Below are 115,343 nucleotides of genomic sequence, written 5' to 3'. Positions count from 1 at the left end.
ATTATCTTCTGCCGGAAAACCTGGTAAATATAACATGAGCCCGGGACAAGGTACTGAAGCTACAATTTCTGTAACTGGAACATTACCAAATGGGGATAAAGTTACAGACAAGAAAACATTCAGAATTAAAGGTATTCCTGGACCAACTGGAACAATTAGAGGAGAAATGGGTGTTGTTAAAGGACCAAAATCTAACTTAGAAATTGCTACTATTGGTGCTAAATTACTTGATTTTGATTTCGAAGTTGGTTTAGATGTTGTTGGATTTAATATGAAAATTGCTGGACAGCCTACTGTTGTTGTTTCTGGTAACAGATTAAATGCACAATGTAAAACAGTTCTTTCAAGAGCTGGAAAAGGAGACCAGGTTACTATTTCTGAAATTAAGACTAAACTTGTTGGAGCTGGTAGTTATTTATTACCAAGAACTGCTCCGGTAATTTACGAAATACAATAAAATTAGTAGTGAAAACTACATTCAATATCTTATAATGATACCACGATGAAAGTAAGAAATTTTTTAATAGCCGTTGTTTCTATCGCTGGAGGTTTTTCTTCGTATGCGCAATCGAATTTGCTAAATGCAAAAACACCTGATCAGATAGGACTTAAGACTCCTGCGCAACTTATTTCTGATAATGATAAGCCTTTGGCGTATGGTTATGTAGATGATAGAGATATCTTGATGGGAAAAACTACTTGGGAAATCATTGATTTAAATGAAAAGATCAACTTTCCAATGTATTTTCCGGTAGATACAGCTAATATTGGTTCAGACAGACGCTCGCTTTACGACGTTTTGACGAAAGCTGTTAAAAACGGCAAAATAACTGAAGTTTATAGCGACAGTTATTTCAATACTAAAAAATCTTTGAAAGATATTCAAGGTGCGTTATCTCGTATTGATACAACTGATGCTGGTAGAGAGTTAATCAACCAATATCCTGACGACTATAAATCACGTGTTGTGAAGAAAAAAGTTGTTACCGGTACTGGTAAAAAGAAAGTTGTTTCTTATGTTGAGGAAACAGTTGGTCCAACAAGATCTGTACCTGCTGAATATATCCTTAAACAAGATTTAACTGCAGCTGATGTTACACAATATAAAATAAAAGGATACTGGTATTTTGACAAACGTCAAAGTGAATTGAAATATCGTTTACTTGGAATTTGTCCTGTAACTCCGGATGTTTACACAATGAATAGCGATGAGAAAGATTATATTGAGTTATTTTGGGTTTTCTTCCCAAATGCGAGAGAAGCTTTGCATGAAGCAAAAGCTTTTAACGACAGTAACTCAGCTCTTCCAATTTCATTCGATCAGATTTTGAATTCAAGACGTTTTAATGCAGTTGTTTATAAAGAAGAAAACTTGTACGGAGATCGTGAGATCAAAGATTACATGAAAGACAATGCACAAAATCAGTTATTAGAATCTGAAAGAGTAAAAGAGAAGATTCGTAACTTCGAGCAAGATATGTGGAACTACTAAGTATCTAAATTACATTATACTGAAAACTCTTACTACCAAGGTAGTAAGAGTTTTTTTTTGCTCATTGTTAGAGATGATTGTTTTTAATATTTGTACATGATTTTTTAATATTGTCATATTTAATATAATTAGTTCAGCTTATCATTCATAAAAGTCATTTTAATGTCTAAACTCTTAAAGTTTATATAATTGTAAGAAAAATAATAAATTTAAACTTAAATTTAGTTATCTTTGCCCCCTAAAAGTGTTCATGATGAAAGGGGAAAATTTTTTAATGATTATTGCTTTGATCGCTGGGGTTTTTACTTCTAATGCGCAATCAAATTTACTGAATGCAAAAACAGCGGATCAAATAGGACTCAAAACTCCTGCCCAAATGATCTCTGATAATGATAAGCCACTTGCTTATGGTTATGTAGATGATAGAGATATCCTGATGGGAAAAACTACCTGGGAAATCATTGATCTAAACGAAAAAATAAATTTCCCATTATATTTTCCGGTAGATACGGCTAATATTGGGGCTGACAGGCGATCGCTATATGACGTTTTAACAAAAGCCATTAGAAATGGAAAGATTACCGAAGTATATAGTGATAGTTATTTTAATACTAAAAAGTCCTTAAAAGATATCCAGGGTGCTTTATCGCGTATTGATACAACAGATGCCGGTAGAGAATTGATCAACCAATATCCTGATGATTATAAAACTCATGTTGTCAAGAAAAAAGTTGTTACTGGTACCGGTAAGAAAAAAGTTGTTACCTATGTAGAGGAAACTGTTGGTGCAACAAGGTCAATTCCTTCAGAGTATATCCTTAAACAAGATTTAACCGCTGCTGATGTTACACAATATAAAATTAAGGGATATTGGTATTTTGACAAGCGTCAAAGTGATTTAAAATATCGATTACTTGGTATTTGCCCTGTTACTCCCGATGTGTATACAATGAATAGCGATGAGAAAGATTATATTGAGTTATTTTGGGTTTTCTTTCCTAATGCGCGGGAGGTATTGCATGAAGGAAAAGCTTTTAACGATAAGAACTCTGCCATTCCTATTTCCTTTGATCAGATTTTAAATTCAAGACATTTTAATGCTGTTATCTATAAAGAAGAAAATATGTATGGTGATCGTGAAATCAAAAGCTACATTAAGGATGATGCACAAAGTCAATTGTTAGAATCTGAAAGAGTAAAAGAGAAGATTCGTAACTTCGAAGAAGATATGTGGAACTACTAAGTTTCTAATTACATTTTACCAAAAACTCTTAGTACCTTTGTATTAAGAGTTTTTTTATATAGTACCTTTTATATATGTTAGATTATTTGATTGTTGGATCCGGACTGGCTGGAATTTCTTTTGCAGAAGTTGCTCTTAAAAACAATAAAACTTTTTTGATAGTTGATAATAAATCTCAAAATTCATCAAGAGTTGCGGGAGGGTTATATAATCCTGTTATTTTAAAACGGTTCAGCGAAGTTTGGAAAGCGCAGGAACAATTGGTTTTAATGAATGAGTTTTACAGTCAGATTGAAGATAAGCTACAAAAGAAATTCAATTTTCAACTTCCAATTTTAAGGAAGTTCTTCTCTATCGAAGAACAGAATAATTGGTTTTCCGCTTCAGACAAAATAAACCTGGCTCCTTTTTTATCTACTAAACTCATTACAAAAAAATACAATAGTATCGATTCTCCATATGATTATGGTGAAGTTTTGCATACCGGTTATGTAGATACAGCTTTGTTGTTGGATTGTTATAAAGAATATCTACAAGAGAATAATTTATTGTTAGAAGAGTTTTTTGACAGTACTTATATTGAGTTTTTTGATTACGGAATCCAGTATAAAAATATTCAGGCCCGACATATTATTTTTGCTGAAGGTTTTGGGCTGCATAAAAATCCTTTTTTTAATTATTTACCTTTAGATGGTACAAAAGGAGAATTATTTGTAATAAAAGCTCCCAATTTAAACTTAGACGTGATTGTGAATACAAGTGTATTTATATTGCCATTGGGAAATGATTTATTTAAAGTTGGTGCTACATACAACTGGCAGGATAAAACAGATTTGCCTACAGAAGAAGGAAAGCAAGAATTAGTAGATCGAATAAAAGAAATTATTACCTGCGATTTCGAAATTGTAAAGCATTTTGGCGGAGTTCGCCCAACAGTTAAAGACAGAAGACCGTTGATTGGAACGCATCATGAGCGTAAATCTCTTCACATTCTTAACGGATTAGGAACACGCGGTGTAATGTTGGGGCCAGCTATGGCACAAGCTCTTTTTGATAATATCGAAAATGAAATTCCTTTAGATCGTGAAATCGACATTCAGAGATTTCATAAAAAATATTTGAAAACCCTTATTTTTGACCGGCCTTAGGATCGTAAGAAACAAACATATTAATGTATAAATTTCTGGAAAGTCGTAAAACAAAAGGAAATAATACAATCAAGGAAATAACTATTGCTATAAAAGATTCTTCAATAGTTGTTTTAAAAAATACAAACGAAACAATAAAAGCTGCAATTCCTACGGCTACATTTAGACCGTAACTAACGTACATTGCGCCATAAAAAAAAGAAGGTTCAATTTGATATTTTAATCCGCAATGACTGCAATTGTCGTTCATTTTTAGAACTTTAGTCAAATGAAGGGGGTTTTTGTCTGAATACATGCTTTCTTTTTGGCATTTTGGACAACTTCCTGTTAAAATACTATTTAGTTTCGATCCTTTTTTTAACATTTGCAAAAAATTAAATTACCCATTGATTTGGGAGTGTAAATTTACACAATCAATTAGTTATAAAATAACATTACATGCTTAATATACACAATTTATCGGTTTCTTTTGGTGGTACTTATTTATTCGAAGAGGTAACTTTTCGTTTAGGTGCCGGAGATCGTGTTGGACTTGTCGGGAAAAACGGTGCTGGAAAATCTACAATGCTTAAAATGCTGGCAAGAGATTTTGCTCCTGATTCCGGAGTTATTTCTCAGGAGAAAGATATCCGAATGGGTTTCTTACGTCAGGATATTGATTTTGAACGCGGAAGAACAGTATTGGAAGAAGCTTATGAAGCCTTTACCGAAATAAAAGTTGTAGAAAAAAAACTAGAAGAAATCAATCATCAATTGGTTACCAGAACCGATTATGAAAGTGAAGAATACGGGCAAATCATCGAAGATTTATCTGATTATACACATCGTTTTGAACTTCTTGGAGGGTATAATTATGTAGGAGATACAGAGAAAATTCTTTTAGGACTTGGTTTTAAAAGAGAAGTTTTTAATAACCAAACCGAAACATTTTCAGGAGGTTGGAGAATGCGTATCGAATTAGCTAAATTATTGTTACAATCAAATGATGTTTTATTGCTGGATGAGCCTACCAACCACTTAGATATCGAAAGTATCATTTGGTTAGAAAGTTTCCTGCGCAATTATCCCGGAGTAGTCGTAATTGTTTCGCATGATAAAATGTTCCTTGATAATGTAACGAACCGTACAATCGAAATCTCTTTAGGAAAAGCATACGATTTTAATAAACCATATTCTCAATATTTAGAATTGCGTCACGAGATTCGTGAAAAGCAATTGGCGACTCAAAAAAATCAAGCTAAAAAGATTGAAGAAACAGAAAAATTAATCGAAAAGTTCCGTGCAAAAGCTTCAAAAGCTTCAATGGCGCAATCGTTGATTAAAAAGTTAGATAAAGTAGAAAGAATCGAAGTTGACGAAGACGACAATTCTGTAATGAATATTTCGTTTCCGGTTTCAAAAGAGCCAGGAAAAGTTGTAGTCGAAGCTGAACATGTTACTAAAGCTTACGGAGATAAAGTTATTTTAAAAGATATCGATTTGTTAGTAGAACGCGGAAGTAAAATTGCTTTTGTGGGTCAAAACGGACAAGGAAAATCGACTTTTATTAAAGCAATTGTAAACGAATTTGAATACCAGGGAAATATCAAGCTAGGACATAATGTTCAATTAGGTTATTTTGCTCAAAATCAGGCAGAATATCTTGATGGCGAAATCACTTTGCTGCAAACTATGGAAGATGCTGCCACAGACACTAACCGTTCGAAAGTGCGTGATATGTTGGGTTCATTTTTATTCCGCGGAGACGATGTAGAGAAAAAAGTAAAAGTACTTTCAGGAGGTGAACGTAACCGTTTGGCACTTTGTAAATTATTATTGCAGCCAATCAATGTTTTGTTGATGGATGAGCCTACGAATCACTTGGATATTAAATCCAAAAACGTTCTGAAAGCCGCACTTCAAAAATTTGGTGGTACTTTATTATTGGTTTCTCACGATAGGGATTTCCTGCAAGGAATGTCGAATATTGTTTATGAATTTAAAGACCAGAAGATAAAAGAATATTTAGGCGACATAAACTATTTCTTAGAACAACGCAATCTTGAGAATATGCGTGAAGTCGAGAAAAAAGATGTTGCTAAAGCCGCAGCTCCAAAAGAAAGCAACAAAACATCCTACGAAGATCAGAAAAAAGGTAAGGCACTACAAAATAAATTAAGCAAGGTCGAAAGTCAGATCAAACAATTAGAGCGAGACATTCAGCACGACGATAAGTTGCTGGCTTCTAATTATGACAAGCATATTGAGGATGCTTCATTTTTTACAGCTTATAACAAAAAGAAAAGTGATTTAGACCAATTGCTTCTGGACTGGGAAGTTGTTCAGGAAGAGATTGATAATTTTACTGCTTAAATTTAGTTTTCAGTTTCAGTCACAGTTTACATAGGCCATTGGCAAAATTCAAAACTTTGACAATGGTTTTTTTGTTTCAGGAGCTAATCCAGCTTTTCGTTTCAAGTCCTCACAAAAAAAATGCATTTCTAATGTTGCAAAAAGAGCTTCTTTCAGTCGCTTTTTTTCAACAAGAAATGCAATTTTTTTTGCTCCGGGCTTTCCCTCTTCAATCTGGGCTAGTAGTAGCAGTTTTCAGTCACAATATTCAATCACAGTTTTCAGTTTTAGATTTGTTCAGTTTTCAGTTTACAAATTTTTCGCAATGACAAAAACAAGAATAAAAACCTGCGAAAACCAGTTAAAACCCGCGTCATACGCGTATCAATCTGCGCAAACCTTAAATAATCCCAATAGATTTAGAATGCATAATCGCCTCACTGCTGTTTTTATAATAACAAACAGAAACCTCTAAAGCTTCTAAATTCTTCATGATTTTTTTTGTTGCTTCTTTTTGGTGTTTGCCGGTTTGCCTGATATAAACTGCTTTTACGGTGACAGGGAATATTTTGCATATTCGTTCGTATAAAACAGGATCATGTTGAGAATCATCTCCCAGTAAAACATATTTAAGATTTGGATAAAATTCTAAAACGTGCTTTATTTTGTCAAACTTATGATCGTGATTTCCGCGTCCGCTCATGAAGAAATCTGTGATTCCTCTTTTAATATCTTTCAATAAAATTACGGCTCTTGGCAGGTTGTGTATTTTAGTAAATTTTACAATAAACCGATACAAATTCCATTCACTGCTTGAAACATAAAAAAAAGCATTTTCTTCTTCCTTATTGTTTCTTCCTGCAGAGCTTAAAGCTTGATAATGCGGTACAACATCTGTAAATACTTTGCGGTCATTTACATTTTTAAAAAGGAGGATGTAGATTTTTTTAAAGAAATTCTGAGTATGCGAAATCAGAAACGTATCATCAATATCAGATATGATTCCTAGTTTTCCTTTGTGAGGCCTTATAAAACTGCCTTTTTCGGTTATGGTTTCATTATTATCTTTTATGCTTACTTCGTATTCCATCCAGCCAAAATTAGTTTCTGTTTCAAGCGGAATACAAAATTTAAAATATCCGTCGTCTAATGTTTTGGTATGAATTTCCTGATTACCGCATTTTAAATAAATATCAAAATTCTCGAGTGTTTTTATTCTGAACTGATTTATAATTGAACGTGCATTTTTTAAGTTTTTCTTCTGGAAATCATAATCATACGTTCTTTTAAAAACATGCCCCATTACAATTAATTCTTCTTCATTGGCATAACCCCGATATAATTGTAAAATTGGTTTCATTAATTGCGTATATTTATAGATAGATGCTGTAAATTAATTATTTTAATTGACTTTAAAAATAAAACTTTGAAAAAGAATATCATATTTGTTGTAAACCCTATTTCCGGAGACCTTGATAAATCAAATTTAATTGAAGCTGTTGAGGAGTTTGCAATCACAAACAATTTTGATCTGGAAGTTTATGAAACTACAGGTAAAAGTGATCAAAAAGAAATACAATCACTATATAATCAATATCATCCGGAACGAATTATTGTAGCCGGTGGAGACGGAACCATAAAAATGGTTGCCGAAGCCATGGAGGAATTTGATGTAATTATTGGTATTTTGCCTGCTGGCTCAGCCAATGGTTTATCTGTTGATCTTAATTTACCAAATACTATTGAAGAGAACCTGAAAACAGCTTTTCTTAGTCGTTATATCGAAATGGATATGATTTGTATCAACGGTAAAAAAAGTATTCATTTAAGCGATATTGGTCTCAATGCTGATTTGGTTAAGAATTATGAAGAAAGTAATCTAAGAGGATTTTGGGGATATGCTTTGCAAGCTTATAATACACTGGTAGATTCTAATGATCCTTTTGTTGCAACAATTACCGCGAATAAAGATACTGTTGTACATACGGCAAGAATGATTGTCATTGCGAATTCTCAGAAATACGGAACTGGTGTAACCATCAACCCGAATGGTTCAATGAACGATGGAAAATTTGAATTGGTGATCTTAAAAAGCCTGGATCTACTATTACTCGGAAAAATTATTACAGGAAATATGCCTATTGATTCAGACGATATAGTAATTATTTCGACAGAGAAAGCCACCATAAAAACAGATTATCCGGTTAATTTTCAGATTGATGGAGAATATTGTGGTGCTCAAACTTCGTTAGAAATTCATATTTTGCACAAGCAGATGAAAATCGCGGTGCCATAGTTCGCTTTTCTATTAATTATTTAATATTTCGCCCCTATGGGGCTTTATATTTCTATAAATATTGCACTCCTACGGAGCTACTTTGAGAATTAGCCCTGGAAGGGCTTAATATTTATAGAAAATTAGACAGCAATATATAATAGCTCCGTAGGAGCGATATTGAGTTTCTCTATTTGTAAAAAGCTATTTATTTAAAAGGATTTCTTTCCTGCCACTCCGTTTTAGGCTCAAGATAATTAAATAATTTGGCAATGTTATGGTTGATCAAAGCATTGCTGTGCGTAATTAATCCATACATTTTCAGGGGTTTTGCACCAACAGAACTTTTTATTTCAAGTGCAGTACGGGCAAAAACAATGTCGGAGAAACCCTGATTTATTGAGTATGCAATCATGTCGTATAACATGTTTAGATATAACATTTTTTCACGCTGAATCGTTTCATCATAACCTAAAAAGTAGGTGTCCATTATGGTTCCGTTTTTAATCAGCGTATTGAAACCTATCAGTTTTTCGTCTAAAAAATAACCATAAAATAAGAAATCATCTTTCATTATTTCTTTAAAAAAGCTAAAGTGATTTCGAGCTAAGAAAAAAGTATTGAAAGGTGCATTTTTAGCTACATGAAAGTATAATTCATAAATAACATCTTCATACTTTTTAATATCAGCCAATGACATTTTTTGTTTCTTGATTCCGTCTGCTTTTTTTCTGGCACGTTTATACTGATCCCTATATTTTTTTGATAAAGCATCAATGTAATCCTGTTCTGATTTCCAATTTTTATTGATTTCAAAAATCATATTGGGTTGAGTCGAAAACGTATAATTGTTTTTAAATTCAGCTTGTAATGGTTCTATTTCTGTCGCAGTAAAATCTTTTATGCTTGTAATATGGACTTTTTTTCCGGTTGCTTTCAAGTCTTTCTTAAGCTGATTAATTGCTTTATGAAGTGTTTTAAATGCCTTTGCCTGCTTGATACCTGCGTCAAAAGCAAATGCATTTTGTCCCGTAAGCATATTGTTGCCAACGAAAAGTACATGTGAGGCAAAATTTTTGAAAGCAAAATTACGTACAGAAGTTTTTAAACACTGATCGCGTTCTCCAAACGATTCCAGTTTTTCTGCAAATAAAAATTGAGTTAAGACAATCCCGACAAGTTTATCTTCGTTGAAAATCCCAATAAAATGGCAAATCATATTTACCGGACAAGAGTTTTCAAGTACTTCGAGATATTCTCTGGTCAAAAAAATATTATCTACAGCCAGCGAATTCCATTCTAAAGGCAGTAATGACGTGCTGTTGTAAATTTGAAAAGAATATGTTGTATTCAAAAGTGTGAGCTAATTTTTTCAAAATTAGGTATTATTTATAATAACTTACTTCCTTTAAGTTATTATTAAGAAAAACCCGCCTGTGTTTAAGAGTCAAACGGGTTTCTGATTGTTTATTATTATGCGTATGCACATATAATTCCGCCCATTAGAGTTAGGGTTAAAATCCAATATCCGGCATTTATAAAAATATATTTCCATGATCTTCTTTCAAACAAACCATTAATGGCTAACATTGGAAAGGCGAAAAACAAGCCTGATATAAAACCATGAAGAGCTCCGTGTTTAAAAGTGCGATAAGCTGTTCCGTAATCTGCCATAAAAGCTGCAAAAGATGGTTTTGCACTTGCAATGAGAGGTGGTCCGCCTACCATCCCGACTGCACCGGACTGATGAATTGTTAATGCCGAAATGACCATTGTCATCATTAAGGAAAAGATATACGTTAACCCGAAAATTTTAATCATATTTCCGTTTCGTAGCGCCTCTTGGGTTAATCCGGATTCTCTCATCCAGATGGTTCCAAAAACTTTAGGGTTGTACCAGATAAAACCGGTAACAAGAGTAATTAATGCTGAAGCAAAAAATGGTAAAAAATTCATTTCCATGTGATTAGGTTTTTAGATTAGTGAATCAAATTTAAGAAAAAAATGTAAAAACTTGATTTATTTTAAAGCCGTAATTCAGTATAGTTTTTTTATACCTGAAATTTAATATTGAAAGAAAAAAAGATTATAATAATTTAAGCTGTATTTTTTAACGATTTACTTTTTTTTCATAACTTTAATTCTTCAATTTGCATAATATCCAAATTGAATGAAAAATAATCTAACCTTTTTAATAACAAAATTATGGTAGTACAATATCAAGGTGAACAGCACGGAAAATCTACAACATTTACAATAAGAATTATAGGAAACAATTTGTCTAAAAGCAGCTCTAATTACCAAATTGATTTATTGATTGGCGACAAACAATTGCCAATTTTTACAACATCAATTCATCAGAGTTTATCAAATTGTTTAAAAGAAATCTATCTTTTTAGAAAACATAACGGAATAAAATTCAATGCTTCTTCAGAGAAAGTTGCGCCAACTTTAGTTCCTTATGATTTAGTTTTATACAATTATAATAAAGGAGCTTTATTTATGGCATAAGCCAAATTTACTCTGTTTAAATATTTAAAAAAAAGACTTTTCTTAATTGAAAGGTCTTTTTTTTTGATTTGTATTTTTTAGGATTGAAGGTTAAAATTAAGTTTTGGCTGATGCATAGTATGTTTTTTTACTTTATCAGATCAAAAAAACAAATTTTCATCAATAAGATATAAGCAAGAATATCTTAATTTTAAACGTAAATTTTTAAAGCCTTTGCAGTAGGCTGAAAGCTTAAAAAGCAATAGCATAGTGCACCGCACTATGAATTAAATTAAAAGTTATATTGCCCTGAAAGGGGGAAAGCAAATAGGTAAAATACTATGTAGTATATATTGAGTGTTTCTTTTATGATTAAGCTTTCACCCTTACAGGGTTAAAATATCAATCATTTTTCCTTCATAGTGCTTCGCACCATGCTATTGCTAAGGCTCTTTCAGAGCTTTTAAGTTGCTTTTTATCAGATGGTTATGTTTTGTAAACAAGCAATCAAAAATACGTAGACATATAAATCCAGTCATATACGTTCCTATTTTTCTTGTAAAATTTGCTGAACTATGCAAATAAAACAATCAGATAGTATGGAAGCAAATGACATTAAAACTTTAGAAGATCTAAGAATATTAAACGCCCGTTATTTCAACAACATTAATTCATCAACTGATAAAACAGGAATATATACGGCTAAAATTAAGTTTTTAAATTATTTTGAGTTGGGTTGTGCCATTACTGACTTATTAAGATTATGCATTTTGGCTATAGACCACGAAGCGCATATAATTTCTGATACAAATAAAAATGCTATAAACGTGGCGCTTATGTTAGAAACTGCACTTGAAATGTTTCCTTTGGATGAGTTTGAATTGTTAAGTGAACTTAATGAAATTCTAATTGCCGATTCTCAAAATATAAAGGAATAATGTATTGAATAAATCTGTTTATCTGAAGTTTTTTATTTAAAGTGGAAGATATTATTTGTCTAATTTTTTTGACTATTTAAAGGAGAAAAACCCATAATTCCCGATTTTTTCTCCTTTGGGTAATTCCATTTCATAAATTTTATTATGTTTGCTAAATCGATTTAGCAATTCTTGAAATTTTCTTTAATTATGAAAAATATACTCTTAACGTTCTTCTTTATTATTATTTCTACTGCATTTATAAATGCTCAGGAACTTAAATCTCCTGATGGAAACTTGACTTTGAAATTTGCGTTGAACAAAGAAGGTGCACCAACATATTCTTTGAATTTCAAGAACAAAGAAGTGCTTAAAGAAAGTAAATTGGGTTTTATTTTAAAGTCGGATATTGTGCTGAATAAAGATTTTCAGATAGCAGCAACAAAGTTTAAGTCAGAAAATAATGCATGGAAACCGGTTTTAGGAGAACAAAAAGAAATACAAAATCAATACAATGAACTAAGGGCTGATCTTGTACAGGAAAAAAGCAAACGAAGACTATCTATTTATTTCCGATTGTTTAATGATGGTTTAGGTTTTAGATATGAATTCCCGATACAGGATAATTTGCGTCACTTTATCATTCAAGATGAAACAACGGAGTTTAACTTAACCGGAGATCATAAGCTTTTCTGGATTCCGGGAGATTACGATACAAACGAATATAGTTATACAACATCAAAAATATCCCAGATGCAGGCTTTGGTTTACAATGCTACACATGTGCCGCTTGCAGCGCAATCAACGATTAAAAATCTGGCTACGCAAACGCCTTTGATGATTAAAACAACCGATAATCTTTATATTAATATTCATGAAGCAGCCCTGAAAAATTATCCTGCAATGTGTCTTAATGTCAATGATAAAAATTTTTCGCTGAGTTCTCATCTGGTTCCTGATGCGGTTGGTAATAAAGGATATATTCAAACGGGTAGTTTTACACCTTGGCGAACTGTTGTAGTAAGCGATGATGCGAGAAATATTCTGGCTTCAAAAATGATTTTAAACTTAAACGAGCCATGCACTTTTGATGATACTTCCTGGATTAAACCATCAAAATACATAGGTGTTTGGTGGGAATATTTTACCGGAGGTGGTTCTACATGGGCATATTCAGACAATCAGGATGTGGTTATTGGCGCAACAGATTTCTCTAAATTAAAACCAAATAATACGCACGGAGCCAATACCAAACATGTAAAGGAATATATTGATTTTGCAGCATCAAATGGTTTCAATGCTGTTTTGGTAGAAGGGTGGAATGAAGGTTGGGAAGACAATACGGCTTTCAAAAAAGAACATATTTACAGTTTTACAAAAGCATATCCGGATTTTGATGTAAAAGATCTTAGTGATTATGCCAGTAAAAAGAACGTGAAAATTATCATGCATCACGAAACAACATCATCGACTGCTGAATATGAGCGACAATTAAATGATGCCTTAAATTTCATGGTCGATAATAATTATAATGCTGTAAAAACCGGATATGTTGGGCCAATTATCCCCAGAGGAGAACATCATGACGGACAGCAAATGGTGAACCATTATACCTATGTGGCAAAAGAAGCTGCTAAACATAAAATTATGGTAGATTCTCATGAAGCCGTTCGACCTACGGGTTTGCACAGAACATATCCTAACTGGTTTGCGCAGGAATCAGCGCGCGGAACTGAGTTTGAATCTATGGAAGGAATTCATCCGGATCACACTACAATTTTGCCTTTTACACGATTAATGGGAGGTCCGATGGATTATACACCAGGGATTTTTCAGGGAGATTTATCCGTTTATGGATCTAAAAAGAATAAGTTGAGCACAACCCTTGTCAAACAATTGGCATTGTATGTTACGATGTACAGTCCGTTGCAAATGGCAGCTGATCTACCAGAGAATTATATCCGTTTTAATGATGCTTTTCAGTTCATAAAAGATGTTGCACTCGATTGGGATGAAACTTATATTCTTGAAGCAGAGCCAGGTGATTATATTACAATCGCCAGAAAAACAAAAGGAAAACAAGAGTGGTTTGTAGGCGGAATCACTGACGAAAATGCACGTATTGCTACAATTGATTTTAGCTTTCTTCCTGCAGGGAAATCATATACAGCAACAATTTATGAAGACGGAAAAACGGCAGATTACAAAACCAATCCGCAATCCTACAATATTCGAAAAGTGAGTGTAAACAGTAAAACCAAAATAAAACAAAAATTAGCTTCAAGCGGCGGTGTTGCTATTTCTATAAAATAAATTCTTTGAGAAATGGCACGCGGATGACGCAGATTCGCTAAAGCGAAAACACGGATGAAAACGGATTTTCTCTTCTAGTATTGGCTAAAAAAAAAACTGCTTGATCTGCTAAATCTGCGAGAGAAAAGTTTGAGAAATGGCACGCGGATTACATAGATACGCTAAAGCGAAAAACACGGATAAAAACGTATTTTTTCTATTGTTTTTTAAATCTGCTTAATCTGCCAAATCTGCGAGAGAAAAAGTTTAGCCACAGATTAAAAAGATTAAAACGGATTTTTTTTATTGCTGTTTGATAAAAAATCTGCGAGAGAAAAATTAGTAACAGATTAAACACGTTTATTATTTAAATGAGTCAAAATAATTCGTGAAAATTCGTGTAATTAGTGGCAAAATGCAAAATCGATATTAATTTAAAAACATAAAAATGAGCATAAAAATTTATCCTTTACAATTTGAACCAATTCTGAAAGACAGAATTTGGGGTGGCGAAAAATTACAAACAGTTCTTAATAAACCAATCACATCTAAAATTACCGGCGAAAGTTGGGAATTATCTACTGTAGAAGGTGATGTGAGCGTAGTTGCCAACGGAGAATTGAAAGGAAAATCATTAACAGAATTAATTAATGAGTCACCAAATGAAATTTTAGGAACCAAAGTTTATGAGCGATTTGGAAATCAGTTTCCTTTATTGTTTAAATACTTAGACGCACGTGAAGATTTGTCGATACAAGTTCATCCTAATGATAAATTGGCAAAAGAACGTCATAATTCTTTTGGTAAGACAGAAATGTGGTATGTAATGCAGGCTGATCAGGATGCAAGGATTATTGTAGGGTTTAAAGAAGATTCAAGCAAAGAAGAATATCTTGAAAATCTAAACAATAAAAGCCTGGTTTCTATTCTTGATGATGTAAAAGCAAAAGCCGGCGATGTTTTCTTTTTAGAAACAGGAACCGTTCATGCGATTGGTGCAGGATTGGTTGTTGCAGAGATTCAGCAAACATCTGATATTACGTATCGTTTGTATGATTTTGACAGAGTAGATGCTCAGGGAAATAAAAGAGAATTGCATGTTGATTTAGCACTTGATGCTATCAATTACAATAAAGTAGATACACATAAAAAATACGAAAAAGAGATAAATCAATCAAATGTAATTGTAGATTGTCCTTATTTTACAACCAATTTTGTTCCGCTTGACGGAAAGATTGAAGGAAGTAAAAATGGAGAAACTTTTACGGTGTATATGTGTATCGAAGGTTCTTTTGAGCTTAGATATGGAAATGTAACCTATCAATATAAAAAAGGAGATACTGTTTTGATTCCTGCTGATATTCGCAGCTATGTTTTAGAAGGTTCAGCATCAATTTTAGAAGTATATATCTCGTAAATTTTTCTACTAAAGAAAAGAGTCGGAGCGTTTGTTTTATAAATTCTCCGACTTTTTTTTATCCAATAAAAGATTATTCAGACTAAAAAGGAAAAAGAGAATAGAATTATAAAAAACGATTAATATCGAAATTACCTATAATTGCTGATGATTGTATTTAGAATTAGCTTTAAAAAAATGATATGTTTAAAAAAATAATTACAAAATCGTTTTAGTAATTATTTTTATTTATATTTGTGATATAATTAATAACAGCTTAATAAAAAATTAACTCCCCGGATGAAAAAGATTACTATTAAAGACATTGCCACAGAGGCTCAAGTGTCTATATCTACTGTATCTTTTGTCATTAACGATAAAGGCGAGAAAATGGGAATCAGCCCGGCAGTAATTAAAAAAGTACAGCAAGTTGCTGAAAAACTTAATTATAGACCTAGTATGATTGCTACAAGTCTTAGAACCGGAAAGACAAGATCTATTGGGTTAATTGTCGAAGATATTTCGAATCAGTTCTTTGCAGATCTTGCCAGAGTTATTGAAGATGAGGCCAAGAGTATTGATTATAGGGTTTTTTACTGTAGTACAGGTGGAGATGACGGACGTTCTCAAGAGTTGATACATAGTCTTTTGCAGGCAAATGTAGACGGTTTTATTATTACGCCAACTGAAAATTTAGAAGACAGTATTGATCTTCTTTTAAAACTGAAAAAACCCGTGGTCTTAATCGACAGGTATTTTCCGGGACAAAGAGTAAGTCATGTCGTAATGGATAATTATGAAGCGTCTAATACAGCTACAAAATTTATAATTGACAAAGGGTGTAAAAACATCGCAGTTGTTAATAATGAGTCAGAGATGATTCAGATGAAGTTAAGAGAAGATGGTTGTCGTGATGCCTTAAAAGAAGCCGGTATTTATAATGAATCGCTCGTGCTTCATATGGATTACTATAGTAATGAAGAAACCAGAATTGCAAAAATAGCCGGTTTTTTAGAAAAAAATCCAAATATTGATGCTGTTTTATTCTTAACAAATTATATGGGGCTGGCAGGTCTTCAGGCTTTTAAACAAATGAAAATCAGGATTCCTGAAGATATTGCAGTTATTAGTTTTGATGATCATGACAGTTTTAAACTGCATACACCGGCAATTACGGTTGTAGCACAGCCTATTGAAGATATTGCTGTTAAATCGATACAATTATTGATGAGTCAGATGACAGATATGGGAAAATTTCAAGTAGAAAAAAGTCTTAAAAAAGGCAAATTGATTGTTAGGGAATCGGTTTAATTTTTAGATAATAAGCAGAATAAAAAAGAAAAGAAACGTTTCGTTTTTTTTTACTCATTTTACTAAATCGTTTTAGTAAAATTTAGACAAAGCAAACTGATAATCAGTTATTTTTTTGAACAGTTTACTATATCGATTTCTTGAAATCAGGGCACAAATATATTGCTATAAAAAGATAGTATTTAAAGATGGAGATCTTAAAATACCATATTAAAATTGAGTTCAAATTTTTATTAATTTTTTAAAAACAATCACGTTAAAACAAAATCAAAACAAATAACCAAAAAAAAATGCTTATGAAACGAATATTGGCAGTGTTAGGAATGGTATTGTTGAGCAGCTTAGGTGCTGTTGCACAAAACCGATTAATAACAGGCATAGTGGCTGATGCAGAGAACAAGGGAATTGTTGCTGCATCGATAGAGGTTCAGGGAAAACCGTTTAGTGCAATTACAGATGCGGAAGGCCGATTTAAAATGAATGTTCCGGAAGGAAAGGTAACATTAAACGTATCTTCTATAGGTTTTGCATCAAAATTAGTGGTGCTTCAGGAAAATGAAAACAGAGTTGCTGTTGTCCTGATCGAAAACACACAAGAACTAAAAGATGTTGTAGTGACCTCATTTGGTGTTAAAAAACAAAAGAAAAGTTTAGGTTATGCCGTTGGAGAATTAAAAGGAGACGAGCTGACCAAGAATAAAGAAATTAACTTAGGAAATGCCCTTCAGGGAAAAATTGCCGGAGTTAATGTTTCTGCACCGGTTTCAGGACCTTCAGGTTCCAGCCGTGTTGTAATTCGTGGAGCAACATCGGCTTCCGGTCTTAACCAGCCTTTGTATGTTGTAGATGGTATCCCGATTGATAATAGTCAACAAGGAAATGCCGGAATGTACGGAGGAGCTGATAAAGGAGATGGTATGTCTTCTTTCAATCCGGATGATATCGCTTCGATGTCAGTACTTAAAGGTAGTGCCGCTTCTGCACTTTACGGATACAGAGGATCAAACGGTGTTATCTTAATTACAACTAAAAAAGGAAAAAGCGGAACAGGAATTGGAGTAGATTTTAGTACAAATTCTACCTTCAATACACCGGCAACTCTTTTACACTGGCAAGATCAATACGGAGCGGGAGCGCCTGTAAATGGTGTTGCAACAAGATTTGCAAACGCACAGGAACTTGGAGATTCTTACTATTTCGCATGGGGAGATAAATACGACGGAACTCCGTCTCTTGGTATTGATGGAATTACAAGACCATATCAGGCTTACGGACAGGATAACGTTAAAAACTTCTACAGAACCGGATATTCTTTCAGTAATACTTTAGCAATTTCCGGAGGAAATGAAACAACTAATTTCAGGTTATCTTTTGGAAATACGAAAGACGAATCTATTTTGCCCGGAACTAACTTTGGAAGAAATAACGTGACTTTAAGTTTAAATTCGGCACCAAACAAAAAGGTAAGTATCGAGACAAACGCACAGTATATTTCTGAGAAAAGCCATAACAGACCTTATTTGAATGATTCTCCAAGAAACCCATCTTTTCCGGTTACTTTTATGACTCCGGGAACAGATATCAGATGGATCAACAATGCATATGATGAAAATGGAGGAGAAGCAGATTATTTTCAATCAAATGTATATCAGACAAATCCCTACTTTGCAACGCAGGAAACCCTGAATAACGATCTTAGAAAACGTTTTATAGGTTCTGCGAAAGTAAATTATAATATTACCGATAAAATTTACGCAAAAGCTGTATTGGGTATTGATGATATTAATTATGAATTTACAGAGATTGAACCAACCGGAATTAACTATGCACCGGGTGGAGCTTATGAAAACACAGTTCAAAACCGTTCTGAGTTTAATGCTTCAGGTTATTTAGGATACAAAGGCGATATCGTAAAAAATCTTTCTTTGGATGCTTTTGTTGGAGCAAACCGTCAGGATAACAGAATGAGTGGTATTAAAATGAGAGGAAATAACTTTATTGTTCCGTTCAAGTATTTTTACGCAAACACTCAGCCTGTAAAAACAGAAAAATTATTTTCTGAAAGCGAAGTAAATTCACTTTTTTATTCAGCAGATTTAGGATATAAAGATTTCTTGTATGTTAGTTTAACAGGCCGTGAAGATTGGTTTTCAACTTTAGATCCGGCAAATAACAGTACTTTTTACCCATCTGTGAGTACAAGTTTTATTTATTCTGAAATAGTTAAATTACCGGAATGGATGTCTTATGGTAAAATTAGAGCAGGTTGGGGTAACGTTGGTGGAGCTTTGCCGGATGCGTATGCTTTATCATTAACGTATACTGCGCCAGATGGACAAACTGATTCGCAAGGACAACCAATTTTGGGTGTTAATGGAGAAACAGTTCCAAACAAATTCTTAAAACCTTATAATGTAAGTACAATCGAATTTGGTTTTGAAAATACATTTTTCAACAATAGATTAAGTACAGATTTGACTTTTTACCAAAAAAGAACAACGAATGATATTGCTGATGCTGATATTTCTAAAGCTTCAGGTTACAGAACTACAAAAATCAATGTGGGAGAAATCCTGAATCAGGGTGTAGAATTTGCTGTAAATGTAAAAGCAGTAAAAACACCTAGTTTTAGCTGGAGTGTTGGTTACAATTTTGCCTACAACAAGAGTGAAGTTGTTAATCTTTCTGATAAAATTCCAACAAAATTGTTAGATGATAACAGAGATGCAAGAGCTTCTGTAGTATTAGAAAAGGGACAGCCTTTTGGTGTAATCAAAGCTTATGATTATTTAAGAGATACAAACGGAAACATTGTACTTGATCCAAGCGGTAAATTCCTTAGAGGAAACTTAATTATTGCAGGACAAGGTGTTGCGCCAACTTCAATGGGACTTTCAAATGATTTCTCTTATAAAAACTTCACACTTTCTGTTTTTGTAGATGCTAAATTTGGAGGAGAAATTTATTCTGCAACAAATCAATTAGGAATGCGTTACGGATTATCTGAAGCTTCACTTGCTGGTCGTGAAGGCGGAGTTGCTGTTTCAGGAACTGATACAAACGGAAATCCTGTAAACACAACCGTTTCTGCATATGATTACTGGAGAAGTTATAGCGATGTAACATCAAATTTTGTATACGATGCTGATTTTGTGAAGTTAAGATCTATTTCTTTTAGCTATAATTTTCCAAAATCGTATATCGAAAAAACACCTTTCCAATCGATTAGTTTAGCATTCTCTGCTCATAATTTATGGACAATTTATGACAAAGTGCCAAATATAGATCCAGAGTCAAACTATAATAATAGTAATGCTCAGGGACTTGAAAGAGCTTCTATGCCTTTGACAAGAAATTATGGTATAACACTTAATGTCAAATTCTAATAATAAAAAAGATGAAAAATAGATATATTAAAATATTTTGTGTCGCAATTGTTAGTGCAATGACATTAGCATCATGCGATAAAGGATTCGAAGAAATGAATACGAATCCAAATGCCTTAACAGAACCTGCAGTAAAATCGATGTTTACATTAGCTGAGATTTATGTTGACGGTCAGGATTTTTCAAATACAAGAGGAAATAATATTTATGCCGCACAAATCGTACAGCAATTTTCTTCACCAGGAGGAGCGGGTTCAAAATACACCTATTCTTCTGAATATTCAGCTGCCCTTTTTGGGGAATCTTATGGAAAAGGATTGAACCAGATTTATCAGTTAATGTCGGTTTTGCCAAACAATGATGAAAATTCAAATGCAATTCAGGCTTTAAGAATCATGAAAGTTTTAATGTTTCAAAAACTAACAGATACTTATGGAGAAGTTCCTTATTTTGAAGCAGGAAAAGGATATAATGGAAATATTTTTACCCCAAAATATGACACTCAGGAAGCTATTTACAATGACCTTTTAAAAGAATTGGACGAAGCCGGAACAGCATTAGATGCGAACAAAGGTTTTGTTGGTGCAGCAGATTTGTATTACCAAAGTGATGTTGCCAAATGGAAAAAATTAGCCAACTCCGTAATGCTTAGAGTAGCCATGCGTTTGTCTAAAGTAAATCCGGCCAAAGCTAAGGAATATGTAGAAAAAGCAGTTTCAAAAGGTGTTTTTGCTTCAAATGATGATAGCCTTGTTTTAAAACATGATTCAGGTCCACAGGGAGTTAGAACGAATCCTATCACATCTTCGTGGGTTACAAATGATTTGAACGGAGGAGAATCAAATATAAAATTCAGTAAAACATTTATCGATCAGTTGAAAAACAATAATGATCCACGTTTAAGAATCTATGCTAAATTAGAAGCAACAGGAGATAATAATCCGGCAAACCAACAAGGTCTTGCCAATGATGCTAAAGACTTTCCGGGTGGAGACAAAAAAGTTTTCTCAGACCCAAATACTTCTACAGTATTACGTTTAGATGCACCAACATTAATTATGTCATATGCTGAAGTTCAATATATATTGGCAGAAGCAGCTGTAAAAGGCTGGAACGTTGGCGGAAGTGCACAGCAGTACTATGATAACGGAGTAAAAGCAGCGATGGAAGTATTAACTATTTTTGGAGATAAAGTACCAGCGGTTACACCTGCTGAATACACTGCTTATATGACGGCTCATCCTTTTAAAATTGCTGGAACTGAGGCTCAAAAAATCGAACAGATTATCACTCAAAAATGGATTGTATTGTTGTTTAATGGTTTTGAAGCTTTTTCAGAATACAGAAGAACAGGATATCCGGTTTTAGTTCCTGTAAATGATCCTACGGGAGAAACAAACGGAACAATTCCGAGAAGATTAATCTACGATCAGTCTGAGCTTTTAACAAATGCAGATAATTACCAACAAGCAATAAGCCGTCAGGGATTAGACAGAATGACAACCAGAATCTGGTGGGATAAACAATAAATTTGGTTAGGTTAGTTAAAATAAGTCGGGAGGGAATACCTGTACCGCCCGGCTTATTTTTTAAAGATTCAGAGTTTCGAAGAAGAAAGAAGAAAGAAGAAAGAAGAAAGAGGAAAGATTAGGGAGACAAAGCTTTGCGCACTTTGCGGTTAATTTTTTTTATATTCAAAGGTTAAAAATCCGTTTAAATCCGTGTCATCCGCGTTACAATATCACTTGCAGTAAAAAAATAAAAAATGAAATATATAAAAAACTTTTATTGGGTAATATCTCTTTGTATTGCGAATTTCTCATTTGTAATCAATGCTCAAAGTATTGATATAAAAGAAGATTGGCAATATCGAGAAATAAAAACTGATAAATGGTATCCTGCAACCGTGCCGGGAGAAATTCATACTGATTTACTGAACAACAAAACAATACCGGATCCATTTTACAGAGACAATGAAAAAAAAGTTGCCTGGATCGAAAAGAAAGACTGGGAATATAAAACCACTTTTAAAATTGGTGCAGCAACATTAAAAAAGAAAAATGCAGAGTTGGTTTTTGACGGATTGGATACTTACGCAACCGTTTACCTCAACAATCAATTGGTTTTAAAAGCCGATAATATGTTTCGTCAATGGAGAGTTGATGTCAAAAAACTCATTAAATCCGGAAATAATGATTTGGTTGTCGTATTTAAATCGGCACAAAATGTAGTTGATTCACTCGCCAAAAAAGATTTTCCATTTGTGATTCCGGATAATCCGCGTGCCTATGTACGAAAAGCACAATATCATTTTGGATGGGACTGGGGACCAAAATTCACGACTTGCGGAATCTGGAAAACACCGCGATTAGAAGCATACGACGAAAAAACTCCAGAGAAACCATATGTACTCGATCGAAAAATAGAATTGGTGCAACAACCCGATAGCCTGGGTAAATCATTTTATTTTAAGATTGATGGAAAACCGGTTTATATGAAAGGCGCCAATTATATTCCGTCAGATGCATTTCTTTCGAGAGTAACCAAAAAAGAATACGAAAAAGTAATTGGTATGGCGAAAGATGCCAATATGAATATGCTTCGTGTTTGGGGAGGCGGAATTTATGAAGACGATTATTTTTATGATTTATGCGATAAAAATGGAATCTACGTCTGGCAGGATTTTATGTTTGCCGGAACAATGGTTCCCGGAGATGATGCTTTTTTTGATAATGTAAAAAAAGAAGTTCAGTATCAGGTAAAACGTTTACGCCATCATAAAAGTATTGTTTTATGGTGCGGAAATAATGAAATCGACGAAGCCTTTAAAGATTGGGGATGGCAAAAAAGTATGAAAATGTCTAAGCAGGATTCCACCAGATTATGGAAAGATTATGTTCGTTTGTTTCAGGACAGTATCCCGAAATGGGTAAAAGAAGTTGATACTAAACGTCCTTATATTAGCTCATCACCATTATTTCATTGGTCCAGAAAAGCCAGTATTACAGAAGGTGACAGCCATTATTGGGGAACCTGGTGGGGATTAGAAGATGTCGAAGCCGTACAGAAAAAAACAGGACGTTTTGTGAGCGAATACGGAATGCAGGCAATGCCAACTTATTCTTCTATAGAAAAATTTACACTGCCGGAAGACCACTATTTATATTCAGATATTTTGCAGGCGCATCAAAAAGCAGGAAAAGGATTCCTGAAATTAGATTCCTATTTAAACAGATATTTCATTGATTCGACTAAAATAAAGAAAATGAATGTTGAGGATTATAGTTACCTCACACAATGTTTGCAATATTATTCGCTTAAAAACATTATCGGTATTCACCGTTCAAAAGCGCCTTATAATATGGGAACTTTAGTCTGGCAGCTTAACGATTGTTGGCCAGTAGCAAGCTGGAGTGTAACCGATTATTATGACAGACAACCAAAAGCGGCTTGGTATGCCATGAAAGAAGCCTATCGAGATGATAAAACTCCCGAAATAGATCTCACGCGCCCGATAAATTTAACACTCGAAGATCCAAAAATTACTTGGGAAGTAAAAGGAAATAAAGTAGTTTTAAAAGCGTCAAAATTTGCCAAATATGTAAACGTTTCCATAAAAGGATATACCGGAAAATGGAGCGATAATTACTTCGACTTGAAACCCGGAGAAGAAAAAACAATCACGTTCGAAGGGAAAATCGCAAAACCGGTTTTAAAAGTTTACTCTTTGTATGAGGTTTTATCAAGGTACTAAGGTTTTAAGTTGCTGAGGTTCTGAGGTTTTTAGGAACAAAGGTTCAAAGAGACAAAGGTTTTCCGTAGAGGCGCACAGCAGTGCGTCTTCACTAAATATTAAAAATTAAATCTTTGCATACTTTGCGGTTAAATTTAAGTTCAAAGATTAAAAAATATCCGTGTAAATCAGTTTAACCCGTATCATCCGTGGCCCATAATTTACACAAGTCAAATAAAAATAATTAAAATGGTTACAAAATTCAAAAACATTGTTTTCGCTATAATTATGCTAAGTAGTTTAGCGGTAATTTCACAGGAAAAGAAAGCAAAACAAACAAGTTCAGATTATACTAAATACGTAGATCCATTGATAGGTTCTGCCGGACACGGACACGTATTTGTGGGCGCTAATGTTCCTTTTGGAGCCGTACAATTAGGCCCAGTAAATGTCTTTGAAGGTTGGGATTGGTGCAGCGGATACAACTATGCAAGTAATACAATTCTAGGATTCACACACACGCATTTAAGCGGAACCGGAATTGGAGATTTAAATGATATTTTATTATTGCCAGTTTCAGGAAAAGTGCCACTTACCAAAGGAACAAAAGAAGATATGGCAACGGGTTACGGTTCTTATTTCTCTCATAAAAACGAAGTAAGCAAAGCCGGATATTACAGCGTTGTATTAGATAAATACAAAATCAAAGCCGAGTTAACTGCCAGCGAAAGAGTAGGTTTTCATAAATATACTTTTAATACTACGACAGACAATCACGTTTTATTAGATCTTGCAGACGGAATAGGTTGGGATAAACCAGTAAAAACGTTCATCAAAAAAATCAACGAAACTACTCTTGTTGGATACAGATATTCTGCAGGTTGGGCAGCTGATCAGCGTATTTTCTTTACGATGGAATTCTCAGAGCCAATTTCAAATATAGCATTGTACGATGATAAATCAGCCGTTAAAGGAAACGAAGGTGAAGGACTAAAAATGAAAGCTGTTTTGGATTTTACAAATTTAAAAAACAAACAAGTTTTAGTAAAAGTGGGGATTTCTCCGGTAAGTTATGAGAACGCTTCTGCGAATATTAAAGCTGAGATTCCGGGTTGGGATTTTGATGCCGTTGCAAAAGAAGCGACTTCAAAATGGAATAAAGAATTGAACAAAATTCAAATCAAAGCAGATGACAAAACGACGAAAGTTTTTTATACCGCTTTGTATCACACCATGTTTGCGCCTTCAATTTTTAATGATGTAAACGGAGATTACAGAGGAACAGACAAGAAAGTTTACGAAAAAGCAAATTTTACAAACTACACCACTTTCTCACTTTGGGATACCTATCGAGGTTTGCATCCTTTATACACGATTACACAACCCAATAAAATTAACGATATTGTTAAGTCATTTTTGGCAATCTACGAACAACAAGGCAGATTACCGGTTTGGCATTTAATGGGCAATGAAACCAATACGATGAACGGAAATCACTCGATTGCTGTGATTGTAGATGCTTACATGAAAGGATATAGAGATTACGATACAGCATTGGCATACGAAGCGATCAAAAAAACAGCGATGCAAACGCGTGACGGAATGGATTATGTTCAAAAACTAGAATATATTCCGGCTGATAAAATGTTAGAATCTGTTGGTAATGCATTAGAATATGCCATCGATGATTATTGTGTGGCGCAAATGGCAAAATCTTTAGGAAAAACAGATGATTATAATTATTTCACTAAAAGAGCCAATTTATACAAATTGTATTTCGATAAAGAAACCACTTTCATGAGAGGAAAATTAACCGATGGTAATTGGAGAACACCATTTAATCCGCTTTCATCAGCGCATCGTAAAGACGATTATGTTGAGGGAAATGCGTGGCAATATACTTGGTTAGTTCCACAGGATCCGTATGGTTTAATTGAATTATTTGGAAGTGAAGATAAATTTTTAGCCAAATTAGATTCCCTTTTCTTAATCACAGATAAAGTAGAAGGAGAAGAAATTTCACCTGATATCAGCGGATTAATTGGTCAATATGCACAAGGAAATGAGCCAAATCACCATATCCCGTATTTGTATTCTTACGCAGGACAACCTTGGAAAACAGCAAAACTAATTCGCGAAATCGATGATAAATTCTACTCGACAAAACCTGACGGATTATGTGGAAATGAAGATTTAGGACAAATGTCGGCTTGGTATGTTTTCTCTTCAATGGGATTTTATTCGGTTAATCCGGCAAACGGGATTTATGTTTTAGGAAGTCCGTTGGTAAATACAGCAACAATTCATCATAAAGAAGGAATTTCGTTTACATTGAATGCAATCGATAATAGCAAAACAAACATCTACATTCAAAAAGCAGAATATAACGGAAAACCTTATACAAAATCATACATCACACATGATATGATCGCAAAAGGAGGAGAATTAAAATTGTTTATGGGAAGCAAGCCATCAACAACTTTTGGAGTAAAAAAAGAAGATAGACCTATTTAGATTTAAGATTTTAGAATATAGATTTTAGAGGTGGTTTTTTAGTCACAGTTTTCAGTTTTCAGATCACATTTTACAACACACAATTCACACAAAATGAAAATAAAGAGTTTATTTTTTTTAGGGGTAATGCAATGTTTTTTTGCAGCAAATGCACAAGTTAAAACTTTAGATCCTGTAGAATATGTAAATCCTTTAATGGGAACACAATCTTTGCATAGTCTTTCGAACGGAAATACGTATCCTGCAATTTGCCGACCTTGGGGAATGAACTTCTGGACGCCTCAAACGGGAAAAATGGGCGACGGATGGGCGTACATTTATACCGCAGAAAAAATTAGAGGATTCAAACAAACGCATCAGCCATCGCCTTGGATGAACGATTACGGACAGTTTTCGATTATGCCAGTAACCGGAAAATTGACTTTTGAAGAAAACGAAAGAGCAAGTTGGTTCAGCCATAAAGCTGAGGTTTCAAAGCCGTATTATTACAGCGTATATCTAGCCGATTATGATGTAACGACAGAAATTACAGCTACCGAAAGAGCAGCACATTTTCAGATTACATTTCCTGAAAACGAACAATCTTCTATTGTAATTGATGCTTTTGATAAAGGATCTTACATTAAAATAATTCCGTCAGAAAATAAAATTATAGGATACACAACGCGTAATAGTGGCGGAGTTCCGGAGAACTTTAAGAATTATTTTGTTCTTCAATTCGATAAGCCATTTGCTACTAATTATACCTGGCATGATAAAGTTCTGGAAAAAGACAAATTAGAATTAAAAGACAATCATGTTGGCGCAGTTGTAGGTTTTAAAACCAAAAAAGGAGAAATCGTAAACGTAAAAGTTTCCTCTTCATTTATTAGCGCAGAACAAGCAGAATTAAATTTAAAAAACGAATTAGGAACTTCTTCATTTAATGAAACTGTAGCACAATCAAAACAAGAATGGAATAAAGTTTTAGGAAAATTATCTGCCGAAGGTGGAAGCGAAGAACAACTAAAAACGTTTTACTCCAGTTTATATCGCACCGCTTGTTTTCCGCAGAAGCAATATGAAGTAAATGCAAAAGGAGAAATCGTGCATTACAGTCCGTATAATGGACAAGTTTTGCCGGGTTATATGTTTGCAGGAACAGGATTTTGGGATACTTTCAGAGCCTTATATCCTTTGTTAAATTTAGTTTATCCTTCGATCAATACAGAAATGCAGCAAGGTTTAATCAACGATTATAAAGAAGGCGGTTTCTTGCCGGAATGGTCAAGTCCGGGATTCAGAGATGTAATGGTTGGGAATAACTCCGCTTCTGTAGTTGCTGATGCTTATGTAAAAGGATTGCGTGGATATGATATCAATAAATTGTACGAAGCTTTATTGCATGGCGCCAATAACGAAGGCCCATTAGAAGCTGTAGGAAGAAAAGGAGTAGCGTATTACAACACTTTGGGCTATGTTCCTTATGATGTAAAAATCAATGAAAATGCAGCCAGAACATTAGAATATGCTTTCGATGATTTCTCAATTTGGAAATTAGCAAAAGCCTTAAACCGCCCTAAAAAAGAAATCAATTTATACGAAAAACGAATGATGAATTATAAGAATCTTTATAATCCGTCAATTGGTTTAATGAGCGGTCGAAATAAAGACGGAAGTTTTCCAAAAGATTTCAATCCGTTTAAATGGGGAGATGCCTTTACAGAAGGAAATGCGTGGCACTACAGCTGGAGTATTTTTCATGACATTCATGGTTTGATTGACTTAATGGGTGGCGAGAAAAAATTCACCGCAAAATTAGATGCCGTTTTCTCCACTCCGCCAATTTTTGATGATAGTTATTATGGTGCAGTTATTCATGAAATTCGCGAAATGCAAATCATGAATATGGGACAATATGCTCACGGAAATCAACCCATTCAGCACATGATTTATTTGTACAATTATGCTGGCGAACCCTGGAAAACTCAATATTGGTCTCGTGAAGTGATGAACCGTTTGTACAAACCAACTCCGGATGGATATTGCGGAGATGAGGATAACGGACAAACCTCTGCCTGGTATGTTTTCTCAGCAATGGGATTTTATCCAGTTTGTCCCGGAACAGACGAATATGTTCTTGGAGCACCATTATTTAAGAAATTAACCTTGCAATTAGAAAACGGAAAAAAATTAGTAATCAATGCACCAAATAATTCTGAAACCAATAAATATGTTCAGGATTTAAAGTGGAACAATGCAACTCATACCAAAAATTTCATCAATCATTTTGATGTATTAAAAGGCGGAGAGTTAAATTTTGACATGAGCAGTAAACCTAATTTACAAAGAGGAACTTCGGCAAGTTCTTATCCATATTCTTATTCAACTTCAAAATAATACTATGCAATCACGTAGAAAATTTATAAAAAACACGGGGATTTTTTCAGCAGGATTATTAGCGCTTCAAACCGATGTTTTCGGAATGAATACAGATGCTTTCAATTTCGCATTAAAAGATTTTATTACCAAAAGGCCACCATTAGCCGAAAGAAAATTTACGAGTAAAGCTGTTGAAGCTGCAATTGTGAGAATCAAAAAGCAAATCGCGAATCCGGAATTGGCTTGGTTGTTCGAAAACTGTTTTCCAAACACTTTAGATACAACTGTAGATTTTGAAATCATCGACGGAAAACCGGATACGTATGTAATTACAGGAGATATCGATGCGATGTGGCTGCGTGATAGTACAGCGCAGATTTGGCCCTATATTCCGTTTGTAAAAGAAGATAAAAAACTGGCAGAATTGGTAAAAGGAGTAATCAACCGCCAAACCAAATGTATTTTATTAGATCCTTATGCGAATGCTTTTTACAAAGATTTTAATCAGGTAAGCGAATGGAAAAATGACATGACCAAAATGCAGCCCGGTATTCACGAACGTAAATGGGAGATTGACAGTTTGTGTTATCCAATAAGACTCGCGCACGGATATTGGAAGGAAACCGGAGATATTAGTTTGTTCGATAGTAAGTGGAAAGAAGCGATGCTTTTGGTTATTCAAACTTTCAAAGAACAGCAACGTTGGACAGATAAAGGACCATACAATTTTCAGCGAGTAACAGCCTGGGCTACAGATGGCGTGCCTTTGGGAGGTTACGGATATCCGGTAAAACCATGCGGATTAATCGTTTCGACTTTCAGACCAAGTGACGATAGTACTTTGTTTGGATATTTAATCCCGAGTAATATGTTTGCTATTGAAGTGTTAGGATATCTTCAGGAAATTTTCTCTTTACCAGCATTAAAAGACGATAATTTAGTTGCTAAAGCCAAAGAATTACAAGGTCAGGTTCAGAAAGGATTAGAAGAAAACGGAATTATTGAACATCCAAAATTCGGAAAAATCATTGCTTTTGAAGTCAATGGTTACGGAAGTTTTCATATGATGGATGATGCCAATGTTCCTTCGTTATTATCATTACCGTATTTAGGCGCAATTGAGCCGGATAATCAGCTTTATCTGAATACCAGAAAAGTCGTGCTTTCAGAAAATAATCCGTTTTTCTATAAAGGAAAAGCGGGCGAAGGAGTTGGAGGTCCGCACACCGGAGTAGATACGATATGGCCAATGAGTATTGTTTTAAGAGCGATTACCAGTGTAGATGAAAATGAAATAAAACATTGTATCAGCAATTTGATCAAAACAAATGCAGATACAGGATTTATGCACGAATCTTTCCACAAAGATGATGTAACAAAGTTTACAAGAAAATGGTTTGCGTGGGCCAACACACTATTTGGAGAAATGATTGTTCATACCAGCATTCATTATCCCCAAATCTTAAAAGATAAAAACCTTTAAAATAAAATATCTGCCGTTAAAGAATCAGTAAAAATTAAGTTTTTTAAAAATCAGGAAAAAATTACCATTAAGAAATTAAGAAAAATTAAGCAGTCAGACTTAGTTTCTTAAGGATTTAAAAAATGAGAATCAAACTTAAAATTTCTTAATCTCTTAATGGTTCAATTCAAAAAAACAAAGAATGAATAAAGAATATGCCGTAGGAATTGATATTGGAGGCACACATATTACCACTGCTATTATAGATGTTAAAAATATGAAAGTAGTTGATCTTTCATTACATAAAGAATCATTTGACTCTAATTTGCCTGTAGATGAGGTAATGTCTATTTGGGAAAAAGCAATACGTACTTCGATCAAAAATTCTAAAGTCGAAAATGTAATAGGATTATCAGTTTGTATGCCCGGTCCGTTTGATTATGAAAACGGAATTTGCTGGATAAAGGACCAGTCTAAATATGAACATTTTTACGGACTTAATGTTCGTTATTTATTTCAGGGGACGCTTAACCTGACAAGCAATTTTCCTATTCTGTTTGAAAATGATGCTGTTTGTTTCGGAAAAGGAGAAGTGTATAAAGATGTTCAAAATTTGTCTAAAAAAATAATGGCAATTACACTTGGCACCGGACTTGGAGCTTGTTTTATAGATAAAGGAGTTTCAATTGCTGCCGGAGAATCAGTGCCGGCAGATGGAGAAATTTATAACCTTGCTTTTAAGGAAAGTATTGCCGAAGATTATGTTTCGGCGAGAGGACTTTTACGACGTTATAAAAATTTAACGGGCAAAAATGCAAACAACGGATTAGAGATCTATAATCTGGCTGTGGATGGAGATGCAAATGCGGTAAAAGTATTTGAAGAAATGGGAGAAGATTTGGCAGCAATCGTGATTCCGTGGTTACAAAAATTTGACGCTGATGGTTTTATTATTGGAGGAAAAATTGCAAATGCAAGCGAATTTTTTTTGCCTGCTTTCCATAAAAAAATTAAAGAAGCCGGAATCGAAATTACGGTTTCTATTTCTAAAGATAATGAAGAGGCAGCATTAATTGGCGCTGTTAGTTTGCTTTATAGTTTTTCATAAATTTACGTTGAAAATAACTTTTACCAGTAATAACTAAAAAATTGATTAATGGCAAAAACGGAATCAACAAATAAGGAGAAAAACTGGCTCAAAATAATTGTAGAAAATTTGCTTGACTTTATTTTAATGTGGAAATAATACCAAGGCATCGGCTGATAAATTTTTGCCACAGATTATTTAGATTAAGATGATTATAATTCATATGCATTGAATTATATTATTGATCGCTCCGGAGGAGCGCAATATTTATAGCAGATAGATACGTTTATTTAGTTAAAGCTCCAGAGGAGCGATATCTAATAATTTTATCCCGATAGCTATTGGGAGTGACCAATAAAAGAATAAATATGACACATTCAAATCGCAGGAATTTTATAAAAACGGCAGCCATAGCTTCAGTTGCTGTGGCATTGCAATCATTTAATTCAAATGATTCAAATTTAGAAGAAGAAGAAAAAGTAATACTTTCAAAAAAAGGCAAAAAGCCAATTGTACTTTCGACATGGCGATTCGGAATTCAGGCCAATGAAGCTGCATGGGAAGTTCTAAAAAATAAAGGAACCGCTCTGGACGCTGTCGAAGCAGGAGTTAAAATTCCCGAAGGCGACCCAAAAGAAAGAAGCGTGGGATATGGCGGACGTCCGGATAGAGATGGTCGTGTAACGTTAGACGCTTGTATTATGGATGAAAATGCCAATATAGGTTCTGTTGCCTGTTTAGAATATATAAAACATCCCATCTCTGTTGCGAGAGCCGTAATGGAAAAAACACCTCACGTAATGCTGGTTGGTGACGGAGCTTTGCAATTTGCTTTATCACAAGGATTCAAGAAAGAAAACTTATTGCTCGAAGAATCTGAAAAAGAATGGAAAGAATGGTTGAAAGACAGCAAATACAAACCAATTGCCAATATCGAAAATCATGATACCATTGGAATGATTGCACTTGATGCAAACGGAAATCTTTCGGGTGCATGTACCACAAGCGGAATGGCTTTCAAGATGCATGGCCGTGTTGGTGATTCACCCATTATTGGCGCAGGTTTATATGTAGATAACGAAATTGGCGCCGCCACAGCTACCGGTCATGGCGAAGAGGTCATCAGGATTACAGGCTGTCATTTAGTAGTGGAGTTAATGCGACAAGGCAAATCTCCTCAAAAAGCATGTGAAGAAGCCGTTGCCAGAATTGTAAAGCTGACTAAGAATAGAAATAAAGATTTAAAAGATATTCAGGTAGGTTTTATTGCCCTGAACAAAGCCGGAGAATACGGTTCATATTGTGTTCAGGGAGGTTTTAATTATGCCGTTTATGATGATACAGGAAATAAATTAATCGATGCAGATTATTTCCTGAAATAAGATACTTAATTAGAGTATTGTTTTTTTTAGAATGCGCAAAGGTCTTTTTGATCTTTGTGCATTTTTTATTGGGTTAGTTTTAGTTATAAACGTTAAAATTAGAAAATAAAATATTTAAAAAGTTTAAAATATAAGATTTATCCTAAATTTGTATTTTAGTAACCGTAATCGTATAATTTATAAATTATCAACAACTAATTTGTAAGAATTTGAACAGATAAAAAGTGTAAAAAATTAGAATAATGAGGTTTACGAAATTGACTTTTTTGATCAAAAAACACTTTCGGAATTTTGTGCTATTAATACGCTTTTTATTTTATAAATAATTGTTTGTCAGTTGATATAAAATACTATTTTTGCGTTTTTTTAACATGGAAAAAATTACATCTTAATGCCTAAAATCAAGTTTCTTTTTTTACTATTATTCTTTATTTCGATATCATATTCTCAAGCTAAACGTGCTACCGTTATGGTCAATGCAAGAGCACAAAAAGATAAGATTTTGATACGCTGGGCAGTTAATTCTCCAAGCGAATGGCAAAAAGCAAATAAAAAAGGATTTATAGTGACCAGAACCACCATATTACGTGATGGGAATGTTTTACAAAAACCTGAAAAAATAGTACTTACCCCAAAACCATTACTTCCTGAACCGCTGGATTCGTGGATGGACCTGGTTCAAAAAGATAATAATGCCGCTATTATAGCACAATCTATTTACGGAGAAAGCTTTGAAGTAACGGCCGCTAAAGAAGGAGATCTGGCTAAAATAGTAAATATGGCTGATGAACTCGATCAGCGTTTTACATTTGCTTTATACGCCGCAGATATGAGTTTTACAGGAGCAGTAAAAGCAGGTTGGGGACTTGTGGATACCAACGTAAAGCAAAATGAAGTGTATGCGTATCAGGTAAGTGTTTTCGAAAGTCCAAAGGTTAAGGAATCCTCTTATATGATAGGATTAAAAGATTATAGCACCCTTCCGGCACCAACTGATTTTATTGCAGTTCCTGACGATAAACAAGTACTGCTTTCCTGGGACTACCAAACCTTTAAAAGAATTTATACGTCATACATGGTGGAGAAATCTTCAGACGGAATCAATTTTGCCCCAATAGCCGCAACGCCACTGGTCAACCTGAATGATAAAGACGAACATCCGTCAAAAAGTATGTATTATATTGATACGCTGAGTGTAAACGATAAAGTATATCAATACAGGGTATACGGTATCACAGCATTTGGAGAAAAAGGAGAAATTTCAAAACCTATTACGGCAACAGGAGTAGCAGCAATAGTAACGCCGGCAAGACTGGTAGATTATAATATTGTAAACACCAACGAAGTTAATCTGGAATGGGATTATCCTGCAGCATCAGAAGGTTTTATTCAGGGGTACGAAATTAATTTGGCAGATAATGATAAAGGACCTTATAAAGTAGTTTCTAAAATTATTCCGCCATCCCAGAGAAAACTCAATTATAAAGAAAATTTATATCCCTCGAATTATTTTACCATCTCTGTAGTGGGCAAAAACAATCAGCGATTAACCTCTCAAAGTATGCTCGTTCAGCCAGTAGATTCTATTCCGCCGGCAAAGCCTACAGGTCTTGAAGGTGTAATAGACAGCCTTGGAGTGGTTCGGTTAAAATGGAAACCAAATACTGAAAAAGATTTGCGAGGGTATCGAATTTTAAAAGCCAATAATAAAGGAGAAGAGTTTGTAGATATCTACCATCAATCGTATGTGGGTACTGATTATAAAGACAGCGTAAGCCTGAAAATGACCAATAGCAAAGTCTATTACAGACTTGCTGCTGAGGATATGCGTTTTAATATTTCGGACTTGTCTGATGTATTGGTTTTAGACAAACCGGATAAAATTCCGCCTGCCGCACCTATTTTTAAAGATTACGATAATAAAGATGGCAAAGTACATCTTAAATGGATTCGCAGTTATAGCGAAGATGTCGTAGGATATAGCTTAAGAAGGAGAGAGAAAGGACAAGAAAAATGGCTGGAAATTAAACAGATAAATGATACTATTCAGGAATTTACAGATGATAAGGTAGAGAATAAAAAAATATACCAATATGCTATTCTGGCCAAGGATAAAAGCAATCTCTGGTCGTCATTAGATCATTCGACCGTAACGGTAAATGTTTTGAATTTTACACCAGTAAAAGTCATTACATTTTTGCAGGGAGTAGCTGACAGAGAAAATAAAAAAATAGTCCTGACCTGGGATTATGCAAAAAACAAAGGCAAAGTCCTGGGAGTGAGTATTTATAAAAATACAAAAGGAACTCCGCCAACATTGTGGAAGGAATTGAACAGCAATGTTTTGACATTAGAAGATAAAAATTTAAACATCAATCAGGAACTCGAATACCATTTTGTTCCTAATTTAGAAAGTGATAGCCCTGCAAAAGCAGAAACCCTAAACGTTATATATTAAGCCTATGAAGAAGATTTACTTATTGATAATTTTATTGGTTTCAGGATTTGGTTTTGCTCAGGCTACAGTTCCGGAAATAGGCTCATATGAAGTTGTTTTTAATGGTTGGGCTTATGGAGATGAGCATCATAATTGTGGAGCAGCTTCTGTTACTCTTGAATTTAGTACACCAGCAGATAATTACAAGGCTCTGGATATTACTTACAGTGATAACAGGGCTACAGATACTTATACTAATAAAAACAGCTTCTTTAAAGCAAATAAAACTCCGGTGTCAATGTTTTTTACTGCCACTAGATATGACAGACAAAGTTGTAGGGGAAACAGACCTCATAATAGCGGAAGAATTACTACTACAGATAAGTTTCGTTGCTTTGATTATAATTTTGCATTTAATCAATTTACAAATGTAGAAAGTGATGGAGCCGGGTTGTCAAGTTCCTCTTTTAATGTAAAAGTTCGCCCTGTTCTCGTTATCGCAAGTCCGGGAGCCAACGATGAATTGCCTACAGACAGAAGAATCACAATTGCATCAAATACAGGTTTTTTTCCTTCAGAGTATAATTGGCAATATTCATTTAATCGATTAGATCCAAATAGCTGGGTTGATTTGCCACAATTTTCTACTAAATCAAGTTTTACAGCTAATGCAGTAGAAATTATAGGAGCAAATGCAGGAGAATACCATGGAAAGAGAATTTATTTTAGACAGAAAGCATGTACTACTACTTCTGTCCCCGTTAGTTATATAGTTCGACAATCTGCTCCGGAAATAATCTCAAAAACAGAAGAAAAAACCAGATGTTTTGATAGCAAAGATGGTAAACTGATTCTAAAATTCAACAGACCATTATTTAATGGAGAACAAATGACTTTTAGTATTAAAGAATTTGACGAAGCACAGGGAGTATGGAAGGAAGCTACGTGTTCATCACAAGGACCAGACGATGAAATTGTTCTTGATGGAACAAATAGTTTTGAATTTCCGTGTAATTTTGCAAAAGGAAAATATGGAATTACATTTCTAGGATTTATAAACGGATCAAATACGGGATCTCCGCATACTGATTCAAATCCTTATATTTTTAACATAACCTCACCAACCCCGGTTGATTTTTCTATTACCAAAAAAAATGATATCAATTGTTTTGGAGGTTCTGATGGTGCAATAGATGTAGTAGCTACAGGAGGTATTGATAATGGTATCTATCAATATTCATCAAATGGAGGAAATTGGATTACTTTTTTAAATGGTGATAAAACTACAATCTCCGGTCTTGGTTTAGGTACTTATGCTGTAAAAGTGAGAAAATTAAAAAATTCTACAGATACTGTGGGTTGTATAGCAAAAAAATCAGATGATACTGAAAAAGTGTTACCTGAAACTATTGGTCAGCCTGCAAGTGCGCTTCAATTAGTTAAAATTACACCATTTAATCCTACTTTTAATAAAGCCGAAAATGGTAAAATTGTAGCTTTAGTTACCGGAGGAACTCTAATTAACGGAAATTCGTATTCGTACCAATGGAAAAACAGTAAAAATGACGTTATAGATGCCAGTAAAACATCTACACAATTTTTGAATAATATTGTTACGATTTCCTTAAATAATGTACCGGAAGATACGTATACCTTATTCGTTAAAGATGAAAGAAATTGTACTTTAGATCCTGTCGCGATACCTTCTTTGGTGGTTATTTTAGATGATCCGGAACCCATAGAAATAACATTAGAAACTATTCAGGGAATTTCTTGTAATACGGCAAATTTAGATCCGGTTAAAAATCGTGATAAATCGTCAGACGCTATTATTAAGGCAACCGTAAAAGGAGGTATTCAGTTTGTAGCACCTGCAAATAACGGCTTACCTTATAAATTTACCTGGTCAAAATACAATACGGTAACAAAATTATGGGATAAGTTAGAAGATTATAAAACAGCTACTGCTAATGAATTGAGCGAAGGCGATTATTCGCTAAATGTTGAAGATGCAAACGGAATCGTTCAGGGAACTTATAATACGACAGATCTGGTAACAGCAATTCCGGCGATAGAAAAAATTGCAGAACCTGCACAACTTGTATTGGCATTTACCTCTGGAGATGTTTCCTGTTATGAGGGCAATAACGGTTGGGCAATAGCAAGCGTTACAAAAGGAAAAGCACCGTATAAATACACATGGTATGGCGTAGATGGAGGAACTATCGACGAAAATAAAATAGCAAAGCTAATAAAAGGAGAATATTTTGTTGAAGTAACAGATGATAATGGCTGTTTTGTAAAAGGCAGTATCGTTATTGACGGACCAACCGCTCCTGTAGCAATCTCCTATAAAGAAATTTTTACCCCTACGTTTTCAGGCGCGACCAACGGTAGAATTATAGCAGAAATTACTGGAGGAACACCATTCGATCCAGCATTGAATAATGGGAAATTATACAATTACGAATGGAAAAATACAGCAGGAACAGTGCAAACTGCTACTGCCGCAGTAGAAAACGGAATTTATACTATTACCTTAAACGGAGTTCCGGCTGAGGATTATTTTTTAACCATTACCGATAAAAATTATGACGAAGCAACCAGTCAAATTGTTAATTGCTCCATATTAGAGTCAAAAGTGACACTAAACGAACCAGATCCTTTAAAAGTTGTTTTTGAGGTTGTTCGTGATATTTCGTGTAACACAAGCAACGAATTTGGCAATAGTAAAGATACAACACCCAATGACGGTCAGCGTGATGAATCGCAGGACGGAATTTTAAAGGCAAATGTTTCAGGAGGAACTCCGCTTGCAGCAGATAAAAATAACGGATTGCCGTATTACTTTTATTGGAAAAAACAGCAGCAAGATGGTACCTGGATAGCTTTAGCTGATATTAAAGGCGAGACAGCATCAAATCTTTCGCACGGAAATTATGCTCTTAACGTAGAAGACAGAAACGGAATCAGGTTAGGGACTTATGTAAATAATGTATTAACTCAGGAAATTGACGTTACAAAATTTATGCAGGAACCACCAAAATTGTCTGTAACCATTACTAAAGGAAATGTTTTTTGTAATGGAGGAAACGACGGTTGGGCTACTGCAACTGTTACAGGAGGAACATTTCCTTATGAATATAAATGGTCGAATGGAGTAGAGATTGATAAAAATACAGTTCTAAAAGCGGGTACCTATACGGTATATGTTACAGATTTTAAAAAATGTACCACACAGGCAACTGTTATTATTTCAGAACCTGCTGCACCACTTGCTGTAAAATATATTGAAATACTTGATCCGAGTTTTTACAAAGCAACGAACGGAAAAATTGTAGCAGAAGTTACCGGAGGTACTATTTTACCGGACAACACCTATTGGTTTGAGTGGAAAAACAGTAAAGGAATTGTACAAACTACCACTACAGCCAGTTTTAATAATGGCGTTTACACCATCTCCCTAAACGGAGTGGGTGAGGAATTGTACAGCTTAACAGTTCGTGATGCAAATTATAATGCGTCAACAAACAAAACAAGCTGTACCGTTGCAAACTCTGTTACCGCTTTAGACGATCCGGATCCGCTTGAAGTTACTTTTGAGGTAGTTCGTACTATTTCGTGTAATGCAAGCAATGAATTTGGAAATGAAACAGATGCTAATCCGCACGACAATCAAAGAGACGAATCTCAGGACGGAATTTTAGTAGCCCATGTCAAAGGAGGAATTCAGTTAGCAGCCAATAAAAATAACGGATTACCTTACTATTATACCTGGAAAAAACAAGTTGGTAATTCCTGGATAATCTGGAACGATCATGATGAAACAGCCGAAAATATATCTAACGGAATCTATGCACTGAATATTGAAGATGCAAACGGAATAAAACTGGGAACTTATGTGAATAATATTCTGGTAAAGGAAAATGATGCCATAAAAGATATGCCGGAACCTGCAAAATTACAGTTAACATTTACCAAGTTTGATGTGGGTTGTACAACCGGAGATGATGGTTGGGCAGAAGCGCACGTTTCAGGAGGAACTCCGCCATATACTTATGAGTGGACAAATGGTGCGACTACACCTAAAATAGAAAATATTACCACAAACAATTACTTTGTTAAGGCAACTGATGCAAAAGGATGTATCATTCAGGGAAGTATTTTTGTAGGTGATCCTAACGGAATATTGACTACAGAAACCGTCAAAAATCCTACTTGTTATAAAGGAAACGATGCTTCGATAGTACTAAATGTTACAGGCGGAAATTTGCCTTACAGTTATTTATGGAACACGGGAGCCACTACCAAAGACCTCAACAATCTTACAGCAGGAAATTATGAAGTTGCCATTACCTGTCCCGATTGTTGCGTATATAAAAAGAAATTCGTTTTAAAAGATCCGGAAGCTGTTATGGTTAATATTGGTCCTGACAGAACCTTATGTATCGATCAGAATATGGATTTAAACGCTGCAATTGCTGATCCAAAGGCACAATACAGCTGGACCTCTACAAACGGGTTCACTTCGAATGAAGCCAAAATAAATGTATCAAAAGCCGGAACGTATCATGTAAAAGTAACTTCAGGTTTAGGATGTATTGGCGAAGACGAGATTGTAATAAAAACAAGCCAGACAGCCATTAGTTCTGAGTTTTTATTGAGCTCACAAGCCTATCTGGACGAAGAAGTAATTTTAATAAATACCAGTAATCCGTTTGGCGAAAGTACCAATTGGGTTATCCCGAAAGGCGTAAAAGTAGTCGAACAAAAAGAAAAATACATCACACTTAAGTTTGATGCCACAGGTGTTTATTCTATTGGTTTAGAGCAAACGCAAGGAGAATGTTACGCCGTATACAGTAAAAATATTACCGTAGAGCAGCGAAGCGGTTTACCCAATGCAGGTACAACGGCACAATTTATTGTAGATTTTATCGTAACCCCAAACCCGAGTAATGGTAATTTTAAAGCACACATTACTTTAGAAAACGACAGCTCTGTAAATTTAAGACTGTTCTCGACAACAGGACAAAATACAATGATCCAGAAAAGCGGATCCGGAAAAAAGAAGTATGCAATTGATTTTGAGACCACATTAGAATCTGGAATGTATGTTTTAGTATTAGAAACGGGGCAACAAACATTGGTTAAAAAAATTATCATCTATTAAAAAAATGAAGAACCTTTTCAAGAACATATATCTATCAGTTCTGTTACTTTTTAGTGCAGCGGGATATTCACAATTATATCCGGTTCAGGTAACACCTGTTTTTAATAGTCCGTATAGCGTCAAGATATCAGATTATGCCACTAGCATGGATACTAAAATGCAGTTGCTTATTAATCCTACAGATATCGCCATTTCGCAAAGACAAGTGCGTATAAAATTATACATACAAGGTAACGGACTTAACATACAAAGCAGTGATTTTATACAAGGACAGCGTCCAATTTTTATCAATGGGGGCGAATTACAAACACTCACCAATACTGATATTGCGGCACTTTTCAGGCTCGAAAACCTACAAGGAATTTCTCCTGTACAATATGCCAATCCGTTGCCGGAAGGAATGTACAATTTTTGTTTTGAGCTCTACGATTTTGTAACCAACCAGAAGATCTCACAAAAAAGCTGTGCGAGTTTATATTTGATCTTAAACGATCCGCCGTTATTAAATACGCCGCAAAAAAACGAACAAATTGCCTCGACGGAGTTTCCTAATATTTTATTTACCTGGACACCACGCCAGATCAATGCAACCAATATTTCGTATAAGTTCGAATTAAAACAACTTATCGATCCTACATTAGACCCGCAGTTTGCGTTCCAGATGTCTCCCATTTTATATGAGGAAACTCTTTTTTCAACTGCTTTATTGTACAATTTAAGCATGCCAATTCTTACTCCCGGTCTTCGATATGCCTGGAGAGTACGCGCAATTTCTACAACGGGACTTTCAGAGAATGCCGTGTTTAAAAATGACGGATACAGCGAGATATATTCGTTTAAATATACCGCTTCGTGTACTGCGCCAACCTTTTTATTAAGCGAAGCCCAGAATTCTAAAAGTGTAAAAATCACCTGGCAGGGAGTGCCTGAACATACACGTTATCAGGTACAATATAAAAAACAAGATGTGCGTAATGCACAATGGTTTTCGACCAATAGTTTAAACACACAAAGTTTAATCACCAATTTAGAGCCGGGTGTTACCTACCAATTTAGAGTAGGTTCAAGCTGTGATCCCGCAGCCGATGGTGTTCAGTCGTTTACCTACTCCGGAGTCAGCACTTTTACAACACCTGTAGAAACTAGTGGCGTTCCGGCATATAATTGTGGTATTACACCTGAAATTAATATTCAGAATCAAAAACCGCTTACCAATTTAATACAAAGCGAAACCTTTAAAGCCGGAGATTTCCCGGTAACTATTTTAGAACTTAAAGGCGAAAACAGCCCTTATTCAGGACGAGGTTATATTATTGTGCCGTATCTGGCAGATACTAAAATTGCTGTTGAATTTAATAGTATCGTAATCAATACGGATTATCAATTGATAAGCGGTGTTGTAGAAACAAGTTACAACCCAGACTGGAAAAATATTGCCGATGTTGAAGATTTCACCGGCGAAGGACAAGGAGGACAAATCGAAGAATCGGTTCCGTTTGTCGTAAAAGATATTGTTATCAATGCGAATGGCGATATTCTAGTAAATGGTGTAGATGGACAACAAGTAACCATTCCGGGCGGAAAAGATACCGTAATTACAGATAGTAAAGGCAATATCTATAACGTTGACAAAGACGGAAACGGAAGCAACCAACCTACAGAACCTGCCAAGGGAGGAAAACCAACTCCTGAAAATACAGATGGTGTCGATAAAAGCGGACAGGCAACAGCATTTACAGCCAAAGGAATTTCGATTGCATTTTCAGGCAATGGCAGTAAATATGCTTTTGATGTAATACCCCAGAATGCAACTGCTGCTTTACAAAACCTATACAAAAAAGTAGGTGACGTGACGCTACCTTACAAAGCAGTTTTAAATGGCGATAAAGATACAATGCTAGCCACTGTAAACGTAACAGATGCTAATGTAAAATTGGACAGTATTGTGTTTAAAACTCAAAACGGTGCCAAAATAGATTTTACAAGAAATGATAAAGTATTTGTATTAACGGTAAAAGGAACTTTGAGTTATGCCGAAGAGCAAATATTAGCCACTATAAAACAAGGGGATAAGTACAAAGTGATTGGGGCTTTTATGCTTGTGCATATTTCGCCAAAAGAGGTCAATGTTGCTTTAGTACCTACAGATAATACATCGAAAAACAGACTTGATGCAGTTATTACCAGTACTCAGTCGATTTATGATAAAGTAGGTATTAAAATAAACTTCAAGAAACAGGACGTACTCAATATAGAGGGTGTATCAGGAACTACAATTCAGACAGAGAAAAACACACTTACGTCTACATATAGTACAGAGCAACAAGCTATAAATAATCTGTACCAAAGTACAGAATCAAGTTATGTGCTTTTTGTAACAGATAAAGCGTCAAGTACAGGACAGCAAGGATATATGAGACTAAACGGACAGTTTGGTTACGTATTTAAATCCGGATTAGAAAAAACTCCTGCACACGAACTAGGTCATGGAATCTTTAAGCTGGAACATCCTTTTGAAACATATAAAACTTCAGATTCAAGCACTGATTTATTAATGGATTATAGCTCAGGAACAGTCTTGAATCATCAAGACTGGAAACAGATTAATGATCCGGCATTTAAGCTGTATGCGTTTCAGAGTCAAGCGGCCGGAGAACTTAATAAATATGCCCACCTTGCATTAACACCAAGTGGAGTTGTTATAGATGAGTTTTATTTTAATAATGAAAGAATAGTTGTTACCATTGCAATAGCAAAAAATTATACAATTAGTACCATTAAATATAATGACAAAGATTATCAATGGAACAGCACTGCTAAAGCTTTCACTAATGGTATAGAAAAAATTGTAACCAAAAAAGTTTCTAAAACGATTAATAATAAAGTTAATTTATTTAGGTCCCGAGGAGACGGATGTACTTACGATTATGTACTAGTTGAATGGAATGCAGAGGATGAAAAGGTATCAGATACTAATACTCGAGTTTTAGATAAATTAAAAACTTTTACGGATGCAGACTGGAAACCCTCTCCTTTAGACATTAAAGATGCTTCTTGTTATAATAATTTTGCTCAAGAGATATTAGCAAGAGATCTAAAAGATTGTCTGTCTTCTGAAATACAAGATGGTATAGTTGAGTTGAAAGAGGCAATGAAATTAACAGATGGAGAAAAAGTTGCCACGTCTGTTAATAGTGTTTGTATGGCTGCAATTAGAAATTTATCATATACAGAAATAGAAACTCTTATTAAAATAATTGCAAATCAAACAGATATAAAAGAACGTTCTGAATTGGCAATTCTACGTTTAATGAGTGCTATTAAAACAGACAACTATTCAAACTATTATACATTTTTAGAAAAAGACACTAACAAAGTACTAAAAAAACTTATTGATGAGATCGATGATGCATCTCTCTATTTCTTAACCGATAAGAAAAATTACACCAACTTTATAGGCGCATTAGTTACTATGTTTAATCAGGCTCCTAAATCTATAGAAAATAGATGGCCAAAAGAAGATGATGATTATGCAAAAAGAGTAATCAATCTTAATAAAATCGAGTACGATAGTGATTTTACCTCCTCAGTGTGGTTACAGACCTATAGTACTAAACGCAACACTTTTGAGTATAATGATCAGACATGCAATATTACGATTTATGATTTCTATGCTACTACAAACTATACTTCCGCAGGTGCCGGTACTATAACTAGTAAAGATGTAGTAGATGAAATATCTCCTCTTACGCCAATAGTACTGATTCCGGAAGGAGGTAAGTTACCGTTGATAGAAACAGCTTTAGGCGATAATAACCTAGGGAATAATTATTATATAGTGCCGTCTATCTTTCTAAAATATCAAAAGGATAAGATTAGAAATGATTATATAGAAAAAGGCGTTGTTACAGCACTAGATATAGCTACTATTTATCTTAGTGGAGGTACTGCTTTAGCTGCAAAAGTAACATGGGTGCGTCGTGCGTGGGCAATAGCAGAAGTAGCAGGTTCTGTTGGAAATATTGCAATAAATACACAAACAGTAGATCCGAAAAGTACTTTAGGTAAAGCCATTAATGCGTACAATATTGGTATGGGAGTTATTGGAGTGAAAAATATCGCTGTAGGTGGATATAAGTTTGTATCCAGCTTACCTGCCACTACCAAAGCTTTGCTTAAAGCAAACAAAGGCATTAGGAGTTTGTTAATCGCACAATACACTGAATGGAGAAGCCTTACGACAAATATAGATAACTTGTCATCTGCAGAGAGAAAATTAGTTACAGAGCAAGAAGGTGTTTGGAAAGTTCTTGGATATGTCGATAAGTTAGGTGACATGGTTTATAAAGATGTAAAATTTAAAGATTTTACAAATAGTGTCGGTGATTTTGCTGGTGGTGCTAAACCAGAAATTGCAGAAGAAGCTTATAAATTGTGGGGAGAAAATAAATGGGATGAACTCTATGATTTATTCACAAAAAATAATATTAACCCTTATAATGGAATTAACTGGCCTCCTTACAGTGGTTTTGCAAAAATAAATGAAATAATTAGTGCAAATAAATACAAATTTAGAATAGATAGATTCCAAAAAGACCCAAGTTTAGCAGGAGGATTTGGAAGTCCTATTTTGAAAAATGGTGAAGGAATAGATGATTTGGTTTATACTTACGATTCAAGAATGTTGAGTGATAAAATAAGTGAAGGAACGTATTATTTTGTTTTTCAAATGAGTGATAAAGCTGTAGATGTTGATCTTAAAATAGGTGATGTTGCACCATGGTTTAAAAAACAAGTGAATTTAGCAGGGGAGCAAATTGAGTTCTCAAAAAAGCTACATGCTTTAGATGTTAGTTACTTTAAAAACTTAGAAGTTAAAGTATTTGTAAATGGTAAATGGAGAAACTGTGTTGTAGAAGGAAAAGGAGTAATAACCGAATTGCAAGATGTGTTTAATAAATTACCTTTAGATGTTTCTGATGATTTAGTAGATTATATAAATGCATCTTCCAAAATACTTGGAGATTTCAAAGATGCTCAGAAAGCAGGAAAATTAGATGAAATGGTAACTGCTTTCGAGATTTTTAGAAAAAATAATATTAAAAAACCATGTTTATGAAATTAGATAGTCAACACTTTTATAAAGCTTTAAAAAGTAACACAGAAATTATTGCAACAGAATTAGAAGAACTTAATTATGGTCGAATGTTTTGGAAATTTGATTTTCTTGTCAATAATCAAAAAATCAATATTCCATTATTACAATGTGAGTTCGAAGGGCTTTTTGTAAATCTGGATCATTTTAAAATGGAATCAGAAAATGGAATATATATCTATATTCCAAAATATAATCCCATAATATATAATATAGATTCTAAAGAATTTAAAGAATATAAATCTCCTATTGAGCCTCAGAATAATGATTTTGTTAGAAATTATTTTTTCGATAATAATTTGATTATTCTTCACGAAAGAAGTATTTATAAAATCAATTTAGAGAGTGGTGCTATTGTGCACATTTCATTTGAATTTGGAAGTGTTGTATTGAAAGATATTTATTTATTGGATGAAAAATTTATGCTAAAGTTTAAAAATTTAAGCAATTACGAAGATGAAGAAAAAGAGATTAAACTTTAGTGTTATGAAAAAAATAATAATTCTGTTTTTTGTATTGCATTCCTGCTTTTCTTATTCACAATGTCTTAAGGTATTGGTGGAAGATTTAGCAAAAAACAGTAAGGAATTTAAAGCGATTGTTAATGAAAACTCAGGTTTTAAGGCTTGGCAGGTTTTAGCAGAACATGCTCCAACCTTACGCACTGACATTAGTGAGTTAAGCTTAGTTTCCCAAAACTTAGAAGCTATTGAAAAAGCAGGAGGATATACGAAATGGAAAGCATTGGCAAATGTTGGAAAAGGCGAAAACACATTTAAAAATACAGTTAAATTCGTAGATAATTACAAACCTACATCTACAGGAAAAATTGGAGAAGTTGTGTCAGAAAATGGAGAAGTTTTAGGCACGCTATATAAACAAAAAAAATATGCTAATAGTACTAATTTAGATTACTCTTATAAATATAAAACTCCTTCTGGAAATGTGAAAACTTTAGATAAACTGAAAATAGAGATAAGTGATGATTTTATTGAATTTGATTTTAATATACCCGCGGAGTTAAAAGGTCAAGGTATTGGATCTGTAGTTTTTGAAGACGGTATAAAATATTATGATATAAAAAATCCTGATTATAAGGGTGTAAGAGGTCGTTGGGAAGGGAACAATCCAAATTATCCTGATGGAATGTCTGATAATTTTAAAGTTTATAAAGAGGCAAAATTAGCCAAGAAAAGTGATGAAATAGCGGCATTTGAAACATGGACAGGAAAACAAGCAAAAAAGAATGGTTTTACAAAAGCAAAAGTAGTTACTGATGATAAAGACTTAGTTTTAATTGAATTTACAAAATAATAAAAATGGATGAATTATTAAGACAATTAGAAAGAGCAAATTCGACGGATAAAAAGATTGAAATTGAAATCTTACTAAGCAAAGCTTATACTAGTATTTGTGATTTAAGAAAGCAAACATTAACTAAAACATTAACTCTCGAATCTATTGAAGAAATAGAATTTTTTTTTCAGAATAATGAATTGAATATTGAAACACTAAATTTTGAAAATAGATATTTTTTAAAATATGCTAAGTGTTTGAGTTTTTTTTGGGAGAGTTACACTTATTATGGGGAGGGACAAAGAAGTAAAGGGAAATTTGATTTATTTAAGTCATTAAAAGAGAATGATTTGGTTTTGAATATCCACCACTCAGAAGGTGATTGTGCAAATGTTCTACGAAAAATGGAAAATTATTGGATGGCATCAAATCAAATTTACACTAAGTATAAAATTGATTTAATAAATAAAAAATATGTTCGATAGTTTTTATAGATATACGTTTATTGAAATAAAATAGTCGGTATTTTCTCCGAACGAAGTGGATGTAGTATTTACTTCAGGACCTAACAAAGGGATTTTAGAATGTAAAAGACCGGCAACGGCAAGTGCAAATGCTGAAAATAATGTTTATGCTAATCTTCAATTAATAATAGAGAAGTTTAAATGAAAAAAAGCTTACTAAATTATGGAAAGATCTATATCCAAAGAAATTTGGACAAATTGAAATAGCAAATGGCGCATTTCCTAATTTGAATTCTGCTGAAGAATTTGTGAATGCTGTTAAAAATAACGGTTTAATTGGGGTCGAAGATGGTAAAATGTTTACATTAAATGAGCTTAAAAGTTTAGAATAATTGCACATTATTGTTAATAATAAAAGAATAATTATTAAACCTACGGATTGGTAATGGAAAACTTTTCAAATAAATACTGGATGGATGGCGAGCTATATGCTGCATGGGGATTTTATTTTAAAGATAGTAGTTACTCCGCTCTGCGAAGTCTCCTGACTTCGCAGGTATTGGAAATTACAAATAGATATTTGTGTTGACAAAAAAAATAAAATACGTTCATTGACAAAAAAAATATACACAGTTTACTAAGATAATATTGGAACGCGTACAAAGTCAGGAGACTTCGCAAAGCGCGGAGAATTTCATATTGACCAGTATGATGACATAAATATAGACAATAATAAACTTCATGAACACGTGATATGGACAGACTAAGAAATTATAATTTAATATCTCAAAGATTTGTTACGGGATATGATAATATTCCTTTTATACAGACTAATTATAAAGGTGATATTAAATACAATGTATCTGTAGAGGTATTCAATACGGACTACATAAAATCCTATTTTAAAATTTTTAATCTATCTAATCTATATGCAATTTATATTGTAGATGAGGGAGATGATTCTTGTTACTTTAATTTGAATGTAATTTCAAGATATAATTATTACGGCAAGGATATCATTTTAGTTAAGGCAGAACTTAACTTTTTTATCAATATAGAATATAATAATAGAGCAGAATTATCAAGACCCTTTTTTTTTAATACTGATAGTTTTGGAAAACTTAATTTAGAAGAAATTTTGACTACGTGCTTATACGAGAAAGAAATTATTATAGGAAGTTTTATAAAAAATATTGTTAAGCTCGATCCTTTGAAATTACTGAATGATACTAAAATTAGGAATGTTATGAAATTTTATGTTGATTTATCTGAGGCTTTTATAGAAGATGTTTTAAATTTAAAAGATAATACATTAGATATAAATGATGATTACATTTCTAAAGTTGTTATAAGTCCGCTCTGCGAAGTCTCCTGACTTCGTAGCTATTGGTAACAAATAGATTCGTAGCTATTGGTAACAAATAGATATGTTGGGTAAAAAAGCAAATACGTTCATTGACATAAAAATATACGCAGTTTACTAAGATAATATTGGAACGCGTACGAAGTCAGGAGACTTCGCACAGGTTTGAAATGTTACATAAAAGCAAATCAAGATTTAAAATCGAGAAGATTGAATTTATTGGGAAAGAGATTATAAATTTGGATGATGTAGCAATTGATGTAGCAATTCCAGATGTAATTAATAATTTATATTTAATAACAATAAAAGAATTATGAATTTAGATGAAATAATTAAAATTGAAGATTTGTATCTTTTAAAGAATACTCACAGATATGAAATACAACTTATAGAGGGGCTTAAAAAAGATGTGCATTGGATTTCACTTTCGGATGTGGAAAAACTTGAATTTAGAACAAAAGAATTAATGAAAAAATATATTTTTAAAGAAGCATATTCTGATTTAATAATTTTATATGAAGAATCAATTGTAAAGTTAAATAAACTCATGATAGAATTTTTGGACGAGGTTAGTTCAGTTGTTTTTAATCATGAAAATACATCAGGAGAAGAGTTTGTATTATTTCGCTTAAAAAATATGATATATATAGAATTATTCGCTCTAAATAAACGATTAAATCTTAAGTATTCTGGGCATGTACTTTTTGAAGAAGTTGTAGAACCTATTTTTAATGAATTAGAAAACACAACATTTTATGAACAATACAAATTACAAGATTTAAGAGATACATATAAAAGTGTTTTAGACTTGTATAAAAAAGATCCGTATAAAAAAAATTAGGATAATAGAAGGAACCTGTTAGTGCGAGCATCTTGCTCGTGATTGCAAAGGGTATTTAAATTTACGTTCATTGAAATAAAAAAATCAGTATTCTCGTATTTTTTCAGGATGATTTAGATTAAGGAACGAGCGAGACGCTCGCACCAGCGGGGGTTGTTTTGATAATGAGGTTTTTAGAACATAAAGAAGATTTTAATTTTAATAACGAAAATATGTCTGAAGAAGAATTTTATTATTTAGATTAAAAAATATGCTTTACATTGAATTATATGCTATAAATAAAAGACCAAAACTTCAATATTCTGGACATGTACTTTTTGAAGAAATTATAGAACCTATTTTTTTAGAAATAGAAAACACTAGTTTTTATATAGAATACGAATTAGAAAAGATAAAAGAGGCGTATAGATTGGTTTCAGATTTACATAAAAAAGAGCCATATAAGGAATAAAAAATAGGTGTAATAGCAACAATAGGAAGTTATGGAATTTCGCATATTCAAATATGCGAAGTGTTTTGTCTTTGCTGATGCAAATTATTTAAAGAGCATTAGATATGAAATTTATTAATCTCAAATTTAGAATAAATCTTAATTTGTTATTGATTTAAATAGTATTTATCTTATTTGTGTTAACTTAGCACAATTAATAGTGTATAAATAATAAGAAAGAGAAGAGAAATTAATACGTAGAGAAATAAAATAGCAGATCCATGCATCAGTTCTGGATTATTAAAAAAGAGATGCTTGAACAAGTTGATCAACAAAAAATAAATTAGAAATATATAAACAAGAATAAAAAAATGAAAAAGAGAATTCTATTAGTAGCAGTATTGCAGCTTTTTATGGTATTGGGCAGCTGTAGTTCAGATTCAGGAGATGATTCAACATCTAATTCAAAAAAGGAAATAATAGTTGACTATGTAGCTAATGTTTCTTATACAGTTGATTTTGTTATAAATGATGACAATACAGCTTATCAATTTGGAAACAGTGATGCTGAGTTAAAAAAAATTGATTCTGAAGGTAAAATTACATCGCTAAACAAATTTGCAGATTTATTGAGTACAGGGAGTAAATTATCAGTTTCAAAATCAGGTGAGATACTTTTGATTTCGCCATTTAATAATGGAGATTATGATAAAATATATCGTTTTGAGAAAAACTTTTCAGAGTTGAATCCCTTTTACACCATGAAAGCTATAAGTTCTCCTTTTGCGGCTAAAATCAGACTTTATTCAATATGTAATAATAATGATAATACCTATTTTGTTTTTGATTATGGCAATAAACAAATAAAACGTTATTTACCGGAATTAGGCAGCGATGTATTTGTTGCAGGATCAGAAAAAAATGAAATAAAAGACGGAACAGGCTTAAATGCAGGATTTAGTACAGTAAGTAGAATAATTTCTCAAAATAATGTTTTGTATTTGATCGACAATTTAGATCAAGGAAACGGCGCAGCAATTTCTAATTCCAGCATTCGAAAATTAGAATATGTTAATAACGAGTGGAAAGTAACTACTCTAACTTCTACTGCAACAGAAACTTATATTGATATTGCTTTCGACTCTAAAAACGAATTATATGTATTAGTTAAAAATAAAGGAATATCAAAATTAAATCTTCAGAACAACACTTTAAGCACTTTTAAAGAGGGACAATTAGAATTCAAAAAAGAAAATACTTTCTATGGTTTTCCATCTGCTAGTGTGAAAGCTATGAAAATTAAAGGGAATACTATGTATTTAGCAAGTGATAACGAATTGGTTAAAATTTCTGATTTCCAGACAAAATTTGCAGCAACAGAAAAATAAAAGATTAAAAAAACATTACAGCCTTAAAAAGCTGTAATGTTTTAAAATAAACTGAATGAAAAAAACTTTACTCTTATTACTTTTTATTGTTATTACCTCCTGTTATCAGGAAACCTCTATAGCCATAGAGGGTGATTTTACGACTTCGTATGCCAACGACGATGAATCGATTCCGGTTATTATTACTATAGACAATAAAATTACCGGTGCCGATAAATATGAATGGACATTTGAGGGCGGAAATCCTGCGACATCCTCCCAAAAAAATCCGGGTGAAATATTGTATAGCAAACAAGGCACTTATACTATTAAACTCATCGCTACAAATGCAGACGGAGAAAGCAATGAATTTAGTAAAACAGTAGTAATAAAAGAAGGGATTAAAATTGAGTTTACCCATGAAATCATAAAAAGTAACTTTTCTCCGGTTGAGGTGGTTTTAAAGAATACTACCGTAGGCGAAGGATTAACTTTTAAATGGGATTTTCAGGATGGAGCACCTGCAGCTTTTACAGGAAAAACGCCGCCAAATGTGGTTTTTACAACTCCTGGAGATCACATTATAACATTAACGGTTTCGAATGGTTTTGAGTCAGAAAAGCAAACCCAGACCATAACCGTTGCACCGTATTTAGTGAGCCAGTTTTCGTATGAACCAAAGTTTGAAGATGATGATTACGAAGCTCCCGTATCGATTAATTTTACCAATAAATCGACCAATGCGACAAATTATAAATGGACTTTTGAAGGCGGAAATCCGGCAACTTCAACAGAAGAAAATCCTACCGTTGTTTTTGCAAATGCAGGAACTCATGAAGTTATTCTGGAAGCTTTGAATGATAAAACAAGTCAGATTTATAAAGCGACTATAACAGTATTGCCGGATACAAATTTGCGCACTTTTAGTAATATTAAATTGGGTATAAACCAGGCCCACAACAATAATAATATTGGCGCAATGTTCTCGACCGTAACCAGACAGGTGTATAAGGCAAACGAAATTAACGATACTAATAGCAGTTTAGTAGATATTGTTTTTCAGGGCTTAAACAGCAACTTTACTTATAATAGGTTTATATCGCCGGACCAGGCAAACAATTATGGATTTTTAGCCTTAAAAAATGCACAAAGCACCATTTTTATAAACTCTCAAAATTTGTGTAATTGTGGTTTAAATTTTACCGAAGCACAGTTTGATGCCATGGTAAATGATAACCCTATAAAATCTTTGAATATAAGTTATAGCGCAACAGGAGCACAGGAATTTGGTTTTACCTATCCAAGAATCATTTTGTTTAAAACACAAGACGGAAGAAAAGGAGTCATTAAAATTAAGGATATGGTAAAGAACGGAGCAGGTTCTTATATTTTATGCGATATCAAAGTACAAAAACAATAACCGGTAAATGAAGACAAAGAATAAGAAGATCTTGTTTTGGTTGTGTATTGTTTTTGCCTGTTTTATTTGCAGGAAAGGATATGCGCAGGATGTAGATTTAGAGAATTTTTATAAACCCAATTTTAAAGTTACAGGTAATGTAAATGCGAACATGATGTACTATAAATCGAGTATGCCAAATGCACGTGAGCCTTTTACGTATTTACTTTCAGGGAATTTGAATATCAGCGCTTTTAATTTTAGTGTTCCGTTATTTTACAGCATTACCAATCAAGGAGAAAATTTAGGTTACACCGCCCCGTTTGATTTTAACAGATTAAGTATTATGCCCAAATACAAGTGGGTAAAAGCATATATAGGCAATGTAAGTATGACATTTTCACCTTATACATTAAGTGGTTTTCCGTTTAAGGGAGTTGGTTTGGAACTTACCCCAAGAAGTCCGTTTAAAATAACTTTAATGGGTGGGCAATTGCTTAAAGCAGTCTCAGAAGAAAAAGCTATGGGCGGAATTCCTGTGTATCAACGTATGGGTTATGGGGCAAAAATAGGTTTTGAGCAACAGCAGTATAAAATAGGCTGGATAGGTTTTTATGCCAAAGACGATGTGAATTCGCTCAACATGACCAATGATAAAGGCGTAACACCAAAAGAGAATTTTGTAAACAGTTTGCTCTTTAGTACCTCGCTGGTTAAAAATTTGAATCTGAATGTTGAGTACGCTTTGTCTGTTTTAACAGATGATGTTAGAAGTAGCAATCTTTCAGGCGGAAATTTCAGGGATAAATTATTTTCGAGCAAAGAAAGTACCAGTTTTATGAATGCCTTAAACGTTAATTTTGATTACAACATTCAAAAAAGTATCGTAGGATTAACCTATGAACGCATCGATCCTAATTATAACACATTAGGGGCCTTATATTTTAATAACGATTTAGAAAATATAGCCTTGCGATTTGCAAGACCTTTTTATCAGGATAGAATCACCGTATCGACCAGTTTAGGATATCAAAGGGATGATTTGGCAAAAGCAAAAAAACAAGATACCAAACGTGTTGTAGGTTCGATCAATATGAATTACAGAGTAACAGATCAGCTTAATTTTACGGGTAGTTATTCTAATTTCTCTACCTACACCAATAAAAAATTAGATCAGTTTGAGTTGATAAACAATCCAAATGTGGTGCAGTCTGATACCTTAGATTACAGGCAATTGTCTCAAAATGCCAATATGAATATGTCGTATGTTTTTGGACAAAAGAGAAATCAAAATCTAAATTTTAATTACAGCATCGCGGGACAGGCCAATGAGCAGGGCGGCGTAATACGCAGAGGTCAGGCAAGTACTGTTCAGAATTATAATTTGGCACATACCGTTAATTTTATGGCAACGAAAGTTTCCTTAAACAGCTCCCTTAATTATACCAGTAATGAGGTGGCAAAAAACAGTAATTCGTCGGTTGGGGCGTCAGTTGGAGCCTCTAAGAAATTATTTAAAGACAAGCTAAATACTAATTTAGGATTTCTTTACAATAATTCCCAAGCCACTGCAAATTCAAGTTCAGTGTTTGGAGTTAAATTCAACAACAGTTATGTATTGATGGAACAGCATAATTTTAATATGAGTATAATTTCGATGTTTAGAAATAGTACTAACGCAAAGCAATTTAATGATTTAACCGCGACATTAAATTACTCGTATTCACTCGATAAAATAAAATTACCTGCCAAAAGGGACCATAAAGACGAACCAAAAATTGTATCAGACCCTGTTTTAAAAATAAAACACAAAGACAAGACGTACGAAGGAACAAGAAACGAAATCATAAAACAGCTTCAGGATCTTCAGCTTGCATTGCGGCCTATGCCAAAAGAAGATGCAGATGAATTACAGCATTTATTAACCCTTACAACTCTGACTCCGGATGATGAAAGTTTTAAGGAGAAAGCCTTAAACTATTTAAATACATATGATTTAAATAACGACATCTTAGACCGCTATAATAAATACATCCTTGAAACGGTACAAAGTTTACAAGAAGAGATGGCTCGTAAGGATGAAGGGTTCGAAAATGATTATGTGATGGCTTTAGGACGTGTGAACAAACATAAAATGCATGGCGTAAAAGAAGAAGATGTAACTGATAAAACAAGTTATAATTCTTATTTAAAACTCGTTGAGCGAAAAGATAAAAAATTACAGCCTTTATTAGTACATCGATGGATGATTAAGGAGATTTCGACACTTGCCAATACGCCTGCAGATGAAATTCATAAAAATGAAAACCTTTCCAGTTTTAATAAAGAAGAGCTCAGCCATTTCTTTAAAATGATGAAAGAGAAAAAAACAGACGCAGCAGTAATAGAAGAATTAAAAATCAAACTAATTCCGTTTTATCATGATTTAGCGATTAAAAATGTTAAAGATGACGAAGTTGAATTTAAATATTTAAAGAATAATTAGAAATCAGAAAGAAACACTTTAATATAAAAATAAAGGCTTCAGGATCGTTTCAAAAAAAAGTTTGGCTAAAATATAAAAAAAGTTACTATGCTTTATTTTACAAAAAAACAGGATTATTTGCTTATGAAAAAGTTTTACAAAATACATTTATCGGTATTATTTATCATGCTTTCGGTTGTTTTTTCTTATGGGCAGGATATTGCACCACCTAAAGAACAAGGAGCCGCTTCGAGCGCTATCGAAAAAATCGAAGCCTCTGATCGTTGGGTAGATAAATTTTCGAATCAGGATTTGGTAGAACTGCCAATCGGGATTCGTAAAACGGTAAGTAATGTTCAATATTCTATCGGGATTACAAAAGCAGTTTTTTCACCGGAATATACCACTTTGACTGTTTTTTGTAGAGTCGATATTCCGCAAAAAGATAAAAACGGACAACCTATGCAATTGTTCTTTGGCGCTGATAATGTCAAATTATCGCATCAGGGAGGTATTGTGGGAGAAGCAAAATTGGTGCTATTAGGCAATGTAGATATTCCGTTTAGCGATAACAAATGGCAGGTATCGCTATATGGCGGTTTTGATATGGCCACAGGAAATGTCAAAGATCTAACCTACGTAACAATGGATTGCGACGGTTTTAAGGAAATGAAAATTTCAGGGGCAGTTGAGTTTTCAAGAAATTTGATATTGCCAATTGATCCGGTAACAAAAACGGTCGACGAAGCAAAAACGACAGTTCCTAAAACCTATTATAACGGAAAAACAGTTCAGATCCCCAATAGGGTCAGAGGTGATTTTAGCTTTACGGCAAGCAGCTGGAATGATATTTTGGTAAATGTAAGCCTTCAGCCCTTTACCTTAAAAGACAAACGAAACGGAAAAGATTTTGATGGTAATTTTCAGTTTCTGGTCAGTAATGCCGTATTGGATTTAAGTGATTTAAAAAACGATCCAACGGTTGTATTTCCGGAATATTATGCAAAAAATGCCCTTTTGGTACCAAGTCAGGAATCCTGGAAAGGGGTATTTATTCAGACTTTTGATGTTGGTTTACCAAAAGAATTTCAAACTACAGATACCGCTTCAAGCAAAGAAAGACTTCATGTAGGAGCTCAAAATCTTATTATAGACAAATTTGGAGTTTCAGGAACTTTTTATGCAGATAATGTTTTCCCTCTGGATCGTGGTATAACCAGTCAGGAAAAATCATGGGCATACTCCTTAGATCATATCGATGTAACTATTGCCGCCAATACTTTTGTAAAAGCAAATTTAAACGGGCAGATCCTTTTACCAATTAGTAAAGCAGCTACTGAGAAAAAAGAAACGGCAGCGGCTACAACACCAAGCACGACAACACCAGCCACCGGAACAGCAAACGCTGCAACAACTCCGGCTAAACCTGCCCAGACCAATAGAGCAGGTCTGGCTTATAGTGGTTTTATATCCATGCAGGAGCAGCAATTGGTCGTAGTTACAAAAGATTCTATTGCTTTTGATATCTGGAAGGCAAAAGCCTTATTATTACCAAATAGTTCTATTGAATTAAAATTAGTAAACGGGAAATTTTTACCCAAAGCAAATTTAAACGGAGAAGTCTCTTTTGGGACCAACAAAGGAGCATCTGATGAAAAAGATGTCGAAGGCAAAAAGACCGTTGATTTTAAAGGGATCTCTTTTGAAAACCTGCAATTGCAAACCGTTTCGCCTATTATTTCTGTTCGGAATATGGGATATAAAGGTACGGTTGCCTTTGGTAATTTCCCGGTTTCGATTGGTAATATAAATGTGGCCATAAACGGAGATAATTCCAGAATCGATTTTGACCTGGGCATTAACCTGATGGAAAGCGTTGGTGCAGGAGCCACAGCCCGTATTGGGATAAAAGGCAAAATGTATGATGATGGCTACAGGCAGCGCAGCAAGTATGATGGTCTGGATTTATCAGCCATTAATATCGATTGTAAGTTTAGCGGATTAACGATTAAAGGAGGTCTTATCCTGATGGAAAAAGACCCTGTATACGGAAACGGATTTAATGCAGATCTTGAAGTCGATGTTGCCGGTGTCGTAAATGTAAAAGCCAAAGCTATTTTTGGACGTACGACTTTTAGGTATTGGTATTTTGATGCCGCTGTAAAATGGCCTCCGGTTCCTGCACCGTTTATGATTACCGGTTTTGGTGGAGGAGCCTATTATAAAATGCATCGAAATCCGGATGTAGCCATTGGGGATTTCTCTCCGTCAGGACTGAGTTATACACCTGATGATAAAATAAGTCTGGGAGTAAAAGCCTTAATTTATTTTAATATAGGGTCAGAAAGTGTTTGTGATGGTGAAGCAGGATTCGAAATTGCTTTTAACTCAAAAGGAGGTGTAAACAGATTAGCGATTTTTGGGAAAGCAAATGTTATGGCCAAAATTCCGGGACTTAAAAATGTTACTGATTTAATGGGTAAAGTAGCCTCTAATGTTACCTCAAAGAAAAGTTTTATGGGTATAACCGAAAATGATCTTAAAGGTTCTTTTGCCAGTAAATATATTCCGGAAGCAAAAGAAGCTATTCCGGGAGATTTATCAGCTGCGGTAGGTATAAAAATGGCCGCTGCAGTAGAATTTGATTTCCAGAATAATTCGATGCACGCTACAACAGATGTATATATTAATACCCCTGGAAATTTTCTGTCGGGTATTGGAGAAGGAGGAAGAGCTGTTTGGGGAGTTTTTCATAAAGACCCAAAGGATTGGTACATGTACATGGGAACACCGGATGACAGATGCGGTATAAAAATAGGCGTTGCCGGAATGTACCTGAAAACAACCAGTTATTTTATGGCAGGAACATTATTACCGGGAAGTCCGCCGCCACCGGCAGTCGTAGCGCAGATTCTGGGTGTTGATGCCAAAGAACTGGATTATATGCGTGATGAAAATGCATTGAAAAACGGAGGAGGAGTTGCCTTTGGGGCAAGTTTGGATTTTGATACCGGAGATTTAAGTTTCTTGCTTTTTTACGCACGTTTTCAGGCCGGAATGGGATTTGATATTATGCTTAAGGATTATCAGGAAGCAAGATGTTCTAACACAGGAGAGCGTGTAGGTATAAATGGCTGGTATGCAAACGGACAATCGTATGCGTATTTACAGGGAGAATTGGGAATCAGGATTAAATTATCCTTCTTAAAACTAAAAGTTCCAATTATTTCCGGAGGAGCAGCTGTTTTATTACAGGCAAAATTACCAAATCCGGTTTGGATGCGTGGTTATGTAGCCGGAAATATGAACGTCCTTGGAGGATTAATTAAGGGGAAATTCCGTTTTAAATTTGAACTTGGAGAAGAATGTCAATTTGAAAATGCATCTCCATTAGGCGGACTTAAACTAATAACAGACGTAACGCCAAAACAAAGTTCTACAGATATAGATGTTTTTGCCGTGCCACAAGCTGCTTTTTCGATGAAAGTAAATGAAGCTTTTGTTATTCCTGAAGATGTTGGTGATGTTACCTATAAAGTGATCTTGGAGAAATTTAAGATTTTTGACGGAACAAAAGAAATTCCCGGAGTTTTAGAATGGAGTTCTATGAAAGACAGGGCTAATTTTGTTTCAACAGATATTTTACCGCCAAACAAAGAACTAAAAGTTCAGGTTGAGGTTAGTTTCCAGAAAATGGTAAATGGCTCTTTTCAGCCAATAAAAGTAGACGGAAAAGTAGCGACAGAATTTGAAGAAAGGTTATTTACAACAGGAGGAGCTCCTAACCATATTCCGCTTACTAATATTAAATATTCGTATCCGGTTGTAGATCAAAAATATTTCCTTGAAGAAGAATATCCTAAAGGCTATATTCAGCTAAAACGTGGTCAGGATTATTTGTTTGAAGATTCAAATTGGGAAACAAATATAAAAGTAGATCAGGACGGAACTTCTACGGCTAAAGCAACAGCTTTTAATTATGATACCAGTACAAACGAAGTGTATTATGATTTGCCTAATATTGATCAGGACAAAAAATATAATTTTTCGATTGTGAGCAGTATTAAACAAACTCCGTCTAGAAATACCACGGCCGCTACAAAAACAAATACAATTAGCAATGAGGGTAACGACATACAAATAAAAGAAAACCAAGCCGATGCTTTATCTAAGGCAGAAGGTACTATTGAGCGTTTGACGTATTCATTTAATACAAGTAAATACAAAACATTTACGGCTAAAATGAATTCGATAAGTACTCAAAATTATAATTTTTGGCCATTATATTCAGATGTAATTTACTTAACCAATACGATCTCCAGTCAGGAAGCATTTGATCTTGCTGATCTGCAGGGAGTAAATTACAGTGACAATAAACCAATAATAATTGCACAGTCTAAGCTTAATGATGAGTATTATGGAACAGATATTTACCCGTATTTATATAAAGATTATCCTGTAAATGGTAATTATGCTATAAGCAACAGAGATACGAGTGAACTGGGAGTAATTCCTGCAAAAGCAATACCTGTTAATGCCTATTATATGACCAGTATCGAAAATAATGTAAACCAATCCTGGACAAAAGGTAATTTTCCGTATAAATACAATTTGCCTTTAATTTATAAACAAGACTGGGTTGATTTAGACAATCAGATTATCAACGGTTATGTAAACGGCGATACAAGTATTGAGGCAATTGCTAAACGTTTTAAGAATTCTACTTTTCAATTTATGCGTTACGGAAACTATGAAATTGTCATGAAATACAATTTACCGGGAGATAAACAGGCAAATGAGTTTACCTATAAGTATAGAAATAATAACAATTTTAGATAATACGTTTAAAGCATATTTTAAACAGATATCAAGAAAACAAAGAGGCAACCTGATAAAGGTCGCCTCTTTATTTTTAGATCTCTTTGAAGTTTATTTTTGGTGACAAAATATTACAAAGTTTGAATTCTTATCACTAAACTTTAATTACCATTATGAAAATTACACTTAAAATCCTTATTCTTTTTTTTGAATAAAGACTTTAAGTATAATTATGAAGTTCTAGAAAAAGAAATAACCAACAGACAATTGAAATACGCTGTTTTTATTTTTACCGGAATAGTTATCTACATCATTAATATCCGTTAATCCCAGATTATATCTTACGCCAAAATTAAGTCCGTTGTCAAGTTTATAGCCTAAGCCAAAATTAACACCAAAATCAAAAGTATTAAACGAATCTTTTACATCTGTTTTTTCATTTTTGGCAGCAAGTAAAAAACCTATTTGCGGTCCGGCTTCAACGCTTAATCCTTTTGTTACATAATATTTTCCCATTAAAGGAATATTCAGATAACTTAGTGCAACGGTATTATCATTGAAACTATATCCCTGACCGGAATACATTAATTCAGGCTGAAAAGAAAATTTATCTGAAATTGGAATTTCTGATACAACGCCAAAATTAAATGATGTTACCGCATCAATACCTTTAGTATTATCTCCACTTATAGTGGCAAGGTTTAAACCTCCTTTAGCGCCAAATTTAATTTTTTGGGCATTAACATTTGTAAAACCTAAAACTGTAACACCAGCTAGCAGCAAAACTTTTTTCATAAAATGTGATTTGAATTATTTGAATGCAAAATTCATTTAAGAAAAACTACAAAAGGTTTCAAAAGCTTAAAAATGGATAAATTGGGACTTATTTGCTTGTATTTTTATATTCATTTGGTGTCTGGCCCGTAACTTTTTTAAAAGCTTTATAGAAAGTCGTTTTCGAAGTAAACCCGGATTCTAATCCCATCGTCAGCAAATTATAATTTTCATATTCAGAACTTGTGATCATTTCCTTCACAGCTTCAACCCGGTATTGGTTGATGTAATGGGCAAAGTTGTCTCCAGTTATTGTGTTTATAATTTGCGAAACATATCCTGGACTTATACCTAATTTTTCAGCCACTTTTTCTCTGTTTAATGTACTGTCAGTATAAATGTGATGCTCTTGGCAAAGAACTTCCAGTTTTTTAAAATAAAGATTATCTGCCGTAATAGCTTCCTTATATTCTTCAGGCGTACTATTTTCTACAATTTGGAGATTGCCATACGAAACAGCTAAATCATTATTTAGAAAATGGTAAACAGCATCTTTGTTTTTGGCCAGTTTGTATTTGTAAATGCCTATATAAGCTGTCCAGTGAATGATAAATGTTGCAGATAAAGCAAGCACACTCATTGCAGGAAAAATGTCATATTCTAGAAATAAACCTATCAAACTGGTAATAAGCCAGGCAAATAATAATAAAGAAACAATGGTTAATAAGCCAATGATCCATTTTTTTTCTTGTGAATCTTTCAAATGTCTTATCACAAAATAAGAGTAAAGCGGCAGGAAAGGTATAAATGTAACGGCTAAAACAAGCTGAACCAGACCAAGTATTTTGATTAATTCGATGCCTGACTCAGGAATAGTATAAATTCCTGCAACACGATCAAGATCGTATGTAATATTAAGAATAGCAGAATAGGCAAACGGAATAAAACACAAATAAAATTTTTGTTTGCTTTTTACAGTATCATCAATCCGGTTTATAATAAACAGGAATATGAAAACAGGTAATAGAAATACCCATTCGATATGGTCAATAAGCCGTAGAAAAGGATAGGAAGTAAAGGCGTCTTCAATTTGAAAAACATGATTCAGTAAAAGAATTGAAAGTGTAAATAGTAAATATGCCAGATATTTATTTGAATTACTATTGAATATAGACGACTTTAAAATAATTAAGCCCAAGACTATTCCCTGAAAAATCGCAATATTTAAAAGTGTTGTATAAATCAATTTTTTAAGGTAAAAGTTATTTTCAAGATCTGTTTTGGCATATCATGGTAATGAGTCATTTTTTTAAAACATAACCTATTTCATACAAGTTGACAAGACGAATTTATAGTAATGCTGATAACTTTCTTATGGGATTAAGAAATGATTAACTAATATTTTTTTTAGATGAATGATAATTATTTTTTGATGAATTTTCAACCCTTTTCATCATTTCATCTTTTTCAGATTTTATACACTTATTTTCCTTGTCTGGCGTGAAAGTTCCCATTTAAAAGACAATATTACAGGTAAAATTCAACCTATAAACTCCTGTTTTGTAAGTTTAACATTAAATTAAATTTTTGTGGTATTTTATAATTTGTTGTTTTTTAATACTTTATAAACAAGTTTTTTATGTTCATAAAAAAAATGGCTTAAACTACATAAAGAATGAGGAAAACCGTACAATTTTAATGTTTTTGTAGTTTAGATTTGCGCACGAATAAAATTGTAAAATAGAAAATTTCTTATAAAAAAACTTTAGCTGCCTTTTGGTTCATCAAAAAATTAAAAATATAAATAATGAGTCTTATCAGGCTATATTTTAAAATGGTAGCCATTGATAGTTAGTAAGATAAATTTTGATTGTTTATATATTAATTCATTCTATTGATGTTTTTGTTTTTTATGAAAAATATTACAAAATTTGTCGTTATGTTTTATTTATTGTGGTATATTCGTACAAATATTAATTATAAAATCATCCTCAACTTTCTGTAAAAAGAAATTTAACAAAAGTACTTTAAGTACAAAATGAGGCATTATAAAATTATATAGAATATCTCTTTTTTGTTTATACTAGTCATACAAACACAAAGAGGATTCTAAAAACCAATTTTTTAACATTTTACAAATAATTATTTTTATTATGGCATTTAAAGCAATTTTAGAATTCGAAGGACAGGAGTACCAAGTTTTATTTTCAAAAGTTGAAATGATGAGACATACTGATGGTAAAGGAGCAGTTTCATCTGAAATCAAAGGAGGCAGATTAAACTTAAAAGTAAAATCTACAGACAATACCACTGTTATTGAGCAGGCTGTAAACAGCCAGCACAAACCGGTAGGAGGAAAAATAAAGTTTTTTAAAGCTGATTCTGAGCAAGTAATGAAAGAACTTTCTTTTGAGAATGCTTTTATTGTTTTCTTCAGCGAGCAATTAGATGCTTTGGCAGAAACTCCAATGGTAACTGAGATTACTTTCTCAGCAGAGAAAATTACATTAGGTAATGCAGTATTAGATAACAACTGGGCTAAAGTTTAATTTTTCTCCAATAATAACCAAGAAGTGGTAGGTTACCGCTTCTTGGTTATTTTATTATACAATTTATTGAACAAAACATTGATTGGTATCACTTCTATATTCAGAACATGATATTTTTAGCTTAAAAATTGAATTCAGTATAAGAACTTTAGGCTATAATCTATTTAAGTTAAAATTTTAAAAATCAAATTTATAACGAAACATATTATGGTCACTCCTAAAATAATATTTGGTATTGATAGAAAAGAAATCTCACATTTCACGACTATAGAGCTACACCAAACCATTAATAACCATCATCATTTTAAAATTAGCGTTCCGCATTCTGTAGTCGAACAACCAAGAGCATACACAATGCAGAGTGCTCAAAAATGGTTGGGAGGAGTTTTGCACATTGCCTTTGCAAACAACAATAATTTTTTAGGAATAGTAACAAATATTCAATATGCCCAGGAATTAGGACATGTGGGAAGTCAAATTATTATTTCGGGTTTTTCTAAAACCATCCTTCTTGAATCGGGACTAAAACTTAATTCATGGGAAAATACCAATTTGCAGGATATCATTGAGGAAGTGATAAAAACAGCAGCAGGAGAACAACTACAAAACAATATTCAGCCAGAGTTTGGCCACACTTTAGAATATCAAACGCAATACGTCGAAACTGATTTTCAGTTTATACAGCGTTTAGCCAAACAATACAATGAATGGTTGTATTATGATGGAGAAAAACTTTTTTTTGGTAAACCAATTACCACCACAGAATTTACAAAACTAATTTATAACAAAGATCTTTATAACCTTAATATTTCTGTTCAGGCAGTTCCCACTCAGTTTGAAGCATTTAGTTATAACGAAGATATAGGCAAATTATACCAAGCCAAGACGAGAGACGAAATAGAAGGATTTCCTAGATTGGGTACTGATGCTATAACTGCTTCACAAAAATTATATGCCACATCATCATTAGAATATGGCCGAATTGCAGCTGGTGACGATATGTATTTGCAAACCATACTGCAAAACAGGCAGCAAAGTGCCGCGGCAGAATCTAATTTTATAACCGCAACCAGTCGAAACAGAAGCTTAAGAATAGGTATGAGCATTAGCATAGATGCCATGCAGGTCAAAGACAAACTGGCGGCATATACGAGCGGACAAGACATTAATAAAATCAATTATGAAACTAACGAAGTAGGAATCTATATCATTACCGAAATAACCCATAAAGCCAGCGACGTAGGCGAGTACGAGAACAGTTTTAAAGCACTGCCGGCTAAAATACGCAAGTTGCCAGAACCCAATATCGCCTTTCCTGTAGCGCAAATGCAACAAGCCGAAGTAGTAGATAACGAAGACCCAAGAGGACAAGGCAGAATACGTGTAAAAATGCTATGGCAAGCCACCAATCAACAACGTACACCATGGTTGCGCGTCATGACTCCAGATGCAGGAACTAGTGGCGAGGTGAGCACCAATCGCGGTATGGTTTTTATCCCGGAAGTAGGCGATCAGGTTATGCTGGGCTTTCGCTATAACGATCCCAACAGACCATTTGTAATTGGTAGTTTATTTAATGGTAGAACAGGAACTGGCGGTAATCTAAAAAACAACATAAAAAGTATTTATACCCGCACAGGAAGTACCATAACTTTTGACGAAGGTGATTCGAGTATTCTAGTCAAAGACCCTTCCGGCAATACCTGGTTTATGGACGGAAAAGGGAATATTAATGTTACCGCAGCAAAAAACATCACGTTTAATGCAGGAGAAGATTTTATTGTTAACGCAGGTAAAAATATAAAAATTGGAGCGGGAGAAAATATGGATTATGATGCAGGAAACAATATTTCTCAAATAGCAGGTAATGATTTAACCCAAATAGCAACTGGAGATATTAATGAAAGTGGAAACAATAAGACAGAAACGTTAACAGATAATTATACCAGACGTTCTGTCGAATCAAAACAATTTGCGGAGAAAGTTGATATTATAAGTAGTTCAGAAAATATGCTTTTAGAAAGTTCTCAAAATTTAGTAGAAATAAACAGCGCAGAAAAATCTAACATGTTCTAAAATTTGAAACGAATTATGGCAATCAATAAAACAGCAAAAAACCTTACAGTAAAAATTAAAAATGAGTATATCAGCTTTTCTAAAACATTATATGAAACAAGTGAAAAAGTTGAAATAGTGGCTACAAAAGAAAACCTGACTTTGTATTCAGCAAAAAAAATACAAATAACCGGTAATAAATCATAACACTATGTCGAACATAATATTTGGAGAACCACGTTTTGTGCCCCCTAAAGAAGATGACAAAGAACCTAATGATGTTTATATGGGTGTTTTTTTTGACGGAACATCAAACAATAGGGAAAATATTGAAGGCAGAAGAAAGAATCCTAAACTAAAAAATAGTTATGTATCAGACAATGACGGTTCAAATACCAGTTATGGGAACGATAATACAAACGTAGATAAATTAGAAAAGGCATATTTAAATGCTAAAAAAATGCACAATTATTCTGTTTACGTTGAAGGTATTGGAACTAAAAATCCCGATAAAAATGAGGATGGATCAAAAGATTATTACGGCGATTTTACTTATGGTCAGGCAAAAGGTACAGGAGAAACAGGACTTTTTGAAAAAGTAGAAAAAGGATGTTATGATGTGACAAGAAGGTTAAAAAAAGAAAATGAAATAAATATTTGTACCTTATATCTTGATGTTTTTGGTTTTAGCCGTGGTGCAGCAGCTGCCCGTATTTTTGTAAATGAAATTAATAAAAGGAAAAGTTCAAGGGATAAAAAAAGTACTGATTTTGGCTATTTGGGTAAAGCATTTAAGGAGTTAGATTATAAAACAATACCAATACGTATAAAGATTAGGTTTTTAGGTATCTATGACACCGTGTCTTCATATGGAGGTGATGTTTTTGATGATATAGCTGTAGACAAAGTGCCATTAAAAATATCAAACGTGGGTTTCACAGTGCATTTAACAGCCGAAGATGAACATCGTTATAATTTTCCGCTTACCAATATTGCCAGTGCCGGAGCCAATAGTATAGAGCTAACCCTGCCTGGATGTCACTCAGACATTGGCGGAGGATATAAAAATGGAGAAAAAGAAATTGTAATACTTACCGAAACCGGATCTAAAATCGAAGAAGAAAAAAAATATGTAATCGAACAAGGATGGTTTAAATCTGGTGAGTTAAAAGAGTTACCTAGTTTGGCTCCTTATTATTTAAGAGGAACGCGTGAAAGCCTTAGTAACAAATATAGCTTAGTGATTCTGCATTTAATGGCAGAATTTGGAAAACGCAAATATAAAATTCCGTGGAAATATGAGACTGAATTAAATTTATATCATGCAATACCTTCTGAAGATAAAATATTGACTAGCATTAAAAAGCGAATTGATGAATATGCTTTTGATGGTAAACCTAAATTAAAGTTTTATACCAACAAGCAAATTGAGGCAAAAAGAAAAAAAACATGGCACATTCAAAAAGAGGCAGATGAATTTGATAGTATGGTAGGAGACCATAATGTATTAATAGAATTAAGAAATAAATATTTGCATTGCTCTGCCAATATGGATGGTATAGGTATGGAACCTACCCAAGATACGCAAAGCAATATTATCTGGAAACGAAAAATAATAGCAGGATAACCATGAAAAAAACAATTCAATTTATTGCACTTGTTACTTTGTGCAATTTTACACTAATCTCTTGCCAAAATAATATGAAACAAAAAAAATATTTTTGGGATGCATCCGTATGTACACCCAAAAACTATCCAGCTGAAATTTTTTCAGGACATCTAATTGTTGGTGATACTCCTGAAAGCGGCTATGTATATATGCCCTTTGATCGAGTTATAAACAGTGACGACTTAGGCGATAATGATGGTTCATCATCTGGTGAAGCTACAGGAGTATCCCCTAAAACATTAGACATTACCTGGATGTCTTTTACTGAGAATAAAAGTTATTCCGGTATTTTTAAACTTGATTCAGAGAAAATAGAATCCTTAATGATCAATGGTAGTGAAAGACCCTATTGGGATCCGGAAACTAAAAAAGTAGGAATTGTAAAAGATTTTGATTTTACGATCAATGCAGGATTATTTCCGGGAGGTATGGTTGTCTTATACGTTTTTAGTCCTTCAAATATGACTATTGTAGGTCGTTATCAGGCACATGAAGACAAAAAAGTTGACTGGGGTATCGCACATGAAATAATGAAAGACAGAAAAGGAATTGATAAAGTAGTTGAGGTTATGACTAAAGATTTACCTCAAGAAATAAAAGATCAAATTAAGAACGGAACAATACCATTTGGGTACTGGGAAAAACTTTTCAAGAAATATCATTTAAATCCTTTGGTCAAAGCGGAGGACAAAGTAGAAACGATAAAACTTAATTATATCAATGGCGAATTTGAATCTATTTTCTTGAGTTTAAACAAGAATCTTATGCCTATAAAGCAACGTGCTGTACCAAGAAAGTTAAATGTAGTTTGGCACGATATAAATGACAGGCGTATGGAAAGTGATGTGTTTTTTGATGAAAAAAAGGCAATGGCAATTTTTGAAAAAACCAAACCTAACGAAGTAATACAATTTATCATTGAAATTGATCGAAATACAAAACCAAGAGAAACAAAAGGAATTAAGATAAAACTAAAAACAGCAACTTCAGAAATCGATATGACAGAAGCTATTGTTTCGCAGGAAACATTTACAAAGCCGTTACCATATTAATGAGATTTTAATAAAAAGAATAAAAATAAAAAAATGATAAAAAACACAATCATTTTAGTGCTTTTCGCAATAACACTAAGTTCCTGTATGGGAGAAAAGTATGAATGGTCAGTAAATATTTCTGCGCCAAAAGAATATCCTGTTGTTGTACAAAGAGGTTTTATGGGGAAATCTTTTTTTGGTCCATCTAGTGTAAATGCAAGTTGGGGAATTGGTTTAGAAGCTGCGCCAAAGCAGGCATTTCTTGCTCCGGATGATTTTGAAATAACGTGGCTCTCTTTAGTCGAAAGAAAGTTTTACAAAGGAAAATGGATTCTGCCAAAAAACAAAATACAACAGTATCTGGAAGAAGGTTTTAATTACAATAATAAAAAGATCAAGTGTAATAAAATTCAAATTGGTCTTGCGCCAAAGGGTATGGTTGTAGTATGGTTATTAGGAGATTATGGTATGCAAATAGAGGTTGGAAGATATCAGGCAACTCAAATTGTTTTAGAATCAAAAGACGTTTATGACAGTTCAAAATTTATGTTTGAAAAAGATTTCATAGATAAAAAGTTAGCTGATCCAAATTTTGTTACACCTGAAATTCAGGAAAATATTAAAAAATATGGATATCCATTACCCACCACTTATGATTTATATAGAAAGAAGTATAACTGGGAGCCAAAACTAATATTACCGGAAGGGAGTAAAATGTCAAGTATTACCCTAAAAAGATGTAATGGCGAAAATGAAACCGTAAAACATATTTCAAGTTTAAATGTAAATCAATCATTACCGTACTATTTTAAAATAATATGGAAAGATAAAAACCAACAAGAATTTATAAGTAGAATTGCTTTTATAAAAAACAAAGAATATTGGGAAAAATACCTTAAAGAAGACAAAGAAGAACTGCCATTAAATTTTGAGAAAAATGCAATTTTAGAACAATTTCAAGAAAAGCTGGATAAAAAAATCGCTACACAAATTGTAATAAAAATTGATAAAGAATCAATCTCAGATTTATATTTTGAGCAAGGAAGTAAAATATATCCATTTACAGAATTCAGTCAACAAACTCAAAAAGTTGTAAAAATAACCCCTGTAAGTAACAAGGTTAATTAACATCAATAAAGCTCAGACTGTTTTTGAATTCAAATATCAGGAAATAAAAACAGGTTAAAGTAATAGTGAAAAAGGGATATAGAGAAATTATATAAGTAAAATAATTGTCAACAAAGAAATTCCTATCATGAAAATATATTTTGAGAATATCTGGAAGTATGAGAATTGATAAAATGTTAAAAAGATTAAATTCATGATTATCTTAGGTTGCAACATATCTTTCTTTGAAAGTGTAAATTGAACAAAAAAATATGAAAAAAATTATTTACTCCTTTATTATTATTGCTATTCTACAATTATTATTTTTAGACAGATGTACAACCTATAACATAACAACAAATGACTTATTTAAGTCAAAAGATTTAAAAAATTCTAAAAGCCTTATAGAAAAACCACAATCTAAAAATTATGAAATTGTACCAGTGGAAGGCACTTTTCCTATATTATATGATAGTATTAATAATGATTTTTACGTTTCTAATAATAAGGGATTGACTAAATACGATTATTTAGGGAACATTGTTATTTCTGATGATTTAGCAAAAGAAAAATATACCTCAGTTTTTGATTTCGCAAATTTTATTCCGTATGTATTTGCAGAAAATGGAGTGTATGATTTTTCGGGTAAAAAGTTGGCTTATACTAAATTTTTGCAAATACTAAATTCTCAAAATGAAATTAAGGACGCTGACTTTAAACTACTTTTTGAAAAATATTACAACGAAGCTGAAGTGGTAGTTTATGATACTGATAGGAATTTTGATTATCAAGCTGACAACCTTCCAATGTACTTTAAAATAAAAAATAATTGGATTTTATTATTCTCACAAAAAGGAGATCATAGGTTTACACATTCTCAAAATAGCGAGTTTGAAACTGACACTATTGGGCAAATTGATTTTTTAAATTTGCCAGCAAAATTTGCTGATAAAAGGTTAATTGTTTTAAAAAACCAGAAAAAAAGAATTTATTCTACCAAACAGATTGGCGAAAAAATAGATGATAATTATCTAAAAATGTATTCTACACAACTATTACAAGAACAAAAATTTGATTACCAAAGTTCAAATTCAATTCAATTGATTTCTCGAAAAAAAGATGAATATTATTACACGGGTGGTTATTTTAATTTTCCAGATTGGGTTTCTCCATCTTTTATTAACACAGCCTATTATCAAGTTATTTATAACAACGAAAGTTTGTTTTTTAAAGAGAAAGCAATAAAGTATTTTAAAAATTTAGAATGTAAAAACGATTTATATTTATACGAATTACCCAAGCATTTGAGAACAAAATCAAAAGTGGCTTTTATGCACTATGCAGTTAATGTTGGTGGCTATGCAAACGATAGCACAGGTATTTATGAGCCTATCATAAAAAATGCAGGGTTGTATATTTTGAGACAAAAAACTACCGCAAATAATTTGACAAGATTGTGATTTTTGTGGTAGTTACAATATTTGGAGTAATGGAAAATTAACAGAATTGAGATGTACATCTTAGGAACTATAATTTTATTATTCTCTTTTTATAGAATGTTTTTTTAATTCTACATTAAAGATATTGTAGTCCCCAAATATTTAAATATACCATACTGAAAGATTGAAAAAAATCAAAAAAGACATAACTACTATAACAATAAAATGAGCATAATCTATCTTACAAAATATCCAATACGAGAAGGAGATACACTGGAGAGTGTTGCCAGAAAATTAAATATTCGAACAGAATACTTAAAAGAGGTACATAATGCTAAAGCTGGATTCTGGGATAAAATAAGAAGCAAGTTTCCTAAACACTTGACGGAAATTTATGTTTATTCTGATGTATTAGAAGAACAATCGCCTGAAAAAGAGGTTAAAAGAGAAACAGGACGGAATATATTTTCTACTAGCTTTTATACCCCAAAAAAATATGGCTACAGTCTTAAAAATTATGAGGGAGATCATCTAAAAAATAAGATTCATTATGAAGTAGAGGCGGTTTACAAAGAAAATGACTTTAATTTTAAAATTATAGAAATAAATCGCAAACAAGTATATGTAAACCATAAAATGCCTGATGTTGCAGTAGAACAACTTTTAGATAAAATTGCCCAAAATATGTTTCCTATCGAGCTGAGAATTAGCGATGCCGGAGAAATAAAAGCAATTGCGAACCATAAAGAAATCAAAGAACGCTGGCTTGCTAATAAAGAAGAATTAACACAATATTATAAAAAAGAGCAGTCAGATGCTATTATAAAAAAAGCAGACTTGTACTTTAATAACGAAAAAGAATTGTTAGGAATATTATCAAATAATTGGTTTTTTAATCTGTTTTTTAAGCCTATATATAATTATTATCCTGAAAAAAAAGAAATTCAATGCACAACCAAAGTACCCTTTTTATCGAAGAGATTAGTAGAATATGAAATAACACAAACCCTGCAAGACCTCTATACGAGAAGCGGTAAAGTGATCATCAATCATGCAGGAAAAATAACAGACCATAGAAGTTTTGATGAAGTTTTGCAAAACAAAACTGTATTAGAAAAAGATCGTCCTAATATTCAATTCATACAATCTGAGGGAGATGTACAATATAAACTCAATAGTTCTGATAACAGCATATTTTCTATAATAGGAACTTATAATACCAAAATAAGCGACAAAAAAAACAACAAAATTCAGGTAGAAATATATCAACTATAAATTTTTGTTTGAATTTAAAAAAATAAAAAAATGGCAGAAAAACACGTAGTTGTACATGGAGCTACTTGCCAATGTAAGTTTAGCGAAACTCCTAAAACTGATGTTTTGCAGGTAAAAACGCACTCTAAACATTATGGCAATGACAAAGATGGGTCTAAAAAACTAATTGCAACCACCAAAGAAATTGGGCAAACCCTGGAAGCAAACACCTTTGGCAAATGCAAAAAGCAGCCCATGGGTTCTAGTTACAAGCCTTGCCAGGCCGTAATTACAGAATGGAGTGGTTTTTACCAGGAAGTTACCCTTTCAAACCAAGGAAAAATACTGCTTGAAGACAGTAAAGCTACCTGCCCAATAGGAGGGCCTGATTGCATAACCATAAAAAATCACGGACAGGTTGCTGAACTAAGTAAACAAAATGTAAAAAATACCAGTCCTGAAGTTACAACCGAGTTATTTCCGGGCTTCGATCTAGAGGATTCAGAAAATGATATTTTAAAAATACCTAATAATTTATAACCAAATTAGATGGAAAAGCAAGTACATATCATACCAAAAAAGGTCGAAGAAAGACAAAAATACGACCCTAAACAAAATAGTTTAGTATTAAAAAAAGCAGAATCTTTTAATATAACAATAAAAGAATTAGAGGAATTAAAAAAACAAAAGCCCATACCTCCAAAACTCTTAACTGATTTATCTAAGGAGAACTATAATTTACTGAGCGAAACAGGAAAATGGAATTATACTGTTGATAAAAAACAATATGATATTGATTTAAAAAAATACAATGAAAAACTAAAGCTATATAATGAACGTTTAAAAAAATTCGACGACTTAAACTGGACTTGGCAATTAGTCTATAGTGGATTAGATCCCAATAAAATAACACATTATGATGCTTTTAAAAAAGGCATTCATGATCGTATCTCATTTCCTAAATTATTAGAAGGAGGAGGTATTGCGTGGCTCGAAGCCTGGCATGAAAATGAAAAGCCCAAAGGAATATCTCCTTTTGGTATGTTTGTGCAGGCAGAAGGTGTTGCCCAAATTGTTCGTGCAGAATGGACTGATTTGAGATACAACACAATTAATAAGGGTACAACAGTAGCTTTTGGGTCTAAGGTTATATTGCATATTTATACTGCCGGACTTTATGGTCAGGAAGTCGAGGTGCATTTGGCAGATAGTGATATATTTACTCCTAATGATAAACTAAAAATTGCTGGGGAAGATTTTTTTACTCGCGAAGTAAAGGTTTATAAACTAAAACCTAACGATATTAATAAAAAAGGCGTCTCAGGTATCCTAACAGTAGATAATGCTCAGGTAGATTATGCCCAAAAAATAGAAATAGAAGTAGTCCTTGATAATGCGTGGATAAAAACGGCAGGAGCCAATTTACAAATATATGCTGTCGTAAAATCTATAAAAACTGGAACTTTTTTTAAGGAGTTTAGCAGGAGTTGTATACACGTCAGTGATGAGAAAAAAAGCATAACACTAGATCAGGAACCAATTCCTGCCACCAATATGCCATTGATTGTAGGGAATGTTGAGACTAATGTGGCGCGTTTTGAGCATTGCAGGTATGACAGTGTAAAGCTGGATGGCACCTCAATTTTTGATTCTACTAATATCGAACAGCGAATACTAACAACAATCAAGGTAGATGTTATTGCAGGAAAGAAAAAAACTCGCTTTCTGGATTTTGATTTTCAAACTATAGAATGTGAGCGAAAACCTGAAAAACATACTAATAAAGAAATCACGATACTAGAAATTCCTAAAGGATATGAATTAAAAGCTGATGCCAGTTCTAAAGCAAAGCACAATGATGAGGAAAAAAAGGGAGGATGGGATATAAAAGGAAATGCACATGTTGATTATTATGGAGGTCTTAAAACAACCGCAAAAGAACTATCAGATAACGAAAAAGGTGTAATCACTGTAAGACAAACACAAATAGAGTTTGATGCATTTTATAACTATGGTATCTCCCTGAATACAGTAACCACTTTTTTTGAAGCAGCGAGATACTTTTGGTTACCAGGTATCGAGAATCAATTAAAGAGAATAAAGGCTAAAACAGAAAGTTGTGCTTTTCAACAAAATATTAATATTACGATCTATCCGGACATCAAATGGAGTGTTGTAGTAGGATTTAATGTAAATAAAGATCAGGTAAGCAAACTATTCCCTTCATGGGATCAGGAAAAAACAGTTCGAACCCTAACCATGGGTAATAGTGTAAAGTATATCTCGGACGCTGAGGATCCGGAGGGCGCTGCAAAAAACAGACAAAAACATGGCAATAGACAGTTACGAGACAATCATAACAATTATATAGCAGACCAAGAGATAGAAAAACAAAAAAAGAAGCTCAACTTACCAGAAAGTAATGACAAACCCAAAGAAGAAGCCAAACCCGTAAAAGGAACTCTATCTACACTGGTAGAAACCCTGAAAAAGATAGATGTATCAGTAAAGGCACAGATCAATGAAGATACAGAGCTAAAACTTACAGAAGATTTTTTTAAGAATGCTTTCAACCATAAGCTATATAAAGACATTTTCGAACAACTGAGATATGCCGTAGACATGATCGACGGGAAACTCGACAATCCTAAAAATAAAGCAGCAGAAGAAGCAAATATTGAAAATTTTATAGAACAGAATAAAAATAAGTTAGAAAAACTAAAAGAATCCTTAAAACGAAAAGATCAGGAAATAGAAATTCTCTACCCAAAAGTAACTCTGGGTGCCAACTGGCAATATGAGAATGTCGATGGAGCAAAACACCCAGTATTAGCAGGCAATGTAGGTATAGGTTATAATGTTGCCTTTGTAGCAAAACCATTTATAGGGATAGAAATAAAGTGGCACTTACTCGACATGCTCTGTAAGCGACACCCTATAAGCTATGCCATATTAGCTGCTGTAAAAGGACTACTATCTGCCTTGGGAGATAACCCGGACGGTATTAGAGTAGATTTTACAGTAACAGGGCAAATTAGTACCGACATCAACTTTAAGGGTAACACACTCTCTAAAGACAAACAAATAACCGCCAAAGGAGCATCGCATGTTGAAGCTAAGTTAGAGATCGTAATAAAAATAGAAGGAAAACAGATAATTGGAAAATATACCTCAATAGAAGAAGTTGGTGTAGGTGGAGCAGGCGCAGTAGGTCTAGGGATAGAATCCACTCTCGGGCTAGATGATACTGGAATCTGGATGCAAAACGCTTTAATTTTTGATGGAATTAAACTTTCTTTTGAAGCTGTGGCGTTAGTTAAAGTTATAAAAAAAAGAATTAAAGATGATGGTAGCGTTGAAGAAACCCCTATTGTAGAAGCAGGTGGTAAAATAGAAGGAGAAGTTACACTATTGGCAAATACCTTTAAATCAGATAAACTATATTTTAAATCCTAAATACAATGAGCAAAAAAATAATATTATTAGGACTTACTAGCCTTTTACTTACCTTAACTAGTTGTGCCCAAACCACAAAAAAACAAGAAAATATGAGTAGTGAATACAGAGACAAAGTAAAAAATATTTACAAAGAAGTAAAAAAGTATGATTACAATCCTACTTATCAATTAGCATTCGATGCTAATTTATGTACGTACGAATTATATATAAATGATGTATTGGTTAACTTTTCCTTTACACCGGGAAGAACCGCAGGAGAACAAAATATAGATATACCCCAATTTATCCTTAAAAGTGGGAAGCAAACCGTTCGCTTTAAAATATATCCCAAAGCTGTAAAAAAGGGGGTTTTAGAAAACTTGGTTGACAAAAATGCTGATTTTAGTATAAGAATTGTACATGGAGAATATTACAAAATGAAATTTGAAGATTTTAAAGAAGTTTTCCGTATGAAACTCCCTAAAGTAACTGTCGATGTACCTTATGTAGAACTAAAAGGAGAGTTTGAAGCCATAGTGCCTTATGAGCTTGAAGGGTGGAGCAAGGGAATGGATTTAAGCAAAGATGACCCTAAAAAACTAGAAGAAGAAGTGTTAGGCAGGATGAAAGAAATTGCTAGGTTGTATGAAAATAAAGATATAGAAGGTCTTGCCAAAGAACATTACAAAAGAGTGAAAGAAGTAGACCAATCAATGTATCACAATACCAAAGAAAATTCTGCGGAATGGGAAAAATTAATGCAAGAATCTTTAGATGAATCTTTAAAAACAGAACTATTAGAAGGTAAAATGAAAATAATGGGAGAGGGTAAAATTGTTACAATTTTAGTGGATAAAGGCTCTTTATTGAATGAATCTATTATAAGAAATAGAATTGAAGGAGGATATTCTGATTATTTTGATCAATATTTCTACCGTCCTGCACCTGGTGCAAGATTAGAAGTTATAAGATAAAATAATGTTAGCGCAAAATAAATTTTTAGTCTTAGTTTTTTGGGGGTTACTTACCCTAACAAGTTGTGCCCAAACTACAAAAAAACAAGAAAACATGAGTGCCGAATACAGAGATAAAATAAAAAATATCTATAAAGAAGTAAAAACTTATAATTATAATCCTACTTATCAATTTAAATATGATAAATTCAATTGCCCAATGGAATTGTATGTCAATGATGTTTTAGTTTTTTATCTAGGATCAGGTGGAAAATCTACAGGAGAACAAAATATAGATATACCGCAATATATTCTAAAAAGTGGTAAACAAAGTATTCGCATAAAAATTTATCCATTATTAGACAAGAACAAAAATTTCGAAAATTTCGTTTCAAAAGATGCTCAATTAACCTTAAGAATAGTCCATGGAGAATATTACAAAATGAAATTTGAAGATTTTAAAGAAGTTTTCCGTATGAAACTACCTAAAGTAACTGTCGATGTACCTTATATTGAGCTAAAAGGGGAGTTCGAAGCCTTAGTGCCTTACGAACTAGCAGGTTGGAGCAATGGAGTAGATTTAAGTAAAGAAGACCCTAAAAAACTAGAAGAAGAAGTGTTAGGTAGGCTAAGAGAAATTATGAGTCTTTATGAAACCAAAAACATAGAAGGACTTGCCAAAGAACATTTTAAATACTTGACAGAATATTATAAATCAATGTATTACAGCAAAAAAGAAGATTCTAAGTGGGAAGAGGAAATACACGAAGCTTTAGATGAATCTACAAAAACAGAACTATTAGAAGGAAGAATGAAAATAATGGGTGAGGGTAAAATTGTAACTGTTCTAATAGAAAATGGTGTTTTCCGTAATAAATCTGTAATCCGTACAAAAGTATATAAAGCTTATGACTTTTATCCTCAATATTTTTACCGCCCTGCACCAGGTGCACGATTAGAAGTAATACGATAAAATAATGTTAGCAAAAATTAAATCTTTACTCTTAGTGTTTTTGGGTCTACTTACCCTAACTAGTTGTGCACAAGCCACAAAAAAGCAAGAAAACAGGAATACCGAATACAGAGACAAAATAAAAAACATTTATAAAGAAGTAAAAACATACGATTACAATCCGGTTTACCAGCTGAAAGTAAACACAAATTTATGCAGTTATGAAGCATATATAAATGACATTTTGGTAGATTTTTCATTTACACCGGGAAGAACAGCAGGAGAACAAAATATAGATATTGCTCAATATATACTTAAAAGCGGGAAGCAAATTGTTCGCTTTAAAATATATCCCAAAGCAATAAAAAAGGGGATTTTAGAAAGCTTGGTTGACAAAAATGCTGATTTTAGTATAAGAATTGTTCATGGAAGAATATTACAAAATGAAATTTGCCGATTTTAAAGAAGTTTTTCGTATGAAACTCCCTAAAGTAACTGTCGATGTACCTTATATAGAATTAAAAGGTGAGTTTGAAGCCATGGTGCCTTACGAGCTTGAAGGGTGGAGCAAGGGAATGGATTTAAGCAAAGAAGACCCTAAAAAACTAGAAGAAGAAGTGTTAGGCAGGATGAAAGAAATTGCGAGTTTGTATCAAAATAAAGATATTGAAGGACTAGTAAGAGAACAATATAAGAGAATGCAGGAAGTAGACCAATCTTATTATTTCAATACCAAAAAAAACTCAGAAGAGTTATTGGTTGAACTACAAGAATCATTAAATGAGTCAAAAAAAACAGAACTTTTAGAAGGCAAAATGAAACTAATGGCTAACGGGAAATTGGTCACAATATTAGTTGATAAAGGTGTATTCTTTAATGAGGGTATAATACGCACAGACATTGGGGACTCATATGCTTTTTATCCTCAATATTTTTATCGCCCTAGTCTTGGAGCAAAACTCGAAATTATTAGATAAATATGAAATCGATTTATAAATTTTTCTTATTTTTTAGTGTGTTGTTGTTGCAAAACAGTTGCGCACAAAATAGCAAAGAAAAGAAAACCATGATAACCAAAGAACAATATAACAGTATATCCAAAGAAGTAAAAAAATACGATTATAACCCAACTTATCAACTTAAAGTAAATACTAATCTTTGTACTTACGAAATTTACATTAATGATATGTTGGTTGATTTTTCTTTTACAACAGGAAGAACAGCTGGTGAACAAAATATTGATATTCCTCAATATATTCTTAAGAGTGGAATTCAATCTGTACGTTATATTGTTTATCCAAAGGCTATAAAAAATGGAATCTTAGAGGAATTTGTAGATTATGATGCTGAATTTAGTTTGCGAATTGTACATGGAGAATACTACAAAACACAATTTAAAGATTTTATCGAAGATTATCGTACAACATCACTTAAAATAGAGGATGATATTCAATCCATAGAAAAAGAGGAGAAGTTTACAGCAAAAGTTCCTTACGAATTAGAAGGCTGGAGCAAAGGAGTAGATTTAAGTAAAGAAGAGCCTATAAAACTAGAAAAAGAAGTGTTAGAAAAATACAATGAATTTAGAGATTCATTTAGTAATAGAGATGTTACTTCAATAGCAACAATGATATATAATAGAGAAAAAGAAATAGCGCAAGCCTTTTTTTTTGATTCAGAAAGGAGAGGTAATTACAACAATGGTTGGAAAGAATTAGAAGAAAAATGCAATGCTATAATTGAAATGAAACCAATAGATAATTACTCTATGAAAATATTAGGTAATGGGAAAATTGTCTGTTTATTGAAGAATGAAGGTAAACTAAGAAATTTTCCTGTTGTTTATGGAACCACAGGTGAAAAATTAAGATTTTATGGATTGTTTTTTTATCGCCCTAGCCCAGGAGCAAAACTCGAAATTATTAGATAAATATGAAATTAACTTATAAATTTTTCTTGTTTTTTAGTGTGTTGTCGTTACAAAACAGTTGTGCCCAAACCACAAAAAAACAAGAAAATATGAGTAGTGAATACAGAGACAAAGTAAAAAATATTTACAAAGAAGTAAAAAGGTATGATTACAATCCTACTTATCAATTAGCATTCGATGCTAATTTATGTACGTACGAATTATATATAAATGATTTATTGGTTAACTTTTCATTTACACCGGGAAGAACCGCAGGAGAACAAAATATAGATATACCCCAATTTATCCTTAAAAGCGGCAAGCTAACTAATTAAAAAATTATACAAGTTAAAAATCAAATGAAATTAATCATCATCATTCTATTATCAATAATAAGTCAAATTGGTAATGCCCAAGAGTATAAAAAGATAAATTCTTCAAAACTTATTTATAAAAGGAATGGATTCTTTGCAAAAAAATCCATTTCTATTACGAACAAAGATGGGTCAAAACTACCCATGGGTTTTTACGAAACGATAATGGAAAAAGAAAAATATCCAACCCAATTTTACATTAGCTCAAAAGGGAATGTTGATGGACTTTTCTTAGAATATCATGCCAATATTTTATTTATCAAAACGATCTTGAAGGAAGGGATATGGCAAAGTGACGTTTATTTTGATTCCGCAGGAAAAACGACGGATAGCTTACATATAAAAAATAAGGATATTGAAACTTACAATAATACGCTAAAAAAATGGGAACCCAAATCTCTGCTAGTTTATGCTAATTATCGCTTTGATGAAAAAGGGAAAATTTATGAAGAAACTTATGGGCGCCATAAAGATGATTTGAAAAAATATTTTTATTATGAAGATGGAGCATTAAAAGCAGATGAAACCTGTTTCTATTATCGCAAAGAATATGATAGTTTGGGAGTGTTGACACAACAAATCGACTATAATTGGGAAACAAAAGAAATTCAAACTTTAGGTTATGAAAACGGGAAACTTGCAATAAAAAAGGTGGAATTTGATGAAAATCAAATTTGGAATCCAGACGGAACAATTACCAAGAGCAAAAAAACTCACAAGCCAAACCATATCAGTAAAAGTTATATAATAGAAACAGAATATTATCCAAACGGAAAAATTTATCGATATAAGAAAAATGGGGAATCTAAAGAATATAGAGAAGATGGAACGGAAGCGATATATACTCCAATGATAAAAGCGGATCCCGAAATGGATAATGAAACCGAGCCTACTGCTGATGAAGATTTAGAGAATAAAGTATACCAATCAGGAGCAATAGAAATAAAACCCTCGTACCCAAATGGTATTGATGCTTTGTATAAATTTTTTCATGATAATTTTATAACGCCAGAGGTGGAAGGACTGCAAGGAACAGTTTATCTTTCTTTCATCGTCGAAAAAGACGGCTCACTATCAGATATTAAGATTCTCAGAGATATTGGATACAGTACAGGACAAGAGTCTGTTCGGGTTTTACGTAAATCTGAAAAATGGGTTCCTGGAGAACAGAAGGGCAAAAAGGTAAGGTGTCTCTATACCCTGCCTATTAAGTTACCATTGCAATCAAAATAATGGCAATGTTAATATACATTTCTAATTTCAATGCTCTTTTTAATTACTCGTCAACATATTATTCTTATGAATTTTGCAATGATAATGGTAAATGTAGTGAATGTACAGCAAGCTGTTTGTAATAATCAAGAATTGAAATATACACGCTTTTTTTCTGTAAAAAAATGGAATTTACCTATTTAAGAAAATAATTGTGATGAAACTTTTAAAATTTAGAAATGTATAAAAGAAAAATAACAAAAGAGGAAATAGAATTTATCAGTAAAATATTTAATAAAAAAGTAAAAAGTTCACTTTTTATTATTGCAGTTTTTTCACTTCTCCTTTTTATTTTTCTTTACTGCTTGTCCATAAATTGGATAGATTATTTGCTAGTAAAAATTGTATTAATACTTATTTCACTAATTATAGGTTATCTTATTATAAACTCAATATATAGCATTGTTTCATTGAATATAAAAATCAATACCTGTAATATTGACTGTATAGAGGCTGAATTTAAAGTTCAAAATAAGGATGTCCTCACCTATACATACGATACTTCTTCTAACTCAGAATATTTTAAGATATTTTTAATAAATACTTTTAATAACGAAAAGAAAAGAATTTATGTGGAACAAGAGGATTATAGAAAGATTAAAGAAAAGGATTTTATAAAAATTATATATTTTGACAAAGTTAATATTCCCTATGAAGCGATTCATAATGATGAAAAAATGAACAAAATAAGTTTCTTTTAATAGATTGATATTGAATTAGATAATTGTTTTCATTAGTAATTTCCTAATATGAATTGATTAATCTTTCAAGCCATGCAATCATTTCATCTCATGTATTTACGAAGTATTAAAAAAGAAATTATTTCATTTTTATAATTTTAAGGATAAACTCCATTTGTGTATCCTTATATTGTAAAAAATCATCCAGAGATGGCCATACTTCATAGTCCGGCATAATACCATGTCCTTCTGGCTGATTATCCTTTTTTGGTGCATCCTGTACCAGATTTACAATCGAAAATTGTGTTTTTATCTTCGAATTAGGAAGTTCATAAACCAGAGGTGAGTGTCCGTTGTGACGATAGTAGCCCCCAACGGTTTCTACGCCAACTATAGTAACATTTTTAACATACGCTTTTACCAGAGAAGCAAAATGTGAAGCAGCTGATGCCACATTTTCGTTAATCAAAAGATAAACATTGCCTTTAAACGCGGGTGATTTAGGATGATAAACCGGATTGTATTTTGGGTTTTGCACGCTTATATTGTTTTTAAAAACCGGATAGACATCTTTTAGATATTCTTTTCCCATTTTTTTAGAAATACTATCCATTCGTTGTGAGGTCGAAACGCCCCAGAAATAGTTCTCGAAAGGCAACAAGTTAGGGTCAAAGATTATAGTAGCTTTTTCGTTTTCTTTAAATGATTTATCGGTTAGGTACATTACAGGCTGTTCAAATGTAGGGTCGCTGCCGCCGGGATTATTTCTAACATCAATGATTAGATTAGAAACCTTGTTTTTGTCCAGTCCTGTAAAAACGCTATCCAAAAACTTAACATAGGTTTCAAATTTAGGATCGTCTGATCCGGATGCCATACCAAACCATCTTATATTTAATAAACCTGTAGCCGGATTGAGCATGCGAAAGCTGTACGGAGCTTGCTTTTTATAATCTATCAAATCAGTAACAGGAGCACTAAATCTATTTTTAAGGTTTGTTTCTCTTTGCTTCAGCGTTACTGCAGGAAGCACCTTTTTTTCAAGAGATTCAGATTTTGGTGAATTGTATTCTATAATGAATTCATTATTAAGACCATATTCCAGCAGATAGTTTATCCCAAACGATTTATTTACGCTGGCAGATAATTTTTGTGTAGTGTTATAACCATCTGCTGTATAATATTTATAAAAAGATTGCATCAATTGTGCGTCATTTACTCCATTTATTCTTCTGATCCTTGAACCGGGTGGTATATCTGATGATTGACCATCGAAAATAATTTGACCGTTAATATACATAAGAGGATAAGGAAAAAAAGATTTTTGGCGATTCAAAAAATTCATTAAATCGAGATCAGGAATGGTATAATTATGTGCACTTCCTTCATAATCTGCCAATTTGAGCATTATTTTATAAAACTCAGTAACACTCATTGGCTTTTTAATACTTTTAATGGTAGTGTTGTAAATACTGTCTATTTGTTTTTTAGAGCGGTATTGATATAAACCGGAATTTGCTTTTTCGTTTATGGCAAGAAGTATTTTAAGATCCTCATGCATCTGTTTTTCTGAAAGCATTTTATTGTACAGTATTAAACTATCTTTCGGGGTCTTATCAAATCCTTGCGCCTGAATTTTGCAGGACAAGAAAAATAATAATGTAAAAATTAGTATCAAATTTTTATTATTCATAATACATTAGCTATAGGTTATAGTATATTTCAGTTTTTTATTCTGCTTAATTAGAATGATATCTTTTGTTATTGACAATCTTTTACCTTATTTTTCACTGTATTCTTGTGGTAAAAATAAGATAAAATTTGTATTAATTTAGTCTTGAAAGCAACTGTAGCCCGGAACGTTATTCCGGATTACTGCATTCACGATAAATAACTGTTTGTAATTATGATTTTTATAAGTAGTAATTTTACAAAAATTTTAGAATTAAAAACCGAATTCGTATATTGTTCTGCTTAAATTAATTAAGCCCGATATATACATTTTGATATCTGGCTTCAAAAGTTTTTTAGTTCATTTTTAATAGAAATAGCCTGGATTATGAAAAATTCATTAATGCTCTTCATTGCATTCTTAGCTTTTACAGCATGCTCAAAACATGAAGGAAAAAAAAATATTGCTATCACTGGAATAGATTCCACGTTGCGGCCTGGTAATGATTTTTTTAAATATGTAAATGGCAAATGGTATGATTCTGTATCCATACCTCCATCTCAAGCCGGAGTTGGTGCTTATATGTTTATGAATTTTCCACAACGAATGCGCCTGCAGGGAATATTAGACAGTATTTCGAAAAGTAAGAATCCCGAAGGAACTATAGCACAAAAGGTGGGAGACTTTTATGCATCAGGTATGGATACTGTAACCATAGACAAACGTGGTTATACACCTATTAAACCCCTGCTTGCCAAAATTGATGCCATTACCGATTTACCGTCGTTAATGAACTTTGTAGGTAATCAAGTAAAAGTTTCCAATTTTTCTATTATAGCTTTTGGAGTGTCACCTGATGATAAACACAGCAGTATGAACATCGCCCAAATCTATCAGGCAGGTATTGGTTTGCCTGACAGGGACTACTATTTCAAATCAGATTCATCGACTGTTGCTATACAGAAAGCGTACAAAAAATACCTTACTGCATTATTTCAACAAACCGGCAGCAATGCTCAGGAAGCTGAAAAAAATGCTAATTTGGTTTACGATATCGACAAACAACTTGCCACCGCACATAAAACAAAAGTTGAACTTAGGGATGTGCAGGCAAATTATAATAAAACGGCTGTGACAGATCTTGCAAAAAGACATCCAAATATAAACTGGACTGCTTTTTTAAATAATATAGGTGCTAAAACCGATTCTATTAATGTAGGCCAACCTGCCTATTATGATGCACTAAATAAGCTTTTAAAAACCATCCCGATTAATAATTGGAAAATTTACCTGAAAGCAAATTCTATAGAAACATATGCAGATGATTTAAGTAAACCTTTTGTCGATGCTTTATTTGAGTATACCAAAGTGCTTTCTGGTCAGGCTGTTCAAAAATCACGTGGCGAAAAAATGGCTAATGTGGTTGATACTTTCTTAGGCGAAGCGTTGGGTGAATTGTATGTAAAGAAATATTTTTCGGAAGATGCCAAAAAACGCATGTTAGTTCTGGTGAATAACCTGCAAAAAGCGTACGGAAAAAGAATTGATAAACTGGAATGGATGAGTCCGGCAACGAAACAAAAGGCCAAAGAAAAATTGTTTGCCATGACCAAGAAAATAGGATATCCGGATAAATGGAGGGACTATAGTAAAGTAAATATAGCCAGAAATACGTATTTTGAGAATATGGTTTCGGCTTCTACGGCTGCATATCAATTTCAATTGGCAAAATTAGACAAACCAGTCGATAGATCAGAATGGTATACTACAACTCCAACAGTTACGGCATATAATAATCCTACCGCAAATGAAATTGTTTTTCCTGCAGGTATTCTACAGCCTCCATATTTTGATAATAATGCAGATGATGCGCTTAATTACGGAGGTATAGGTATGGTTATAGGTCACGAAATAACGCATACTTTTGATGATCAGGGGGCTCAATATGACAAAGATGGTAACCTGAAAAACTGGTGGACAAAAGAGGATTATGCACAGTTTAAATCAAGAATACAACAGGTTATCAATTTGTACAGTACCTATACCGTTTTAGACAATCTGCACATTAATGGCGCAATGACAGTTGGTGAAAATACGGCAGATATTGCCGGAATAGCAGTTGCCTACGATGCTTTTAAAATGACCGAACAAGGAAAAGGAAACACAAAAATCGACGGTTTTACTCCGGATCAACGCTTCTTTATTTCTATAGCCAAAATATGGAGAGTAAAAATGAAAGACGAGTTCCTGCGTTTATGGATTAACAATAATCCGCATTCTCCACCAAACTGGCGTGTTAATGGTCCTCTAATGAATACAACCCCATTTTACGAAGCATTTAATGTACAACCTGGAGATAAAATGTTCTTGCCGAAGAAAGACAGAATAACAATTTGGTAATTCGCTCTTCAAAGTTTGACAAAAAAAGCGCAAATATCACAGAGATATTTGCGCTTTTTTTTGGTTTTTTATAAGTCTTAAAAAAGTATTCAAGATTTTTACACCTGCTGGCGCGAGCGTCCCGCTCGTGAATGCAAAGGGATGTTTACAAATAGATATAAACAAAAAAAGCTTCAGATTTCTTTGAAGCTTTGTCTTAGTAGCGCGAAGCATCGAAATATCTAACCAGTTTTTTGAAGATTTTTATAAAATAGCTTGAGTGATAAATAAATATTTTTTTTAATTTACGGCATAATAGATATTGATAGATTATGACGGAAAAATATAAAATAGCATCAGAAAACCTTGCTAGAGCCATTGATATTTCAATAGATGTAATTCAAAAGTTTCCTCCAGAAGAGTGGGTTGAACATTATGTCACTAAAGATAAAAATCAAATTACTCATTTTATAGATTTAAAACGGGAATGCAAAGAAAATGCTTTAAAACCTGAGCCAAGATTTGCTAATATGCAAAGTTTAAAGTACGCTATAGAAGATGTTTTTACTTATTTTCAGGAAGGTCATGGGAAATTTGTGGAAGAGTTTTGGAAGGAAATTAAGACTCAAAATTTACCATATAAAAGAGAGAACAAAATGGCCAAAATTTTAAAAAGAAAAAAAATCAATAGCATACATGAGTATGATTTTGTAATTGATGTAATAGTTCCATATCAGCAAGAAGAACTTGTTAATAAGGAAGAAGTTGCTCTTTTAAATGATTTAATTTCAGAATTTGAAAATCGAAAGAAGAAGTAATTTCTCCGCTTCCTGAAAAGCTCCTTGTTATAAGTGCAAAAAAAAGCTCCAGATTTCTCTGAAGCTTTTGTCTTAGTAGCGGGAACAGGACTCGAACCTGTGACCTTCGGGTTATGAGCCCGACGAGCTGCCTACTGCTCTATCCCGCGATGTTTCGGGTGCAAAGATAAGCAGTAAATACGGTTTTGCAAAGAAATTTATGAATTATTTTTAAAATTACGCTTTTTTCTGGTAAATGTCTAAAATTTAGAGGTTTAAATACGTAGCATTTAAGACTTATATTTTATATTCTAGTAATTCCAGATAAGGATTTCCTTTTAAACCCAATAAAAAAGCAAAAGCAGGTTCGGTTTTATAGCCGTTTTGTTTGAGTTTGATGATTTCTAATCTAAAAAAATCTCCTTTAGATTGTAGAATTTCATATTCAATAAGCATGTGTTTATATCCGTTTTGGTCTTTGGTTGGGATATTTTGTCCAAAGATTTCAATTTCAAAACCATTGATTTTAAAGTTTACAATAATAGATTCTTTATCATCGATCAAAGTTTCTCTGATTGTGAATTCATTTTCTTTTCCAAAAAGGGAATTCAGCTTTTCGATAAAATAGGTTTTATTTTTCCAGTAGCAAATAATATCAAGATCACTATTTTCGATATCAATATTTATCGGAATTGTTCCTACGAAGATTGGATCAAATTGAGATAGATTGAATAGGATTTTATTTTGAGTTAAAACATCAAATGCCTGAATCTGTTTTTGATTTCCGTTTTTTAAATAGTTAATATTAGTGAAGTCTGTCATTATTAATTGATTCAGGTTTCAATAGATTGCAAGCTTTGGTTGAACTGGAAATCTAACTTAGATTTTATTTAATTATTGTTTATTATAATTTTTCTCTTCTTTAATTTCGTCTTCAATTCTTTTATTAATATTGATTTTTGCATCGGTAAAAACATAAATGGTAGTTTTATATTCTCGTGCATATTTATTGGTTATTTCGCCTGCAATTTTAGAAGATTGAAAGAATGGTCCGGTTTCTTGAAATTCAGGATTATTTTCTTCATAGGTTTTTATCCTGATGAGGTTTTTGTATTGAATATCAAGATTAAACCAATTAACATAATCGGCATTAAATGAAACTGCTTTTATTCCTTTTTTAGAATAATAATTTATCGCTCCGGCTTGTCCATAATTGTCGCAAAGTACGAGGGTTTCCTTTTTATTTGGGATTAATTCATAAACCGAATCGGTTTTTCGGGCAAGTTCTTTCCAGCCTAGCATATCGGCAAAATCCTGAGGCAAATCATGATCTTTTCCGTCTTCCCATCGAAGCATTCCCAGTTTTTTATATTGCTCCGGATTTTTCATGATATATTCCGGGCTTTTATTGGGGAAAGCCAAATTGTACATCGGAATAAAAAATAATAGCGGAATAATAATAAACACGGGTTTTAAATACTTTTTCCAGCCTGTTTGCAATACTTGAGAAAGATAAGCGGCGCCAAATGCAATATAAATAGGATATAAACCAATTGCATAATACGCTTTGGCTTTGAAATACATAAAAACGACAAGTGTAAAAATAAGAGATGCAAAAAAAAGTTTGTATTTTTCGAAAGGTTTGTAAAACAACAAAGCATATAAAGCTGCAAGGATAACAAATAGAGAACCAATAAAAAACAAAATCTGTTCCTTTAAAAATCCTGCACGATCTACATTTACCAATTGAGTTTGGGATAATTCCTTCATATGGTGTACAATAGGAAAATGATTATTGTATTGCCATAATAAATTAGGAAGTATTAAAAGTAAACCCAGAATTAACGCAACATAAAGTTTTTTCTCGACTAAGATTTTTCTCTGGCCAGAAAGTAAAAGAGCAGGCATAAGACTAATAAGTAGAAAAAGAATGTTGTATTTGTTCAGGAAACCAAAGGAAAATACAATTGCTCCTATAAAAAACCATTTAGGCTTTTGAGTCGAAATGTATTGAATAATGACATAATAAAATCCTGTCCAACATAATACATCTAATGAATTAGGCTGATACAACATATTGATTCGCAATAACGACGAAAACAAAATACAGGTTGCTCCCAAAATCAAGGCGTATAAATTGCCTTTTAAAACTTCGATAGTTTTCCAGACAATAAAAAGTGTCAAAGCGCCAAAAAGGGCAGGAAAGAACTTTACCCAAAAAACAGTATTACCAAGTAAAAATATAATATAAGAAATCCAGGAAGTTACCGGCGGAACTGATAAATATCCCCAGGCGAGATGATGCGCCTGATCGAGATGTAAGTATTCATCGCGCTGCAAATCATAGTCAGCACTGATTAATAGATATTGCAAAACAAATTTTAAAATAATAAACCCAAGTAATATGATGGTTTTTTTGGTCATGAATATTTGGTTTGTAGGTTGTGAATGGCAGAGCTAATATATAATTTATTTTGAATTGAAGTTCAAAGTAAAGCGTTATGAAAGGATATAAAAACAAAAAGCCCCAGATTTCTCTGAAGCTAATTTTATTTTTTTATGGTTTTAGAAAAAGTTATTCCTCTAACGCATTTTCAAATTCCATGTGATCGATTTTTTCTACTTCCACAGGTTTTGAAGCTTTCAGGGCATTGAATCTTTCTAATTGTCCTGTTTCACCTTCTTCACCGCTAAAATACGGGAAAACATCCATGATTGGAGACTCAGAAACAGCCGGAATCGAATATTCTCCCATTGTGCTTTGCATTACATGAAGCGTATTGTCATAAGCTTCTCTTACATCATTTGCCTGCACAAGCATATACATATTCGTTTTTCTTTCTTTACCGCTTTCTTCATCATAAGCTAATAAAGAAACTTTTGATTTAAACCAACGATCTGCATTTTCAAAAGGGTGAATCTCAGCATAATTAGCCACTTTTATGTTCGTGATTTTAAATTCCTCACTTATATAAGCTGCCATTTCTTCATTTATTCTTTTTTCAGCTTCGGTATACGATAAAGCATCAACCAAATAAGGTTCGGTTAAAACTTTTTGTCCTCCGGTTTCATCAGTCTTTCTATATTTTACTTTGCATTCGTACCAAGTTGCGCTCATCTTCTATTGTTTTTTAAAGATGCCAAAGATAGATTTTACAGGAAAATAAAGGCTGAATTCCTGAAATAGATATTCACAATTTTAGATTGTATTTTGTAATGTTTTGAATGTGTGTTGATTAATGTTTTTTATCTACCTACCTGAATTTTCTTTCTTTTTAATTTAGAATAAAAGGTCACAGATTTTAATAACATATTTCTTTTCTTTACTTTAAAGACTTGTAATAAAAACCAATACGAATGCGCCAGTAATTATATTCTGTTATAATATTGCAAAAGGAAATAAATTAGCCAGTAAAACTTATATGATTTATACTGGCGTTAAAGATGGCGCACATTATATTGGGTTAACTTCAAATTTAAGTGCCCGATATTCAGCTGATGAGATAATTAAATATGGTGTAACACCATTGCTTGAAAACATACCAGGCAGAAATTTGGCGCGTGGGATAGAGCAAAATTTAATTAACCATCATGGTTTAGAAAATTTATCAAATCAAATAAATAGTATATCAAAAACTAACCAAGCTGGTAAACATGCTGGTACCATGGAAAATGCATTGCAATATCTCAATACTCATTTGCCAGGTTGGTCTAAATAAGAAATATGAAAAAAAATAAAATAGAAACAGGTTCAATAATAAAAATTTCTTTAGAACATGACTTAGGTTATGTATTAGCTAAATTTATTAATCTAAATGAAATTAAAGAGAGTATAGGTTATAATGAATTTATATACGTTTATAATCGTGTTTTTAAAACTGAAGATATAGTTTTTGATGATATTGACAATAATGAATTATTATTAGGAGGTGTTTATGTGCTTAATCCGTATCCCGCTTTGAAAAATAAGACATGGGAAATTGTAGGACTCCTTAAGCCTAAAAAACTTGAATTACTAATCCCTGATTTTAAAGATTTTGGGCCTGTATTTACTTTATATGAAAAAGACGCTAAAATTTGGTATTATATTCATAATGGCGAAGTAAATAATAGGGTAGTTACTGATTATGAACAAGTAAAACATCTAGAGAAATTTGTTTATCGTGCATATGGTTCAATTATGACACGTTTAACTATGGAAGTTATTAGGCAAAGTGGAGAAAAAATTGAGAATTATTATGAATTAAAGGAACATGATGATTTAGTATCATATTATAATACTATCTACACACCTATTTATTCAAGTATTCCAAAGGAAATAAGGGGCAAAGCGATTTTAAAATAGTAATATCAATTATGTGTTTTTTGGGTAGTGTTTCAGATTAGGTGTTTTTACAAAATGTCAATATGGAACAAATTATAAATAGATATAGATATGAAATTGATTGAACTGGTAAAACATTTAAAAAGTGTAAAAGAATCTGAGAAGTTTACAAATACACAATTGTCAGATATCGAATATGATCTTATCGATATGTATATGATTGAGAAGGTCGACCTAGATTCGGATATTGTTTTTTTTGATGCTGAAAAAACACCTAATAAACTTATTGTAGAAATTGAAGGGGTAACTTATGAAAACCTCTTTCCACTGAATATGGCACAAGATATGGTCGAAGAATTTGTTACTACCAAGGCAAGTGCGAGCGATCTCGAAATTGCAGAATTCCTAATAAATTATAGAGCAAAAGATGCTTAATAAAATTATATAAATTTGTACATTGGCTAATAATGGAGGTATAATGATAATGAGAAGGTGCCCCCGCTCCCCGAAGTGTTTCTTATAAAAAGCTGCGCAAATGTCTCTGACTTTGCGCAATTTTTTTGTTCTTGTGAATTTTAAATCTAATAAAAGTCTCCCGACTTTTTCACTACTATTTTTTAAAATAATTGACAGATAAAAGAAAATCAGTAAAAGAGATTTCTAAAACTTAAATAATTCGACATAATATACTTCCAATGCATTGCATACTTTTTCTAAAGTGGAAAGAGTTGTATTCGCATTTCCTTTTTCTAATCTGGAAAAATTTATTTTTTGAGTTATCATATAGGATAACCGATTTTTATAAATATATCACAAACTTTGAATTATCATAAAAGCGATATATAATGGACACAAATGAAATTGAAAGGTTAGAGAAATTTAGAAGAATATTAGTTCCGTATTTCAATACATTAAAAGCGCGAAATAATAAATCAGAAGTTTATACGGTTCAAATCAAGATGAGTTATTATGAAGTTGGCTGTGTGATTACAAATATGCTTAAAATGTGCGTTTTAACGTTGGATAATGACGGACATATAATGTCGAGTACAAACAAGAATCCAATAAACGTTTCTCTAATTTTAGAAATGGTTCTGGAGATGTTTCCTGTAGATGAATTTGAGCTTTTAGGCGATATTAATCAAGTCTTTAACTCAGATGCTGCGAACGTTGCTGAGTAGTTTTGCATTTTAATACAGAAATGAATTTTTTAAATAAAAAAAGCTTCAGATTTCTCTGAAGCTTTGTCTTGATATTTATAAGTAGAATCTAAAAATTAGTATTTACTTTTTTAGAACGATCCGCAATATGCGACATAAGCCAAGTTACTTGCCCGTCTTTAACAAAGTATATTTTCTTTGTTTCTACATTAGGAATGCTTTCCAGTAAGTTAAGCAAAATGTTATTTGCTGAGATCAGGTATTTCTGGTCATATGTGCTTAAAACTCTGGCAACTTCCTTATCTGTTTTAGAAAGTGTATTGTATTTACCAAAGTTGTTTTTTAGGACTGCATCGTAATTGATAACATCTTCTAAGGTAAAAGAAATATAATGATCCTTAACGTTTTCATTAAAATATAGAGTCGAAAATCCCCAAACTGCCCCTCCTGATAAATAGATTTTTTCCTTTTTTAAGATAAGAGGATTTGCGTCCAGCATTTGTTTGATCTTCTTGCGTAAAACGATATTAAAATCAAAAGATTTTTCCTGATAAGTCGACATGTCATTTACCTGACTTTGGTTAACAACCGTTTTTTTAACTGCATCAGTAACTGTCATGGTACCAAAATCAAGTTCAAGAGGTATAAACTCTAGTTTGTTATCTTCAAGCTCATCAATGTATCCGCCCTTAGAAGTTTGTGCGCCTATATCAAGTAAAATAGCATTTGCATAGTCAACAGGAGGTATTGCACCTTTTACTAACATTTTAGCTTCTTCCTGAACATTTATTATGTCTACACCTTTATTGGTTAGAGTCGAAATTTTGTTCATTAAAACATCGACATTGCGGGCAGATGAGAATACAGGAGCAGCAACGATAAATATATTTGCTTCAGGAACTTTAAATTCCGCTCTGATTTTCTTCAATTGTTCAACAATAACGTTACTGGTTTTGTTAATGTCGTCCTGAGGAACTTCGCCACTTGCGGCAATATGATCAGCAAGACTAATTCTCTCATTCGAGAAGTAAAGGATTTTATAGTCGGCTTTCTTTATATTGTTGATCTCCAGAATGGAAGTTTTTATTGCTCTTCTTCCAATTTCAATTCCTGCATAAAGATTTTTTTGAGAAAAAGAATTGATCGAAAAAAATAAACTTAAAAGAATAAAAAATAAAATTTGAGATTTGTTTTTCTTAAACATTGGATTTAGTTATGGTTATACTATAATTTTTGAATAAAGATTTTAACGTAATTATGTGAAAGTCATAATTTTTAATTGCAAACAACGTCTTTCAATACGAGATTGCAAATTTATAAAAACATTTACTAACATAAACGCAGTTATTAAGAAAAGATGTTATTTAATTATTAAGCTATTCTTTTAAGTAAGGGTTGTTGAACTTAATATTGTAACCTCTTGAAAGAGAGTGATAATTGGAATTATTTAATGAAGAATGAGCAATAATGTTTATTGTTTAGAATTGCTCTTATACAAAACTAAATCAATGTTTTTTATCTTATTATGAATCTTCTCATAAAAATAGGCTGAAAATATCTCTGATGTTTTACTTTTTTTGGCATTTGAAATTCTGAAACTGATAAAAGCAGAAAGTTTTGTAAATGAAAAAAGCTCCAGATTTCTCTGAAGCTTTTTGTAGCCCGTAGCGGAATCGAACCGCTCTTACATGGATGAAAACCATGCGTCCTAACCGATAGACGAACGGGCCAGTTTTTCTTAGCGGGTGCAAAAATGCAATTAATTTTACAATACACAAACAAAAAACGTATTTTTTTTTAATTTAATTTTTCTGTTTTTTCAATTGTTTGTGTAAATAGTTGTAATAGTGGTTCTTGGCTTCGAAGTCGAAATTAGTATAATTATCTATATTATTTTATAGAATTAATATAAACGAAAAAAGCTCCAGATTTCTCTGAAGCTTTTGTCTCTGTAGCGGGAACAGGACTCGAACCTGTGACCTTCGGGTTATGAGCCCGACGAGCTGCCTACTGCTCTATCCCGCGATGTTTCGGGTGCAAAGATACGCCGATTTTCTAGAAATCCAACGAAAACTTTAAAAAATGTTTTATTTTCTGTATTGAGTTGATATGACTACCTTTGCAAAATAAATATTACGCAAATGTCACATAAAGCAGGTTTTGTAAACATCATCGGGAATCCAAACGTTGGAAAATCAACATTGATGAACGCCTTTGTTGGAGAAAGATTATCTATAATTACTTCAAAAGCACAAACAACTCGTCACCGTATTCTTGGAATCGTGAATGGCGAAGATTTTCAACTTATATTATCGGATACTCCCGGAATCATCAAACCAGCCTATGAAATGCAGGAATCGATGATGAACTTTGTAAAATCGGCTTTTGAAGATGCTGATATCTTGGTTTATATGGTCGAAATAGGAGAGCAGGATTTAAAAGATGAAGCTTTCTTTAATAAAATTATCCACGCTAAAATTCCGGTTTTATTGTTGTTGAATAAAATCGACAATTCAAACCAGGAACAATTAGAGGAACAAGTAGCATTCTGGACTGCTAAAGTACCAAATGCTGAAATTTTCCCAATCTCGGCTTTACAGAATTTTAATGTACCGGAAGTTTTTGGCAGAATCATCGAATTGTTGCCTGAATCTCCTGCATATTATCCAAAAGATCAATTAACAGACAAACCGGAACGTTTTTTCGTGAACGAAACCATTCGTGAAAAAATCTTGTTGAACTATAGTAAAGAGATTCCGTACGCGGTCGAAATCGTGACGGAGGAATTCTTTGAAGATGAAAATATTATCAGAATTCGTTCGATTATTATGGTAGAACGCGAAACTCAAAAAGGAATTATCATTGGGCATAAAGGTGCAGCTTTGAAAAAAGTAGGTACAGAAGCTCGTGCCGATCTGGAAAAATTCTTTGGAAAACAAATTCATATTGAATTGGTTGTAAAAGTGAATAAAAACTGGAGAAGCAATGCCAATATGTTGAAACGTTTTGGCTATAATCAGTAATATAGTTTGGGCGTGTCCCTCCGGGTCTGGCTATTCGTTGCAATCTTTTGTTTCATTTCATTACACAAAAGGATTTCCACTTCTATCCCTCACGCATACAGAACTAAAAAGCAAACTTATAAAATAGAACACAGAAGACTATTTAGCTAGTTGATAAAAGAATAATAAATTAAATTTTATTGAAACGTCCCAAGGGTTCGGGAGTAGGAAATAGCTCCTAAAAAATATAAAAACTTAGGTACAGAGAAACTTAGCGACTTAGTCACTTTTTTAACTACCTTTGCAAAAAATTAAAATAAAGCATTTTGGATTCCAAGTGATTAGGTTTTTGGGGAACTAAAAATCTAAAATCTAAAGTCTAAAATCTAAAATTCAAAAAAATGAATAACATTGTTGCGATAGTAGGAAGACCTAATGTAGGGAAATCAACCCTTTTTAATAGGCTGATACAAAGAAGAGAAGCTATTGTAGATTCAGTTTCTGGAGTTACCAGAGATAGAAACTACGGTAAAAGCGAGTGGAACGGAAAAGAGTTTTCTGTAATTGATACCGGCGGATATGTTCGCGGATCTGATGACGTATTTGAAGGTGAAATTCGTAAACAAGTTGAGCTTGCTATCGATGAGGCAGATGTTATTATTTTTGTGGTTGATGTAGAAGAAGGTATTACACCAATGGATGATGTTGTTGCGCGCTTATTGCGTAAAGTAACAAAACCAGTTCTATTGGCTGTTAATAAAGTAGATAACGCAATGCGCGAAAAAGATGCTTTGGAGTTTTATAATCTTGGCTTAGGAGATTATTTTACGTTTGCAAGTATCTCAGGAAGTGGAACTGGAGATTTATTAGATGCTTTAATCGAATCTTTTCCAGAAAAACCGGAGCCAGTTCAGGAAGAAGTGGTTTTACCTCGTTTTGCTGTAGTAGGACGTCCTAATGCTGGTAAATCTAGTTTTATCAATGCATTAATTGGTAAAGAGCGTTTTATGGTAACTGATATTGCTGGAACTACACGTGATGCAATTGATACAAAATTTGACCGTTTTGGTTTTGAATTTAACCTGGTTGATACTGCGGGAATCCGTCGTAAAGCTAAAGTAAAAGAAGATTTAGAGTTTTACTCAGTAATGCGTTCTGTGCGTGCAATTGAACATGCAGATATTTGTATTCTGGTTATTGATGCAACCCGTGGATTCGAAGGTCAGGATCAAAGTATCTTCTGGCTTGCAGAGAAAAACCGTAAAGGTGTTGTGATCCTGGTAAACAAATGGGATTTGGTAGAAAAAGATACCATGTCTACACGTGATTACGAAGAGAAAATCAAAAAAGAATTAATGCCTTTTACAGATGTGCCAATTTTGTTCGTTTCGGCTTTAACGAAACAGCGTTTATTGAAAGCATTAGAAGCTACAGTTCAGGTTTTTGAAAACAGAAAGCAAAGAATCCCGACCTCTAAATTCAATGAGTTTATGTTGAAGGTAATCGAAGCTTATCCGCCACCGGCGACAAAAGGTAAATATGTAAAAATTAAATATTGCATGCAGTTGCCAACATTAACACCTCAGTTTGTGTTTTTTGCTAACATGCCACAATACGTTAAAGAACCGTATAAAAGATATCTTGAAAATAAGATCAGAGAAAATTGGGACTTTTCAGGAGTGCCAATCGATATTTATATCAGAGAAAAATAAAATGAAAGTCCCCATATCAGGGGATTTTTTTTTGCACCACTTTTTTAATGGCATACTATTTGAATAAATGTGAAATCTACAATTAAACCTTTTGCTTTTTTTGTAGTCTAACTGATCTAACTAACCTAAGTACTATTTTATGACCAAAATTTATTCATTTCTATCGCTTTTTTTTCTTTTCGTCTTTACTGCAAATGCTCAGAACGACATAACCGTAAGAGGGACTGTTCTTGATGTTAACACTCAACTGCCCTTAGAATTGGCAACGGTTTATTTTACTACAATCAAAGATTCTACCGTTATCGAATATGCTACCACAGATAAAAATGGGGATTTTAGAATGAATATTAAAAAATATGAGAAGCCTGTTTTTTTAAAGGTGAATTATATGGGATATCAAACCTATTTTGAAGAATACAAAGGACTTACTGAAAGTAAGGATTTTGGTAAGATATATTTGATCGAAAATGTAAATGCCCTTAATGATGTTGTTATAAAGACAGAAGCGGCTCCTATTACCATCAAAAAAGATACTTTAGAATTTAATGCAGCTTCTTATAAAGTACGTCCGGATTCGAATGTCGAAACATTATTAAAACAATTACCGGGTTTTGATGTTGATAATGACGGAAAAATTACTGTAAACGGGCGAGAAGTAAATCAGGTATTGGTAAACGGAAAAACTTTCTTTGATAAAGATGGTGCTATAGCTATCAAAAATTTACCGGCAGATATTATTAAAAAAATACAGGTTTCTGATTTTAAAACCAAAAAAGAAGAACTTTCCAAGCAAGAATCAACTTCAGATTTTTCGAGTATAAATATTACTATCGACGAAAAGAAAAACAAAGGTTATTTTGGAAAAGTAATGGGAGGTTATGGCACAGATGACCGTTATGAAGCAAACGTAAATCTGAATTATTTCAACAATAAACAAAAGATAAGTCTGCTGGCCTCTTCAAACAATATCAATTCTACAGGATTTTCTATGGATGATGTTTTTGATAATATGGCAGGCGGAAGAAATAGTAAAGGAGGAAATTCCGGATCTGGCGGGGGTGGAGCAAAAGGAATTACGCAGTCGAATTTATTAGGGGTTAATTACTCTGATGACTGGACAAAAGACCTGCTTGCAATGGGGAGCTACAATTTTTCGAATACAGTAAACAAAAACGACAGTAAATCGAATCAGCTTAGTTTTTTGCCAACCGGAAATATTATCACTGAAGCTGATTCTAAAACAAGAAACGAAAGTACAGGAAACAATGTTAATTTTGAATTAGAATATAAAATTAATCGGTCAATGCGAATTGTAGTAACGCCTAAGTTAAGCCAATCGCGTACCAACAGCAGTGCAATTTCATCCAGTTTTTCTGAGGATGAAAATGGAAATGCGCTAAACGAAAGTACTTCGAACTCCTATTCTGAAGGTGAAAACACGAATTTTGGAAATGCGATTAACTTTAATAAAACTTTCGAAAAAAAATCTAGAAATTTAAGTTTTGTTTTCTCTAATAATAATACAGATAGTGACTCTAATACAAGAAACGTATCAGAAACTATTTTTTATCAGGATGACACTAAGCCAAATGATCAGAGAAATCAAAATACAAAAAAGAAAACTACAAGCGATTCTTATTCTGCTGACATAGAATACACAGAACCTATAACAGATTCATTAAGAGTTAGGTTTGGTTCTGATTTTGACTGGAAAACATCAGCAAATGACGAAAGAACTTTTAATTTTGATCCTGCAACACAAGAATATACAGACTTGAATCTGGCTTTAAGTAATTATACAAATTCAACACAAAACTCTGTTACTCCAAAAGTGGGCGTTACTTTGCAAAAAAATAAATTCACACTTAATCTTGACAGCAGAACTTCAATTATTAATTTTGATAATCATTCGCTTTATTTAAATAACGCAACAGATTTAAATAAAAAATACGCATTGCCTTTTGCAACTGCATTATTAAGATATAAATTCAGCCGTTCTAAAAATTTGTCGTTTAAATATGATTATTCAAATGCACTGCCTTCTGCAACACAATTAATGCCGGTTATAAATCTTAATAATCCATTGAATACAATTGTTGGAAATCCTAATTTGCATCCGGTAGAAAAAAATAGTGTAAACTTTAATTTTAGAAATTATGATTTTCGTTCCCGCTCAGGTTATAGTGTGTATTTAAAAGGAGATTATTATGATAATGATATTGTATCGACTTCAATTTATGACGAAAGCGGAAAAAGAAATACAACATATGTAAATATATCCGGAGTATATAATGCTTCTGTAGGTGCAAACTGGAATCAGCAAATCAAAAGCGGGGCACATAGTTTAAGATATGGTTTGGGCTTAAATGCAAGTTATTCGTTTGATAAAGGATTTACAAATGCAATTTTATACAATGCAAAATCTACAGCAATAACTCCAAAAGTATATTTATCATATGATTACGGAGAGATTTTAACCATTGCACCATCTTATAATTTATCCTATAATCAATCAAAGTATGAAAATTACTCCAGAGATGCGAGTTCAAATGTCGTGCACAAAATTAATTTGCAGACTACAACATACTGGCCTGAGAATTTAATCTGGGGAAATGATTTTGGATATACTTACAATTCAAATATATCAGATGATTTTAAGAAAGATTTCTATTTATGGAATACAAGTTTGTCATATGGTTTTTTCGATAAAAAATTATATGCAAAAGTAAAAGTTTATGATGTTTTAAATCAAAACCTTAGTGCAACCAGAACAATATCTGCAACTTCTATTAGAGACGAAGAAAATACAGTTTTAAGACGTTATGTAATGTTTTCGTTAGCCTATAAAATTGGCAATTTTGCAGGGGCAGAAAAAGGAGCGAAGAAAAGACAAAGAATGGAATAGGTTTAAAAACCTAAGATTAATTTACTGTGACATTAAGTTTTTTAAGCACAAAAATAAATAAGGATTTTATTTTGAATTTACCTTCGGTTTTAACCGGAGGTTTTTTTGTATTGCAATTTGGAGATTTTGTATTGAACTATTTTTTTTCTAAATTTTTAGGACTTCTTTTTATTCTATGATAAAGAGTAAGTCTGATAATATCACGGTCATAAAAATCTATGCCACTTGATCGCCTCTGGAAGCTTTTCAGGTATCCTAATTCTAAACCAATATCAGGATTAAAGTGATAACGTAATGCGGTATAAAATCGGTTTTGATCAAAGATGTTTTTTTTATTGTCTTTCCCAAAATTAAACATCACTTCATCTGAAATAGTTGCTTTTATGCTTCGTCTTTCTTTTTTCCAAAGATCAAAAGTCGATTGTAATCGATATCTGAATCTGTAAGCAAAGGAAAATTCGTCAAGTAATGCTGTTTTATTGGCTTTCTGAATAAAGCGTTCTTCAAGCTGAAAACGATTGTGAAATGTAATTTTAGCAATATAATTGATAAAAGTAACATCTTGTTGTATGCGATATTCAGGAATAGAGTAATCTGGATCAGCTTTAGGATCTTGCGTATTGACATTAAAATAGGCAAAACCCGCACCTAAATCAATGTTTTTAAGAACCCTGTATCTTCCTTGAATTCTTAATACAAATAAATTTTCATGAACAGGATTCAGAAAACTTCGATTGTCTATCTCAGAATGAATTGCCCAGTTTTGGGTAATAGGTAAAATATTGTAGTATCTAATCCAGGTTAAAGTCTGCTGATCTGTCTTTTTACTATTTTGTGCCGATAAAAAAGGGCTTACAAAGCCTAAAAAGAGTAATAATCTAAGAACCTTCATTCAGTGGATATAAATTCAGGCTGCGAATATATACAAATCAGGATATATCTTAAGAGAAGTGGATTGCTTTTTAAATTCGTTTTAAATTCAATTTTGTGATTTTATGATGATTACAGGATAAAAAAAACGAGGCAAGTTTTTAAAACCTGCCTCGTTCATCTATTTAAACCAAATGTTATTTATAGTGAATATTTTAAAGTAACACCATAAGTTCTCTGATCTCCAATTACACCGGCATATTGTCCTGTGTTTCCACCTGCAGGCAATAATTGCTCATAATAATCTTTATTTAAAAGATTACGTCCCCAAAAGTGAATCGATAAACCCTGAGAAGCACGGAAACCTAAACGGGCATTAAAAATAGCATAGCCGGGAACAGTTAAATATTTTGAAGCCGAAGGACTTGAAGAGAATTCAGAACGGGCATAAGAATCTAAAGCAACAAAAGCTTTTCCTGAGTTTCCAAAGAATTTTGCATTATTAGAAAGTTCACCTCCAAGAGATCCTGCCCATTTAGAAGCACCAGGTAATTCAGTTCCGGAAACATCCTTGAAAGCTACCGGAGCACCTGTTTCTTCTAACGGAAGTGGAGCGTTTGTAAATTTCACATACTTACCATCAGTATAAGTTGCAGCACCATTAATAGTTAAGTGTTGGTTGATAACAAAACTAGCATCAAGTTCAGCACCTCTTACACGTACTTTATCAGCATTAGCCAGATAACCACGGTTTACACCCAATTCAGCTGCCTGAACGTTAGTTTGAAAATCTTTGATATCTGTATTAAAGAAAGCAAGGTTAAATACTGAATTTCTAAAAGGAGAAGTTTTTACCCCTACCTCATAATGATTTACTTTCTCTGGTTTGATTACTGCAAGATCAAGTAAAGGCAAGCCTTTTGCATCTGTTGGAAGTCCGGCTACGTTTACACCAACCGGTTTGTAACTTTTTGCATAAGTTGCATAAAGATTGATTTTGTCCGAAGCTTTAAAAGTTAATGTTAAGTTTCCTGAAAAATCAGTATTATCTGTACTGGAATCAAAAGCCTGATCAGAATAAACTAATTTTTTTAAAGCTAATAATGCAGGATCAGTAGTTTGTAATCCTCCGTATGTTTTACGGGCATAATGCGCGTCTTTTTTATCAAAATTATATCTTAAACCTGGTAAAACATGCAGGCGATCTGTAATAGCCCAGTCAATTTGTCCAAATACTGCAGCGCTTGATGCTCTTATATTTGCATCAGTTTTGATTCCGTATCCTTCAAAAAGACCCGGAGTTTTCCATAAGGCACTGGTTGTACTTTGCGCAAATCTCCATTGTGCATTACCGGATTCCTCGGTACCATCTGTTTGAGAGGTTTGATCGATAAAGAATACGCCCACAACTCCACTGATTTTTTCTGTAAGCTGACCTGCGTAACGAACCTCTTGCGTAAATTGAGTTTGTCTTGTTGGGTTTTGAGATAATGCCAATACCTGTAATCCTGTAAAATCCCTGTCATTTGACGGATCCCAGTTCCAGAAACGCCAAGCTGTAGTTGAAGTAAGTGTTCCTGAACCAATTTTTGTATCAATGTTTAAAGAAAGACCACCCATATCTTGTCCGGAACGCCATGGAGTATCATGATCGATTTTACGGTCAAAAGCATTTAAACTAGGTAATTGATAATTCAAATCCTTAATAATAGCATCAAACTGGCGATAAGCAGGTCTTTGTGTAGGAGCAACACCGGCAACAACTTGTGCATATCCGTCCGGACGTTGAGTTGTAATATCTCCTGCTAATATAATATTAGTATTTTGTGTTGGAGTCCAAAGCAATTGACCTCTAATTCCCTGATTATTTAAGGTATTTGTTGGTCTTCCTGTGGCAACATTATCAATTAAACCGTCACGTTGTGTACCTGAGAAAGATAAACGACCCGCTACTTTTTTACCTAAAGCTCCTGTTACGGATGCCTTAGCTTGTAGAAAATTATAGTTTCCGTAGCTCACTTCAAAATCAGCTCCTGAAGTAAAACTTGGTTTACGGGTTGTAATATTAAAGGCACCAGAAGTTGTGTTTTTACCAAACAATGATCCTTGTGGTCCGCGTAATACTTCGATTTGTTCTACATCAATAAAGTCTAAAGTAGTGGCAGCAGGACGAGCATAATAAACCCCGTCTACATAAAAACCAACTCCCGGATCAATACCATCATTAGTAAGTCCAAAAGGAGAACCAAGACTACGAATGTTTATTCCGGTATTTCTGGGATTCGAAGAATACAATTGTACAGATGGAACTAGTTCTTTGATACGGTTAACATTAAAAGCTCCTGTTTGTTCTGCTTGCTTACCTGTAATAACTGATATTGCAATTGGTACATCCTGAACTTTTTCTATTCTTCGTCTTGAAGAAACAACAACTTCAATAAGTTCATTTTCTTCTTTAATTGTTAATTGTAACGGCGCAGTTGGTATAGCAGTAAGTTCTACTTCTGTAGTTTTATACCCAACGTACTGAATTAAAATAGTAACCGGAAGTTTTCCTTTACTGTCAATAATAAATCTTCCGTCGCTATCTGTAGTGGTATTAGAAGTTGTTCCTTTAATAACAACGTTAGCAGCTTCTAGTGGAATGTTTTCGCTTGTTTTAACGACGCCTTCAATGTTTTGTGCAAATGATATTGAGAAAGTTAAAAAGGATAGTATTGTAAATATATTTTTTATAGAATTTTTCATTTTTATATTAAGTATATGTGATTAGTAGAATTTAAATTAAAATTTTTTTTACCAGCACATACACATCATAGAAGAATTGTTTTTCACAGAAGTGAAATCATTATTTTGGTTTCTTTGCAAAAGATTTTTAGAACCTGATCGATTGTAATTTACTTTCATGGGTTAAAATTTTGGAAATGGTTGTTGTTTTTTTTGCAAATATATGTAAATTCTATAGATTTACTAGGAATTAGAAAATATTTTTTTATTTCTTTACAAGTGAGGCTATTGTAATGCCTTGCATTGCCTTAAGAGTTTCATCACGAATGATCATTAAACCGTGTCTTAGACTGCATTCTTCCTCGGTTTTGCAATCTGAGCAAGGTTCATAAAAGTTTAATGAAGCACAAGGCAAAAGCGCAATTGCACCATCAAATAAACGATGGACTTCGGCTAAAGTAATATCGTTTTTTGAGCGTATCAAATAATATCCGCCAAATTTTCCTTGTTTACTGCTCACAAAACGTCCTCGTTTTAGATCTAATAAAATTTGCTCTAAAAACTTTTTAGGAATATTGGCTCCTTCAGCAATTTCTATAGTTCTTGAAATATGATTTTCGTCCTGTTCTGCTAAATAAAGTAAGGCCTTAAGGGCGTATTTTGCTTTATGTGATAACATCTATCTTGAATTATTAATTGTAAATTATAAATTTTAAAACTGTCACTGTAAACTGTGACTTTGTTTTTTACCAGCCTCCGCTAGAACCTCCACCAGAGAATCCGCCTCCGCCAAAACCTCCGCCAAATCCGCCTCCGCCGCCGGATGAGCCACCGCCAAAACCTCCGCCAAATCCGCCTCCGCTGCTTCTTCCAAGACTACTTAAAAGAATAACATCAAGCAAGCTTGGACCTCCACCGCTATTATTGCCTGAATTTCCTCCGCCACCTTTATTTCGTGACAGTAAAATTAATACAATTACAACAATTACAATAAAAGGAAATATCGGAAAATCTTTTCCTTTGCTTTGTTGCTTGCGTTCGCCTTTGAATTTTCCTTTAAAAACATCAATTATAGCATCAGTTCCTTTATCTAGGCCATTATAAAAACTTCCGGCTTTAAATTCCGGAATAATAATATTTCTAATTATGGTTCCTCCAATTCCGGCAGTCAATCGGTCTTCAACTCCGTATCCGGGATTAATTGCGATTTTCTTTTCGTTTTTAGCCAATAAAATAACGACTCCGTTATCATCTTTTGCAGTTCCTCCAATTCCCCAGGTTTGTCCCCATTTTGTAGCTAACTGGCTCACATCTTCGCCTTTTAGACTTTCGATTGTAATGACTACAATTTGCGTTGTGGTAGAATCTGAGTAACGAATAAGCTTTTCTTCCAATTGTGCCTTTTCAGACGCACTTAAAATATTCGCATAATCATAAACAGAAGTTTGAAAACTTGGTTTTTCAGGAATTGTAAATTGCGCAAAAATGCAATTGGTGGTAAAAAAAGCGATTAGCAAAAAGGTAAACTGAAAAAGTCCTTTTGAATAAGATATTTTGTTTTTGGAAAATTTCATTGTTTATCCTTTTGAGATTTCGTTTGATAATTCGTTCGTGTCACCTTCAAACCACGGAAAGTATTTTTTTAATTGTTCACCGGCATTTAATATACCATCTACAATACCTTGTTTAAAGTTTCCTAATTTAAATTGGGCGATCATGGCATCTTTGGTACAATCCCAAAAATCTGATGCAACCACATCATTTATGCCTTTATCACCACAAATAGCAAAAGTTTTATCTGCTACGGCAAAGTAAAATAAAACCCCGTTTTGTTGTTGGGTTTCATTCATTTTTAATTCATAAAAAACTTCTAAAGCCCTGTCAAAAGGAACTTTAGAAGTTGTTTTTTCTATATGAACTCTAATTTCGCCAGAAGTATTTTTTTCGGCCACGCGAATCGCTTCAACAATGGTTAATTCTTCTTCCTTGGTTAAAAAATCTTCTACTTTTGACATTGGAGTTGTTTTAGTCCTGATGTTATCAGGATAGATTATTGATGTTGTATTATTAGACTAAATCTTAGATGTTAAGAAGTCTGATGATCTAACAATCTAAATTTAGAATTTTACTTCAACTGGTTTATCAGCACCTGCAACAGCTTCAAAATATGGTTTTTCTTTGTAGCTTAAAAACCAGTTATTTGGAATTGCAAGAATGTAACCATTGTAATCTTGTACAGCTTCATTAAAACGAGTTCTTGCTGTTAAAATTTGGTTTTCTGTACTTGCCAATTCGTCTTGTAATTTTAAGAAATTCTCGTTTGCTTTTAATGTTGGATATTGCTCAACAGAAACTAACAATCTTGACAAAGATGAAGATACACCACTTTGTGCCTGGTTGTATTGCGCTAATTGTTCCGGAGTTACATTACTTGGATCAATAGTTACAGAAGTAGCTTTTGCACGAGCTTCGATTACAGCTGTTAATGTTGATTTCTCAAAATCTGCAGCTCCTTTTACAGTGTTTACTAAATTTCCAATAAGGTCATTTCTTCTTTGGTAAGTAGTACTCACATTTCCCCATTCTTTATTAACTGCCTGATTTTTTTGCAAACCAGTATTTTTAATTCCAATTGACCAAAAAGCAATAATAGCAATAAGTACTACTATAATTCCTACGGGGATTAACCATTTTTTCATATTCGTTTTGATTTAAGTTTATTTCTATTTTTAATTACAATTCGTTTTTGATTTCGTTTAATTGCGTTTTTATCGTCTCTAATTTACGTATTATTTCGAATTTATCTAATGTTTTCTTTTGTCCTTCTTTTAGATGTGTTCTCGCGCCATCCAGTGTAAAACCTCTTTCTTTAACTAAATGATAAATCAATTGAAGGTTGGTAATATCTTCCGGCGTAAACATTCTATTGCCCTTGGCATTTTTCTTAGGTTTCAAAATATCAAATTCGCTATCCCAAAACCGTATCAATGATGCATTGACATTAAAAGCTTTGGCAACTTCGCCAATGCTATAATATCTTTTATCCTTTGAAAGCTCAATGTGCATGATTTTTAATTTTCTATTTTAATTCCAAAAATACTACTTTTTGGAGGATTAATCTAATGACTGGTTCTCTTGGTTTGCCATTTGTGAAATTGCCACATATTCTACTGCCGAAATATTTCCGTAATAAAAATTCAGCGGGTTTACGACTTTTCCGTCTTTATGAACTTCATAATGACAATGAGGACCTTCAGATCTTCCTGTACTTCCTACATAACCAATAACATCGCCACGTTTGACATGTTGACCGGCTCTGCAGTTGTATTTACTTAAATGAGCGTATAAACTCTCGTATCCAAAACCGTGCCTGATCACAACATGATTTCCAAATCCTGAAGCCGCCGCATCTGCTCTTTCTACAACGCCATCGCCTGTGGCATAAACGGGAGAACCTGTATTTGCTGTAAAATCCATTCCGTTATGCATTTTTCGCACTTTTGTAAACGGATCAGTTCTATATCCAAAACCAGATGCCATTCGTTTTAAATTCTCATTCCTGACAGGCTGAATTGCAGGAATTGCCAATAATAAATTTCCTTTTGTACTTGCTAATTGCAAAATTTCATCTAATGATTTCGATTGTATGGCTAATTCTTTTGACAATTTGTCAATGCGTTTTGTCGTATTCAATACCAACTGTGAGTTGTTGTACCCTTCTAAATCTTTATAACGTTTAGGATCTCTAAAACCTGCTTTTCTAATCGAATCCGGAATTTCGGTTTTATTAAAATAAACCCTGTAAATATTGTTGTCCCTATTTTCTAAAGCTTCGGTTACATCATCAATTTCATCCATTTTTTTGTTTAAAATCGCATATTGCAGCTTCAAATTTTCAATTTCACGTGCTTGTAATCGATCTTTTGGAGTTTCGAAATAAGAAGTGTTGATTAAAAGTACAAAAACTAAAAAACCAAACAACGCCGATGCCAGCAAAAACAGCAAAGCGTAGCCAATTTTAGCCCGTTTTCTGGTTTTTATTTTCGTATAAGCCAGATTTTCTGAGTCGTAATAATATTTTACTTTCGCCATATTTTAAAATACCCTATTTTTGCAGCTTGTAAAATAAGTTAGTCGAACAAATTTAATAAATGTTTCAGTTGTTCGAAGCTTTTTTCAAGAATAAAATAGAATTAGATAATGTGTAAATTTGATAATTAGATAATGTTTTTAAAGTGAAATTTATTGTTTTGAATGGTAAGTTTCTAATTAAAAAATAACATTAACATATTTTCAGATAAAGTAAATTATCTAATTGACACATTATCAAATTATCACATTTCTAATTATAACATGAAATCACAAGACGTACGTAAACAATTTTTAGATTTTTTTAAAAGCAACGGACACTTAATCGTTCCGTCGGCTCCTATTGTGCTTAAAGATGACCCAACCTTAATGTTCAATAACTCGGGAATGGCCCAGTTTAAAGAATATTTTTTAGGAAACGGAACCCCAAAAAGCAAAAGAATAGCCGATACGCAAAAATGTCTTCGTGTTTCAGGTAAGCATAATGATCTTGAAGATGTAGGTTTTGATACGTATCACCATACCATGTTCGAAATGTTAGGGAACTGGTCTTTTGGAGATTATTTTAAAAAAGAAGCAATCAACTGGGCTTGGACTTTATTGACAGAAGTGTATAAAATTCCGAAAGAAAATCTATATGTTTCGGTTTTTGAAGGAAGCAAAGAAGATAATGTTCCTTTTGATCAGGAAGCTTGGGATATCTGGAAAACATTAATCGATGAAGACCGAATTATCCTTGGAAATAAAAAGGACAATTTCTGGGAAATGGGAGATCAGGGACCATGCGGACCTTGTTCAGAAATTCACGTTGATTTACGTTCAGAAGCTGAAAAAGCACAAGTTTCAGGAAAAAGTCTGGTAAATAATGATCATCCTCAAGTAGTTGAAATCTGGAATAATGTATTCATGGAATTCAACCGTAAAGCTGATGGTTCATTAGAAAAACTTCCTGCACAACACGTAGATACCGGAATGGGATTTGAGCGTTTGTGTATGGCTTTGCAAGGAAAAACATCAAATTATGATACGGATGTTTTTACTCCGCTTATCGAAAAAGTAGAACAAATTACAGGTTTAAAATATACATCTGACGAGGTAAAAAACATCTCAGAAGAACAAAATAAAACAAACATTGCAATTCGTGTTGTAGTAGATCACGTTCGTGCGGTTGCGTTTGCAATTGCTGACGGACAATTACCATCAAACACCGGAGCAGGTTATGTAATTCGTAGAATTTTGCGTCGTGCTATTCGTTACGGATTTACATTTTTAGGTACAAAAGAACCTTTTATCAATAAATTGGTAGAAGTTTTGGCAAACCAAATGGGGGAATTTTTCCCGGAAATCAAATCGCAACAGCAATTGGTTACCAATGTAATTCGCGAAGAAGAAGCTTCTTTCCTGAGAACTCTTGATCAGGGTTTGCAATTGTTAGACAATGTAATTGCGCAGACTAAAGGTTTAGAAGTTCCCGGAGCAAAAGCATTCGAATTATACGATACTTTTGGTTTTCCGAAAGATTTGACGGCTTTGATCCTGAAAGAAAAAGGAATGTCTTTTAACGAAGCTGAATTTGATACATCGATGCAGGAACAAAAAAATCGTTCACGCGCTGCATCAGAAGTTTCAACAGAAGACTGGTCAGTTTTGATCCCTGGAAATGTAGAAACTTTCGTTGGTTACGATCAGGTAGAGAATGAGGTAAAAATTACCAGAATTCGTAAAGTAGATTCTAAAAAAGACGGAATTTTATACCAAATTGTTTTAGATAATACACCATTTTATCCGGAAGGAGGAGGACAAGTTGGAGATAAAGGAACTTTAGTTTCGGCAAACGAAACGATTGAAATCATTGATACAAAGAAAGAGAACAATTTGATTTTACATTTTGCAAAACAATTACCTGAGAATATCGAAGCTGGTTTTGTTGCAAAAGTAAATGCTGATTTAAGAGGTTCAACTTCTAAAAATCACTCGGCTACGCATTTGATGCATTTGGCTTTAAGAAACCTTCTTGGAACTCATGTAGAGCAAAAAGGTTCATTGGTAAATCCAAATTATTTGCGTTTTGACTTTTCGCATTTTTCTAAAGTTTCAGAGGAAGAATTACGTCAGGTAGAAGCAAGTGTAAATGCACAAATTGAAGCACAACTACAATTAGTAGAACACAGAAATATTCCGATTAAAGAAGCATTGGATAAAGGTGCAATGGCTTTATTTGGAGAGAAATATGGAGATAATGTCCGTATGATTGAATTTGGTGACAGTAAAGAACTTTGCGGTGGAATTCATGTGAAAAACACAGCAGAAATCTGGCATTTCAAGATTATTTCTGAAGGAGCAGTAGCAGCTGGTATTCGTCGTATTGAAGCGATTACAGGTGATGCAGTAAAAGATTTCTATAAAAATCAAGAGAATACTTTATCTGAAATCAAAGAGACATTAAAGAATCCGCAGGATATTTTAAAATCTGTTGCTTCACTTCAAGATGATAATGCTAAATTGAAAAAGCAAATCGAGCAATTATTAAAAGAAAAAGTTGGCGCTTTAAAATCAGAACTGGAGAAAGATTTTCAAGAAGTAAACGGAGTAAATTTCCTTGCTAAACAAGTAGATTTAAGTATGGCATCGACTAAAGAATTAGCTTCTGTATTAGGAAGTTCAAAAGCAGATTCGTTTGTGTTTTTAGCTTCTATAGAAGATGGTTTGCCAAATATTCACTGTTATATCTCTAAAGAATTGGTAACAAGCAAAAGCCTAAACGCAAATGCAGTTATCAAAGAATTAGGAAAATATATTGAAGGAAATGGGGGAGGACAACCTTTCTTCGCATCCGGAAAAGGTAAAAATGCAAGCGGAATTGCAGAGGCTTTGGCTAAGGCAATTGATTTTGTGAAGTAAGTTGCTAAGAATCTTAGAATCTAAGTTTCTGAGATTCTAAGATTTTAAATTATAGATAAAGTAAACCCGACAGGTTTTAAAACCTGTCGGGTTTTTGTATTTATTAGTATTTTTTCTCGTTTTATGTCATTTCGACGAAGGAGAAATCACACTGGAAACTCAGTATAGTATGTGTCAATCTTTGTCGAGTTACGCGTGTGATTTCTCCTTCGTCGAAATGACAAATAGTACGTTGATTACTTTAATATAAAAAACTTTGCGACTCTGCGACTTTGCGAGATTTAAAAAAAAAGCTTAGAAACTTAGAGCCTCAGTAACTTAGAAGCTTAAAGGATTACTTTCTTTCCCCAATTTGCTGACGCCACATAGCGTAATACAAACCTTTTTCGACAATTAAATCGTCATGTTTACCAGATTCAATAATTTTACCTTGTTCAAGTACAAATATTCTGTCAGCATGCATTACAGTAGACAATCTATGGGCGATTAAAACGGTAATTCTGTTTTTGTCGGATATATTTCTGATTGTAGTATTGATTTCTTCTTCGGTTATAGAATCCAAAGCTGAAGTAGCTTCATCAAAAATCAATAAATTTGGATTTCTTAAAATGGCACGAGCAATAGATAAACGTTGTTTTTCACCACCTGAAACTTTAATTCCTCCTTCGCCAATTGTGGTATTTAAACCATCTTCGGCACGTTTTAATAATTTGTCACAACTTGCTCTTTTCAAGGCATCATATAAATCTTCATCGGTCGCATTTGGCTTTACGAATAGTAAATTTTCACGAATTGTTCCGGAGAATAATTGAGCATCTTGCGTAACGAATCCTAGTTGTTTTCTTAAATCAAGCAAATCAATATCTGTAGAATCAATATCATTATACAATACCTGACCTTCTGCGGGTGTATATAATCCAACTAATAACTTCACAAGAGTTGTTTTACCAGAACCTGACGGACCAACAAAGGCAACAGTTTGTCCTTGTTTAATTTCAAAATTAATATTTTCGACCGCTTTAAATTTTGCAGTTTTATGTTGAAAACTCACATTCGAAAAAAGCAAAGATTGAATCGCTCCAACATGCTTTGGGTTTTTAGGACGAAACTCTTTTGGGGCACTTAATAAAGTTTTAAAGTTTTCCATCGAAACTTTGGTTTCATTCAATGCAATGATGAAATTCCCCAATTCTTGTAAAGGCCCAAAAATAAAGAAAGTAAAAAATACCATTGTTAATAAGTCACCAACAATAATTTTATTTCCAAACAAGAAATAGTACAAAGTAAAAACCACGCAAGTTCTTAAAAAGTGAACCGTTGTTCCCTGAATGAAACTTAAACTCCTGATAAAACGAATTTTCTCTAATTCAAGTTGCAGGATTTTAAACGTGTTCAGGTTCAAACGTTTTTCTTCCTGATAGGTTAATCCAAGACTTTTTACAAGTTCAATGTTTCTTAAACTTTCGGTTGTAGAACCTGCCAAAGCATTGGTTTGATTAACGATTTTTCGAGAAACAATTTTTATTTTTTTACCCAGATACGAACTAATTAAAGCTATAATTGGAGCCGTAATCAAAAAGATAATCGAAATTCGATAATCGATTCTGGCAACATATACAATTACAAATATGAATCCGATAATGGTTTGAAAAATTAAAGAGATCGAAAGTGTAATTAATTTTTCAGAATCAGAGCGAACTTTAGTCAGTTTACTTAAAGTTTCACCGCTTCGTTGATCTTCGAATTCGGCATATGGCAAATCAAGAGATTTTTTGATTCCGTCCGTATACATTTGCGCTCCGGTTCTCTGAATCACTACATTGGTAAAATAATCCTGAAAGTTTTTTGTAATTCTGGAAACCATTGCAGCACCAAGAGAAAGACCAAGCCAGAAGGATAAAGATTTTATGAATCCAATTTCGTTGCCTGCATATTTATGTAAGCCAACACCGCAATCCTGCATTAATTTACCGGTAATAATAGAGTCTGATAAGCTGAAACAAATGTTTATAGAAGCCATAATCAAAGCAAAAAGCAAAAGCATTTTGTGCTTGATTATATAAGAATATAATAATTTCATAGATGGAATTAAATTTGTGGAAGATGCAAAAGTAGTGAATAGTTTGAGTTTATGAATCTGCTTTCTGTTATTAAAACTGTAAATTTTTTCACAGCAGAAATTACGGAGTGTATTTTTTTAAATCTTGGATGTTTTAATTTTTTATGAAATATATTTTTTAATAACGGAGTAATAAAAAAACTAAGAAAATAGCCAGGTATTTAGAGCGTATTTCCATTTTGTCTAAATTTTATTTCAGATGATTTGTTTGTTATTTTCTTGTTAATTAGTATGTTATTTGTGTTTTGAACTGTATTTTAAGTTTTTTTTAAGATTTAATGTGGAATCCCGTAATGTTTTGATTTTAGGTTGTATTAAGTTTGTCACAATTACAAATCAAACCCAATTCAAAATGAAAAAAATTTTATGTCTTTTTAGTGCTTTAACAATGGTGTTAATGGCATCTTGTTCTAGTGATGATTCTTCAGATGTAGCAGCTGAAACATTATTGCCAAAAAAAATTATCGAAACAACAGTTGAAAATTCAAAGTCAGGAAGTCTTACTTATACTTTAACTTATGACGGAAATAAGATAAAAGAAATTGCTGGTTCAGATGCCGGTAGATCTGTTTATACTTATACAGGTGATCTTATCACTAAAGTTGAATTTTACGTTTCAGGTTCTTTATATTACACAGATGTTTATGCATATGAAGGTGGTAAATTAGCTTCTAAAATTACTACAGCGGAATCTAATAAAACGAGTCAGGACAAATTGACTTTCGTTTATAATGCAAATGGTACAATTACCTCAAAAGCATCTGCAGTAGTGAATAAAGTAGAAATTCCTTATGACGGTACTACTACTTATACTTTTTCAAACGGAAATTTAGTTTCTACAGAATATGTTGATGGTGAAAAAGAAATAATTACAAGTACATTTGATGATAAGAAAAGTCCGTTTACTAACATTACAGGTGCAAAACTTTTATTGGATTTAGATGATAATTTTGATTTTGCATCACTAAATAATGCGTTAAAACATGTTACTGTAACTTACGACAGTGACGGAAAAATTACTCAAACAGCAACAGTAACGACTACTAATAAATACAACGCAAGTAATTACCTTACTGAAGCATTCGCAGGAGATGCTAAAGATTCTGAAAAACTTGAGATTACTTATTAATTAGTTTTTTATAATATTATAAATCCCCAATCAGCAATAGTTGATTTGGGGATTTTTTTTGGTCAATAATTAAGTTTTAAGCTGTATTTTTGAATAAAAAAGCCATGCAATTCAGAACCCAAATACCAATATCTAAAACTAATAATCCAATCGATTATAATTCGAAGATAATTTCTATTGGGTCTTGCTTTGCGGAAAATATGGCAGATAAATTCGATTATTTTAAGTTTCAAAATGTAACAAATCCGTTTGGAATCATTTTTAATCCGGTTTCGATAGAGAAAATTATCAGTCGTGTAATTAAGCAGGATTTTTATACAGAGAAAGATGTTTTCTTTTATAACGAACGCTGGCATAGTTATGAAGTACATTCAGATTTAAGTAATTCAGATCGACAAGAATTGCTGGAAACACTTAATAAAGCTATTTCAGAAAGCTATAAAAAATTACAAGAAGCCACACATATTATTATTACTTACGGGACTTCCTGGATTTACAGAAATATAGAAAGCGATCAAATTGTTGCGAATTGCCATAAAGTGCCTCAAAAGCAATTTTTAAAAGAATTAGTATCTGTTGAAGTAATTCAGAAAAGTATTCAAAATACGGTTGATTTAGTTCTGACTTTAAACCCTGAAATAAATTTTATTTTTACTGTTTCACCTGTTCGCCACATAAAAGATGGTTTTACCGAAAATCAATTAAGTAAATCGCATTTGTTTGCCGCGCTTCATCAGGTTTTAAAAAACTATAATCCACAAATCATTACGTTAAACTATTTTCCGTCGTATGAAATCATGATGGATGAACTTAGGGATTATCGTTTTTATACCGAAGATATGCTGCATCCTAATTCAGTTGCAATAGATTATATCTGGCATAAATTCAGTGAAAATTATATGGCAGAAAACAGTATTCCGACTATGCAGGAAATCTCTGAAATTCAAAAAAGCCTGCGCCATCGCAGCTTTAATCCTGAGTCAGAACAGCATCAAAAATTCTTAATAAAACTTAACGAAAAGATCACAGTTATTGAAAAAAAATGGTCACATATTAAGTTTTAAAATCTCTTTCTTTTTTTTCATAGCTTTTTTTAAAAAGTAAGAAAATAATTATTTGTTAGTGAAATTTTAGAATAATTGGGTGTAATTGTGTAAATTGTTAAGGTTTAAAATTCTCAATTTTGTAAAATGCCCACATACGGCTTTTATAATAACGCAACTTTAATCTAATCGTGTTTTATTGACTTATGAATAAGAAATCCATTCATTTTCTTAAAAAAACACTACGTATACTCCTTTGGTGCGTGGTTTCTATCATTGCACTTTTATTGCTGATAATTGTTTTAATTCAGGTTCCATCTGTTCAAAATTATGCAAAAGATAAGGCCATTACTTATCTTCATAATAAAATTAAAACTAAAGTTTCATTAGATCATATTTCGATCAAATTTCCTAAAGATGTAGTTCTGGAAGGTTTTTATTTTGAAGATCAAAATAAAGATACCTTGCTGGCTGGTAAACGTTTAGAGGTTGATGTAGATTTATTTAAATTGGTTAGCAGCGAACTCGAAATTAATTCGGTTTCACTTGAAAACGTCACGGCAAATATTTCCAGAAATAAAAAAGGCACTTTTAATTTTGATTACATTATAAAAGCTTTTGAATCAAAAGAACCAAAAGTAGAAGATCCGGACAGTAAGCCTTTTGTAATATCAGTTGTAAAGGTAAATCTCGACAATGTGAAATTCAATTTTAAGGATGATTTTGCTAAAAACGACATCAAAGTTAACCTGACACATTTTGACACTAAATTCAAGGAATTTGATTTGGATAAAATGAATTTTGATATTCCAAATATTAACTTGAAAGGGTTGAAATTAGTTTTGGATCAGGATGTTGTAGAAAAAATTGCCGAAGTATCGGTACAAACAGTTGACACCATTTCTAAAAGAAAAGATTTTAATCTGAATTTAGGAAAAATCAGTTTATCTCAAATTGATATTGCTTATGATAATAAAGATTCCAGGTTAGATTCAGGAATAAAATTAGACAATCTGGATTTATCAGTT

The 115,343-nt window shown here is 33.0% G+C and carries 83 protein-coding genes and 3 tRNA genes (2 of these 86 running past the window's edge); 63 read left to right on the top strand and 23 right to left on the bottom strand.

The genetic code is table 11. The features are described from left to right. From gldM to RC62_RS09410, 4 genes are all read left to right on the top strand, one after another. A protein-coding gene (gene gldM / locus RC62_RS09425) for a gliding motility protein GldM (protein WP_055094850.1) crosses the window boundary here: on the top strand, positions 1-457 show its 3' end. The gene continues 1,085 nt to the left of window position 1, outside the view; only the last 457 of its 1,542 coding nucleotides appear in the window; its start codon lies off the left edge, out of view; its stop codon occupies positions 455-457. 45 nt (positions 458-502) lie between these two features. After that, positions 503-1,492: a gliding motility protein GldN gene (gene gldN / locus RC62_RS09420; RefSeq protein WP_055094848.1), complete on the top strand. Its 990-nt coding sequence runs from the start codon at positions 503-505 to the stop codon at positions 1,490-1,492. A gap of 253 nt (positions 1,493-1,745) precedes the next feature. Then, the gene (gldN, locus tag RC62_RS09415; protein WP_055094845.1) at positions 1,746-2,735 is read left to right on the top strand and encodes a gliding motility protein GldN; all 990 of its coding nucleotides are present in this window, start codon (positions 1,746-1,748) and stop codon (positions 2,733-2,735) included. A gap of 74 nt (positions 2,736-2,809) precedes the next feature. Next, positions 2,810-3,883: an NAD(P)/FAD-dependent oxidoreductase gene (locus RC62_RS09410; protein WP_055094843.1), complete on the top strand. Its 1,074-nt coding sequence runs from the start codon at positions 2,810-2,812 to the stop codon at positions 3,881-3,883. On the opposite strand, the gene RC62_RS09405 is transcribed toward RC62_RS09410, so the two are convergent. Continuing rightward, entirely contained in the window at positions 3,864-4,247 is a 384-nt protein-coding gene (locus RC62_RS09405; protein WP_055094841.1) for a DUF983 domain-containing protein, read from the bottom strand. The two genes, RC62_RS09410 and RC62_RS09405, sit on opposite strands and share 20 nt — an antisense overlap. A 74-nt stretch (positions 4,248-4,321) precedes the next feature. Between RC62_RS09405 and RC62_RS09400 the strand changes: the two genes are divergently transcribed. Next, positions 4,322-6,235, top strand: coding sequence for an ABC-F family ATP-binding cassette domain-containing protein (locus RC62_RS09400; RefSeq protein WP_055094839.1), 1,914 nt, complete (start codon positions 4,322-4,324; stop codon positions 6,233-6,235). A gap of 379 nt (positions 6,236-6,614) precedes the next feature. On the opposite strand, the gene RC62_RS09390 is transcribed toward RC62_RS09400, so the two are convergent. Beyond that, positions 6,615-7,574, bottom strand: a complete 960-nt coding sequence (locus RC62_RS09390) for an App1 family protein (RefSeq protein ID WP_055094836.1) — start codon at positions 7,572-7,574, stop codon at positions 6,615-6,617. A gap of 66 nt (positions 7,575-7,640) precedes the next feature. On the opposite strand from RC62_RS09390, the gene RC62_RS09385 reads away from it, so the two are divergent. Next, positions 7,641-8,510: a diacylglycerol/lipid kinase family protein gene (locus RC62_RS09385; RefSeq protein ID WP_055094834.1), complete on the top strand. Its 870-nt coding sequence runs from the start codon at positions 7,641-7,643 to the stop codon at positions 8,508-8,510. Between the two features lie 187 nt (positions 8,511-8,697). Here the strand turns inward: RC62_RS09385 and RC62_RS09380 are convergent, their stop codons facing one another. Both RC62_RS09380 and RC62_RS09375 read right to left on the bottom strand, forming a co-directional pair. After that, entirely contained in the window at positions 8,698-9,843 is a 1,146-nt protein-coding gene (locus RC62_RS09380; protein WP_055094832.1) for a peptidogalycan biosysnthesis protein, read from the bottom strand. Between the two features lie 119 nt (positions 9,844-9,962). Further along, entirely contained in the window at positions 9,963-10,451 is a 489-nt protein-coding gene (locus tag RC62_RS09375) for a DUF1761 domain-containing protein (protein WP_055094830.1), read from the bottom strand. 243 nt (positions 10,452-10,694) lie between these two features. On the opposite strand from RC62_RS09375, the gene RC62_RS09370 reads away from it, so the two are divergent. The 26 genes from RC62_RS09370 to RC62_RS09245 all read left to right on the top strand — a co-directional run bounded on the left by RC62_RS09370 (position 10,695) and on the right by RC62_RS09245 (position 60,048). After that, on the top strand, positions 10,695-11,000 hold the full coding sequence (locus tag RC62_RS09370; RefSeq protein WP_055094828.1) for a hypothetical protein: 306 nt from the start codon (positions 10,695-10,697) through the stop codon (positions 10,998-11,000). 554 nt (positions 11,001-11,554) lie between these two features. Beyond that, positions 11,555-11,917: a hypothetical protein gene (locus RC62_RS09365; RefSeq protein ID WP_245176805.1), complete on the top strand. Its 363-nt coding sequence runs from the start codon at positions 11,555-11,557 to the stop codon at positions 11,915-11,917. 189 nt (positions 11,918-12,106) lie between these two features. Continuing rightward, positions 12,107-14,209 (top strand): glycoside hydrolase family 97 protein, encoded by a 2,103-nt coding sequence (locus RC62_RS09360; protein ID WP_055094824.1) that lies wholly within the window; start codon positions 12,107-12,109, stop codon positions 14,207-14,209. Positions 14,210-14,636: 427 nt separating this feature from the next. Further along, entirely contained in the window at positions 14,637-15,605 is a 969-nt protein-coding gene (locus RC62_RS09355) for a type I phosphomannose isomerase catalytic subunit (protein WP_055094822.1), read from the top strand. A gap of 279 nt (positions 15,606-15,884) precedes the next feature. Continuing rightward, a complete protein-coding gene (locus RC62_RS09350; protein WP_055094820.1) occupies positions 15,885-16,895 on the top strand; it encodes a LacI family DNA-binding transcriptional regulator in 1,011 nt (336 codons plus the stop codon). A 296-nt stretch (positions 16,896-17,191) separates the two neighbouring features. After that, positions 17,192-20,281, top strand: coding sequence for a SusC/RagA family TonB-linked outer membrane protein (locus RC62_RS09345; RefSeq protein WP_245176804.1), 3,090 nt, complete (start codon positions 17,192-17,194; stop codon positions 20,279-20,281). Positions 20,282-20,292: 11 nt separating this feature from the next. After that, on the top strand, positions 20,293-21,810 hold the full coding sequence (locus tag RC62_RS09340) for a SusD/RagB family nutrient-binding outer membrane lipoprotein (protein WP_055094817.1): 1,518 nt from the start codon (positions 20,293-20,295) through the stop codon (positions 21,808-21,810). A gap of 236 nt (positions 21,811-22,046) precedes the next feature. Beyond that, on the top strand, positions 22,047-24,035 hold the full coding sequence (locus RC62_RS09335) for a beta-mannosidase (protein ID WP_245176803.1): 1,989 nt from the start codon (positions 22,047-22,049) through the stop codon (positions 24,033-24,035). A gap of 228 nt (positions 24,036-24,263) precedes the next feature. Next, complete coding sequence (locus RC62_RS09330) at positions 24,264-26,528, top strand: GH92 family glycosyl hydrolase (RefSeq protein WP_055094815.1); 2,265 nt, start codon at positions 24,264-24,266, stop codon at positions 26,526-26,528. Positions 26,529-26,621: 93 nt separating this feature from the next. Next, positions 26,622-28,907, top strand: coding sequence for a GH92 family glycosyl hydrolase (locus tag RC62_RS09325; protein ID WP_055094814.1), 2,286 nt, complete (start codon positions 26,622-26,624; stop codon positions 28,905-28,907). 4 nt (positions 28,908-28,911) lie between these two features. Then, positions 28,912-30,372 (top strand): glycoside hydrolase family 125 protein, encoded by a 1,461-nt coding sequence (locus RC62_RS09320; RefSeq protein ID WP_055094812.1) that lies wholly within the window; start codon positions 28,912-28,914, stop codon positions 30,370-30,372. 181 nt (positions 30,373-30,553) lie between these two features. After that, a complete protein-coding gene (locus RC62_RS09315; protein ID WP_055094810.1) occupies positions 30,554-31,459 on the top strand; it encodes an ROK family protein in 906 nt (301 codons plus the stop codon). Positions 31,460-31,806: 347 nt separating this feature from the next. Beyond that, positions 31,807-32,820 carry an isoaspartyl peptidase/L-asparaginase family protein gene (locus tag RC62_RS09310; RefSeq protein ID WP_055094807.1) on the top strand — a complete coding sequence of 338 codons (1,014 nt, stop codon included), beginning with the start codon at positions 31,807-31,809 and terminating at the stop codon, positions 32,818-32,820. A 391-nt stretch (positions 32,821-33,211) separates the two neighbouring features. Continuing rightward, positions 33,212-35,278: a fibronectin type III domain-containing protein gene (locus tag RC62_RS09305; RefSeq protein WP_055094805.1), complete on the top strand. Its 2,067-nt coding sequence runs from the start codon at positions 33,212-33,214 to the stop codon at positions 35,276-35,278. Positions 35,279-35,282: 4 nt separating this feature from the next. Next, positions 35,283-40,430 carry a T9SS type A sorting domain-containing protein gene (locus tag RC62_RS09300; RefSeq protein WP_082421260.1) on the top strand — a complete coding sequence of 1,716 codons (5,148 nt, stop codon included), beginning with the start codon at positions 35,283-35,285 and terminating at the stop codon, positions 40,428-40,430. A 4-nt stretch (positions 40,431-40,434) separates the two neighbouring features. Continuing rightward, positions 40,435-45,549, top strand: coding sequence for a fibronectin type III domain-containing protein (locus tag RC62_RS09295; RefSeq protein ID WP_082421259.1), 5,115 nt, complete (start codon positions 40,435-40,437; stop codon positions 45,547-45,549). Next, complete coding sequence (locus RC62_RS09290; RefSeq protein WP_157472454.1) at positions 45,546-46,067, top strand: hypothetical protein; 522 nt, start codon at positions 45,546-45,548, stop codon at positions 46,065-46,067. The genes RC62_RS09295 and RC62_RS09290 overlap by 4 nt, the downstream gene beginning before the upstream one ends. 4 nt (positions 46,068-46,071) lie before the next feature. After that, entirely contained in the window at positions 46,072-46,899 is an 828-nt protein-coding gene (locus RC62_RS09285; RefSeq protein ID WP_157472451.1) for a hypothetical protein, read from the top strand. Between the two features lie 5 nt (positions 46,900-46,904). Next, positions 46,905-47,366 (top strand): hypothetical protein, encoded by a 462-nt coding sequence (locus tag RC62_RS09280; RefSeq protein ID WP_055094795.1) that lies wholly within the window; start codon positions 46,905-46,907, stop codon positions 47,364-47,366. Positions 47,367-48,099: 733 nt separating this feature from the next. After that, entirely contained in the window at positions 48,100-48,720 is a 621-nt protein-coding gene (locus RC62_RS09275; RefSeq protein WP_055094793.1) for a hypothetical protein, read from the top strand. A gap of 301 nt (positions 48,721-49,021) precedes the next feature. Beyond that, complete coding sequence (locus RC62_RS09270; RefSeq protein WP_055094791.1) at positions 49,022-49,549, top strand: hypothetical protein; 528 nt, start codon at positions 49,022-49,024, stop codon at positions 49,547-49,549. Positions 49,550-49,799: 250 nt separating this feature from the next. After that, entirely contained in the window at positions 49,800-50,000 is a 201-nt protein-coding gene (locus RC62_RS09265) for a hypothetical protein (protein WP_055094789.1), read from the top strand. Between the two features lie 350 nt (positions 50,001-50,350). After that, positions 50,351-51,367 (top strand): hypothetical protein, encoded by a 1,017-nt coding sequence (locus tag RC62_RS09260; RefSeq protein WP_055094787.1) that lies wholly within the window; start codon positions 50,351-50,353, stop codon positions 51,365-51,367. Between the two features lie 55 nt (positions 51,368-51,422). Continuing rightward, complete coding sequence (locus tag RC62_RS09255; RefSeq protein ID WP_055094785.1) at positions 51,423-52,766, top strand: PKD domain-containing protein; 1,344 nt, start codon at positions 51,423-51,425, stop codon at positions 52,764-52,766. Positions 52,767-52,773: 7 nt separating this feature from the next. After that, positions 52,774-55,230, top strand: coding sequence for a hypothetical protein (locus tag RC62_RS09250; protein ID WP_209435098.1), 2,457 nt, complete (start codon positions 52,774-52,776; stop codon positions 55,228-55,230). Between the two features lie 123 nt (positions 55,231-55,353). Then, positions 55,354-60,048, top strand: coding sequence for a hypothetical protein (locus RC62_RS09245; RefSeq protein ID WP_055095165.1), 4,695 nt, complete (start codon positions 55,354-55,356; stop codon positions 60,046-60,048). Between the two features lie 219 nt (positions 60,049-60,267). On the opposite strand, the gene RC62_RS09240 is transcribed toward RC62_RS09245, so the two are convergent. Both RC62_RS09240 and RC62_RS09235 read right to left on the bottom strand, forming a co-directional pair. Then, positions 60,268-60,822 (bottom strand): porin family protein, encoded by a 555-nt coding sequence (locus RC62_RS09240; protein ID WP_055094782.1) that lies wholly within the window; start codon positions 60,820-60,822, stop codon positions 60,268-60,270. A gap of 88 nt (positions 60,823-60,910) precedes the next feature. Then, complete coding sequence (locus RC62_RS09235; RefSeq protein WP_055094780.1) at positions 60,911-62,047, bottom strand: helix-turn-helix domain-containing protein; 1,137 nt, start codon at positions 62,045-62,047, stop codon at positions 60,911-60,913. Positions 62,048-62,954: 907 nt separating this feature from the next. Between RC62_RS09235 and tssD the strand changes: the two genes are divergently transcribed. The 18 genes from tssD (at position 62,955) to RC62_RS09150 (ending at position 81,507) form a co-directional block, all read left to right on the top strand. Continuing rightward, a complete protein-coding gene (gene tssD, locus RC62_RS09230; RefSeq protein ID WP_055094778.1) occupies positions 62,955-63,350 on the top strand; it encodes a type VI secretion system tube protein TssD in 396 nt (131 codons plus the stop codon). A gap of 207 nt (positions 63,351-63,557) precedes the next feature. Next, positions 63,558-65,426 (top strand): type VI secretion system Vgr family protein, encoded by a 1,869-nt coding sequence (locus RC62_RS09225; RefSeq protein WP_082421258.1) that lies wholly within the window; start codon positions 63,558-63,560, stop codon positions 65,424-65,426. 15 nt (positions 65,427-65,441) lie between these two features. Next, positions 65,442-65,612 carry a hypothetical protein gene (locus RC62_RS22855; protein ID WP_157472448.1) on the top strand — a complete coding sequence of 57 codons (171 nt, stop codon included), beginning with the start codon at positions 65,442-65,444 and terminating at the stop codon, positions 65,610-65,612. A gap of 4 nt (positions 65,613-65,616) precedes the next feature. Further along, on the top strand, positions 65,617-67,032 hold the full coding sequence (locus RC62_RS09220) for a T6SS phospholipase effector Tle1-like catalytic domain-containing protein (protein WP_082421257.1): 1,416 nt from the start codon (positions 65,617-65,619) through the stop codon (positions 67,030-67,032). Positions 67,033-67,106: 74 nt separating this feature from the next. Beyond that, complete coding sequence (locus tag RC62_RS09215) at positions 67,107-68,126, top strand: DUF2931 family protein (RefSeq protein ID WP_055094772.1); 1,020 nt, start codon at positions 67,107-67,109, stop codon at positions 68,124-68,126. 33 nt (positions 68,127-68,159) lie between these two features. After that, positions 68,160-69,236 (top strand): DUF2931 family protein, encoded by a 1,077-nt coding sequence (locus RC62_RS09210; RefSeq protein WP_082421255.1) that lies wholly within the window; start codon positions 68,160-68,162, stop codon positions 69,234-69,236. 251 nt (positions 69,237-69,487) lie between these two features. Next, complete coding sequence (locus RC62_RS09205; protein WP_055094768.1) at positions 69,488-70,675, top strand: hypothetical protein; 1,188 nt, start codon at positions 69,488-69,490, stop codon at positions 70,673-70,675. A gap of 204 nt (positions 70,676-70,879) precedes the next feature. Next, complete coding sequence (locus RC62_RS09200) at positions 70,880-71,929, top strand: hypothetical protein (RefSeq protein ID WP_055094766.1); 1,050 nt, start codon at positions 70,880-70,882, stop codon at positions 71,927-71,929. A gap of 30 nt (positions 71,930-71,959) precedes the next feature. Then, positions 71,960-72,448, top strand: a complete 489-nt coding sequence (locus RC62_RS09195; protein ID WP_055094764.1) for a DUF4280 domain-containing protein — start codon at positions 71,960-71,962, stop codon at positions 72,446-72,448. A gap of 9 nt (positions 72,449-72,457) precedes the next feature. Next, positions 72,458-75,364 (top strand): hypothetical protein, encoded by a 2,907-nt coding sequence (locus RC62_RS09190; protein WP_055094762.1) that lies wholly within the window; start codon positions 72,458-72,460, stop codon positions 75,362-75,364. A 5-nt stretch (positions 75,365-75,369) separates the two neighbouring features. After that, on the top strand, positions 75,370-76,320 hold the full coding sequence (locus RC62_RS09185) for a hypothetical protein (RefSeq protein WP_055094760.1): 951 nt from the start codon (positions 75,370-75,372) through the stop codon (positions 76,318-76,320). Positions 76,321-76,324: 4 nt separating this feature from the next. Next, on the top strand, positions 76,325-77,272 hold the full coding sequence (locus RC62_RS09180; protein ID WP_055094758.1) for a hypothetical protein: 948 nt from the start codon (positions 76,325-76,327) through the stop codon (positions 77,270-77,272). 4 nt (positions 77,273-77,276) lie between these two features. After that, a complete protein-coding gene (locus tag RC62_RS09175) occupies positions 77,277-77,714 on the top strand; it encodes a hypothetical protein (protein ID WP_055094757.1) in 438 nt (145 codons plus the stop codon). Then, complete coding sequence (locus RC62_RS09170; RefSeq protein ID WP_055094755.1) at positions 77,677-78,228, top strand: hypothetical protein; 552 nt, start codon at positions 77,677-77,679, stop codon at positions 78,226-78,228. Before RC62_RS09175 ends, RC62_RS09170 begins: the two co-directional genes overlap by 38 nt. Positions 78,229-78,230: 2 nt before the next feature. Continuing rightward, positions 78,231-79,181, top strand: a complete 951-nt coding sequence (locus tag RC62_RS09165; protein WP_055094753.1) for a hypothetical protein — start codon at positions 78,231-78,233, stop codon at positions 79,179-79,181. A gap of 89 nt (positions 79,182-79,270) precedes the next feature. Beyond that, on the top strand, positions 79,271-79,495 hold the full coding sequence (locus tag RC62_RS09160) for a hypothetical protein (protein WP_157472445.1): 225 nt from the start codon (positions 79,271-79,273) through the stop codon (positions 79,493-79,495). A gap of 24 nt (positions 79,496-79,519) precedes the next feature. Beyond that, positions 79,520-80,767 carry an energy transducer TonB gene (locus RC62_RS23100; RefSeq protein ID WP_055094749.1) on the top strand — a complete coding sequence of 416 codons (1,248 nt, stop codon included), beginning with the start codon at positions 79,520-79,522 and terminating at the stop codon, positions 80,765-80,767. 218 nt (positions 80,768-80,985) lie between these two features. Next, positions 80,986-81,507, top strand: a complete 522-nt coding sequence (locus RC62_RS09150) for a hypothetical protein (protein WP_055094747.1) — start codon at positions 80,986-80,988, stop codon at positions 81,505-81,507. 118 nt (positions 81,508-81,625) lie between these two features. On the opposite strand, the gene RC62_RS09145 is transcribed toward RC62_RS09150, so the two are convergent. Further along, positions 81,626-83,179: a S41 family peptidase gene (locus RC62_RS09145; protein WP_082421254.1), complete on the bottom strand. Its 1,554-nt coding sequence runs from the start codon at positions 83,177-83,179 to the stop codon at positions 81,626-81,628. A gap of 366 nt (positions 83,180-83,545) precedes the next feature. On the opposite strand from RC62_RS09145, the gene RC62_RS09140 reads away from it, so the two are divergent. Together RC62_RS09140 and RC62_RS09135 are read left to right on the top strand one after the other, a co-directional pair. Beyond that, a complete protein-coding gene (locus RC62_RS09140; protein WP_055094743.1) occupies positions 83,546-85,558 on the top strand; it encodes a M13 family metallopeptidase in 2,013 nt (670 codons plus the stop codon). Between the two features lie 311 nt (positions 85,559-85,869). Beyond that, positions 85,870-86,355, top strand: coding sequence for a hypothetical protein (locus RC62_RS09135; protein WP_055094741.1), 486 nt, complete (start codon positions 85,870-85,872; stop codon positions 86,353-86,355). Positions 86,356-86,431: 76 nt separating this feature from the next. Here the strand turns inward: RC62_RS09135 and RC62_RS09130 are convergent. The 4 genes from RC62_RS09130 to RC62_RS09115 form a co-directional block, all read right to left on the bottom strand. Continuing rightward, positions 86,432-86,504 (bottom strand) — tRNA-Met (locus RC62_RS09130). A 127-nt stretch (positions 86,505-86,631) separates the two neighbouring features. Then, positions 86,632-87,156, bottom strand: a complete 525-nt coding sequence (locus RC62_RS09125; RefSeq protein ID WP_055094739.1) for a DUF4269 domain-containing protein — start codon at positions 87,154-87,156, stop codon at positions 86,632-86,634. A 72-nt stretch (positions 87,157-87,228) separates the two neighbouring features. Next, positions 87,229-88,758, bottom strand: coding sequence for an ArnT family glycosyltransferase (locus RC62_RS09120; RefSeq protein ID WP_055094737.1), 1,530 nt, complete (start codon positions 88,756-88,758; stop codon positions 87,229-87,231). Between the two features lie 151 nt (positions 88,759-88,909). After that, positions 88,910-89,452 carry a DUF4494 domain-containing protein gene (locus RC62_RS09115; protein ID WP_055094735.1) on the bottom strand — a complete coding sequence of 181 codons (543 nt, stop codon included), beginning with the start codon at positions 89,450-89,452 and terminating at the stop codon, positions 88,910-88,912. Between the two features lie 304 nt (positions 89,453-89,756). Between RC62_RS09115 and RC62_RS09110 the strand changes: the two genes are divergently transcribed. From RC62_RS09110 to RC62_RS09090, 4 genes are all read left to right on the top strand, one after another. Beyond that, positions 89,757-90,053, top strand: a complete 297-nt coding sequence (locus tag RC62_RS09110) for a hypothetical protein (RefSeq protein ID WP_055094733.1) — start codon at positions 89,757-89,759, stop codon at positions 90,051-90,053. Positions 90,054-90,058: 5 nt separating this feature from the next. After that, the gene (locus RC62_RS09105; protein WP_055094731.1) at positions 90,059-90,679 is read left to right on the top strand and encodes a hypothetical protein; all 621 of its coding nucleotides are present in this window, start codon (positions 90,059-90,061) and stop codon (positions 90,677-90,679) included. Between the two features lie 90 nt (positions 90,680-90,769). Then, positions 90,770-91,093 carry a hypothetical protein gene (locus RC62_RS09100; RefSeq protein WP_055094729.1) on the top strand — a complete coding sequence of 108 codons (324 nt, stop codon included), beginning with the start codon at positions 90,770-90,772 and terminating at the stop codon, positions 91,091-91,093. A gap of 410 nt (positions 91,094-91,503) precedes the next feature. Further along, the gene (locus RC62_RS09090; protein ID WP_055094727.1) at positions 91,504-91,839 is read left to right on the top strand and encodes a hypothetical protein; all 336 of its coding nucleotides are present in this window, start codon (positions 91,504-91,506) and stop codon (positions 91,837-91,839) included. An 88-nt stretch (positions 91,840-91,927) separates the two neighbouring features. Here the strand turns inward: RC62_RS09090 and RC62_RS09085 are convergent, their stop codons facing one another. The 3 genes from RC62_RS09085 to RC62_RS09075 all read right to left on the bottom strand — a co-directional run bounded on the left by RC62_RS09085 (position 91,928) and on the right by RC62_RS09075 (position 93,843). Further along, a complete protein-coding gene (locus tag RC62_RS09085; protein WP_055094725.1) occupies positions 91,928-93,022 on the bottom strand; it encodes an exopolyphosphatase in 1,095 nt (364 codons plus the stop codon). Positions 93,023-93,476: 454 nt separating this feature from the next. Then, a tRNA-Glu gene (locus tag RC62_RS09080) sits at positions 93,477-93,548 on the bottom strand. A 222-nt stretch (positions 93,549-93,770) separates the two neighbouring features. Beyond that, positions 93,771-93,843 (bottom strand) — tRNA-Met (locus RC62_RS09075). Positions 93,844-93,959: 116 nt separating this feature from the next. On the opposite strand from RC62_RS09075, the gene era reads away from it, so the two are divergent. The 3 genes from era (at position 93,960) to RC62_RS09060 (ending at position 99,437) form a co-directional block, all read left to right on the top strand. Continuing rightward, a complete protein-coding gene (gene era, locus RC62_RS09070; protein ID WP_041517423.1) occupies positions 93,960-94,841 on the top strand; it encodes a GTPase Era in 882 nt (293 codons plus the stop codon). Positions 94,842-95,221: 380 nt separating this feature from the next. Then, the gene (der, locus tag RC62_RS09065) at positions 95,222-96,532 is read left to right on the top strand and encodes a ribosome biogenesis GTPase Der (protein ID WP_055094723.1); all 1,311 of its coding nucleotides are present in this window, start codon (positions 95,222-95,224) and stop codon (positions 96,530-96,532) included. Between the two features lie 139 nt (positions 96,533-96,671). Beyond that, positions 96,672-99,437 (top strand): outer membrane beta-barrel protein, encoded by a 2,766-nt coding sequence (locus RC62_RS09060; RefSeq protein ID WP_055094720.1) that lies wholly within the window; start codon positions 96,672-96,674, stop codon positions 99,435-99,437. A 136-nt stretch (positions 99,438-99,573) separates the two neighbouring features. Here RC62_RS09060 and RC62_RS09055 read toward each other — a convergent pair whose 3' ends face one another. The 8 genes from RC62_RS09055 to RC62_RS09020 all read right to left on the bottom strand — a co-directional run bounded on the left by RC62_RS09055 (position 99,574) and on the right by RC62_RS09020 (position 107,126). Next, the gene (locus tag RC62_RS09055) at positions 99,574-100,329 is read right to left on the bottom strand and encodes a DUF2490 domain-containing protein (protein ID WP_055094718.1); all 756 of its coding nucleotides are present in this window, start codon (positions 100,327-100,329) and stop codon (positions 99,574-99,576) included. 179 nt (positions 100,330-100,508) lie between these two features. Next, on the bottom strand, positions 100,509-103,055 hold the full coding sequence (locus RC62_RS09050) for a TonB-dependent receptor (RefSeq protein ID WP_055094716.1): 2,547 nt from the start codon (positions 103,053-103,055) through the stop codon (positions 100,509-100,511). Positions 103,056-103,299: 244 nt separating this feature from the next. Further along, positions 103,300-103,713 carry an RrF2 family transcriptional regulator gene (locus RC62_RS09045; protein ID WP_055094714.1) on the bottom strand — a complete coding sequence of 138 codons (414 nt, stop codon included), beginning with the start codon at positions 103,711-103,713 and terminating at the stop codon, positions 103,300-103,302. A 67-nt stretch (positions 103,714-103,780) separates the two neighbouring features. Further along, complete coding sequence (locus RC62_RS09040) at positions 103,781-104,608, bottom strand: TPM domain-containing protein (RefSeq protein ID WP_055094712.1); 828 nt, start codon at positions 104,606-104,608, stop codon at positions 103,781-103,783. A gap of 3 nt (positions 104,609-104,611) precedes the next feature. Beyond that, positions 104,612-105,049, bottom strand: a complete 438-nt coding sequence (locus RC62_RS09035; RefSeq protein ID WP_055094710.1) for a TPM domain-containing protein — start codon at positions 105,047-105,049, stop codon at positions 104,612-104,614. Between the two features lie 102 nt (positions 105,050-105,151). Then, positions 105,152-105,733, bottom strand: a complete 582-nt coding sequence (locus RC62_RS09030; protein WP_055094708.1) for a LemA family protein — start codon at positions 105,731-105,733, stop codon at positions 105,152-105,154. 34 nt (positions 105,734-105,767) lie between these two features. After that, complete coding sequence (locus tag RC62_RS09025) at positions 105,768-106,100, bottom strand: MerR family transcriptional regulator (RefSeq protein ID WP_055094707.1); 333 nt, start codon at positions 106,098-106,100, stop codon at positions 105,768-105,770. Between the two features lie 48 nt (positions 106,101-106,148). Beyond that, positions 106,149-107,126 carry a peptidoglycan DD-metalloendopeptidase family protein gene (locus RC62_RS09020; RefSeq protein WP_055094705.1) on the bottom strand — a complete coding sequence of 326 codons (978 nt, stop codon included), beginning with the start codon at positions 107,124-107,126 and terminating at the stop codon, positions 106,149-106,151. A gap of 261 nt (positions 107,127-107,387) precedes the next feature. Here RC62_RS09020 and alaS point away from each other — a divergent pair, with 261 nt between their 5' ends. After that, positions 107,388-110,024: an alanine--tRNA ligase gene (gene alaS / locus RC62_RS09015; RefSeq protein WP_055094703.1), complete on the top strand. Its 2,637-nt coding sequence runs from the start codon at positions 107,388-107,390 to the stop codon at positions 110,022-110,024. 334 nt (positions 110,025-110,358) lie between these two features. On the opposite strand, the gene RC62_RS09010 is transcribed toward alaS, so the two are convergent. Continuing rightward, positions 110,359-112,104, bottom strand: a complete 1,746-nt coding sequence (locus RC62_RS09010; protein ID WP_055094701.1) for an ABC transporter ATP-binding protein — start codon at positions 112,102-112,104, stop codon at positions 110,359-110,361. 391 nt (positions 112,105-112,495) lie between these two features. Here RC62_RS09010 and RC62_RS09005 point away from each other — a divergent pair, with 391 nt between their 5' ends. The 3 genes from RC62_RS09005 to RC62_RS08995 all read left to right on the top strand — a co-directional run. Next, complete coding sequence (locus tag RC62_RS09005) at positions 112,496-113,272, top strand: hypothetical protein (RefSeq protein ID WP_055094699.1); 777 nt, start codon at positions 112,496-112,498, stop codon at positions 113,270-113,272. Positions 113,273-113,376: 104 nt separating this feature from the next. Next, positions 113,377-114,336, top strand: a complete 960-nt coding sequence (locus RC62_RS09000) for a GSCFA domain-containing protein (RefSeq protein ID WP_055094697.1) — start codon at positions 113,377-113,379, stop codon at positions 114,334-114,336. A gap of 185 nt (positions 114,337-114,521) precedes the next feature. Beyond that, on the top strand, positions 114,522-115,343 hold the 5' end (the start) of the coding sequence (locus tag RC62_RS08995; RefSeq protein WP_055094695.1) for a translocation/assembly module TamB. 4,278 nt of this gene lie beyond the right edge of the window; 822 of the gene's 5,100 nt are visible here — the first part of the coding sequence; it begins with the start codon at positions 114,522-114,524; its stop codon lies beyond the right edge, outside the window.

It is taken from the genome of Flavobacterium aquidurense (assembly GCF_001404985.1).
Taxonomy (GTDB): Bacteria; Bacteroidota; Bacteroidia; order Flavobacteriales; family Flavobacteriaceae; genus Flavobacterium; species Flavobacterium aquidurense_B.
Note: the sequence above shows the minus strand (reverse complement) of the source record. Positions and strands in the feature narration are given on the sequence as shown.

What these genes read in the sequence shown, in the direction of transcription:
- gldN (WP_055094848.1), top strand. Translation starts at nt 503, where the DNA reads ATGAAAGTAAGAAATTTTTTAATAGCCGTTGTTTCTATCGCTGGAGGT.
- gldN (WP_055094845.1), top strand. Translation starts at nt 1,746, where the DNA reads ATGAAAGGGGAAAATTTTTTAATGATTATTGCTTTGATCGCTGGGGTT.
- RC62_RS09410 (WP_055094843.1), top strand. Translation starts at nt 2,810, where the DNA reads ATGTTAGATTATTTGATTGTTGGATCCGGACTGGCTGGAATTTCTTTT.
- RC62_RS09405 (WP_055094841.1), bottom strand. Translation starts at nt 4,247, where the DNA reads ATGTTAAAAAAAGGATCGAAACTAAATAGTATTTTAACAGGAAGTTGT.
- RC62_RS09400 (WP_055094839.1), top strand. Translation starts at nt 4,322, where the DNA reads ATGCTTAATATACACAATTTATCGGTTTCTTTTGGTGGTACTTATTTA.
- RC62_RS09390 (WP_055094836.1), bottom strand. Translation starts at nt 7,574, where the DNA reads ATGAAACCAATTTTACAATTATATCGGGGTTATGCCAATGAAGAAGAA.
- RC62_RS09375 (WP_055094830.1), bottom strand. Translation starts at nt 10,451, where the DNA reads ATGGAAATGAATTTTTTACCATTTTTTGCTTCAGCATTAATTACTCTT.
- RC62_RS09370 (WP_055094828.1), top strand. Translation starts at nt 10,695, where the DNA reads ATGGTAGTACAATATCAAGGTGAACAGCACGGAAAATCTACAACATTT.
- RC62_RS09365 (WP_245176805.1), top strand. Translation starts at nt 11,555, where the DNA reads ATGCAAATAAAACAATCAGATAGTATGGAAGCAAATGACATTAAAACT.
- RC62_RS09360 (WP_055094824.1), top strand. Translation starts at nt 12,107, where the DNA reads ATGAAAAATATACTCTTAACGTTCTTCTTTATTATTATTTCTACTGCA.
- RC62_RS09355 (WP_055094822.1), top strand. Translation starts at nt 14,637, where the DNA reads ATGAGCATAAAAATTTATCCTTTACAATTTGAACCAATTCTGAAAGAC.
- RC62_RS09350 (WP_055094820.1), top strand. Translation starts at nt 15,885, where the DNA reads ATGAAAAAGATTACTATTAAAGACATTGCCACAGAGGCTCAAGTGTCT.
- RC62_RS09345 (WP_245176804.1), top strand. Translation starts at nt 17,192, where the DNA reads ATGAAACGAATATTGGCAGTGTTAGGAATGGTATTGTTGAGCAGCTTA.
- RC62_RS09340 (WP_055094817.1), top strand. Translation starts at nt 20,293, where the DNA reads ATGAAAAATAGATATATTAAAATATTTTGTGTCGCAATTGTTAGTGCA.
- RC62_RS09335 (WP_245176803.1), top strand. Translation starts at nt 22,047, where the DNA reads ATGAAATATATAAAAAACTTTTATTGGGTAATATCTCTTTGTATTGCG.
- RC62_RS09330 (WP_055094815.1), top strand. Translation starts at nt 24,264, where the DNA reads ATGGTTACAAAATTCAAAAACATTGTTTTCGCTATAATTATGCTAAGT.
- RC62_RS09325 (WP_055094814.1), top strand. Translation starts at nt 26,622, where the DNA reads ATGAAAATAAAGAGTTTATTTTTTTTAGGGGTAATGCAATGTTTTTTT.
- RC62_RS09320 (WP_055094812.1), top strand. Translation starts at nt 28,912, where the DNA reads ATGCAATCACGTAGAAAATTTATAAAAAACACGGGGATTTTTTCAGCA.
- RC62_RS09315 (WP_055094810.1), top strand. Translation starts at nt 30,554, where the DNA reads ATGAATAAAGAATATGCCGTAGGAATTGATATTGGAGGCACACATATT.
- RC62_RS09310 (WP_055094807.1), top strand. Translation starts at nt 31,807, where the DNA reads ATGACACATTCAAATCGCAGGAATTTTATAAAAACGGCAGCCATAGCT.
- RC62_RS09305 (WP_055094805.1), top strand. Translation starts at nt 33,212, where the DNA reads ATGCCTAAAATCAAGTTTCTTTTTTTACTATTATTCTTTATTTCGATA.
- RC62_RS09300 (WP_082421260.1), top strand. Translation starts at nt 35,283, where the DNA reads ATGAAGAAGATTTACTTATTGATAATTTTATTGGTTTCAGGATTTGGT.
- RC62_RS09295 (WP_082421259.1), top strand. Translation starts at nt 40,435, where the DNA reads ATGAAGAACCTTTTCAAGAACATATATCTATCAGTTCTGTTACTTTTT.
- RC62_RS09290 (WP_157472454.1), top strand. Translation starts at nt 45,546, where the DNA reads ATGAAATTAGATAGTCAACACTTTTATAAAGCTTTAAAAAGTAACACA.
- RC62_RS09285 (WP_157472451.1), top strand. Translation starts at nt 46,072, where the DNA reads ATGAAAAAAATAATAATTCTGTTTTTTGTATTGCATTCCTGCTTTTCT.
- RC62_RS09280 (WP_055094795.1), top strand. Translation starts at nt 46,905, where the DNA reads ATGGATGAATTATTAAGACAATTAGAAAGAGCAAATTCGACGGATAAA.
- RC62_RS09275 (WP_055094793.1), top strand. Translation starts at nt 48,100, where the DNA reads ATGGACAGACTAAGAAATTATAATTTAATATCTCAAAGATTTGTTACG.
- RC62_RS09270 (WP_055094791.1), top strand. Translation starts at nt 49,022, where the DNA reads ATGAATTTAGATGAAATAATTAAAATTGAAGATTTGTATCTTTTAAAG.
- RC62_RS09265 (WP_055094789.1), top strand. Translation starts at nt 49,800, where the DNA reads ATGCTTTACATTGAATTATATGCTATAAATAAAAGACCAAAACTTCAA.
- RC62_RS09260 (WP_055094787.1), top strand. Translation starts at nt 50,351, where the DNA reads ATGAAAAAGAGAATTCTATTAGTAGCAGTATTGCAGCTTTTTATGGTA.
- RC62_RS09255 (WP_055094785.1), top strand. Translation starts at nt 51,423, where the DNA reads ATGAAAAAAACTTTACTCTTATTACTTTTTATTGTTATTACCTCCTGT.
- RC62_RS09250 (WP_209435098.1), top strand. Translation starts at nt 52,774, where the DNA reads ATGAAGACAAAGAATAAGAAGATCTTGTTTTGGTTGTGTATTGTTTTT.
- RC62_RS09245 (WP_055095165.1), top strand. Translation starts at nt 55,354, where the DNA reads ATGAAAAAGTTTTACAAAATACATTTATCGGTATTATTTATCATGCTT.
- RC62_RS09240 (WP_055094782.1), bottom strand. Translation starts at nt 60,822, where the DNA reads ATGAAAAAAGTTTTGCTGCTAGCTGGTGTTACAGTTTTAGGTTTTACA.
- tssD (WP_055094778.1), top strand. Translation starts at nt 62,955, where the DNA reads ATGGCATTTAAAGCAATTTTAGAATTCGAAGGACAGGAGTACCAAGTT.
- RC62_RS09225 (WP_082421258.1), top strand. Translation starts at nt 63,558, where the DNA reads ATGGTCACTCCTAAAATAATATTTGGTATTGATAGAAAAGAAATCTCA.
- RC62_RS22855 (WP_157472448.1), top strand. Translation starts at nt 65,442, where the DNA reads ATGGCAATCAATAAAACAGCAAAAAACCTTACAGTAAAAATTAAAAAT.
- RC62_RS09220 (WP_082421257.1), top strand. Translation starts at nt 65,617, where the DNA reads ATGTCGAACATAATATTTGGAGAACCACGTTTTGTGCCCCCTAAAGAA.
- RC62_RS09215 (WP_055094772.1), top strand. Translation starts at nt 67,107, where the DNA reads ATGAAACAAAAAAAATATTTTTGGGATGCATCCGTATGTACACCCAAA.
- RC62_RS09210 (WP_082421255.1), top strand. Translation starts at nt 68,160, where the DNA reads ATGATAAAAAACACAATCATTTTAGTGCTTTTCGCAATAACACTAAGT.
- RC62_RS09205 (WP_055094768.1), top strand. Translation starts at nt 69,488, where the DNA reads ATGAAAAAAATTATTTACTCCTTTATTATTATTGCTATTCTACAATTA.
- RC62_RS09200 (WP_055094766.1), top strand. Translation starts at nt 70,880, where the DNA reads ATGAGCATAATCTATCTTACAAAATATCCAATACGAGAAGGAGATACA.
- RC62_RS09195 (WP_055094764.1), top strand. Translation starts at nt 71,960, where the DNA reads ATGGCAGAAAAACACGTAGTTGTACATGGAGCTACTTGCCAATGTAAG.
- RC62_RS09190 (WP_055094762.1), top strand. Translation starts at nt 72,458, where the DNA reads ATGGAAAAGCAAGTACATATCATACCAAAAAAGGTCGAAGAAAGACAA.
- RC62_RS09185 (WP_055094760.1), top strand. Translation starts at nt 75,370, where the DNA reads ATGAGCAAAAAAATAATATTATTAGGACTTACTAGCCTTTTACTTACC.
- RC62_RS09180 (WP_055094758.1), top strand. Translation starts at nt 76,325, where the DNA reads ATGTTAGCGCAAAATAAATTTTTAGTCTTAGTTTTTTGGGGGTTACTT.
- RC62_RS09175 (WP_055094757.1), top strand. Translation starts at nt 77,277, where the DNA reads ATGTTAGCAAAAATTAAATCTTTACTCTTAGTGTTTTTGGGTCTACTT.
- RC62_RS09170 (WP_055094755.1), top strand. Translation starts at nt 77,677, where the DNA reads ATGGAAGAATATTACAAAATGAAATTTGCCGATTTTAAAGAAGTTTTT.
- RC62_RS09165 (WP_055094753.1), top strand. Translation starts at nt 78,231, where the DNA reads ATGAAATCGATTTATAAATTTTTCTTATTTTTTAGTGTGTTGTTGTTG.
- RC62_RS09160 (WP_157472445.1), top strand. Translation starts at nt 79,271, where the DNA reads ATGAGTAGTGAATACAGAGACAAAGTAAAAAATATTTACAAAGAAGTA.
- RC62_RS23100 (WP_055094749.1), top strand. Translation starts at nt 79,520, where the DNA reads ATGAAATTAATCATCATCATTCTATTATCAATAATAAGTCAAATTGGT.
- RC62_RS09150 (WP_055094747.1), top strand. Translation starts at nt 80,986, where the DNA reads ATGTATAAAAGAAAAATAACAAAAGAGGAAATAGAATTTATCAGTAAA.
- RC62_RS09145 (WP_082421254.1), bottom strand. Translation starts at nt 83,179, where the DNA reads ATGAATAATAAAAATTTGATACTAATTTTTACATTATTATTTTTCTTG.
- RC62_RS09140 (WP_055094743.1), top strand. Translation starts at nt 83,546, where the DNA reads ATGAAAAATTCATTAATGCTCTTCATTGCATTCTTAGCTTTTACAGCA.
- RC62_RS09135 (WP_055094741.1), top strand. Translation starts at nt 85,870, where the DNA reads ATGACGGAAAAATATAAAATAGCATCAGAAAACCTTGCTAGAGCCATT.
- RC62_RS09125 (WP_055094739.1), bottom strand. Translation starts at nt 87,156, where the DNA reads ATGACAGACTTCACTAATATTAACTATTTAAAAAACGGAAATCAAAAA.
- RC62_RS09120 (WP_055094737.1), bottom strand. Translation starts at nt 88,758, where the DNA reads ATGACCAAAAAAACCATCATATTACTTGGGTTTATTATTTTAAAATTT.
- RC62_RS09115 (WP_055094735.1), bottom strand. Translation starts at nt 89,452, where the DNA reads ATGAGCGCAACTTGGTACGAATGCAAAGTAAAATATAGAAAGACTGAT.
- RC62_RS09110 (WP_055094733.1), top strand. Translation starts at nt 89,757, where the DNA reads ATGATTTATACTGGCGTTAAAGATGGCGCACATTATATTGGGTTAACT.
- RC62_RS09105 (WP_055094731.1), top strand. Translation starts at nt 90,059, where the DNA reads ATGAAAAAAAATAAAATAGAAACAGGTTCAATAATAAAAATTTCTTTA.
- RC62_RS09100 (WP_055094729.1), top strand. Translation starts at nt 90,770, where the DNA reads ATGAAATTGATTGAACTGGTAAAACATTTAAAAAGTGTAAAAGAATCT.
- RC62_RS09090 (WP_055094727.1), top strand. Translation starts at nt 91,504, where the DNA reads ATGGACACAAATGAAATTGAAAGGTTAGAGAAATTTAGAAGAATATTA.
- RC62_RS09085 (WP_055094725.1), bottom strand. Translation starts at nt 93,022, where the DNA reads ATGTTTAAGAAAAACAAATCTCAAATTTTATTTTTTATTCTTTTAAGT.
- era (WP_041517423.1), top strand. Translation starts at nt 93,960, where the DNA reads ATGTCACATAAAGCAGGTTTTGTAAACATCATCGGGAATCCAAACGTT.
- der (WP_055094723.1), top strand. Translation starts at nt 95,222, where the DNA reads ATGAATAACATTGTTGCGATAGTAGGAAGACCTAATGTAGGGAAATCA.
- RC62_RS09060 (WP_055094720.1), top strand. Translation starts at nt 96,672, where the DNA reads ATGACCAAAATTTATTCATTTCTATCGCTTTTTTTTCTTTTCGTCTTT.
- RC62_RS09055 (WP_055094718.1), bottom strand. Translation starts at nt 100,329, where the DNA reads ATGAAGGTTCTTAGATTATTACTCTTTTTAGGCTTTGTAAGCCCTTTT.
- RC62_RS09050 (WP_055094716.1), bottom strand. Translation starts at nt 103,055, where the DNA reads ATGAAAAATTCTATAAAAAATATATTTACAATACTATCCTTTTTAACT.
- RC62_RS09045 (WP_055094714.1), bottom strand. Translation starts at nt 103,713, where the DNA reads ATGTTATCACATAAAGCAAAATACGCCCTTAAGGCCTTACTTTATTTA.
- RC62_RS09040 (WP_055094712.1), bottom strand. Translation starts at nt 104,608, where the DNA reads ATGAAATTTTCCAAAAACAAAATATCTTATTCAAAAGGACTTTTTCAG.
- RC62_RS09035 (WP_055094710.1), bottom strand. Translation starts at nt 105,049, where the DNA reads ATGTCAAAAGTAGAAGATTTTTTAACCAAGGAAGAAGAATTAACCATT.
- RC62_RS09030 (WP_055094708.1), bottom strand. Translation starts at nt 105,733, where the DNA reads ATGAAAAAATGGTTAATCCCCGTAGGAATTATAGTAGTACTTATTGCT.
- RC62_RS09025 (WP_055094707.1), bottom strand. Translation starts at nt 106,100, where the DNA reads ATGCACATTGAGCTTTCAAAGGATAAAAGATATTATAGCATTGGCGAA.
- RC62_RS09020 (WP_055094705.1), bottom strand. Translation starts at nt 107,126, where the DNA reads ATGGCGAAAGTAAAATATTATTACGACTCAGAAAATCTGGCTTATACG.
- alaS (WP_055094703.1), top strand. Translation starts at nt 107,388, where the DNA reads ATGAAATCACAAGACGTACGTAAACAATTTTTAGATTTTTTTAAAAGC.
- RC62_RS09010 (WP_055094701.1), bottom strand. Translation starts at nt 112,104, where the DNA reads ATGAAATTATTATATTCTTATATAATCAAGCACAAAATGCTTTTGCTT.
- RC62_RS09005 (WP_055094699.1), top strand. Translation starts at nt 112,496, where the DNA reads ATGAAAAAAATTTTATGTCTTTTTAGTGCTTTAACAATGGTGTTAATG.
- RC62_RS09000 (WP_055094697.1), top strand. Translation starts at nt 113,377, where the DNA reads ATGCAATTCAGAACCCAAATACCAATATCTAAAACTAATAATCCAATC.